The 95,211-nt window shown below is 63.0% G+C and carries 89 protein-coding genes, 1 tRNA gene and 2 rRNA genes (2 of these 92 cut by a window edge); 47 read left to right on the top strand and 45 right to left on the bottom strand.

The features are described from left to right. From NKI17_RS23105 to NKI17_RS23095, 3 genes are all read left to right on the top strand, one after another. Positions 1-962: ribosomal RNA gene (locus NKI17_RS23105) — 23S ribosomal RNA — on the top strand; it begins 1,837 nt to the left of the window's first position. 96 nt (positions 963-1,058) lie between these two features. Further along, a 5S ribosomal RNA gene (rrf, locus tag NKI17_RS23100) occupies positions 1,059-1,173 on the top strand. 130 nt (positions 1,174-1,303) lie between these two features. After that, positions 1,304-1,380 (top strand) — tRNA-Met (locus NKI17_RS23095). Positions 1,381-1,630: 250 nt separating this feature from the next. Here the strand turns inward: NKI17_RS23095 and NKI17_RS23090 are convergent. The 6 genes from NKI17_RS23090 to NKI17_RS23065 all read right to left on the bottom strand — a co-directional run bounded on the left by NKI17_RS23090 (position 1,631) and on the right by NKI17_RS23065 (position 7,628). Then, on the bottom strand, positions 1,631-2,137 hold the full coding sequence (locus NKI17_RS23090; protein ID WP_352568299.1) for an L-2-amino-thiazoline-4-carboxylic acid hydrolase: 507 nt from the start codon (positions 2,135-2,137) through the stop codon (positions 1,631-1,633). Continuing rightward, complete coding sequence (locus NKI17_RS23085) at positions 2,134-2,925, bottom strand: ATP-binding cassette domain-containing protein (RefSeq protein WP_352568298.1); 792 nt, start codon at positions 2,923-2,925, stop codon at positions 2,134-2,136. Before NKI17_RS23085 ends, NKI17_RS23090 begins: the two co-directional genes overlap by 4 nt. Next, the gene (locus NKI17_RS23080) at positions 2,922-3,920 is read right to left on the bottom strand and encodes an ABC transporter ATP-binding protein (RefSeq protein WP_352568297.1); all 999 of its coding nucleotides are present in this window, start codon (positions 3,918-3,920) and stop codon (positions 2,922-2,924) included. Before NKI17_RS23080 ends, NKI17_RS23085 begins: the two co-directional genes overlap by 4 nt. After that, complete coding sequence (locus NKI17_RS23075) at positions 3,917-4,747, bottom strand: ABC transporter permease (RefSeq protein WP_352568296.1); 831 nt, start codon at positions 4,745-4,747, stop codon at positions 3,917-3,919. The genes NKI17_RS23080 and NKI17_RS23075 overlap by 4 nt, the downstream gene beginning before the upstream one ends. Further along, positions 4,744-5,730 carry an ABC transporter permease gene (locus NKI17_RS23070; RefSeq protein WP_352568295.1) on the bottom strand — a complete coding sequence of 329 codons (987 nt, stop codon included), beginning with the start codon at positions 5,728-5,730 and terminating at the stop codon, positions 4,744-4,746. The genes NKI17_RS23075 and NKI17_RS23070 overlap by 4 nt, the downstream gene beginning before the upstream one ends. Positions 5,731-6,017: 287 nt before the next feature. Continuing rightward, entirely contained in the window at positions 6,018-7,628 is a 1,611-nt protein-coding gene (locus NKI17_RS23065; RefSeq protein ID WP_352568294.1) for an ABC transporter substrate-binding protein, read from the bottom strand. A gap of 366 nt (positions 7,629-7,994) precedes the next feature. On the opposite strand from NKI17_RS23065, the gene NKI17_RS23060 reads away from it, so the two are divergent. Further along, complete coding sequence (locus NKI17_RS23060) at positions 7,995-9,200, top strand: M24 family metallopeptidase (protein ID WP_352648871.1); 1,206 nt, start codon at positions 7,995-7,997, stop codon at positions 9,198-9,200. A 62-nt stretch (positions 9,201-9,262) separates the two neighbouring features. Continuing rightward, positions 9,263-9,943 (top strand): DUF4304 domain-containing protein, encoded by a 681-nt coding sequence (locus NKI17_RS23055; RefSeq protein WP_352568292.1) that lies wholly within the window; start codon positions 9,263-9,265, stop codon positions 9,941-9,943. Positions 9,944-9,945: 2 nt separating this feature from the next. Here NKI17_RS23055 and NKI17_RS23050 read toward each other — a convergent pair whose 3' ends face one another. Genes NKI17_RS23050 through NKI17_RS23040 form a run of 3 tightly spaced genes read right to left on the bottom strand, consistent with a single transcriptional unit; the run spans position 9,946 to position 12,436 of the window. Continuing rightward, the gene (locus NKI17_RS23050; RefSeq protein ID WP_352456830.1) at positions 9,946-10,362 is read right to left on the bottom strand and encodes a cupin domain-containing protein; all 417 of its coding nucleotides are present in this window, start codon (positions 10,360-10,362) and stop codon (positions 9,946-9,948) included. 26 nt (positions 10,363-10,388) lie between these two features. Next, positions 10,389-11,228, bottom strand: coding sequence for a phosphoenolpyruvate hydrolase family protein (locus tag NKI17_RS23045; RefSeq protein ID WP_352568291.1), 840 nt, complete (start codon positions 11,226-11,228; stop codon positions 10,389-10,391). A gap of 11 nt (positions 11,229-11,239) precedes the next feature. Continuing rightward, positions 11,240-12,436 carry a Tm-1-like ATP-binding domain-containing protein gene (locus NKI17_RS23040; protein WP_352568290.1) on the bottom strand — a complete coding sequence of 399 codons (1,197 nt, stop codon included), beginning with the start codon at positions 12,434-12,436 and terminating at the stop codon, positions 11,240-11,242. Between the two features lie 136 nt (positions 12,437-12,572). Here NKI17_RS23040 and NKI17_RS23035 point away from each other — a divergent pair, with 136 nt between their 5' ends. The 8 genes from NKI17_RS23035 to NKI17_RS23000 all read left to right on the top strand — a co-directional run bounded on the left by NKI17_RS23035 (position 12,573) and on the right by NKI17_RS23000 (position 19,824). Continuing rightward, entirely contained in the window at positions 12,573-13,241 is a 669-nt protein-coding gene (locus NKI17_RS23035) for a TetR/AcrR family transcriptional regulator (RefSeq protein WP_352568318.1), read from the top strand. A gap of 358 nt (positions 13,242-13,599) precedes the next feature. Then, complete coding sequence (locus NKI17_RS23030) at positions 13,600-14,916, top strand: ABC transporter substrate-binding protein (RefSeq protein ID WP_352448404.1); 1,317 nt, start codon at positions 13,600-13,602, stop codon at positions 14,914-14,916. Between the two features lie 74 nt (positions 14,917-14,990). Then, the gene (locus NKI17_RS23025) at positions 14,991-15,896 is read left to right on the top strand and encodes a carbohydrate ABC transporter permease (RefSeq protein WP_023722315.1); all 906 of its coding nucleotides are present in this window, start codon (positions 14,991-14,993) and stop codon (positions 15,894-15,896) included. A 1-nt stretch (position 15,897) separates the two neighbouring features. Then, positions 15,898-16,857, top strand: a complete 960-nt coding sequence (locus tag NKI17_RS23020) for a carbohydrate ABC transporter permease (protein ID WP_292661213.1) — start codon at positions 15,898-15,900, stop codon at positions 16,855-16,857. Next, complete coding sequence (locus NKI17_RS23015; RefSeq protein ID WP_023675179.1) at positions 16,854-17,075, top strand: hypothetical protein; 222 nt, start codon at positions 16,854-16,856, stop codon at positions 17,073-17,075. Before NKI17_RS23020 ends, NKI17_RS23015 begins: the two co-directional genes overlap by 4 nt. Next, complete coding sequence (locus NKI17_RS23010; RefSeq protein ID WP_352568289.1) at positions 17,072-18,175, top strand: ABC transporter ATP-binding protein; 1,104 nt, start codon at positions 17,072-17,074, stop codon at positions 18,173-18,175. The genes NKI17_RS23015 and NKI17_RS23010 overlap by 4 nt, the downstream gene beginning before the upstream one ends. Beyond that, positions 18,175-19,296, top strand: a complete 1,122-nt coding sequence (locus NKI17_RS23005; RefSeq protein ID WP_352448401.1) for an ABC transporter ATP-binding protein — start codon at positions 18,175-18,177, stop codon at positions 19,294-19,296. The genes NKI17_RS23010 and NKI17_RS23005 overlap by 1 nt, the downstream gene beginning before the upstream one ends. 246 nt (positions 19,297-19,542) lie before the next feature. Next, a complete protein-coding gene (locus tag NKI17_RS23000) occupies positions 19,543-19,824 on the top strand; it encodes a hypothetical protein (protein ID WP_352448400.1) in 282 nt (93 codons plus the stop codon). A gap of 12 nt (positions 19,825-19,836) precedes the next feature. Here the strand turns inward: NKI17_RS23000 and NKI17_RS22995 are convergent, their stop codons facing one another. Next, the gene (locus tag NKI17_RS22995) at positions 19,837-20,817 is read right to left on the bottom strand and encodes an AraC family transcriptional regulator (protein WP_023675183.1); all 981 of its coding nucleotides are present in this window, start codon (positions 20,815-20,817) and stop codon (positions 19,837-19,839) included. Between the two features lie 94 nt (positions 20,818-20,911). Here NKI17_RS22995 and NKI17_RS22990 point away from each other — a divergent pair, with 94 nt between their 5' ends. Beyond that, entirely contained in the window at positions 20,912-22,135 is a 1,224-nt protein-coding gene (locus tag NKI17_RS22990) for an MFS transporter (protein ID WP_352568287.1), read from the top strand. Here the strand turns inward: NKI17_RS22990 and NKI17_RS22985 are convergent. Then, positions 22,132-22,479, bottom strand: coding sequence for a GFA family protein (locus NKI17_RS22985; protein ID WP_352568286.1), 348 nt, complete (start codon positions 22,477-22,479; stop codon positions 22,132-22,134). The two genes, NKI17_RS22990 and NKI17_RS22985, sit on opposite strands and share 4 nt — an antisense overlap. A 120-nt stretch (positions 22,480-22,599) precedes the next feature. On the opposite strand from NKI17_RS22985, the gene NKI17_RS22980 reads away from it, so the two are divergent. Further along, the gene (locus NKI17_RS22980; protein WP_352755136.1) at positions 22,600-23,895 is read left to right on the top strand and encodes an amidase; all 1,296 of its coding nucleotides are present in this window, start codon (positions 22,600-22,602) and stop codon (positions 23,893-23,895) included. Between the two features lie 14 nt (positions 23,896-23,909). On the opposite strand, the gene NKI17_RS22975 is transcribed toward NKI17_RS22980, so the two are convergent. From NKI17_RS22975 to NKI17_RS22955, 5 genes are read right to left on the bottom strand one after another with little or no spacing between them, the layout of a single operon-like run. Beyond that, positions 23,910-24,293: a hypothetical protein gene (locus tag NKI17_RS22975; RefSeq protein ID WP_352588475.1), complete on the bottom strand. Its 384-nt coding sequence runs from the start codon at positions 24,291-24,293 to the stop codon at positions 23,910-23,912. A 42-nt stretch (positions 24,294-24,335) separates the two neighbouring features. After that, a complete protein-coding gene (locus tag NKI17_RS22970; protein ID WP_352448395.1) occupies positions 24,336-25,316 on the bottom strand; it encodes a hydroxyacid dehydrogenase in 981 nt (326 codons plus the stop codon). A 1-nt stretch (position 25,317) separates the two neighbouring features. Beyond that, complete coding sequence (locus NKI17_RS22965; protein ID WP_352714040.1) at positions 25,318-26,034, bottom strand: FadR/GntR family transcriptional regulator; 717 nt, start codon at positions 26,032-26,034, stop codon at positions 25,318-25,320. Between the two features lies 1 nt (position 26,035). After that, positions 26,036-27,205, bottom strand: a complete 1,170-nt coding sequence (locus NKI17_RS22960; RefSeq protein ID WP_023675189.1) for a mandelate racemase/muconate lactonizing enzyme family protein — start codon at positions 27,203-27,205, stop codon at positions 26,036-26,038. A gap of 54 nt (positions 27,206-27,259) precedes the next feature. Continuing rightward, entirely contained in the window at positions 27,260-28,147 is an 888-nt protein-coding gene (locus tag NKI17_RS22955) for a sugar phosphate isomerase/epimerase family protein (protein WP_352725625.1), read from the bottom strand. 392 nt (positions 28,148-28,539) lie between these two features. Between NKI17_RS22955 and NKI17_RS22950 the strand changes: the two genes are divergently transcribed. The 3 genes from NKI17_RS22950 (at position 28,540) to NKI17_RS22940 (ending at position 31,961) form a co-directional block, all read left to right on the top strand. Further along, positions 28,540-29,595, top strand: coding sequence for a sugar phosphate isomerase/epimerase family protein (locus tag NKI17_RS22950; RefSeq protein ID WP_023675191.1), 1,056 nt, complete (start codon positions 28,540-28,542; stop codon positions 29,593-29,595). A 150-nt stretch (positions 29,596-29,745) separates the two neighbouring features. After that, a complete protein-coding gene (locus NKI17_RS22945) occupies positions 29,746-30,933 on the top strand; it encodes a Gfo/Idh/MocA family protein (RefSeq protein ID WP_023675192.1) in 1,188 nt (395 codons plus the stop codon). Between the two features lie 176 nt (positions 30,934-31,109). Then, positions 31,110-31,961 carry a sugar phosphate isomerase/epimerase family protein gene (locus NKI17_RS22940; protein WP_352755131.1) on the top strand — a complete coding sequence of 284 codons (852 nt, stop codon included), beginning with the start codon at positions 31,110-31,112 and terminating at the stop codon, positions 31,959-31,961. A 24-nt stretch (positions 31,962-31,985) separates the two neighbouring features. On the opposite strand, the gene phnE (NKI17_RS22935) is transcribed toward NKI17_RS22940, so the two are convergent. From phnE (NKI17_RS22935) to phnG, 11 genes are all read right to left on the bottom strand, one after another. Beyond that, complete coding sequence (phnE, locus tag NKI17_RS22935; RefSeq protein WP_352644068.1) at positions 31,986-33,353, bottom strand: phosphonate ABC transporter, permease protein PhnE; 1,368 nt, start codon at positions 33,351-33,353, stop codon at positions 31,986-31,988. A 67-nt stretch (positions 33,354-33,420) separates the two neighbouring features. Continuing rightward, entirely contained in the window at positions 33,421-34,377 is a 957-nt protein-coding gene (gene phnE, locus NKI17_RS22930; protein ID WP_352906852.1) for a phosphonate ABC transporter, permease protein PhnE, read from the bottom strand. 66 nt (positions 34,378-34,443) lie between these two features. After that, positions 34,444-35,352: a phosphonate ABC transporter substrate-binding protein gene (phnD, locus tag NKI17_RS22925; RefSeq protein WP_352906851.1), complete on the bottom strand. Its 909-nt coding sequence runs from the start codon at positions 35,350-35,352 to the stop codon at positions 34,444-34,446. A 90-nt stretch (positions 35,353-35,442) separates the two neighbouring features. After that, the gene (gene phnC, locus NKI17_RS22920) at positions 35,443-36,291 is read right to left on the bottom strand and encodes a phosphonate ABC transporter ATP-binding protein (RefSeq protein ID WP_352906850.1); all 849 of its coding nucleotides are present in this window, start codon (positions 36,289-36,291) and stop codon (positions 35,443-35,445) included. Positions 36,292-36,526: 235 nt separating this feature from the next. Beyond that, positions 36,527-37,144, bottom strand: a complete 618-nt coding sequence (locus NKI17_RS22915) for a DapH/DapD/GlmU-related protein (RefSeq protein ID WP_352906849.1) — start codon at positions 37,142-37,144, stop codon at positions 36,527-36,529. Next, positions 37,141-37,848: a phosphonate C-P lyase system protein PhnL gene (gene phnL, locus NKI17_RS22910; RefSeq protein WP_352906848.1), complete on the bottom strand. Its 708-nt coding sequence runs from the start codon at positions 37,846-37,848 to the stop codon at positions 37,141-37,143. The genes NKI17_RS22915 and phnL overlap by 4 nt, the downstream gene beginning before the upstream one ends. Positions 37,849-38,059: 211 nt before the next feature. Next, entirely contained in the window at positions 38,060-38,836 is a 777-nt protein-coding gene (phnK, locus tag NKI17_RS22905) for a phosphonate C-P lyase system protein PhnK (protein WP_140536281.1), read from the bottom strand. Then, the gene (locus NKI17_RS22900; protein ID WP_352906847.1) at positions 38,833-39,732 is read right to left on the bottom strand and encodes an alpha-D-ribose 1-methylphosphonate 5-phosphate C-P-lyase PhnJ; all 900 of its coding nucleotides are present in this window, start codon (positions 39,730-39,732) and stop codon (positions 38,833-38,835) included. Before NKI17_RS22900 ends, phnK begins: the two co-directional genes overlap by 4 nt. Before the next feature lie 265 nt (positions 39,733-39,997). Next, complete coding sequence (locus NKI17_RS22895) at positions 39,998-41,110, bottom strand: carbon-phosphorus lyase complex subunit (RefSeq protein WP_352906846.1); 1,113 nt, start codon at positions 41,108-41,110, stop codon at positions 39,998-40,000. 1 nt (position 41,111) lies between these two features. Then, on the bottom strand, positions 41,112-41,723 hold the full coding sequence (gene phnH / locus NKI17_RS22890) for a phosphonate C-P lyase system protein PhnH (RefSeq protein WP_352588438.1): 612 nt from the start codon (positions 41,721-41,723) through the stop codon (positions 41,112-41,114). Beyond that, positions 41,723-42,184 (bottom strand): phosphonate C-P lyase system protein PhnG, encoded by a 462-nt coding sequence (gene phnG / locus NKI17_RS22885; RefSeq protein WP_023675204.1) that lies wholly within the window; start codon positions 42,182-42,184, stop codon positions 41,723-41,725. The genes phnH and phnG overlap by 1 nt, the downstream gene beginning before the upstream one ends. Positions 42,185-42,319: 135 nt before the next feature. Here phnG and phnF point away from each other — a divergent pair, with 135 nt between their 5' ends. Beyond that, positions 42,320-43,063, top strand: coding sequence for a phosphonate metabolism transcriptional regulator PhnF (gene phnF / locus NKI17_RS22880; RefSeq protein WP_352906845.1), 744 nt, complete (start codon positions 42,320-42,322; stop codon positions 43,061-43,063). 18 nt (positions 43,064-43,081) lie between these two features. Here phnF and NKI17_RS22875 read toward each other — a convergent pair whose 3' ends face one another. From NKI17_RS22875 to NKI17_RS22855, 5 genes are all read right to left on the bottom strand, one after another. Next, on the bottom strand, positions 43,082-44,098 hold the full coding sequence (locus NKI17_RS22875; protein ID WP_352906844.1) for a zinc-binding alcohol dehydrogenase family protein: 1,017 nt from the start codon (positions 44,096-44,098) through the stop codon (positions 43,082-43,084). Positions 44,099-44,159: 61 nt separating this feature from the next. Beyond that, positions 44,160-45,125: an ABC transporter permease gene (locus NKI17_RS22870; RefSeq protein WP_352755119.1), complete on the bottom strand. Its 966-nt coding sequence runs from the start codon at positions 45,123-45,125 to the stop codon at positions 44,160-44,162. Further along, a complete protein-coding gene (locus tag NKI17_RS22865; protein ID WP_352906843.1) occupies positions 45,122-46,675 on the bottom strand; it encodes a sugar ABC transporter ATP-binding protein in 1,554 nt (517 codons plus the stop codon). The genes NKI17_RS22870 and NKI17_RS22865 overlap by 4 nt, the downstream gene beginning before the upstream one ends. Before the next feature lie 103 nt (positions 46,676-46,778). After that, the gene (locus NKI17_RS22860; RefSeq protein ID WP_352906842.1) at positions 46,779-47,774 is read right to left on the bottom strand and encodes an ABC transporter substrate-binding protein; all 996 of its coding nucleotides are present in this window, start codon (positions 47,772-47,774) and stop codon (positions 46,779-46,781) included. Between the two features lie 330 nt (positions 47,775-48,104). Continuing rightward, the gene (locus NKI17_RS22855; RefSeq protein WP_352906841.1) at positions 48,105-49,610 is read right to left on the bottom strand and encodes a UxaA family hydrolase; all 1,506 of its coding nucleotides are present in this window, start codon (positions 49,608-49,610) and stop codon (positions 48,105-48,107) included. Between the two features lie 256 nt (positions 49,611-49,866). Between NKI17_RS22855 and NKI17_RS22850 the strand changes: the two genes are divergently transcribed. The 6 genes from NKI17_RS22850 (at position 49,867) to gnd (ending at position 55,846) form a co-directional block, all read left to right on the top strand. After that, on the top strand, positions 49,867-50,769 hold the full coding sequence (locus tag NKI17_RS22850; protein WP_352448373.1) for a GntR family transcriptional regulator: 903 nt from the start codon (positions 49,867-49,869) through the stop codon (positions 50,767-50,769). Between the two features lie 130 nt (positions 50,770-50,899). Continuing rightward, a complete protein-coding gene (locus NKI17_RS22845) occupies positions 50,900-51,256 on the top strand; it encodes a DUF2946 family protein (protein WP_023675211.1) in 357 nt (118 codons plus the stop codon). 101 nt (positions 51,257-51,357) lie between these two features. After that, positions 51,358-51,894: a copper chaperone PCu(A)C gene (locus tag NKI17_RS22840; protein ID WP_352906840.1), complete on the top strand. Its 537-nt coding sequence runs from the start codon at positions 51,358-51,360 to the stop codon at positions 51,892-51,894. Between the two features lie 25 nt (positions 51,895-51,919). Then, on the top strand, positions 51,920-52,435 hold the full coding sequence (locus NKI17_RS22835) for a YcnI family copper-binding membrane protein (RefSeq protein ID WP_352906839.1): 516 nt from the start codon (positions 51,920-51,922) through the stop codon (positions 52,433-52,435). 52 nt (positions 52,436-52,487) lie between these two features. Then, a complete protein-coding gene (locus NKI17_RS22830) occupies positions 52,488-54,128 on the top strand; it encodes a copper resistance CopC/CopD family protein (RefSeq protein ID WP_352906838.1) in 1,641 nt (546 codons plus the stop codon). A 293-nt stretch (positions 54,129-54,421) separates the two neighbouring features. Next, entirely contained in the window at positions 54,422-55,846 is a 1,425-nt protein-coding gene (gene gnd / locus NKI17_RS22825) for an NADP-dependent phosphogluconate dehydrogenase (RefSeq protein ID WP_352906837.1), read from the top strand. A gap of 46 nt (positions 55,847-55,892) precedes the next feature. Here the strand turns inward: gnd and NKI17_RS22820 are convergent, their stop codons facing one another. The 4 genes from NKI17_RS22820 to NKI17_RS22805 all read right to left on the bottom strand — a co-directional run bounded on the left by NKI17_RS22820 (position 55,893) and on the right by NKI17_RS22805 (position 61,592). After that, a complete protein-coding gene (locus NKI17_RS22820) occupies positions 55,893-56,588 on the bottom strand; it encodes a hypothetical protein (RefSeq protein ID WP_352906836.1) in 696 nt (231 codons plus the stop codon). Then, positions 56,585-59,659, bottom strand: a complete 3,075-nt coding sequence (locus tag NKI17_RS22815) for an HsdM family class I SAM-dependent methyltransferase (RefSeq protein WP_352906835.1) — start codon at positions 59,657-59,659, stop codon at positions 56,585-56,587. Before NKI17_RS22815 ends, NKI17_RS22820 begins: the two co-directional genes overlap by 4 nt. Beyond that, positions 59,656-60,120 carry a hypothetical protein gene (locus NKI17_RS22810; RefSeq protein WP_352906834.1) on the bottom strand — a complete coding sequence of 155 codons (465 nt, stop codon included), beginning with the start codon at positions 60,118-60,120 and terminating at the stop codon, positions 59,656-59,658. The genes NKI17_RS22815 and NKI17_RS22810 overlap by 4 nt, the downstream gene beginning before the upstream one ends. Positions 60,121-60,542: 422 nt before the next feature. After that, the gene (locus tag NKI17_RS22805; RefSeq protein ID WP_352766999.1) at positions 60,543-61,592 is read right to left on the bottom strand and encodes a LacI family transcriptional regulator; all 1,050 of its coding nucleotides are present in this window, start codon (positions 61,590-61,592) and stop codon (positions 60,543-60,545) included. 395 nt (positions 61,593-61,987) lie between these two features. Between NKI17_RS22805 and NKI17_RS22800 the strand changes: the two genes are divergently transcribed. The 8 genes from NKI17_RS22800 to NKI17_RS22765 all read left to right on the top strand — a co-directional run bounded on the left by NKI17_RS22800 (position 61,988) and on the right by NKI17_RS22765 (position 70,253). After that, on the top strand, positions 61,988-63,226 hold the full coding sequence (locus NKI17_RS22800) for an ABC transporter substrate-binding protein (RefSeq protein WP_352456792.1): 1,239 nt from the start codon (positions 61,988-61,990) through the stop codon (positions 63,224-63,226). A gap of 107 nt (positions 63,227-63,333) precedes the next feature. Continuing rightward, positions 63,334-64,227 carry a carbohydrate ABC transporter permease gene (locus NKI17_RS22795; protein ID WP_352906833.1) on the top strand — a complete coding sequence of 298 codons (894 nt, stop codon included), beginning with the start codon at positions 63,334-63,336 and terminating at the stop codon, positions 64,225-64,227. After that, positions 64,220-65,155 (top strand): carbohydrate ABC transporter permease, encoded by a 936-nt coding sequence (locus NKI17_RS22790; RefSeq protein ID WP_352456790.1) that lies wholly within the window; start codon positions 64,220-64,222, stop codon positions 65,153-65,155. Before NKI17_RS22795 ends, NKI17_RS22790 begins: the two co-directional genes overlap by 8 nt. A 5-nt stretch (positions 65,156-65,160) precedes the next feature. Then, positions 65,161-66,273: an ABC transporter ATP-binding protein gene (locus NKI17_RS22785; RefSeq protein WP_352448362.1), complete on the top strand. Its 1,113-nt coding sequence runs from the start codon at positions 65,161-65,163 to the stop codon at positions 66,271-66,273. Positions 66,274-66,359: 86 nt separating this feature from the next. Further along, positions 66,360-67,106 (top strand): sugar phosphate isomerase/epimerase family protein, encoded by a 747-nt coding sequence (locus NKI17_RS22780; protein ID WP_023675224.1) that lies wholly within the window; start codon positions 66,360-66,362, stop codon positions 67,104-67,106. A gap of 12 nt (positions 67,107-67,118) precedes the next feature. After that, entirely contained in the window at positions 67,119-68,267 is a 1,149-nt protein-coding gene (locus NKI17_RS22775) for a Gfo/Idh/MocA family protein (RefSeq protein WP_352906832.1), read from the top strand. Between the two features lie 129 nt (positions 68,268-68,396). Continuing rightward, the gene (gene mgrA, locus NKI17_RS22770) at positions 68,397-69,443 is read left to right on the top strand and encodes an L-glyceraldehyde 3-phosphate reductase (protein WP_352906831.1); all 1,047 of its coding nucleotides are present in this window, start codon (positions 68,397-68,399) and stop codon (positions 69,441-69,443) included. 117 nt (positions 69,444-69,560) lie between these two features. Beyond that, positions 69,561-70,253 (top strand): molybdate ABC transporter substrate-binding protein, encoded by a 693-nt coding sequence (locus tag NKI17_RS22765; protein WP_352906830.1) that lies wholly within the window; start codon positions 69,561-69,563, stop codon positions 70,251-70,253. Positions 70,254-70,309: 56 nt separating this feature from the next. Here the strand turns inward: NKI17_RS22765 and NKI17_RS22760 are convergent, their stop codons facing one another. Further along, the gene (locus tag NKI17_RS22760) at positions 70,310-70,606 is read right to left on the bottom strand and encodes a DUF2934 domain-containing protein (RefSeq protein WP_352906829.1); all 297 of its coding nucleotides are present in this window, start codon (positions 70,604-70,606) and stop codon (positions 70,310-70,312) included. A 190-nt stretch (positions 70,607-70,796) separates the two neighbouring features. On the opposite strand from NKI17_RS22760, the gene NKI17_RS22755 reads away from it, so the two are divergent. After that, positions 70,797-71,147 (top strand): hypothetical protein, encoded by a 351-nt coding sequence (locus tag NKI17_RS22755; RefSeq protein ID WP_023675228.1) that lies wholly within the window; start codon positions 70,797-70,799, stop codon positions 71,145-71,147. A 67-nt stretch (positions 71,148-71,214) separates the two neighbouring features. Here NKI17_RS22755 and NKI17_RS22750 read toward each other — a convergent pair whose 3' ends face one another. Then, entirely contained in the window at positions 71,215-72,303 is a 1,089-nt protein-coding gene (locus tag NKI17_RS22750; protein ID WP_352906828.1) for a S1 family serine peptidase, read from the bottom strand. Between the two features lie 389 nt (positions 72,304-72,692). Here NKI17_RS22750 and NKI17_RS22745 point away from each other — a divergent pair, with 389 nt between their 5' ends. Then, the gene (locus tag NKI17_RS22745) at positions 72,693-73,775 is read left to right on the top strand and encodes a trypsin-like serine peptidase (RefSeq protein WP_352906827.1); all 1,083 of its coding nucleotides are present in this window, start codon (positions 72,693-72,695) and stop codon (positions 73,773-73,775) included. A gap of 84 nt (positions 73,776-73,859) precedes the next feature. Here NKI17_RS22745 and NKI17_RS22740 read toward each other — a convergent pair whose 3' ends face one another. From NKI17_RS22740 to NKI17_RS22730, 3 genes are all read right to left on the bottom strand, one after another. Further along, positions 73,860-74,564: a DUF4760 domain-containing protein gene (locus NKI17_RS22740; RefSeq protein ID WP_352906826.1), complete on the bottom strand. Its 705-nt coding sequence runs from the start codon at positions 74,562-74,564 to the stop codon at positions 73,860-73,862. Continuing rightward, on the bottom strand, positions 74,561-74,941 hold the full coding sequence (locus tag NKI17_RS22735) for a hypothetical protein (protein WP_352577439.1): 381 nt from the start codon (positions 74,939-74,941) through the stop codon (positions 74,561-74,563). The genes NKI17_RS22740 and NKI17_RS22735 overlap by 4 nt, the downstream gene beginning before the upstream one ends. A 102-nt stretch (positions 74,942-75,043) precedes the next feature. After that, a complete protein-coding gene (locus tag NKI17_RS22730; RefSeq protein ID WP_352577440.1) occupies positions 75,044-77,245 on the bottom strand; it encodes a caspase family protein in 2,202 nt (733 codons plus the stop codon). A gap of 211 nt (positions 77,246-77,456) precedes the next feature. On the opposite strand from NKI17_RS22730, the gene NKI17_RS22725 reads away from it, so the two are divergent. Further along, on the top strand, positions 77,457-77,861 hold the full coding sequence (locus NKI17_RS22725; RefSeq protein WP_023675234.1) for a Fur family transcriptional regulator: 405 nt from the start codon (positions 77,457-77,459) through the stop codon (positions 77,859-77,861). Positions 77,862-78,002: 141 nt separating this feature from the next. On the opposite strand, the gene NKI17_RS22720 is transcribed toward NKI17_RS22725, so the two are convergent. The 3 genes from NKI17_RS22720 to polA form a co-directional block, all read right to left on the bottom strand. Then, entirely contained in the window at positions 78,003-78,455 is a 453-nt protein-coding gene (locus NKI17_RS22720; protein ID WP_352568251.1) for a hypothetical protein, read from the bottom strand. A 94-nt stretch (positions 78,456-78,549) separates the two neighbouring features. Then, positions 78,550-78,828, bottom strand: coding sequence for a type II toxin-antitoxin system RelE/ParE family toxin (locus NKI17_RS22715; RefSeq protein ID WP_352577441.1), 279 nt, complete (start codon positions 78,826-78,828; stop codon positions 78,550-78,552). 360 nt (positions 78,829-79,188) lie between these two features. Next, positions 79,189-82,137 (bottom strand): DNA polymerase I, encoded by a 2,949-nt coding sequence (gene polA / locus NKI17_RS22710; RefSeq protein WP_352577456.1) that lies wholly within the window; start codon positions 82,135-82,137, stop codon positions 79,189-79,191. Between the two features lie 450 nt (positions 82,138-82,587). Between polA and NKI17_RS22705 the strand changes: the two genes are divergently transcribed. From NKI17_RS22705 to NKI17_RS22685, 5 genes are all read left to right on the top strand, one after another. Further along, on the top strand, positions 82,588-83,973 hold the full coding sequence (locus NKI17_RS22705) for a M20/M25/M40 family metallo-hydrolase (protein ID WP_352906825.1): 1,386 nt from the start codon (positions 82,588-82,590) through the stop codon (positions 83,971-83,973). A 103-nt stretch (positions 83,974-84,076) separates the two neighbouring features. Continuing rightward, positions 84,077-84,697, top strand: coding sequence for a ribonuclease D (locus tag NKI17_RS22700; RefSeq protein WP_023675237.1), 621 nt, complete (start codon positions 84,077-84,079; stop codon positions 84,695-84,697). 202 nt (positions 84,698-84,899) lie between these two features. Further along, the gene (locus NKI17_RS22695) at positions 84,900-85,151 is read left to right on the top strand and encodes a hypothetical protein (RefSeq protein ID WP_352906824.1); all 252 of its coding nucleotides are present in this window, start codon (positions 84,900-84,902) and stop codon (positions 85,149-85,151) included. A gap of 291 nt (positions 85,152-85,442) precedes the next feature. Further along, entirely contained in the window at positions 85,443-87,695 is a 2,253-nt protein-coding gene (locus NKI17_RS22690) for a transglycosylase domain-containing protein (protein WP_352906823.1), read from the top strand. Positions 87,696-87,756: 61 nt separating this feature from the next. Beyond that, positions 87,757-88,509, top strand: coding sequence for an SDR family NAD(P)-dependent oxidoreductase (locus tag NKI17_RS22685; protein ID WP_023675240.1), 753 nt, complete (start codon positions 87,757-87,759; stop codon positions 88,507-88,509). A 91-nt stretch (positions 88,510-88,600) separates the two neighbouring features. Here NKI17_RS22685 and NKI17_RS22680 read toward each other — a convergent pair whose 3' ends face one another. Beyond that, on the bottom strand, positions 88,601-89,050 hold the full coding sequence (locus NKI17_RS22680) for a baeRF12 domain-containing protein (RefSeq protein WP_023675241.1): 450 nt from the start codon (positions 89,048-89,050) through the stop codon (positions 88,601-88,603). A gap of 440 nt (positions 89,051-89,490) precedes the next feature. Between NKI17_RS22680 and cysG the strand changes: the two genes are divergently transcribed. From cysG to NKI17_RS22650, 6 genes are all read left to right on the top strand, one after another. Next, the gene (gene cysG, locus NKI17_RS22675) at positions 89,491-90,942 is read left to right on the top strand and encodes a siroheme synthase CysG (RefSeq protein WP_023675242.1); all 1,452 of its coding nucleotides are present in this window, start codon (positions 89,491-89,493) and stop codon (positions 90,940-90,942) included. Beyond that, positions 90,939-91,244 (top strand): DUF2849 domain-containing protein, encoded by a 306-nt coding sequence (locus NKI17_RS22670; protein ID WP_023675243.1) that lies wholly within the window; start codon positions 90,939-90,941, stop codon positions 91,242-91,244. The genes cysG and NKI17_RS22670 overlap by 4 nt, the downstream gene beginning before the upstream one ends. A 73-nt stretch (positions 91,245-91,317) precedes the next feature. Then, the gene (locus NKI17_RS22665; RefSeq protein ID WP_352906822.1) at positions 91,318-92,988 is read left to right on the top strand and encodes a nitrite/sulfite reductase; all 1,671 of its coding nucleotides are present in this window, start codon (positions 91,318-91,320) and stop codon (positions 92,986-92,988) included. Then, positions 92,963-93,727, top strand: coding sequence for a phosphoadenylyl-sulfate reductase (locus NKI17_RS22660; protein WP_352448339.1), 765 nt, complete (start codon positions 92,963-92,965; stop codon positions 93,725-93,727). Before NKI17_RS22665 ends, NKI17_RS22660 begins: the two co-directional genes overlap by 26 nt. A gap of 208 nt (positions 93,728-93,935) precedes the next feature. Then, positions 93,936-94,472: a DUF934 domain-containing protein gene (locus tag NKI17_RS22655; protein ID WP_352453969.1), complete on the top strand. Its 537-nt coding sequence runs from the start codon at positions 93,936-93,938 to the stop codon at positions 94,470-94,472. Positions 94,473-94,609: 137 nt separating this feature from the next. Further along, positions 94,610-95,211, top strand: partial view of a DJ-1/PfpI family protein gene (locus NKI17_RS22650; RefSeq protein ID WP_352620261.1) — the 5' portion only. Its footprint extends 19 nt past the window's final position; the window shows 602 of its 621 coding nt (coding positions 1-602); the start codon lies at positions 94,610-94,612; the stop codon falls past the right edge of the window.

Raw genomic sequence — 95,211 nt, 5'->3', positions numbered from 1 at the left:
CTAAGGTAGCGAAATTCCTTGTCGGGTAAGTTCCGACCTGCACGAATGGCGTAACGACTTCCCCGCTGTCTCCAGCATAGACTCAGTGAAATTGAATTCCCCGTGAAGATGCGGGGTTCCTGCGGTTAGACGGAAAGACCCCGTGCACCTTTACTATAGCTTTACATTGGCATTCGTAGTGGCATGTGTAGGATAGGTGGTAGGCTTTGAAACCTGGGCGCCAGCTCAGGTGGAGCCACCCTTGAAATACCACCCTTATCACTATGGATGTCTAACCGCGGCCCGTTATCCGGGTCCGGGACAATGTATGGTGGGTAGTTTGACTGGGGCGGTCGCCTCCTAAAGAGTAACGGAGGCGCGCGATGGTGGGCTCAGAACGGTCGGAAATCGTTCGCTGAGTGCAATGGCATAAGCCTGCCTGACTGCGAGACTGACAAGTCGAGCAGAGACGAAAGTCGGTCATAGTGATCCGGTGGTCCCGCGTGGAAGGGCCATCGCTCAACGGATAAAAGGTACGCCGGGGATAACAGGCTGATGACCCCCAAGAGTCCATATCGACGGGGTTGTTTGGCACCTCGATGTCGACTCATCGCATCCTGGGGCTGGAGCAGGTCCCAAGGGTATGGCTGTTCGCCATTTAAAGCGGTACGTGAGTTGGGTTCAGAACGTCGTGAGACAGTTCGGTCCCTATCTGCCGTGGGTGTAGGAATATTGAAAGGATCTGTCCCTAGTACGAGAGGACCGGGATGGACGGATCTCTGGTGGACCTGTTGTGGCGCCAGCCGCATAGCAGGGTAGCTATATCCGGACGGGATAACCGCTGAAGGCATCTAAGCGGGAAACCCACCTTAAAACGAGTATTCCCTGAGAACCGTGGAAGACGACCACGTTGATAGGCCGGGTGTGGAAGAGCGGCAACGCTTGAAGCTTACCGGTACTAATAGTTCGATCGGCTTGATCGTTCTCATTCCTAATGCCCATTTCTGGTGACAATCCTTGGATTGCGCCGAGATGGATGGCACAGAAAACAGCTTCTCGAGCAACGTGCGTTTTGCCGACCTGGTGGTTATGGCGGAGCGGCTGCACCCGATCCCATTCCGAACTCGGCCGTGAAACGCTCCAGCGCTGATGGTACTTCGTCTCAAGACGCGGGAGAGTAGGTCGCTGCCAGGTCTGCCAAGCGCACGTTGTTTAATCTTCTCCTTACGAACAGGCCCGCCAACGGGATATCGGGCCGCGCAAGCGGCCTTTTCATTTGGCGGAAGCTTGAATCCAGTGAGCCAAGGCTTACTTCTAGGGTTGACGCGGGGTGGAGCAGCCCGGTAGCTCGTCAGGCTCATAACCTGAAGGTCACAGGTTCAAATCCTGTCCCCGCAACCAAATTCGAAAACGGCCCGCCTTGTGCGGGCCGTTTTCGTTTTGCTGGCCGATTGGTTCGATCCCCGTCAGGGACTCGCACGAAGCAGACACAGCGAGACACCAAGGCAGGTCCAGCCCCCGCAAAAACCCCGGTAGCCTTACAGCGCCGGGGTTTTTTTGTTTTGGGGCGTGCTGCCAAACACCGAAGCTCGCGCGCCGCGACGAAGTTCCACGTCCTGCCGGCACCTGAATGTGCTGCATGGATGCAGCTCTAGCCGGCATCCCGGTTGGTCAAGGCGATGTGGCAGCAGCCGGAACCGTGGCCCGGCGTCCAGGTGACGTTGTCGAAGCGCACTCCGGTGGCCTCGAACAGGCCGCGGTCGAAGGCGCCGGCGATTCGGCAGAGCGTGGCGAGCTTCTCGTCGCCGACGCCGGCTTCGACCCAGGCGTCCTTCAGCGGACAGCGCTTGACCTTGAAGGCGATGCGGCCTTGGCTGCGTTCGACGTCGGTCGGATACATGCGGCCGCCATCCGGGCTGACGGCCAGGAACGCCTCGCCGATCGCCGGTGCATCGTTCGGGCCGAAATCGGCAAAGGCCGCCGCCGCAACCTCCTTGCCGCGTTGTTCGATTATACGGATCATAATCGCCTCGGCTTTTTCCGCGCCCAACTCCGCGGTTAGCTCGTCGAGGAACAGACGATAGAGATCGGCGCGGTTGCGGAAGGCGGAATCGAGTTCGCGCGACAGTTTTTCGGCTCGGGCTTCGGCGTCGGTCATGATGCGTCCTGTTCGAGCCTTGACAGTCTTGGCGCTGCCGCTACCAGCGCCTTGCCGATCGCGGATTGCGGCGCGTCGATGACGGTGCGGGCATCGCCGCTCTCGGCAATCCGCCCGGCGTCCAGAATGGCCATGCGGTGGGCGATGGCACGGACGACGCCGAGATCGTGCGAAATGAATAGATAGGCGATGCGCTCCTCGCGTTGAAGGTCGAGCAGCAGTTGCAGGATCTGCGCACGAACCGAAACGTCGAGCGCCGACACGGCCTCGTCGAGCACGACCAGCGACGGTTTCGTGGCGATGGCGCGGGCGATTGCAACGCGCTGGCGCTGACCGCCGGAAATTTCGTGAATGGCGCGGCCGGCGAGACCGGGGCTGAGGCCGACGCGTTCCAGCAGAGCTGCAATACGGCGCGGGCGCTCGGGGCCAGAGGCAATGTGATGGATGCGCAAGGGGTCGTCGAGCACACGCGCGACTGTGGCGCGTGGGTTCAAGGCGGCGAGCGGATCCTGAAACACCATCTGAAGACGGGCGCGCCGGCCGCGCAAGGCAGCGCCGTTCAGCGACAGGAAATCGCTGCCTTCAAATTCGATACGGCCGGTATCGAATTCGATGAGCCGGAGCACTAGACGAGCTATCGTCGACTTGCCGCTGCCGGAAGGTCCGGCTAGCGCCAGCGTCTCGCCGGGGTCGATGTGGAAGGAAACGTCGTCGACCGCGGCGATGATCTTGCCGCCGCGACTGTATCGTTTGGTCAGGCCGGAAACGGCGAGCAGCGGGTCGGTCATGTTCGCCGCAACAGCGGCTCGGCGTCGAGGCCGAGATGAGCGTCAAGCAGCACACGAGTGTATGCGTGACGCGGCGCATTGACGATTTGGGCTGTCGAACCGAGCTCGAGCAGCTCGCCATGCCGGAACACCGCGATGCGCTCCGCAAGCTCAGCGGCCAGCGCAATGTCGTGGCTGATGAACAGCAGCGTCATACCGTCCTCGGCCACCAGTCGCCGGATCAGCCCGACGATCTCGGCCTGCACGATCGTATCCAGCGCGCTGGTCGCCTCGTCGGCGATCAGCAGTTTCGGACCGGCAGCAATCGCCGCGGCGATCGCCACACGCTGCTTCTGGCCGCCGGAGAGCTGGTGCGGGAAGGCGCAGAGGGCAGCGTCCGGATCGGGCAGGCGGACGCGCTCGAGCAGGGTTTTTGCCTTGGCATAGGCGTCTCGCCAACTGAGGCTGAGATGAGTGCACGCGACTTCCGCGATCTGCTTGCCGATTGGCATCACCGGGTCGAGACTTGCGGATGGGTCCTGGAAAATGAAGCCGATGTCACGGCCACCGATTGGAGCATGGTCGCGAAGGCTTGCAGGTTGGCGTCCCGTCGCACCCCCCTCTGTCCTGCCGGACATCTCCCCCTCAAGGGGGGAGATTGCACTTTCATCTCTGCCTTCGCCAATCACCGAAGCTGGCGGAAAGGAACCGGCTGCGGAACTGCCGATCTCCCCCCTTGAGGGGGAGATGTCCGGCAGGACAGAGGGGGGTGCCTTGGCACCAAACATTGGTGGCGGGCGCAAGAGCCAATCGATGCGGCCTTCGATCCTGGCGGTGGCCGGCAGCAGGTCGGCAATGGCCAGCGCCAGCGTGCTCTTGCCCGAACCGCTTTCACCGATGATGGCAAAGCGCTCGCCGGCGGTGATGTCGAAGCCGACATTCTTCAGCGCCGCTACCTCGGCGCCGTCACGGCGATAGGTCACCGTCAGATTGCGGATCGAAGCAAGCGCCGTCACGACAGGCTCCTCCTCATCGCCGTGGTCTCGACGACGCCTTCGCCGGCGAGATAGACGCCGAGCACGGTGAGCACGAGCGCTACGCCCGGAATGATCGACAGGAAGGGCGCGGTGCGCAGCACGGCGCGGCCTTCGGCGATCATGCCGCCCCAGGTAACCCGGTTGGGATCGCCGAGGCCGAGAAAGGACAATGCCGCTTCGGTGAGAATCGCCGCGGCGACGATCACCGACGACAAAGCCATTACCGGCGGCAGCGCATTGGGGAGCACCTCCCGAAAGGCGATCTCCAACGGATGCATGCCGATGACGCGGGCGCCGGCAACAAAATCGCGCTCGCGGATCGACAGCACTTCGGCCCGCGCCACGCGTGCCGGTCCGGTCCAGGCGCCAAGCGCGATCGCCGCGACGACGACGCCGAGCGACGGCCCGACAATGCTCACGAAAGCCAAAGCCAGCAGGAAGGCTGGCACGGTCTGGAACGCGTCGGCGATGCGCATCAGCATCTCGTCGACAACGCCGCCAGCAAAACCGGCCAACGTGCCGATTATGGCGCCGACGGCAAGGGCGACGGCTGCTGCTGCCAGCCCGACCGCCAGCGAGGTGCGGGCGCCGTGGAGAAGCTCGGCTAGCACGTCGCGGCCGAGCCGGTCGGTGCCGAGCGGCAGCGACCAATCCTGGAAGGGCGGCAGCAATGCCGGTCCGGCAATCGCCTGCGGATCGCCGGGAAAGAACAAAGGCGCGGCAAAAACCATGGCAAACAGCGCCGCCAGGATGACCGCGCCGGCGACAGCCTCCGGCGTGCGCAGGAAGCGGGCAAGCGGACTCATGCGCTGGCCTCACTGGCGCCGACGCGCGGATCGAGGAAGACGTAGGCGATGTCGACGAGAACGTTGATGATGACGACCAGGACAGCGCTGGTGAGAATAATGCCGAGCAGTAGTGGGGTATCCCGCGCGGCCACCGCTTCCTGCGCCAGTCGGCCGAGGCCGGGGACGGAAAAGACGCTCTCGATCACGACGCTGCCGCCCAACATCTGCGCGGATTGCAGGCCGAGCATGGTGACCAGCGGCAACAGCGCGTTACGGGCGACGTGAGCGAGCACGATGCGACGGCGGGAAAGTCCCCTGGCACGGGCGGCCAGCACAAAGTCCTGTCGCCACACCTCGGCCATGCCGGCGCGCGTCATGCGCAGATAGAGCGCGAGATAAATGAAGCCGAGCGCCGAAACCGGCAGGACGAGATGGCGGGCGATATCGGCGGCGCGATCGAGGCCGGTCCTGGCCGAGACGATACTCTCGATGCCGCCGATCGGAAACCAGCGCAGGTCGACGGCGAAGACAATGATCAGCACAAGCCCGAGCCAGAAGCCCGGCACGGCATAGAGCGCCAGCGAGCCGATGGACAGGAAACGATCACGGAAGCTGCCGGGTCTGGCGCCGGCATAGATGCCGAGCGCCGAGCCGAGGCCGAAGGAGAGCGCGGTGGCGCTCCCCATCAACAGAAGCGTGTTGGGCAGGCGCTCGAGGACGACTTCGCGGATCGGCCGCGAAAAGGTGACCGACTGGCCAAGGTCGAGATGCAGCAGCGCCCAAAGGTAATTGGCCAGCCGCGTCAGCTCAGACTGGTCGAGCCCCCAGCGGTGACGCAACAGCTCGATCATGCCGGCGTCGCCGCCGGTCGAGACGATATAGGCATCGACCGCGTCGCCGGGAGCGGCTTCGAGCAGCAGGAAGGTGCCAATGACGACAATCAGCAGCACGAAGATGCTGCCGACGAGACGGCGGCGAAGGAGGATGACGGCGCGGGTCATGGCGCAACGCCGATAGGAGAGCCAAGTCTTCGGTGCCGCGCTCTACGGCGCCCCCCTCTGTCCTGCCGGACATCTCCCCCACAAGGAGGGAGATTGGCAGTTTCGGCGTTGCCGGCCGTCTTGCAACGCTGGAGATTGGCAAAAGCGACAATGACAGCCGATCTCCCCGCTCGTGGGGGAGATGCCAAGTGGTGGCAAAGAGGGCAGGACAGAGGGGGGCGCGAAAAAGCTCTCATCGCTGAAGCTGAGCACCCACACAAGCGGCGCGCAAGTCTGAAGAGACTTCCTTACCCCTCCAGCCAAGTGTCCGCCCAGTTCGATACCGCCCAGCGCGGGTTGTTGGCGATGTTGTTGACCGTATCGCGGGCGACGCTGATGAAACTCCATTCGGCGACGTTGATCAGTGGCAGGTCGGCGGCAACTTTTCTCTGGAACTCCTTGTAGAGTTCGGTGCGGGCGGCGGTGTCGAGCGTCTCCGATGCCTTGGCGATCAGGGCGTCGAGATCGGCATTCTTGTAGCCACCCTGGTTGGAGAAGGGCACGCCGTCGGGAATACCGCTCTGCACCAGGATGGTGGTCGAGATCGCCGGATCGCCGCGGAACACCGGCGGCCCGACCGCAAGGTCGAAGGCGTGGTCGGTGTAGACAGCCTTGATATGCGCGGCAGAGTCGTTGTTGACCAGTTGGGCGTCGATGCCGATGGCTGCGAGCGCCTGGCGCAGATAGTCGCCGAACTGCTTGGTTTCGTTGAAGTAGGGCGCCGGTAGCAACCTCAGTGAAAAGCGCTTGCCGTCATCGCCCCGGCTGTAGCCGGCCTCGTCAAGCAAGGCGTTGGCCTTGGCGACGTCGAAGGCGTAGGTCGGCACGTCGGCGGTGTAGAATTGCGGGTCGTTTTTCGGCACCGGGCCAGTGGCGGTGGCGGCATAGCCAAGGAATACCGTCTTGACGACGAAATCCTTGTCGATAGCGTGAGCGATCGCCTGGCGTACTTTCAGGTCGGCCAGCTCCTTGCGGCGATGATTGATCTCGACGACGAGCTGGTAGGTCAGCCCTTCATAACCCTTGGTGATCACCTTGAGACCGGGCACTTTGGAGATGCGGTCGAGATCGGCCAGGGGCACGGCGGAGAAGGCGGCGAGCTGGATCTCTTCGGCTTCCAGGGCGCTGGCCGCCGACGTGCGGTCCGGCAGCACCTGATAGATGATCTCGCCGAGATAGGGCTCGTCCTTGCCCCAATAGTCGGTGTTCTTCTCCAGCCGGTAATATTCGCCGGGCTTGTGTTCGGCAAATTTGAACGGTCCGGTGCCGACCGGGGCGTTGTTGGCCGGGTTGTCCTCGATCTTTCCGGTCTCATAGATGTGCTTGGGCACCACGCTGCTCAGCGCCGGCAAGGCGTTGCGGATCAGCTGGAACGGTGTCGGCTTGGCGAATTTGAACACGGCGGTGGTTTCGTCCGGCGTGTCGACCGCCTCCAGATCCTTGAACACGGTGCGGCCGAGATTCTGCAGCGGCTTCCAGACCTGCAGCGCCGAGAAGGCGACATCGGCTGAGGTGAATGGCTTCCCATCATGCCATTTGACGCCCTCGCGCAGCTTGAACGTCACCGACAGGCCGTCGGCGGCACCTTCCCAGCTGAGCGCCAGCCGTGGCTCGAGCCCGTCCTTGCCGCCGAAGGAGGCCTCGGCCAAGGTTTCCACGATCTTGCTCGAGATGAAGAAGACGCCGTTCGAGGCGACAATCGCCGGATTGAGGTTGCGCGGCTCGGAATCGGCGGCGACAACCAGTCGTCCGCCCTTTCTCGGCGTCTGCGCCGAGCCGATCGTCGGCATGGCGGTGGAGGCCAACAGCAATGCCGAACCGGCCAGCATTGTACGTCTGGAAATGGTGAACTCTGGCATGATCGAACTCCGTCCTCTCCGCGGACCCGGCCGGGTCCGCCGTACCCCTCGGACGCTCGTAAGCATCCTGCAAAGCTGATTATGGGCCTTGTGCGGGGTTTCGCCAAAGACGGAATTGGCGCATCTCTATGTGGCTTTGAAATTTCCGTCCGCTGGACCAGTTGTACAGAAAACGGTTCGATGCGCGGTTCTAGCAGGACCAGACTGGAGTAAAGTGCAGCAGGTGGAGCAGCTTTTGGGACTGGTTCGCCCGTTCTGGCTGGACCAGATCGGGCAAAATGATGCAGATTTAAGCATAGCCGAGGTTCAGAGCCGGAAAAGCCGGTGCCGGCGAGCGGCCGGCTAAGGGATTTCAGGGAGAGAGACATGAACATTGCCCCAGGCAAGAATGCCGTCGGCAGCGTGCCGTTCGACCAGGCCAGGGTGGACGGGCTGATGGAGGAGGCCGGCATCGACGCGCTGCTCGCCACCTCCAAGCACAACACGCAATATCTGCTTGGCGGCTACAAGTTCATCTTCTTCGCCGCCATGGATGCAATCGGCCACAGCCGTTATCTGCCTGTCGTCGTCTATGAGAAAGGTGGGCCGGAGCATGCCGCCTATATCGGCAACCGCATGGAAGGCGGCGAGCACCAGAATCATCCGTTCTGGACGCCGACACTGCATGCCGCCTGCTGGGGTACGCTCGATGCCGCCAATCTGGCGGTCGAGCATTTGCGAAAGATCGGCAAGGGCAATGCCCGCATCGGCATCGAGCCCGCCTTCCTGCCGTCCGACGCCTATATGCTGATCCGCAACGCGTTGCCGGATGCCAAGCTGATCGATGCGACTGATATGCTGGAGCGCATGCGGGCAATCAAAACCGAGGCGGAGCTGGAAAAGCTGCGCATCGCTTCGGAGCTGATCACCGATTCCATGCTGGCGACCATCGGCTGGGCACGCGAAGGCACGACCAAGAGCGAGATCATCGAACAGCTCAGGCGCGAGGAGACCAATCGCGGCGCGCATTTCGAATATTGCCTGTTGACGCTAGGCTCCAGCCACAACCGCGCCGCTTCGCCGCAGGCGTGGAGGAAGGGCGAGGTGATGTCGATCGATTCCGGCGGCAACTACCACGGCTATATCGGCGATCTTTGCCGCATGGGCGTGCTGGGCGACCCTGACGCCGAGCTCGAGGATCTGCTGGCCGAGATCGAGACAGTGCAGCAGGCGGCCTTTTCCAAGGTCAAGGCGGGCACGCTGGGCGGTGACATGATTTCTCATGCCGAAGGCGTTCTGAAGAAATCCAAGGTTGCGGCCTATACTGATTTCTTCGCGCATGGCATGGGGCTGATCACGCATGAAGCGCCGTTCCTGATGACCAACCATCCGGTGACCTATGAAGGCACCTATGCCGCAAAGCCGCTGGAGAAGAACATGGTGCTTTCGGTCGAGACGACCATGCTCCACCCGACGCGCGGCTTCATCAAGCTGGAGGACACGGTGGCGGTAACCGATGCCGGTTACGTCATGTTCGGCGATCGGGGCCGGGGCTGGAACGGGGGCGGGGGCGGCTTAGGCGCTGGTACCTAGCCCGTTCTTGAGATTACCTCGTCCGAGCAAATAATTGGTCACGCCAGCGAGCATTTGCCGATATGGAACGCGAACTGCCCAAGCAGGTCTTTATCGACGGGTGCGAGCAGATCTCCATGGAATTCGAACCGATTGGGTTCCGCTTTGCGAAAAGCGGTCCTCATGCGAGTCGTCGGGCCGGCGACTGGGCATTCAAAATCTCCTTTCAATCAAACTATCTAAACGTCGGCGGCGAGTACGTCGAACTCGTCGTGCATGCGTCGGTCTACAGCAAGGCAATAAAGGAGTGGGACGAGCGAAGCGCTTGGCCCGCCAGTGCCAGCGATTGGGTCGCCGGTGGACAGCTTGGCAATTTGCGAACCCCGCATCATTGGCGGACATGGAACATCGTAAACCCGCATACCCGCCAGGCTGAAATCGCGAACATCGTTGCCAACATCCAAACGACTGTCCTGCCGCTCTTCGAACGTTTCGACGTTCCGCGCAAACTAGCCGAACAGGTCGCATGTTCTGAAGTTCCGGGCTTCATGTTCCCTGAAAATGCTGTTCGATTTGTACTCTGGCAGCTTGGTCCAGAGGCAGCGGAAAACTGTTTGTCCTATTGGGTGGCGCGCTTACCTTCGCCGGATGCTTTCCGATCAGAGCGCGATGTCCCCACTTTGCCGGATAGGCTCGCTCTGGGAAGCGATACTAACAACCTAGCAAGGGTCGCTCGTGCGATGAAGATTGGCCTCAGCCTGTGACATTATCTGCCCGGCGGGATCAACCTGAAATCCGGCAACTCCCGCAACGCCAGTTCCGGCCCGGCCGGCGAATAGACGACGAAAAGCTGCATCGGCCCGTCGCCGGTATTGAGCGTCGAGTGGAAGCGGCTTTCCGGCACATAGATGGTGCAGCCGGGGCCGACTTTCTCGACGACCGGGTTGCCTTTCTCGTCTTCGACCATCTGCTCGCCATTGCCTGAGATGACAAAGATGATCTCCTCCGCACCCGGATGGTTATGACGCGTATGGCCTTTGCCTGACGGTAGGTCGACGACACCACCGGAAAATCGCTTTGCGCCGTTCACTTCGGGAGCGACCGTCAGCGACAGCCTGCCCCAGTCGAAGCCGAAGGCGCTAACGTCTTTTGGATATACGAATACCTTGCTGTTGTCGGTCATCGTCCCACCCTTCTTTTTGCTGGTCTCTACGCAGCGCCGAACGTGACGGCCTTGAAATCCGCCGTCTGCCTGGCGATCGAGGCTTCCGCCGGCAGCCGCTCCATCGAACTGGCGCCATAGAACCCGTGCAGGCCCTTGCAGCGCTCGAGAATATATCTGGCGTCGTCCGGGATCGAGATCGGCCCGCCATGGCAAAGCAGGATCATATCCTCGCGCACTGAGCGTGCCGCTTTGGCGATGGCGTCGATCTCGCTCACACAGTCGTCCAGCGATTTAGCCGATGTCGCGCCAATCGAGCCGCCGGTGGTCACCCCCATATGGGCGACGACGATGTCGGCGCCAGCTGTTGTCATGGCGCGCGCCTCGTCTGGGTTGAAGACATAGGGCGTGGTCAACAGGTCGAGTTTGTGAGCCTCGGCGATCATGTCGACCTCGAGCCCGAAGCCCATGCCGGTTTCTTCAAAACTCTGCCGCATCTGGCCGTCGAACAGGCCGATGGTCGGAAAGTTCTGCACACCGGAAAAGCCCATCGTCTTCAACTCGGCCAAAAGCAGCGGCATGATGACGAAGGGATCGGTGCCGTTGACGCCGGCCAGCACCGGCGTCTTCTTCACTACCGGCAGCACTTCGTAGGCCATTTCCTTGACGATCTCGTTGGCGTTGCCATAGGCGAGCAGGCCGGCGGCCGAGCCGCGCCCGGCCATGCGGTAGCGGCCGGAATTGTAGATGATGATCAGGTCGATGCCGCCGGCTTCCTCTGCCTTGGCCGACAGGCCGGTGCCGGCACCGCCGCCGACGATCGGCACGCCGTCCGCGATCATCTTGCGGAATTTCTCCAGGATTTTCTTGCGCGGTATGGCGGCCATGTCTTGGTGTCTCACTGTCTGGCGATGTCGAGGAAGGCCGTTGTGGCAGCCCAGGCGAATTCGGGGTCGTTGATATGAAGCGGCAGGCGCAGCACGCGCCGCGTTTTGGCGGGTTTGATGGTACGCTCGATCGCCTCGAACAAAGCGGCATCGGCTTCAGGGTCGAAGAAGGCGCCGCCTTCAATGTCGAGCGCCGACACGCCTTTCTCCGGAATGAGGAAACGAACCGGACCCTGGCAGAGGCTCAGCCTTGTACCGATCCATTCGCCGATCGTTCTGCTTTCGTCGGCAGTGGTGCGCATCAGTGTGACGTTTGGATTGTGCTCATAGAACAGCCGGCCGCGATAGCGTTCCGGAATTGTCGGCGGCGCCCAGAAATTGACCATGTCGAGCGCGCCGACCGAGCCGACATAAGGCAGCCCGGTGCGGGCGATGGCGCCAAAGCGATCTTCGGTCGCCGGCAGCACGCCGCCAAACAGCAAGTCGCAGACTTCGGTCGTTGTGATGTCGATGACGCCTGACAACAGGCCGCTGTCGGCCAATTTTTCCATGGTGCGGCCGCCGGTGCCGGTGGCATGAAAGACCATGCAGTCATAAGTCGAACGAAGCTCATCGGCGATCGCGGTCACGCATGGCGTGGTGACGCCGAACATGGTGAGGCCGAGCGACGGTTTGCCCTCGGGCGGCGGCGCCGGCTTTGTCGCCATGCCTGATATCGCCTGGGCGGCATTGTGCAGCACGACACGCGAAAGCCGGTTGAGGCCGGCCATGTCGGTCACCGACGGCATCATGACGATGTCGGAGACGTCGACGTAAGGCGCGGTGTCACCCGAGGCCAACGTCGAAACCATGATCTTGGGCAGACCGAGCGGCAGCGTGCGCATGCCTGCGGTGATGATCGAGGTGCCGCCACCGCCGCCAATTCCGATAATCCCGGCAATATCGCTGCGCGACTGGACAAACCGGGCAAAGGCGGCAGCCATCGCCGCCACCGCGGTGCCGCGATCGTCGACGCCGAGCACGGCATTGCGACCCTCGGAATGGTGGCTGGCGACCTCGTCTGCCGAAACATCGACCGGCACGGTCGCGCCGCGTGTTCCGATGTCGACACGGGCAATCGAAGCGCCGGTAGCCGCGACCGCATCGGCCAGAAATGCGAGTTCCTCGCCCTTGGTGTCGGCGGTGCCCACCACATAGATGCGCTTCATCGCGTTTCCCCGGTCTTGGGCGTGTTCGGCGCTGCCGCCCCTTTTTGCCCGGCCGTTCGACGGCGCGAAGGGCCATTGCAATTTTTTGAGACACGCGTATCGTATTGACATGAATGTCTCACGTCAACAAGCGGCAATGGACGACGATGCCAGCCAAGGGCCGAACCCCCAGGTAGAGCGCGGGGCCCGCGCGCGCACCAGGCGTCTCATGCTTGAGACGGCGACAAAGCTGATGCAGGCGGGCGCCACGCCCTCCGTCAGCGAGGTGGCGGAGGCAGCGGAGGTCTCGCGCGCCACCGCCTATCGGTATTTTCCGAGCCAGGCGGCGTTGGTGCAGGCGGTGGTCGATGAGGGGCTTGGGCCGATCCTTACGTGGAAATCGAGCTCTGCCGATCCCGAGCGCCGGGTCGCCGAGCTGTTCGAGACCGCCATGCCGCGCATCGAGGTCTTCGAAGCGACGTTCAAGGCGGCGCTGAAACTGTCGCTCGACCAGTGGGCGCAGCGACAGGCAGGCACGCTTGACGGCGAACCTGCCTTCACGCGCGGCCATCGCGTCGATCTTTTGAAAGATGCGATCGCGCCACTCAAAGGCCGGTTGCCGCCGCGCGAATTCAAGCGGCTCGCGCAGGCGCTGTCATTGATCTTCGGTGTTGAGGTGCTGGTCGTTTTAAAGGATATATGGGGATTGGATAGCCGCAGTATGATGTCGGTTGCGCAATGGGCGGCCGGCGCACTGGTGCGTGCGGCGGTGACGGAATCGATGGCTGAAGGTGACGGGATCGCGCCGACGAGGGCCGTTAGATGAGGCCAATCTGGTTCGACCAGATTTTCAGCCTGACCATTTGTGCTACTAGCGATGCAGCGGCCTAAGCAAGGCACTTATGTATCAAGGAGTAGGAAAATTCAGGGAAAACAGACAGATATCGCAGAAACCAACTTGTCTGCGTGTCCGCCACCGTTCAAGAAAGAGCTTGACGTTTGTCTGAAATTGGTAATACCAGATCAGGACAAATAAAGCGGATCAAAGGGTGAAGGCTAAGATCCGTTTCGGTCGAACGAGGAGGCTCAAAACCGGAACGGTGCCGTCACGGGAGGACTACCAGGGCCGGCCTCGCCGCCGGCTCGCATGACGCGGTAGAATGCGCACAAGGGAGGAAATCATTATGCGCAAGACAATGACCAGCTTGCTTGCTGGTATCGGCCTAGTGCTCGCCTGCGGAACGTCCGTCTACGCGCAGGAAAAGGAACTTACAATCTTCTGGGCGGAATGGGATCCGGCCAATTACCTGCAGGAACTCGGCAACGAGTACGAGAAGGAAACCGGCGTCAAGATCACGGTGGAAACCACACCGTGGCCCGACTTCCAGACCAAGGCCTTCACCGAGTTCAACGCCCATGGCGACGCCTACGATATGGTCGTCGGCGACTCGCAATGGCTCGGTGCCGGCTCGACCGGTGGCCACTATGTCGACCTGACCGACTTCTTCAACAAGCACAAGGTCGGTGAAGTGATGGCACCGGCCACGGTGAAATACTATGCCGAATATCCGGGCGGCAGCAGCAAGTACTGGGCCATTCCGCTCGAAGGCGACGCCGTCGGCTGGTCCTATCGCAAGGACTGGTTCGAAGACCCCAAGGAAAAGGAAGCCTTCAAGGCCAAGTATGGCTACGATCTCGACGTGCCGAAGGATTTCAAGGCGCTACGCGACATCGCCGAATTCTTCTACCGGCCGGACCAGAAAAAATACGGCATCGCCATCTACACCGACAATTCCTATGACGCGATGGCGATGGGCTTCGAAAACGCGCTGTTCTCCTTCGGCGGCGAGCTGGGTGACTATAAGACCTACAAGGTCGATGGCTTCATCAACTCCGACAAGGCGATCGCGGCGCTCGACGCCTACAAGGAACTCTACAAGTTCACGCCTCCGGGCTGGGCCAAGTCGTTCTTCGTCGAGGACAACCAGGCGATCACTGAAAACCTGGCCGCGATGAGCATGAACTACTTCGCGTTCTTCCCCTCACTGATCAACGAGGCGTCGAACCCGAACGCCAAGAACACCGGCTTCTTCGCCAATCCAGCCGGACCTGGCGGCGACCAGTTCGCCGCACTCGGCGGTCAGGGCATCTCCATCGTTTCCTACTCGCAGAAGCAGGAAGAGGCGACGAAGTTCCTGGAATGGTTCATCAAGGACGAGACCCAGAAGAAATGGGCAGCGCTTGGCGGCTACACCTGCAGTGCCGCCGTGCTCAAGTCGCCCGAATTCCAGAACGCCACGCCCTACAACAAGGCGTTCTACGAGACCATGTTCAAGGTCAAGGACTTCTGGGCGGTTCCGGAATACGCGGAACTGCTGCAGCAGCTTAACCAGCGCATCTATCCTTACATGATCGGCGGCGAAGGCACCGCCAAGGAGACGCTGGACGCACTGGCAGCCGACTGGAACGCGACCTTCAAGAAATACGGCCGCGGCCAATAAGTATGAAGTTTCACGGAGGGGGCGTTCGTGCCTCCTCCGTTTCTTTTTCTGATTTTTGAACCGGGAGCAGAGTCTTGGCGACCACGATGATCACCACGCTGGACAGGTCCTCGCGGGCCGCCGCTCGCGGTCTAAGCGACATTTCGATCCGCAATCTCTTCATCATCCCGACGATCCTGTTTCTGATCGTCTTCAACATCTTCCCGCTGATCTATTCGCTGGGCTATTCGTTCACCGATTTCCGCGCCTCGACCAGCGCGGCGGCGAATTTCGTCGGGCTGCAAAACTACCGCGACCTGCTCAGCGATCCCTATGTCTGGTCCAACTTCGCCATCACCGCAAAATACGTCATCATCTCGGTCGCCGGCCAGCTGCTCGTCGGCTTCGGCGTGGCCATGCTGCTCAATCGCGACATTCCGCTCAAGGGCCTGCTGACGACGCTCCTGTTGTTGCCGATGATGCTGTCGATGGCCGTCGTCGGCCTGTTCTGGAAGCTGCTCTACGATCCGTCCTTCGGCATCATCAATTATGCGCTGGGCCTCGGCACCTTCGAATGGCTGTCGGATCCGAAAATGGCGCTCTATGCGGTCGCGCTGACCGACATCTGGATGTGGTCGCCCTTCGTCATGCTGTTGTCGCTGGCCGGCCTGTCGGCCGTGCCCAAGCATCTCTACGAGGCAGCCGCGATCGACAGGGCCGGGCCGTTCTACACCTTCTTCCGCATAACGCTGCCGCTGGTTGCGCCGATCCTGATGATCGCGGTCATCTTCCGCACCATGGAGGCGTTCAAGACCTTCGACCTCGCCTACATCCTGACCAGCCAGCCGACGGCCGAGCTGATCTCGATCCGGCTCTACAAGATGGCGTTCCAGGAATGGCAGACCGGGCGTTCCTGCGCGCTCGCCTACATCGTGCTGATCATGGTGCTGGCGATCACCAACATCTATGTCAAATACCTCAACAAGGTGAAGGAGCGCTGAGATGGCCGCAGTCCGCACTTCTTCCGAAATCACCTTCAACCGGGTCGCCATCGTCGCTGTCCTGCTGGTGACGATCATCTTCCTGGCGCCGATCTACTGGATCGCCTCGACGGCGTTCAAGCCGCGCAACCTCGCCACCACCATTCCGCCGACGGTGGTTTTCCAGCCGGAGATATCGCCCTTCGTCAAGTTGTTCACCAAGCGTTCGCAGCTGCGCAGCCCGCCGTCGCCGGAGGAGTACGCGGCTGCGCCGTGGTGGGAGCGCGTCGTCTTCAATGGGGGCGAAAAGATCGTGCGCGACGGCAAGGGCCAGGTGCAGTGGTCGGGCTATCCGAGCCGTTTCATGAACTCACTGATCGTTGCCATAACCTCGACCGTCCTGGCCGTCGGCATGGGCACCTTCACCGCCTATGGGTTCTCGCGCTTCAAGGTAAAAGGCGAGGCGGACCTACTGTTCTTCATCCTGTCGACACGCATGCTGCCGCCGGTGGTCGTCGCCATTCCGATGTTCCTGATGTACCGGGCGGTCGGCCTCAACGATTCCCATATCGGCCTGATCATCCTTTACACCGCCTTCAACCTGTCCTTCTCGGTGTGGCTGATGAAAGGCTTCATGGACGAGATCCCCAAGGAGTATGAGGAGGCGGCCCTCGTCGACGGCTATACGCGCATGGAGGCCTTCTTCAAGATCGTGCTGCCCGAGGCCGCCACCGGCATCGCCGCCACCGCCGTGTTCTGCTTTATCACGGCGTGGAACGAATATGCCTTCGCACTGATCATGACCAGCCGCCGTGCCCAGACAGCACCGCCCTTCATCCCCAGCCAGGTCGGTTCCGGCCTGCCGGACTGGACGGTGATTGCCGCCGGAACCTTCCTGTTCCTGCTGCCGGTCGCGATCTTCACCTTCCTGCTCCGCAACCACCTGTTGCGCGGCATGTCGTTTGGAGCGATCCGCAAATGAGCTTTCGCGACATCAACCAGAAATATCTCGAACCGGGCAGCCAGGTGCTGATGGTGCTCGGTATCATCGCGCTCTGCCAGCCATGGAACATGCTGCTGCACAGCTATGGCGTGACCATCATCCTGATCGGCCTGATCGGCTTCAACATCACCTCCAAGATCGCGCCGGAGGAGAAGGCCGGCACCGGGCAAGGGGCAAATCCGGGGGCACAGCATTGACCCAGATCGAGCTTCGAGGCATCCAGAAATATTTCGGCGCCGTCCAGGTCATCAAGGACCTCAACCTGAAGATCGACGACAACGAGTTCATCGTGCTGCTCGGCCAGTCGGGCTGCGGGAAGACGACGACGCTCAGGGCGATTGCCGGGCTGGAGACGATCGACGGCGGCGACATCCTCATCGACGGCAAGCCGGTCCAGCACCTCAAGGCCGCCGATCGCGATATCGCCATGGTCTTCCAGTCGTTCTCGCTCTATCCGCATATGAGCGTCTATGAGAACATCGCCTTTCCGCTCAGGGCGACGCGCAAGAGCAAGGCCGAGATCGACAGCGAGGTGCGCTCGGTCGCCAAGACGCTGCAGATCAGCGATCTCCTCGCCAAGAAACCGTCGGCGCTGTCGGGCGGCGACATGCAGCGCGTGGCGATCGGCCGAGCCTTGGTGCGGCGGCCGAAGGCGATGCTGATGGACGAGCCGATCGGGGCGCTCGATGCCAAGCTGCGCGAGGAGATGCGGGCCGAGATCAAGCGGCTGCACATCAAGCAGGGCTCGACCAGCATCTACGTCACCCACGACCAGATCGAGGCGATGAGCCTCGCCGACCGCATTGTCATCATGCATGAAGGTGTGCTGCAGCAGGTCGGCTCGCCGGACGAGGTCTATTCGCATCCGGCGAATCTTTTCGTCGCGCAATTTGTCGGCAGCCCGGTGATGAACGTCGCCGACACTTCGGTGACCGAGAAAGCCTCATCGGCCTCGGTCACGGTCGGCGATGCGGCCGCCGGTTTCGAATTCCCGCGCGCCTTGCTGTCGAAGCTCAACGGCCATGCCGGCAGCCAACTCGCGCTCGGCATCCGGCCGGAAGGCGTTCTCGTTCGCCGCGAAGCCGCCGAGGGGTTCTTGCCGGTGGAGACGCAGATCGTCGAGCCGCTCGGGTCCTTCGATATCGTCGACCTCAAGGTCGGCTCCAAAATGCTGCGGGCGCGCACCAAGAGCGGCTTCATCGGCGGCCCCGGCGAAAGGGTCTTCGTCAGGATCGATCCCAGCCAGGCGCATTTCTTCGACACGGCGAGCGGCAAATCGCTGGGAGTGAGACTCTGATGGCCCACATCCAGCTCAAGAACATCTCGAAGAAGTTCGGCAACCATACTGCTTTGACCGGGCTCGATCTCGACATCGCCGATGGCGAGTTCTTCGTTCTGCTTGGCGAGACCGGCGCCGGCAAGACGACGACGCTGCGCATGATTGCCGGCCTGGAAAAACCGAGCGAAGGCCAGGTCTTCATCGACGGCGTCGATGTCGCCGACTGGGGCGCGGCCGAGCGTGACGTGGCGCTGGTGCTGCAGCAATATTCGCTGTACCCGCGCTATACGGTGCGCCAGAACCTCGAATTTCCGCTGAAGCCGAAGATCCGCCGGCTGCCCGATGCCGAGATCAAGGATCGTGTCGACCGCGCGGCCAGGACGCTGAGGATCGAGCATCTGCTCGACCGCAAGACCGACAGGCTTTCAGGCGGCGAGATGCAGCGCGTCTCGATCGGTCGCGCCATCGTGCGCAAGCCGCGGGTATTCCTGATGGACGAGCCGTTGTCGGCGCTCGACGCCAAATTGCGCGAGGCGCTGCGCACCGAATTGAAGAACCTGCAGATGCAGCTTGGCGCCACCTTCCTGTTCGTGACGCATGATCAGATCGAGGCGATGTCGATGGGTGACAAGGTTGGCGTGCTCAACCATGGCCGCATCGTCCAGACCGGCACGCCGTACGAGATCTATAACAATCCGCGCGACACCTACGTGGCAAGCTTCGTCGGCTCGCCGCCGATGAATCTCATCGACGGCAAGCTCGTCAACGGACGTGCGGTGATGGCGCCGCTCAATTTCGAATTGCCGTTTGCGGGGGGTGCCAAGACTTCGGGGGGTGCCAAGACTTCGTGGGGGCTAAAGACGGGCGCGGCGACCGACGGTCGCCCGCTCGTCTTCGGTATTCGTCCCGAGGACGTCTATCTCGAGACCGGCGCGCCGGTCGAGGCGCGGGTCCATGACGTCGAGAACCATGGCGTCGAGAAGATCCTGACGCTGCGGGTCGGCGACGCCATGCTGCGCGCCACCGTGCCTGCCAGGACCGACGTCCAGATAGAGCAGCCGGTGCGCTTTGCCTGGAACCCGGACAAGGTGGTGCTGTTCGACAAGGGCAGCGGAATAAGCCTGCGTCACGCCGGCTAAGTACAAGCGTCTTTACTGCGCTAGAGCGGGATGCGTTCAAAGTGAACCGTGCATCCCGCTCTATCCATGTGTTTTAGCCGCATTTGTGCGACGCCACTTGATTCCACTTGGCTGCGAAATGCTCGAGTCTTCCCGTCATCCCCCGTACGGGGGATGCGGATGCTCCGATTTGTCGAATAGGCTGATCCTTTGGTCCCAAACGGGCTTTGCAAGCCCAATTTGGAGGCCCAAAACGGAGGGTTGGCTATGGGAAATCTGTTCCGCAGTTTTGCGACGATCCTGCTCGTCGCCGGTATGGGATTGTCGGCGGCGCATCTGGGCGAGGCGCAGGCAGCCAAGAAAGTTGTCGCCGGCGCGAAGGTCGACGCCAAGAAGATCAAGGACCTCAACGGCACGGTCAATCTGTCCACCAGCGACTGCAAGCTGTTGTTGAGCGGCACCGTCGTGGAAGTCTCGGATGGCAGGTGCGGGGCCTCCGGCAAATATTGCAAGAGCAGCGCCGGCTCGGCCTGCATCACCGAGCAATAAGCCGGCCAACGTTTAGCCGGCCTGGCGGATCTCCGCCTGTTCCTCGGCCCGGAAATGGCTGGGCGGCGATCCGATGACCCGTTTGAAGGCGCGGCTGAAGGAGGCGTCGGATTCGTAGCCGAGGCGCGCCGCGACGACGGAAATCTTGAGCCGGTCGCGGACCAGCCATTGCCTCGCCTGGTGCATCCGCACCTGCGTGACGTACTTTGCCGGTGTTTCGCCGACAATGGTTGCGAAGCGCTCGGCGAAACCTGATCGCGAGGCACCCATCATCTTCGCCAGAGCCTCCACCGTCCAGTCGCGGTTCGGTTCCAGATGGATCGCGGCCAGCACCCGGCCGATCTCGCGGTCCCTGACCGCCGCAATCCAACCGGAAGAGTCGCCGCAGCCGCGCTCGACCCATGAGCGGATGACGGTCGCGGCGAGCACATCGGCCAGCCGCGCCAGGATGCCGCCGGAGCCGACGCGCTCCATCGTCACCTCGCGGGCCATCGCTTCCAGCAAATGCGGGATACCTGGCTCATAGGCCTCCAACTCATGTGCGCGCATCACGTCCGGCATCATGCCGAGCAAGGGGTGCAAGCCATCGAGATTGAAATACATGCTGCCGAAAAACAGCAAGGTCCCCGGACGGCAGCCGGGCATGCCGTCATTCGACATGCAATAGACACCCTTGCAGATTTCCTCGACCTCATAGCCGTGGATCGGCGCCGCCTCGATACCCGGCTCGCTCGCCAGCGTGTGGGCTGAGCCGCGCGGCAACAATACCGCGTCGCCCGCCTTGAGCTCGACCCATTCACCGGACGGCTGCAGCAACCAGCAGCCTTTGCGGCCGATGAAATGAAACCGTGCCGCCGCCTGAGCCGGAAAATGGATGCCCCAGGGTTCCTTCATCTCGCAACGGCCGTAATCGACGCCTTCGAGACGCAATCCGCGCAATATGTCTGTCAGCGGATCGCCGGTGATTGGAATTTTGGACGAACGGTCAAACATAATGGTGTTTCTAGCATGGAAACTCCAGCTAGTCACTCCCTATGTTGCTTGCATTGCCGCCAAATGCTGCGCTGCAACAGACCGGAGATCCCTCATGACCGAACCCGCGACAGGCGTCATGGACGCCGTTCTCGACCCATCGGAAACCGGCGAACGATCCGAGCCCGCATGGGGGGCGGTGGTCTCCCTGGCGCTCGGAGTCTTTGGCCTGGTGACCGCGGAATTTCTGCCTGCCAGCCTGCTGACGCCGCTTGCGCAGGATCTCGGCATCACCGAAGGCGCCGCCGGGCAGGCGGTAACGGCCACCGCCGTCATTGGCGCGATTGCGGCGCCGACCATGGCTATTGTCACCAAGCGGCTGGACCGCAGGCTGGTCATGTGGGCGCTGACGGTGCTGCTTGTGCTGTCAAACCTGGTGGCCGCGTTTGCGTCCTCGCTTCCCGTTCTTCTGATTGCCCGCATCATGCTCGGGATCAGTCTTGGCGGCTTCTGGTCGATGTCGGCAGCCATGGCGATGCGGCTCGTTCCGATGCGGTTGATGTCGCGCGCCATGTCGATCATTCTCACCGGCGTTTCGGTGGCGACGGTCTGCGCGGCTCCGGTCGGCGCCTATGTCGGCGACATCTGGGGCTGGCGGACGGCGTTCATGATCGCCGCCGTGGTCGGTGCGCTGGCGCTGCTGGTGCAGGTGGCTACCATTCCGAAGCTGCCGCCTGCAGGTACGGCAGGTTTTCGCACGCTGCTGGAGGTGATGAAGCGGCCGATGATCAGGGTGGCACTGCTGGTGGTGCTGCTGGTCGCCTCGGGACATTTTGCCGGCTTCACCTATGTCCGCCCGTTTCTCGAGAAGGTGCCCGCGCTGGACATCGAGACGATCTCGCTTGTGCTGCTCGCCTACGGCATTGGTGGCTTCTTCGGCAATTTTGCCGGCGGCTTCATTGCCGAACGCAGCCTCAAGGCAGCCGTCAGCCTGGCGCCCCTGCTGATCGCGTTTTCGGCGCTCCTGCTGCTGGTGGTCGGAGGTTCACCCGTCGTGGCTGCAATAGCAGTGGCCAGCTGGGGCTTTGCCTTCGGCGCCGTCCCAGTCGGGCTGCAGACCTGGCTGGTGCGGGCCGCCCCCGATCAGGCGGAAAGCGCCGGTGGGCTCATGGTTATGACGTTCCAGGTCGCCATCGCGTTGGGCGCCGTCTTCGGCGGCCTGCTGGTCGACAATACCGGCGTTGCCACCGCCTTCGCCTATTGCGCGGCGGCGACGTTGCTTGCGGCACTGGCGGCGTTCTTCCTTGGCCCCAAGCCGATCGACGACCCCAAGGCCTAAACGGAACGGCCGTCGAAGTCGAAGACCGGCACGGCGGCGACGTCCAACGCCTCGATGCAATTGATATTGATATAGGCACTTCGCCCGCTCCCTTCGCCGACATCCTCGGCGAAGGGGTGAATGCCGCAGCTGCGGCAGAAGCGGTGGGCGATGACATGGTTGCCGAAGCTGTAGCGGCCGAGATCATCGCCCCAGGCAAGCACCCGTATGCTCTCATGCGGAACTGCCCATAACAGTGCACCCTTGCGCGAGCAGATCGAGCAATTGCACCGAACGGCTCCGGTCAGCTCGCCTTCGACCTCGAACGCGACCTTGCCGCAGTGGCAGCTGCCTTGGTAGAGCATCGGGCCTTCCTCCTTCGGTTCGACAGGTGCAAATCCGACCGTGCCGGGCTATGTCTCCTGCGGCCAGTTTCTGGCTGCTACCTTAAGACGTTGCAAGCGCGCGGAGTCCGACACCGAAAAATGCAATCAGCCCGCGATCACCTCGAAGCAATTCTTTCGCCTCTTGCCGCTCGCGTCGACGATGAGAGGGTTTTCGTAAAGCTCTACCCGGAAGCCGCACGGGCGGCGGCGGACGCCACCGATGCGCGGCGAAAAGCCGGCGTCACGCTCGGGCCGCTCGATGGGGCGATCGTCTCGATCAAGGATCTGTTCGATGTCGCCGGCGAGCCGACCACGGCTGGCTCTCTGCTGCTCGCCAACGCAGCGCCGGCGCTGCGGGATGCCATTGTCGTGCAACAGTTGCGCCAGGCCGGTGCAATCATCCTCGGCAAGACCAACATGACCGAGTTCGCCTTTACTGCGATCGGCGTCAATCCACATTATGGCACGCCCGGCAATGCTAGCGATGCCAGCCGTATTCCGGGCGGCTCCTCCTCAGGCGCCGGCGTTTCGGTGGGCGAAGGCACCAGCGAAATCTCCATCGGCTCCGATACCGGTGGTTCGGTGCGCATTCCGGCATCGCTGAATGGCGTCGTCGGTTTCAAGCCGACTGCGCGGCGCGTGCCCCTTGCGGGTGCGTTTCCGCTGTCAGCCACGCTGGACTCGATCGGTCCGCTAGCCCGCACCGTCGCCGAATGTGCGGCGGCCGATGCAGTGATGTCGGGCGAAAACCTGGCGGCACTGTTGCCGCTGCCGCTGGACGGCCTGCGCATCGGTATTGCGCGCGGCGTGCTGTTCGATGATACGCAGGAAGAGGTCGCGACGACGTTCGACCGGTGTCTGCGCAAGATAGAGCTTAGCGGCGCACGGCTTGTGGAGCTGTCGATCGACGATCTGCTTGCCGATCTGCGCGTGGCAACCCAACGCGCGTCGATCGCGGCGATGGAAGGGGCGGAGATCCATGCCGACTGGCTGGCGACGGGAGCGACGAGGCCGGTCGACCCGCGGGTAAGCGGGCCATTGTCGCGCGCCGCCGCCATTCCGGCCACGATCTATATCAGGGCAATGCGCCGCCGCACGGCGCTGGCCGCCGCGATGGATGACCGGCTGGCGTCGGTCGACGTGCTGGCCCTGCCGACCACACCGGTGACGGCGCCGACGATCGTGTCGATGACCAGCGACGAGGCTCTGTGCAACAGGACGGAAGGCCTTCTGCTGCGCAACACGCAGGTCGCCAACCAGTTCGATCTATCAGCCATCTCGCTGCCGATGCCGGGAATGACGCGTCCGGCCGGGCTGATGCTGGTGGCGCGCAATGGCCATGACCACCACCTGCTGCGCATCGCAGCGGGCGTGGAGGGGCTGCTTGCAAATTGATAGGATAGCGCGTGTCAGCGCGACGAGCAGTGGCCGCGTTCGCTGTCCTTGGCGGCGCGTTCGATGCTGGTGGCGACCAGCCAAGGCAGGGTGTACCGCTTGCCGTTGAAGGTCCGGGTGCGGTTCTCGATCGAGCCGACAACAACGACCTTGCCGGCATAGAGCTTGTCTGAAAGATCGAGCGCCTTGTCTTGCTGCGGCAGGCGATCGATGTCGATTGAAACGCCTTTGATGAGCTTCCCAGCAGCGAGGTCGAGCGCGCTGTTCGATGGACAGGGTGCCGCCACGCAGCGTATGCCGTTGTCGCAGAACACGTAGCTACCCTGTCCGTTGGCGAAGGCTTGCGCCGTCGCCACGCAGAAGCCGGTGGTCAGCAGGAATTTTGTGACGCTTGCCATGCCGGCACCATCGCCGGCGAATTCGGGAAAATTGGGGCGCTTTCAGAAATCGGCAGGGAACCGCCGCCGGTAGTGCTCGACCACTTCGGGGTTGCGCAGATTGACCGGCAATCTGTTGGCCAGCACCAGCAAGGCTTCGCCAGCCGCGCCGACGCCCATGCGCATCATCGACTGCTCGGTAATCCCAGCCATGTGCGGGGTGACGATGACGTTGTCGAAGCCAAAATAAGGATGGTTGGGCGGTAGCGGTTGTGTAGCAAAAACATCGAGCGCAGCGCCGCCGATGCGGCCCTTCTGCAAGGCCTCGATCAGCGCGTCGTCATCGATCACCGGCCCGCGCGAAACATTGATCAGCAGCGCATCCGGCTTCATCCGCTCAATGCGCTCGCGGCTGATCAGCCCCCGTGTTTCGGGCGTCAGCGGGCAGCACAGAACGATGATGTCGCTCTGCTCGATGAGTGCATCGATCGACAGGAAGCCGACCCTGTCCGGCGCCGGCCGCATGCTGCGCGTCGTCGCCACCACATTCAGATCGAACCCATGGGCGGCGATGTGGCCAACCGCCTGACCGATCGCGCCGAGGCCGACAATGCCGATCGTCTTGCCCGCTAGCTCGCTGGCCACCACCGTGTGTTCGCGGCCCGCCAGCCATCCTTTCGCACGCAAGTCGCGGTCCAACACACGGAAGCGCCTAAGCAGCGCCAGCGCCGCGAACATCACATATTCGGCGACAGATCGCGCGTTCACCCCCGGCACGTTCGCCACCAGCACGCCGGCCGCATTGGCCGCTTCCATCGGTACCATGTCCAGCCCGGCGCCGTGGCGGATCGCGGCCCTGAGCTTCTTCGCGCCTTCGAAAAGCGCCGCAGGCAAGGGAGCGCGAACGATGATGACATCGGCGTTCCTCGCCTCGGCGGCCAGCGTGGCCGCATCGAGGGCGGAAGCAACGACGAGTTCGCCGGCCCCGGTCAGCATGGAAGCGGCACGAGGGTGCAGTCTGTGTGTTGACAGGATCTTGGGCATTTCAGGCCTTTTCGAGCGCAGGGCTTTCCGGTTCCGCCCCACGCCCCTCGATCAGCCCCTTCCAGTAGCTTTCCGCGCCTTGCAGGTGGGCGCTCATCAGCGCCTGGGCGAGATTGCCATCGCGGCGCAGCAGCGCCTCGTAGATCTGGATATGCTCGGCATGGGAGCGCACGCTGCGTTCGGGATCGTTGAAATAGATCGGCAGGCGCAGTTCACCCATCATGTAGTAGACGCTGCAGATATTGTGGAAGACGCTGTTCTTGGTCGCCCGCACGATCTCGAGGTGGAACTCGCGGTCTTCCCGGGCAAGCCCTTCACCGGCGGCGATGCGATCCTCGGAGGCCTTCAGGATCTCGCGCAGCCGCTCGAAATTCTCCTCGGTGGCGCGTGAACAGGCAAGTTCGGCGGCCTTGATCTCGTGGATCTTGCGCAACTCGACCGTCTCGTAGATCTGGATGGGATCGAGCGGCAGGCCGGCGCGGGCGAACAGCGCCATCGCCTCGACGCTCGCCTGCTTCGTATCGATGTAGATGCCGGATTTCGCCCGTCGCTCGACGATGCGCATGGCCTCGAGAATGGCCAGCGCCTCGCGGATCTGGCCGCGGCTGACGCTGAAATGCTCTGCCAGTTCGCGCTCCGACGGCGTGCGGCCCGTCTCCTTGTCCGAATGGGAGAACAGATAGGCGGCGAGTTCCGCGAGAAGGTTCTTTTCTTTCATGTCAGCCGTGTTGCGCGTGCGCCTCCAGGAACCGCTCCGAAATGGTGAATCCCAGCCCGGGTCTATCAGGGATCGCTACCATACCGTCCTTTGCTTCGACAGTCTCTTCGATCAGATCGTGGATCATCGGGTTGGCGCCGAGCGAATATTCGACGGTGAAGCTCGCCGGTGAAGCAGCGCAGACATGCAGCCCGGCAAAGAAGCAGGGCGCGCCGGCCCAAAGATGCGGCGCAAAGCGCAGATTGAAGGCGCTGGCGATGGTGCCGATCTTCATCGCCTCGCTGATGCCACCGCAAAAGGCCGGATCCGGCTGGAATATATCGGCGGATTTGAGCACGGCGAGGTCGCGGAAGGCATAGCGCGTCGCCTCGCTTTCGCCGGTGGCGATCGGGATCGAACCGCAGGCGCGCACCTCGGCCATGCCGGGCTTGTCGTCGGCGATCACCGGCTCCTCGAACCAGGCGAGATCGAGGTCGCCGGCGAGATGGATAAAGCGCTTGGCCTCGGCCACCGTGTAGGTGCCGTGCGCGTCGACCATCAGGTCGATATCGGGACCGAGCGCCTGTCTGGCGGCACGGACGCGAGCGGCCGAGATATGTGGGGCGCCGTCCATGGCGCCGACGCGCATCTTCAGCGCCTTGAAACCGCCCTTGGTGATGTAGGACTGCAGCTGGTCGCCGATGGCTTCCGCAGTGGCCCAGCCGCCGGAAGCATAGGCCGGCATGCGGTCCAGCTTGCGGCCGCCGAGCAGCCGCCAGACCGGAACGCCGAGCGATTTGCCAAGAATGTCCCACAATGCGATGTCGACGGCGCTGATAGCGGCGATGCTCATGCCGCGTCGCGCCAATTGCGGCATGGCGTGGCCAGCGCGAGCGGCGCTGTCGTGGCGCGTGCCATTATAGAGCATCTCCCATATGACGCCGATGTCAGCCGGGTCGCGGCCGACCAGCTGCGGGCCGACCTCGTAGTTCAGCAAATGGACAAGGGCGCCGTAGCTGCCGGCGCTGCCGGCGGCATTCTTGCCCTCGCCCCAGCCGACCAGCCCGTCGTCGGTCTCGATGCGCAGGATGGCGGCGTCGAACGTCGCCACCTGACCGAAGTCGCTACGGTGCTGCTTCGCGGCTTCGATCGGTATGCGGACCCACCAGGCTTGGACCGTCTTGATGCGCATGTTCATCCTCGGCCCGGCCGCGGTGAGGCGGAAGGGCTTTTCCAAACGGCTCGGCTACTTGATCAGCGGCAGCAGCGTTTCCGCGTTGATGCGCATCTGGTCGGTGTAGAATTTCTCCGTGAGCACGCTGGAGCCGTGGTCCTGAATGAATTTCAACTGCTCCGGCGAGATGTCGACGGGGTTGCGTTCGACCATGTCGGGATAGGGGGCAGCCGGGGTGCGGTCGACGGGGGCGACGAATTCATTGGTCAGCGCGCCGTCATAGCCGATCTCCTTCAGCGTGCCGACGATCTTCGGCCAGTCGATCTGCCCGAGGCCGGCGGCGAAGCGGTTGTTGTCGGCGACATGGAAGTCGTACAGGCGCTTGCCGACCTGCCGGATGGCGTCGTAGACGTTAAATTCTTCCATGTGGATGTGGTAGGCGTCGAGGCAGACGCCGCATTCGGGACTGACCGCATCGGCCAGCGCCAGTGCCTGGGCGCCGCGGTTGAACAGATAGGTCTCGAAGCGGTTGAGCGGCTCGACCGCGATCTTGACGCCGACCTTCTTGGCGTGGGTGAAGCATTCCCGGGTGGCGTCGACCACCCATTTCCACTCCTCTTCCTCGGTGCCGTCCGGCACCACCTTGCCGACGGTGGCCGGAACCAGCGTGATGATCTCGCCATCAAGTTCGCTGACCATGGTCAGCACGTCCTTGACATACTGCACCGAGCGCTCGCGCTGGCCCTGGTCCTTGGCGGCGAGATTGCGCTCGCCCAGCATCAGCGTCACCGCTCCCCAGCAGCGAATGCCGTACTCGTTCAACAGTGCGCGCGTCTCCTTGGGCTTGTAGTGTTCGGGTTCGCCGGAGATCTCGATCGACTCGTAGCCGAATTTCTTGATGCGCTTGAGCGTCGTTTCCAGCGGCTCCGCCCGCATCCAATTGTGCGTCGAAAGATGCATGGTCTATCCTTCCCAGAATCGCCTGTACCAGTTCGCCTGCGGCGCACTCTGCCGAAGCGTGCCGCATGATTCCTCCCCAAGGCGTCCCAGCATTTTTTGCAAACTGGTTCGACCAATTGGGCTTGATGGGAGGTCTACAGTAATTTCATCTGGACGGCAAGAAGTGCTGCCATCAAGCGTTAGCTCCTAGCTAGACCATTGATTATGCTTAAACATGTGGCTTAACTCGGCATGGTTGCAAGACTGCGGCAGCGCGTCAAATGGCTTGACCAGATTTCGTCATTTGGTAATACCAGAATAGCGGCGCTGAGCGCGCTGTGCAAAGAGACCAAAGACGCTGGCCCTGTTTTCAATCGGCGCTATGCTTGGTCGTGAAACATAGGGAGATGCCGATGCCGACGACGATGAAGGGGCCTGGTCTGTTCCTGGCGCAGTTTGCGGGCGACGCCGCGCCGTTCAATTCGCTGGCCTCGATCACCAAATGGGCGGCTGGTCTGGGCTACAAGGGCGTGCAGATCCCGACATGGGACGCTCGACTGTTCGATCTCGAGAAGGCAGCCTCCTCCAAGGCCTATTGCGACGAGGTGAAGGGCATCTGCGCCGATGCCGGCGTCGAAATCACCGAACTGTCGACGCATCTGCAGGGGCAACTGGTGGCGGTGCATCCCGCCTATGACGCGCAGTTCGACGGCTTTGCGCCGGCTGCGGTGCACAACAATCCAAAAGCCAGGCAGCAATGGGCGGTCGAACAGATGAAGTTCGCCGCCAAGGCGTCGAAGAATCTCGGGCTCAAGGCGTCGGTGTCGTTTTGCGGCGCGTTGGCCTTCCCATACCTCTACCCATGGCCGCAGCGGCCGGCGGGACTGATCGAGGAAGCATTTGCCGAGCTGGGCAAGCGCTGGAAGCCAATCCTCGACGTCTATGACGAGAACGGCGTCGATATCGGCTACGAAATCCATCCGGGCGAGGACGTGTTCGACGGCGCGACATTCGAGATGTTCCTCGATGCGGTCGGCGGCCACAAGCGCTGCAACATCAACTACGACCCGTCGCACTTCCTGCTGCAGCAGCTCGATTATCTCGAATTCATCGACATCTACCACGAGCGGATCAAGGCGTTCCACGTCAAGGACGCTGAATTCAATCCGACCGGGCGGCAAGGCGTCTATTCCGGCTACCAGAGCTGGACCAACCGCGCCGGGCGTTTCCGCTCGCTCGGCGACGGGCAGGTGGATTTCGGCGGCATCTTCTCCAAGCTCACCCAATACAATTACGATTCATGGGCGGTGCTGGAATGGGAATGCTGCCTCAAGCACCCGGAGGATGGTGCTGCCGAAGGCGCCCCCTTCATCCAGCACCACATCATCAGGGTGACGGAAAAAGCATTCGACGATTTCGCCGGCGGCACGACCGATAAAAAGGTGCTGCGCGGCATGATGGGGATCTAGCACAGATATCCCTCCCGAGGGGAGGGTGGCCCGGAGGGCCGGGTGGGGTCGGTCCATGCCGAGCTTCATGCCCGGCGACCCCACCCGCGCTACGCGTCGACCCTCCCCCTCAAGGGGGGAGGGGTATCTCAGATAACGAGGGAGAAAATCATGGTTGGCGCATCGAAGACGGAAACGGGAGGCGGTCCGATCCGCTACGGCATGGTTGGCGGCGGACAAGGCGCCTTTATCGGCGCGGTGCACCGCATCGCGGCGCGCATTGATAACGAGTTCGTGCTGGTTGCCGGCGCCTTGTCGTCGAATCCGGAGCGCGCCAAGGCCTCGGCGGCCGAGCTTGGGCTCGATCCGGCACGCAGCTACGGCTCCTATGCCGAGATGGCCCAGGCCGAGGCCAAGCGGCCGGACGGCATCGAGGTGGTGGCCATCGTCACGCCGAACAATGTGCACGTGCCGGCCGCCAAGGCTTTTCTAGAGGCCGGCATCCACGTCATCTGCGACAAGCCGCTGGCGACGACGCTGGCCGAGGCAAAGAAGCTGGCGGCGCTGGTCGAAAAGACCGGCAAGGTGTTTGTGCTGACGCATAACTACACCGCCTATCCGATGGTGCGGCAGGCACGCGAGATGGTGGCCAAAGGACAGCTCGGCGATATCCGCATCGTGCAGTCGGAATATCCGCAGGACTGGCTGACCGAAGATCTGGCCGCCACCGGCCAGAAGCAGGCTGCGTGGCGCTCAGACCCCAAGCAGGCCGGTGCCGGCGGTGCGCTGGGCGATATCGGCACGCACGCCTACAACCTCGCCCGTTTCGTCTCCGGGCTGGAGCTCGATTCGTTGTCGGCCGATCTCGATGCCTTCGTACCGGGGCGGCTGCTCGACGACAACATCAATGTGCTGCTGCGCTTCAAGCCGGTCGGCGGGTCGCACTCCGCCAAGGGCATGATCTGGGCAAGCCAGGTGGCGCCCGGCCACGAGAACGGCCTGAAATTGCGCATCTACGGCTCGAAGGGCGGGCTCGAATGGGTGCAGGCCGATCCGAACTATCTCTGGTACACGCCGTTCGGCCAGCCGAAGCAGTTGATCACCCGAAACGGCGCGGGAGCGTTGCCCGTCGCCGGGCGCGTCAGCCGCGTTCCGCCAGGCCATCCGGAAGGCTATCTCGAAGGTTTCGCCAACATCTACCAGGAAGCCGCGCGGGCCATTCGTGCGGCGCGCCGGAAGGGCGGCAAGCCGGCTAAGGATGTCGTTTTCCCAACTGTGCAAGACGGCGTCGAAGGCATGGCCTTCATCGAGGCCTGCGTGAAATCGGCGAAGAAGAATGGAGCGTGGACGAAGCTCTGAAGGGGTGGTGATATTCAGGTGAGACCGGCCTGCAAATGGCAGTTTCCTGCGCTTCCGGTGCTCATGTACCAAAAGTACGCTCCGCTCCGGTTCTCGGAACCCACCATTTTCGGCTCGGCCTGACCTGAATCTCACCACCCCTCCGGCGATCGAGCGAATGAAGGGGAGGGGCGTCGATGAAAATCGGCATGTGCATGTTGTTGTGGACGACCAGTGTCACGAAAAAACACGAGCCGTTGTTGAGGGATATCAAGGCGACCGGCTTCGACGGCGTCGAGATACCGGTCTTCTCCGGCACGCCGGACGACTACAAGAAGCTCGGTGAGCTGCTCGACCGCATCGGGCTGCAACGTACCGCCGTCTCGGCGATGGGCGATCCGGCGATGAACCTGATCTCGGCCGACGCCTCGACGCGCAAGGCCGGTATCGACTACATGAAATCGGCGATCGACTGCGCTCAGGCGCTTGGCGCGAACACGTTGAGCGGCCCACTGCATTCCACACTCGGAGCCTTCTCCGGCAGCGGGCCGACGGCGGCCGAGAAAAAACGTTCGATCGCTTCGCAGCGCGCCATCGGTGACCATGCCGGCAACAAGAGCATCACCATCGGGCTGGAGGCGCTCAACCGCTTCGAATGCTATCTGCTCAACACGATGGACGATTTGTCGGCGCATATCGACGCGATCGACCGGCCGCACATCAAGGCGATGTACGACACGTTCCATGCCAACATCGAAGAGGCCGACCCGATCGGCGCCTATACGCGCAACCGCAAGAACATCGTCCATATCCATATTTCGGAGAACGATCGCGGCGTGCCGGGCCGCGGCCACGTCCCCTGGAAGGAGACTTTCTCCGCCATTCGCAAGAGCGGCTACGACGATTGGCTGACGATCGAGGCGTTCGGGCGTTCGCTGAAGGATTTAGCCGCGGCCACCAAGGTGTGGCGCGACTTTTCCGAAGGCCCGGAAGCTGTTTACCGCGACGGCTACAGGCATATCAGGAATGGATGGAGGAAGGCGCCCTAACCGCACGTCTGCGTAACGCCCCCGTCAGCCCTGGCCGGCCTGGATCCGGTTGTAGTCGTGGATCGTCCTGCTCAAGCGGCGGCGCAGGAAATTGGAAATGCTGTCGAAGATGAAAACGACGAGCAGGACCAAGAGCACCATGTAGAAGACATTGGCCCAGTTGGAATTGGTGCGCATCGCCTCCCAGAGCTTCAGGCCGATGCCACCGGCACCGACGGCGCCGATGATCGTCGCGCCCCTGGTGTTGGATTCCCACTGATAGAGTGTCTGGCTGATGAAGACCGGGATCACTTCCGGCAGCACGCCATAGCGCTGCACCAGCAAGCCATTGGCGCCGGTCGACTGGATGCCCTCGCGTGGCTTGTCGTCGATGTTCTCGAGGCCTTCCGAATAGACTTTGCCGAGCGTGCCGATCTCGGTGAAGAAAATCGCGGCGCTGCCGGCAAGCGGGCCCGGGCCGAAGGCGCGGGTGAAGAACAGCGCCCAGATCAGCATGTCGACCGAACGCATGAAATCGAAGAACCGCTTTAGCACCTGGCTAAGCAGGCCGCTCGGGGTGATGTTGCGGGCGGCGAAGAAGGCGAGCGGGAAGGCAACGATGCCGCCGAGCAAGGTGCCGAGAAACGCCATGACGATGGTCTGGAACAGCTTCGTCCAGACGTCGCCATGCTGCCATTGGGCGTTGTTCCAGATATTGTCGGCGGCCAGCGCAATGTTTGATGTGCCCGGCTTGAGCTGGGGTCCGGACATCAGCAACGAGACCACCTCGCCGGGCGACTTGCCGAAGAAGGGCGAGCGTGTGTCGAAGACGAAATTCGCCCAGCCGAGAAAGCGTTTGCGGACCTTGACGCGATCGACGGTTATACGGACCTCGCCGGCAAAGCCCATCCTGGCGACGATCTCATCGTCATGCACGGTGATCCACTCCGGCACCGGGCCGGATATTACCGGTTTGCCGTTGGTCAACGACACCGGCACCGCCTGGCCATTGGCGACAAGCGTCGCTTCGGCCTTGTCGAAGGTGACGGATTTGGCTCGGCCGTCGATCAGGATGGTGTAGGAGCCGTTGGCGTTGGTGATGACCCAATCGGGATGCGGGTCTTCGCCGAGCGCCGAAAAACGCGGATATCTGGGTGTGATCTGAGGCTGGTCGAGACGGAATTCCGGCTGCAGATCGTAGCTGATCCATTGCGTCAGGAAGAGCGGCAGGCGCTCCCAGTGCGATTCCCTCAGCACTTGCGGCAGGCTGAAGAACCACAAGGCGTAGAGGAGATAGAGCAGGATGCCGGTGAACAGGACCAGCGGGCCGAAGCGTTTGTACAAGGGCCGCCGGAACACTTGGGGAAAGCGCTCCTCGATCGACCGCATCTCATCGGCGGTCATTGCGGCCATGGGCAGTCTTCTTGTTGATTTGCCATGATCTTTTCCAAAAACCGGAATCCACTTTTTGGGATCATGGTCAGGCACCCATCATGAATGCCTGCTCGCCGACGAGCTTGCGGCGTAGCGAGGCGGAAAACTGGTCGACGAGGAAGATCGTCGTGAACAACAGCAGCACCAATGCCAGCGTCTTGGCGCCGAAGCCGCGCGAGATGGAGAGCTTCAGTTCCTCGCCGATGCCGCCACCGCCGACCGCGCCGATAATGGTCGAGATACGCACATTGATCTCGATCCTGAGCAGCGTGTAGGACATGAAATTGGGCAGCACTTGCGGCAGGCCGGCAAAGCGCACGCGCTCGAACCAGTTGGCGCCGACCGCGCGCAGGCCTTCTTCGGCGCGCATGTCGATGTTTTCGTTGATCTCGTAGAAGAGCTTGCCGAGGGCGCCGATGGAATGCAGGCCGATGGCGATGATGGCTGCGACCGGGCCGGTCGAGAGGATGGCTGCGAACAGGCCGGCAATGACGATCTCGGGGAAGGCGCGAAGCAGTTCCATGAAGCGCTTGACGACGAGCCGGAGCACCGGACTGGGCGTCAAGTTGCGCGCGGCGATGAAGGAAAAGGGCACCGCAAAGACAAAGCCGATGAAAGTGGAAACCAGCGCCACGTTAAGCGTGGTGAGCATCAGCTCGAAATATTCGGGTAGATAAAAGCCGCCCCAGAGATAGACGCGGCCAAGCGGGAAGTTGAACTCTTGGCTGCCCTTGTCGTGCGGCGATGCGATGTCGAACAGCGCCCGCCAGACGTCGTTCCAGTCCTTGGGAACAAGCCAACTAAGGAAATCCAGTATGTGCGGCAGCCGATCGAAGAAATGTCCGGCATTGGCCTCGTCGGCGAACCATATGGCTGTGCACATGGCGACAAGCAGTGAGCCGATGCCGAGCGCCGTATAGAACCGGCGCAAGGACGTCTGGCGTCGCCAGGCGTCTGCTGCCTGCCGGACCGCGTCTGAACGAATTGTAGCGGCGAAGGTCATACGGGGTCACGAGCGGACACGCAAAAAGGGCGGCGCTGGAGGACGCCGCCCTTTCCGCAATTGTCGTCAGCCGCCGATCGCGGCTTTGCGGGCTTCGACGATGACGCTGTAGAAGTCCGGCTTCACCGGAACATAGCCGGTGAAATCGCCGCCTTCGATAGCCTCGAAGCAAGGCTTGTCCTTGGCCGGCAGGCTGGTGAAGAAGTTGGCGAGCTTGGCGCTTATACCGCCGCCGAGCGCGGTGCGCACGACCAGCGGGCCGTTCGGGATCAAGCCGGAGCGCCAGACTTCGACGAAATCGTTGGGGTCCACGGCGCCCTTGGCGACTTCCTTGTGGAAGGTGCCGGAGGTGTAGCCGTTCTTGAAGTCGCCGATGCCCGAGGAATCGTCAACCGCAACATCGACCTTGCCGTCGCGAACCGCGAGAAGGTTGTTCTCGTGGCCGCCATTGAACGGGGTCGAGGCGAAGAAGGTTTCGTTCGAAGCGCCGGTGTCCTTCGGGATCTGGGTCAGCGGGATCAGGTAGCCGGAGGTCGAATCCGGGTCGGCATAGCCGAGTTTCTTGCCCTTGGCCGACTTGATGTCGGTGATGCCGGACGACTTCAGCGCAAGGCCGATCGAATAATAGCCGGTCGCGCCGTCGGTCTGCTGGGTGGTGAGGATCGGGGTCACGGCGTTCGGATCCTTGAGGTAGACGCTGGCATAGCCCGACGCGCCAAGCTCTGCGAAATCGAGCGTGCCGCCGAGCAGGCCCTGGATAACGCCGTCATAGTCGGCGGCCGGGAACAGCGAGACCTTCTCGAAGCCGAATTCGGACTTCATGTGATCGGCGAGGCACTGAAAGTTGCGCAGCCGGTCCGCTTCGTTTTCACCGCCAAGGATGCCGATGCGGAATTCCTTGATATCCTGGGCGTGAGCGGCGCTTGCCGCGATAGCGAGCAATGAAACGGCGCCAAAAACCATCTTCCTGAACATTATCTCTCTCCTGTTGGTCCCGGCCTCGCGCCGGTAGCGTACGAATTTTTTGACAGGTGCCTTTGACGCGGGCGGGCGATCAGGCCGTTCTCAATATCCCGGGAATGCGGGCTCGAGCGGTCCGGCGGATGCAGCGATTTTCTGTTTGATGGCGACACTGGTGGAGGTGATGGCCTCGGAGATTTCGCCGCCATTGCTGTCGGCGCCGTAGACCATGCGCACGGCCTCGCGGTTGAGGGCTTCGGGCGGGCCGTCGAAGACGACCTTGCCGGCGGCCATGCCGATGATGCGGTTGCAGTAGGTGCGGGCCGTATCCAGCGTATGCAGATTTGTGATGACGGTGATGCCCTCGCGCAAATTGATGTCCTGCAGCGAATCCATCACCACCTTGGCGTTGAGCGGATCGAGCGAGGCAATCGGCTCATCCGCCAGCAACACCTTCGGCTGCTGCATCATGGCGCGCGCAATCGCAACGCGCTGCTGCTGGCCGCCGGAAAGCGTGCCGGCCGGCTGCAGGGCGGTGCGGGCGATGTCGAGGCGCTCGAGGGCTGCAACCGCCTCGGCGCATTCGCCGCGGGAGAACATGCCGAACAGGTTGGACAGGGTCGAGCGGTGGTTGAGCCGGCCGAGCAGCACATTGGTCAGCACGTCGAGGCGCGGCACGAGATTGAACTGCTGGAAGATCATGGCGCAGTCGCGCTGCCATCGCCGGAGCGGCGAGCCGCGCAACCCGGAGACCTCGACGCCGTTGAACAGGATGGATCCCTGGCTGGGATCGATGAGGCGGTTAATTATGCGCAGCAGCGTCGATTTGCCGGCGCCGGAGCGGCCAATGATGCCGACCATCTGGCCTTGCGGAATCGCGATGTGAACATTGCTGACGGCGGTGTTCTTGCCGAACCGGCGGGTGACGCCGCGGATTTCGAGCGTAGCTGACATGGTGCAGGCTCCAGTCCAATCGCAATTGAAGGTCTGTTTACCCTGGCTAGCGCAGCCGCATGAACCTGCGGTGTCGGAACGATGTCAGTTTTGTTACTGCCCACAGCCTGGAGCGGGGCGGGATCAACTCGGCGCGAGAAGCTCGAATGGTGAATGGTGATAAGAACGGCTTCCCTGAGCCTCGAAACCTGTCCGCTGCCCCCATTCACATTCACCATTCACCATTTCACGACCCTCAGCCGCCATATTTCTCCAGAAACGCCTCCGCCGACAATTCCCGAAAATCGTCGAGCGCGGCGCGCAGCCTTGCATGGTCCCAGTCCCACCAGGCGAGCGCCTGGTAGCGCTCCGCGGTGCGGCGGTCGAAGCGTTCGCGGATCGGCTTGGCCGGTACGCCGGCGACGATGGTGTAGGGCGCGACGTCCTTCGACACCACCGCGCCGGCACCGACCGCCGCGCCATCGCCGACGGTGACGCCCGGCAGGATGGTCGAGCCGTGGCCGAGCCAGGTGTCGTAGCCGATGGTGACGCGTTTGGCGCGGCGCTTGGCGAAGAATTCGCTCTCGTGCTCGGCGTCGTCCCAATAATCCGAGGCGCGATAGGTGAAATGGTGCAGCGTCGGCCGCCAGGTCGGATGGTTGGTAGCGTTGATGCGCACGCTTGCGGCGATGTTGGCGAATTTGCCGATCGTTGCGCACCAGACGCCGCAGTCCTGCATCATATAGGAATAGTCGCCGAGCGTGCTTTCGGAAACCCGGCAGCGCTCGGCGATCTCGGTCCAGCGGCCAAGCGTCGAGTTCTCGACTTCCGCCGTCTCGTGGATCAGCGGCGCCTCCGACAGTTTCCTGGTCATGCGGCGATTTTCCCGGCGGCGAAGGCGGTCACGTCGATGACGCGGTCGGCGACCGCCTCACGCACGTCGTGATCGTGGAAGATGCCGAGCAAAGCGACGCCCGCTGCCTTCTTGGCGGCGATCAGGGAAATCACCACATCGCGGTTCCTGGCATCGAGCGAAGCGGTCGGCTCGTCGAGCAGCAGGATCGGGTGCTCGGTGATGAAGCCGCGCGCGATGTTGACGCGCTGCTGTTCACCGCCGGAGAACGTCGCCGGCGGCAGCGCCCAGAGCTTCTCCGGCAGGTTGAGCTGCGCCAGCAAGGCGCGTGCCTTGCCGTGCGCGACCTCGCGCTCCTCGCCGCGCTCGACCAGCGGTTCGGCCACGACGTCGAGCGCAGAGACACGCGGCACGGTGCGCAGGAACTGGCTGACATAGCCGATGGTAAGCCGGCGCACGGCAAGCACGGTGCGCGGGCTGGCCGAGGCGAGATCGATGAGCCCGCCCTCGTGCTGGACGATGATCTGGCCTTCATCGGTGGCATAATTTCCGTAGAGCATTTTCAGGATCGAGCTCTTGCCGGCGCCGGACGGGCCGCCGAGCACGGCGCATTCGCCGGCCCTGATCGCGAACGAGACACCGGCGACCACCGGCAGTTTGATGCCGTCGCGCAGATGCATGGTGAAGCTCTTCGCGACATCGGAGACAACGAGCGGGGTTGCCATCAGAGGGTTCTCCAATCGTCATTCGTCTGCGGGCCAACACCCCCCTCTGGCCTGCCGGCCATCTCCCCCTCAGGGGGGGAGATTGGCTGTCGCATTCGGTTTCGCCATTCTCCTGTGTCGCAGAACGGGCGGGACATAAAAGCTGCTGATCTCCCCCCTTGAGGGGGAGATGGCCGGAAGGCCAGAGGGGGGTACGCCGGAGCAATCATCGTCACACCTGCAGAATCGAGGAGACAAGCAACTGGGTATAAGGCGCGCGCGGATCGTCGAGGACGCGGTCGGTGAGGCCGCTTTCGACGACGCGGCCGTCCTTCATCACCATCATGCGCTGCGACAACAGCCGCGCCACGGCGAGATCGTGGGTGACGACGATGGCGGCCAGGCCGAGATCGGTGACCAGGCCGCGCAACAGATCGAGCAGGCGCGCCTGCACCGAGACGTCGAGGCCGCCGGTTGGCTCGTCCATGAACACCAGCCTTGGCCCGGTGACGAGGTTGCGGGCGATCTGCAGGCGCTGGCGCATGCCTCCGGAAAAGGCGCGCGGCTCGTCGTCGATGCGGTCTTCGTCGATCTCGACACGAGACAACCAGTCGACCGCCGTTGCGCGGATCCTGCCATAGTGACGGTCGCCGACCGCCATCAGCCGCTCGCCGACATTGGCGCCGGCCGACACCGTCATGCGCAGCCCGTCGGCCGGGTTCTGATGGACAAAACCCCAATCGGTGCGCATCAGGAAGCGGCGCTCGGCCTCGCTCATGCGGTAGAGTTCGCGAAACTGGCCGTCGCGCATCCGATAGCTGGCGGTGCCGGAGCTGGGCAGCAGTCGAGTTGACAGGCAGTTGAGCAAAGTCGTCTTGCCGGAACCGGATTCGCCGACCACCGCCAGCACTTCGCCCGGCCAGAGGTCAAAAGTGACGTTCTCGCAACCGACGCGCGAGCCGTAGAATTTGGACAGCGCCGAGACGCGCAGCAGCGGTTCGTCTGTCATTGCGCCGTCTCCATTTTTCCTGGGGCAAGATGGGTCTCGGGCGCGAGATGGCCGCGGTGGCCTTCCGCGCGCCGCTTCTCGCAATGATCGGTATCGGAGCAGACGAACATGTGGCCGCCATGATCGTCGAGGATGACCTCGTCGAGATAGACGTTCTCGGCCGCGCACAGAGCGCAGGGCTGGTCGAAGGTCTGCACCTCGAACGGATGGTCCTCGAAATCGAGGCTGACCACATCGGTGAAGGGCGGCAGCGCGTAGATGCGCTTTTCGCGGCCGGCGCCGAACAATTGCAAAGCCGGCGAACGGTGCATCTTCGGATTGTCGAATTTCGGCGTCGGCGAGGGATCCATCACATAGCGGCCCTCAACCTTGACCGGGTAGGCGTAGGTGGTGGCGATGCGGCCGTGCCTGGCGATGTCCTCGTAGAGCTTCACATGCATAAGGCCGTATTCCTCCAGCGCATGCATTTTGCGCGTCTCCGTTTCCCGCGGCTCGAGGAAGCGCAGCGGCTCGGGGATCGGCACCTGGTAGACCAGCACCTGACCGGCACTCAGCGGATATTCAGGGATGCGGTGGCGGGTCTGGATGATGGTCGCCTTGGCCGTCTCGGTGGTGACCGCGACATTGGCGACCTTCTTGAAGAAGGCGCGGATCGAGACGGCATTGGTGGTGTCGTCGGCGCCCTGGTCAATGACCTTGAGCACATCGTCCGGGCCAATGATCGAAGCGGTGACCTGGACGCCGCCGGTGCCCCAACCATAGGGCATCGGCATTTCGCGCGAGGCGAACGGCACCTGATAGCCAGGAATGGCGATGCCCTTGAGGATCGCCCGACGGATCATCCGCTTGGTCTGTTCGTCAAGATAGGCGAAGTTGTAGGTGGCGATGTCGGTCATGGCGATCGCTTCCGCTCTGTGCTACCGAATTGAGTTCCAAGACACGGAAAAGGGGCTGGGCTCCGATGACCCCGACCGGATGGATGCGCCTCGGGATCCTGTTGCTGGTGTTCGTCGGGGTGGTTGCCTTTGTGCTTCGAAGAATAGTTCTTCCTGAGCCGAGGGAAGGCGCGCAAGGCGAGACCATTGGCGGCAGTAGCGGTTACGGCGGATCCGGAGGCCATTCCCCAGACGGGGGAGGTCACGGTGGTGGAGCTAACTGAAGTCATTCCGCTGCCTGCCTCTTCTCTTCGTCCTTGCCGGCATTTTCGCGGGCGTCGTGCTCGGTGCGTATGCGGCGCACGAGGTCGAGCTCGGCCTGGAAGTCGACATAATGCGGCAGCTTCAGATGCTCGACGAAGCCGGTCGCCTGGACATTGTCGGAATGCGAGATGACGAACTCCTCGTCCTGGGCGGCGGCGATGACATCCTCACCCAACTCCGGGGCGCGCAGCGCGCGGTCGCATAGTGCCATGGCCATCGCCTTGCGCTCGCTCTGGCCGAAGACGAGGCCGTAGCCGCGGGTGAATTGCGGCGGCGCCTTGGCCGAGCCCTTGAACTGGTTGACCATCTGGCATTCGGTGACGCGGATGCTGCCGAGCGGCACGGCAAAGGGCAGTTCCGGCACGTCCAGTTCCAGTTCGACCTCGCCGATGCGAACCTCGCCGACGAAGGGATGGTTGCGCGCGTAGCCGCGCTGGGTGGAATAGCCGAGCGCCAGCAGAAACCCCTCGTCGCCGCGCGACAGCGCCTGCAGGCGGATGTCACGCGCCATCGGGAATTCGAGCGGCTCACGGGTGATGTCGCCGGGGACATGATCGCCGGGCATGTCGCCGTCGGGCTCGATCAGGCCTTCGCGGGCGAGGATGGCCGAGACGCGCGGCATCGCCTCCGCTTCGCCTGCACGCTGTTCCGGCTCGGCGACATCGCCGCCGGCAGCAAGTTCGGGATCGAGCAGCCGGTGGGTGTAGTCGAAAGTCGGGCCGAGCAACTGGCCGCCGGGCAGATCCTTGTAGGTCGCCGACACCCGCCGCTCGACCAGCATCGTGCCGGTGTCGATCGCCCTGGTGTAGCCGAAACGCGGCAGCGTGGTGCGATAGGCGCGAACCAGGAAGATCGCCTCGATCATGTCGCCGCGCGCCTGGACGATCGCCAATGCCGCCAGTTCCCTGTCGTAGAGCGAACCTTCGCTCATCACCCGGTCGACGCCGAGCGCCAGCTGCTCGACGATCTGGTCTAGACGAAGTGCGGGCACCGAACGGTCGCCGCGCCGGCGGTCGGCGAGCAGTTTGTGAGCATTGCGAATGGCCGTCTCGCCACCCTTTACCGCAACATACATGCTACGCCTCCATCATCTTGATGCGCGTCGTGCGCGGCAGGCAGGCAATTGCGTCGAACGTGGCGAGGATGATATCGACGCCACGCGGAAAACGCTGGTTGTTCTGCTTCCATTGCTCGACGAAATGGCGCGGCATTTGCGCCGGCGCGATCGTCGCCGTCTTCTCGATGCCCGGGCCTTCGAGCAGCAGCGCAGCGCCGGAGACGAGATCGCCGACCTCGAGGATCAGCGTCGTGGAGCGATCGGGATAATCCTGGGTGCCTTGCGAAAACCCGTCGAACGCCATCATCTCGGCCGGCGTGGCGATCAGCGCGAAATGCGCGTCGGCCGGGGTGTTGGCCAGCGGCGCGCCGGTATGGAAGCCAAGCCAGGATTTCACCGCCGCCGACCCCTGCAAAGCCGGGTCGAGCCAGAGCGGCGTGTCGTTGTCGCACAGCGTCAGCGCAACGGCGCCGGCGGTGGCCGATAGCGGCACCGGGGGATGGGCGAGGGCCGGCAGCGGCTGCACGCTGCCTGGCCGCGCCATCGCGTCCATCACGGCACGGAATACGGTCTGGGCATTGAATACCGGATCGGCGAAGCCGCCTTCAATGGATTGAGTGGCGATATCCATCAGTCTTCTCCGCGCACCATGGTGAAGAAATCGACCTTGGTCGCCGCCGTCTCGGCGCGGCGCTGTTCACGCGCCTTGGCCAGTGCCGCCTGCAATGGCGCAACGATCCTGATCTCGACCTCATTGCGGTGGGCCGGGTCCTGCCACAGCGCATCGGCGATTGCCGCCAGCCTTGCCTTCTGCTTGTCGCGGCCGAGCGCGTAGCAGTGGCCGACATGGCCGGACGCAAGCCGCACCGTGGCACGGGTGACCGTCGCCTCGCCGACATTGAAAGGGGCACCACCGCCGCCGATGCGGCCGCGTACCGTAACCAGGCCGGTTTCGGGGCCACGCAGAAGTTCCGCTTCGCAAGGCAGGCCGGCTTCGTCCCAGAGGCGGACGATGTCGTCGCCGGCCGATTGCGCCAGCGTCGCCATCACGGCCTTGCGCTCGGCCTGCTCTCGCGCTTCCCGTCCTCGCATGGCGGTGCTCCTCGTCTGCGTTCATTTTGTCTAGTGATATAGACAACTATACAAATTATATCCATTATCTAGCGCGTGTCCATGACGGGCACGTGACACGGGCCAAAAGATCGGCGCAAGGAATTGGGGCGGGAGATGATCGGACAAGCCAACAGCATCGAGCGGCGCAGCGGTGTCGCGCTGTGGCGGCAGATCGCCGACCAGATCCTGCATTCGATCGCCGCCGGCGATTTTCCCGAGAATGCCGCGCTGCCGCCGGAGATCGCGTTGGCCGGACGCTATGGCGTCAACCGCCACACGGTGCGTAGCGCTATCGCAGCGCTGGTGCAGGAGGGTGTGCTCAGGGCGGAGCAGGGGCGCGGCACCTTCGTGCTGTCGCGCAAGCGGCTGTCTTATCCGATCGGCGCCCGCACCCGCTTTTCCGAGGGATTGCAAGGACAGGCGTCCGAGCGGCATATCACCTTGCTCGCGTCATCGATCGAGCCGGCCAACCGTCGTGTCGCAGAGGGCTTAGGCCTTGCGACGGGGGCCGATGTGATACGCCTGGAAACGCGCGGCGAAGCCGATGGAATGCCGGTGTCTCGCGCGGCCGGCTGGTTCGATGCCAGGCGCTTTGCCGGCATCGATGCCGCCATGGCGGAAACCGGTTCGATCACCGCATCGCTGGCACGTTTCGGCATCGACGACTATCTCAGACAATCGACCGTGCTGTCGGCGCGCCATGCCGATGCCGCCGACCTTGCCGACCTCGACCTGCAGCCCGGCGCCATCGTGCTGGTCACGGTCGCCGTCAACGTCACGCCCGACGGTCAGCCGATACAGTTTTCGGAGTCACGCTTCCCGGCCGAGCGGATCGAGCTCAAATTGTCGGCGCTCTGAGATGCGGCAGCCCTGGCATCATCCGACTTGAATGACGGCCTTGATCAGGCCGGACTTCTCATGCGCCCAGCGGGCGAGGTCGTGCGGCGTCTCGCCAAGCGTGGTGCGGTGGGTGACCAGCTTTGCCAGCGGCAGCGCGCCGTTGCGGATCGAGGCGGCGACATGGTCGAAATCGGCTCGCAGGGCGTTGCGGCTGCCGATCAGCATCATCTCGCGCTTGTGGAATTCGGGATCGGAAAAGGCGATGTCGTCCTTGACGACGCTGACCAGGACCAGCGCCCCGCCATGCGCGACATGGGCGAAGGCCGACTGCACCGACCGGGTGTTGCCGGTGGCATCGAAAACCACGTCGAAGCCGTCGCCGCCGGTTGCTTCCCGCACCAGGTCGGCAGCGGTGCCTCGCGAGCCGTCGAGCGTCGCGAAGCCGAGTTCGCTTTCGGCAAAGCCAAGCCGTTCAGCGCTCATGTCGAGCAGCGTCACATCGAGCCCGGCGATGCGTGCGAACAGCGCCGTGCCGAGCCCGATCGGGCCGGCGCCGATGACCAGCGTGCGCGCACCTGGATCAGCCAGCGAGCGCCGCACGGCATGGGCGCCGATCGCCAGGAATTCGACGGCGGCAGCATCGGCCAGCGACAAGCCGTTTGCCGGATAAAGATTTTGCGCCGGCACCAGGATCTGCTCGCACATGGCGCCGTCGCGGTGGACGCCGAGCACCTCGATCCTGACGCAGCAATTCGGCTTGCCTTGCCGGCAGGCGATGCATTTGCCGCAGGCGAGATAGGGATTGACGACCACCGCTTCGCCGACGGCGAGATCGACGTCCTCGCCAACCTCGATCACGGTGCCGGAAACCTCGTGGCCCATGATGCGGGGATAGGCGAGGAACGGGTGCTTGCCTTCGAAGATGTGATAGTCGGTGCCGCAGATGCCGACATGGCTGACGGCGACCAGCGCCCAGCCGGCGGGGGGCGCGCCAGGCGCCGGACGATCTTCGAGGACAAGTTCGCCGGGCGAGCGGCAGACGACGGCTTTCATGCTTCAATCCAGTCGGTTCATGGCACCGCCGTCGCGAGGCCGGCGGTTGTTGGGAGGCAGTCTATTTGCCGCGGCGGCGCAGCCCGTCGAAATAGACGATGACGATGATCAGCACGCCGGTGATGATGCGCTGCCAGAACGCGTTGACGTTGAGCAGATTGGCGCCGTTGTTGATGGTGGCAAGGATGAAGGCGCCGAGCAGCGGTCCGTGCACGGAGCCGACAGCGCCGAACAGCGAGGTGCCGCCGATCACCGAGGAGGCGATCGCCTGCAATTCCCAGCCCTCGGCCTGCGTCGGATTGCCGATGCCGATGCGCGAGGCAAGCAGCACGCCGACGAAGGCCGCACACAGGCCCGACAGCGTGTAGGCCATGTAGATGGTGCGCTGGACGTTGACGCCTGACAGGCGCGACGCCTCGGCGTTGGAGCCGACCGAGAACAGATAGCGGCCCCAGCGGCTGTGGTGCAGGAAGATGTAGGCTGGGATGCCGACCAGGATCACCATCCAGAACAGATTGGGGACGCCGGCGAAGGAACTGCGCGAGAACGTCTGGAAGGCGTCGTTGTTGATCGAGATCGAGTTGCCATTGGTCATCAACAGACCGATGCCGCGCAGCGAGGTCAGCGTTGCCAGGGTGATGATGAAGGGCGGCAGGCCCATCTTGACGATGCCGAACCCATGGAACATGCCGATGGCGACGCCGACCAGCAAGGTGATCAGGATGGCGAGGAAAACCGGTGTGCCGGCGTTGATCAGCATCGCGACGATGACGGTGGCGAAGCCGACCACGGCGCCGACGGAAAGGTCGATACCGCCGGTGATGATGACGAAGGTCTGGCCGACCGCCAGGATGGCGATCATCGACCCTTGCCGCAACAGGTTGGAGATGTTGTTGGCGGAGGCGAAGCTCGGCGTCGCCACCGACAGGATGACCCACAAAAGAACCAGCAGCGCCAGCAGTGTCAGCCCGAACAGGGCGTTGTAGTTGCGTTTCGGCCTTTCGGCAGCGATCGCCTCGGTGCTCATATCCGTCCTCCCGGTTTTTCTTGTTTTTCGGCCAGCGCCTGGGTGAGGATCTCCTCGTGGTCAGCGGTACGAAAGCCGTGCGTGGCCACCAGCTTGCCGCGCCGGAACACGTGCAGCGTGTCCGCGAGTTCATAGACCTCGGGCAGGTAGGACGAGATCAGGATGATGCCGGCTCCCTTGGACAACAGCGCGCCGAACAGGCGGTAGATCTCGGCCTTGGTGCCGACGTCGACGCCGACAGTCGGCTCGTCGAAGATGAATAGCTTGGCGCCATGGGCGAGCCATTTGCCGATAACGATCTTCTGCTGGTTACCGCCGGACAGGCTGGAGGCCAGCGCGCCGCGCGTCGGCGTCTTGATGCGCAGGCCGGCGATCTGGCGATCGGCTTGCGCCTTTTCCTGCGCGCGGGAGATCAGCAGATTGCTCGAGATGCGCTTGTAGATCGGCAGATTGAGGTTGAGTCCGACCGGCAGGTTGAGGCAGAGGCCCTGGTCGCGGCGGCTTTCCGGGGCCAGCGCCATGCCGAGCCTGATCGCGTCGTGTTCGGAATTGACCTTGACCTCCTTGCCCTCCCACAGGATCTGGCCGGCCGACTTGCGGTGGCGGCCATAGAGCGTGGTGACGAACTCGCTGCGCCCGGCGCCGATCAGGCCGTAGAGGCCGACGATCTCGCCGGCGCGGACGGACATCGAGACATTTTCGAAACCCTTGCCGGACAGGTTCCTGGTTTCGACGATGGTCGCGCCGGGGGTGAAATGCTCCTTGTGGTAGACCTGCTCGATCGAGCGGTTGATCATCATCTTGACCAGCTCGGCGTCATTGGTCTCGGCAATGTTCCTGGTGCCGACCAGCGTGCCGTCGCGCAGCACCGAGACGCGGTCGGCGAGCTCGAACACTTCTTCCATGCGATGGCTGATGTAGATGATGGTGACGCCTTCGCCCTTCAGCCGGCGGATCAGCGTGAACAGCTGGTCGGCCTCCTTGCGGGTAAGATAGGCGGTCGGCTCGTCGAAGATCAGGAATTTGGTGCCGCGCACAGTGGCGCGGGCGGCGGCGATCAACTGCTGCTGGCCGATGGTCAGGTCACCCAGCATGACATGCGCCGGCAGGTCGAAGCCGAGATCGTCGATGATCTTCTGCGCCTGCCTGATCATCGCCCGCTGCTGCAGGATGCCGAAGCGGGAATCCTCCTCGCCGAGGAACATGTTGGCGGCGACGGTGAGATGGCGGCACAGGACGACTTCCTGATGCACGGCATTGATGCCGAGCGCCATCGCCTCATGCGGCGTTGCCAATGCGGCAGGCTTGCCCTCCCAGATGACGTCGCCGGAGGTGCGCGGCATGACGCCGGTAAGAAGCTTGATCAGGGTGGATTTGCCGGCGCCGTTCTCGCCAACGATGGCGTGGATCTCGCCGGCCTTGAAGGCGAGATCGACCGGCTTCAGCGCATGGGTGCCGGGATAGCGCTTTTCCAGCCCGCGGAGTTCGAGGATGGTCCTGCCCGGTTCCAGCGTTGGGGCCGGATGGAGTTCCTGCGCCGTCGACATCATGACAATCCTCCCAGATTGGCCCCCAAAGATTGGCCTCGCGATTGGCACGAGTGGGATGTTTCCGGGGCGAAAGGCCCCGGAAACAGTTCACTTGCGGCTATGCTCAGTCGAGCTTCGGGTTGAGCAGCGCGTCGATCTTCGGATCCTTCATGTTGGCCTTGGTAACCAAATTGGCGCCGGTATCGACATTGGCCTCGACCTTCTCGCCCTTCGAGGCGGCGAGCGCCGTCTTGATGCCGTCATAGCCCATCCGGTACGGATCCTGAACGACGAGAGCCGAAATGACGCCGTCGTTGAGGAACTTGATCAGCTTCTCGTCGCTGTCGAAACCGACCAGCCCGACCTTGCCGGCAAGACTGTTCTCGGCGATCGCCTGACCGACGCCCTGCGCCATGATCAGGTTGGAGGCGAAGATGCCCTTGAGGTTGGGGTTGGCGGTGATCAGGTCGGTGGCGATGTTGAGGCCGGTGGTGGCCTGGCCGTCGGCGTATTTGTCGGCGACCAGCTTGAGGCCCGGATATTTGGCAGCGAGCTGTTCCTTAAAACCCTGGGCGCGCTGTTCGAGCGAGCCGGCGCCCGGAAGAGCGGTGATCAGGGCGACGTCGCCCTCGACCTTGCCGCCATTGGCTTCGCCGATGGCTGCGGCAAGGCCGTCAGCGGCAACGCGGCCGCCCTGGATGTTGTCGGTGGTCAGGAACGAGGTGAAGGCCTTGGAGTCGGCGCCGGAGTCGATGCCGATGATCTTGACCTTGGTGGCGGCCTCGTCGATCGGCTTGCCGAGCGCCTTGGCTTCGGTCGGCGCGATGACGACGGCCGCCGGGTTGCCGGCGACAGCATTTTCGAGGATCGAGATCTGGCCGTTGACGTCGGTCTCGGCCTGGGCGCCGAGCTCCGGCACGTTGACGCCGAGATCCTTGCCGGCCTTGCGGGCGCCGGCCAGAACGATCTGCCAGTAGAAGGACGTGGTGTCCTTGACGATGATCGGAATGGTCGCGTCGGCCGCGGATGCCGGCGCCGAATGCATCACGCCGGCAAGCATCGAGGCGGCTGCGAGAGCCGCGAAGGCGCGGCGATTGAGAATGCTGGTCACGAATTTCATTAGGAGTCCTCCCTAAGTCGCCCGGTGAATGTTACGGAAGCTCCATTCGGATGGCGCGGCCCGAACGGAACTTTATCAATAAAAAACATTTACCGCATTTTGATAGTGCATCACCTCGGTCGGCGCAAGCGATGTTTGATGGCCGCTCGAATGGCTGGGCGGGAAAGCTTGCTCCCTCTGAACTCCGCTGCCAATCTCCTCCAATATGTCGCATGGAATATTAATTCCATCATTCAGTCAATATGGAATGTTCATTCTTTTTCGGGAGCGTTGGAACTGTGACGCCTGGCGATCACATCAGGTGTTCGCGGCTGTCGCGGGCGGTCCGGCTTAGAGCGTCGCTCCGAGGTGCCATGGCACGAACTCGTTGTCGCCGTAGCCGAATTCTTCGCTCTTGGTCTTGCGGCCCGACGCCGTCTCGACGATCAGTTCGAAGATCTCGCGGCCCATGCCGGCGATGGTCTTTTCGCCCGAGGCGATGACGCCGCAATTCACGTCCATGTCCTCTTCCATCGTGTGATACATGGTCGAGTTGCTGGCGACCTTGATCGACGGCGTCGGCCGGCAGCCGAAGCAGGAGCCGCGGCCGGTGGTGAAGACGATGACGTTGGCGCCGCCCGCCACCTGGCCGGTGGCCGAGACCGGGTCGTAGCCGGGCGTGTCCATGAACACCAGCCCGTGCCCGGTGACCTTTTCGGCATAGCCGAAGACGCCGTTGAGCGGCGTCTGGCCGCCCTTGGCGACCGCGCCGAGCGACTTTTCCAGGATGGTGGTCAGGCCGCCGCGCTTGTTACCCGGTGAGGGATTGTTGTCGATCGATGCGCCATGCTTAGCGACGTGGTCTTCCCACCATTTCACATAACCGTCGAGCTTGGCGGCGATCTCGGGGGTTGCGGCGCGATAGGCGAGCAGGTGCTCGGCGCCGTAGATCTCCGTCGTCTCGGAGAGGATGCCGACACCGCCGACGCCGGCCAAAATGTCGACCGCGGCACCCAGCGCCGGATTGGCGGTGATGCCGGACATGCCGTCGGAGCCGCCGCATTGCAGGCCGACGACGATCTCGCTGACCGGGATCGGCTCACGCTGAAGCTTGCCGATCTCCTCGGCGATCTCGGCCAGCACGACCAACGCCTTCTCGACCGATTTGCGCGAGCCGCCGGCTTCCTGGATGTTGAAATGGCGTTTTCCCGCGGCAACGCCCTTCTGGCCGTAGAGGGTGAGCTGGTTGACCTCGCAGCCGAGCCCGACCATCAGCACACCACCAAAATTCGGATGACGGGCGTAGCCGGCCAGCGTGCGGTGTAGCACCATCATGCCGTCGCCGGTGGCGCTCATGCCGCAGCCCTGGCCGTGGACGATCGGGACGAAGCCGTCGATGCCGGGATATTGCGGCAGAAGCGTGCGGTTCGCCGCGTCAGCGATGGCGTGGCAGACGGTGGCCGAGCAATTGACGCTGGCGAGAATGCCGATGAAGTTGCGCGTGCCGGCGCGGCCGTCGGCGCGGCGGTAGCCCATGAAGGTGCGGGCGCGGTCGGCCTCGGTCGCATGAACTGCCTCGCTCGGCGGCACCACCGGCAAACGCCCGCTTTCGAAGACCAGATTGTGCGAATGGACATGCTCGCCGGGCGCGATGTCTTGCGTGGCGCGGCCGATCGCCTGGGCGTATTTGACCACGGCCTCGCCGGCCGCAATCGGCTTGATCGCCACTTTGTGGCCCGGCTCGATCACTGCGGCGGCGACGGCGCCGCCCGGCAGCACGGTGCCGATCTCGATGCGGCCATTGGCGACCGCGACATTGTCGGCGGGAGACAGAAGAATGCTGTTTGCGGCGTTCACGGGAGCTTCCTGGGTGTGTTCCTGGGTGCGCGAGCGGATTGACACGCGGCTCTTAACATATAATGTCTTTTATCGTGAAAAAACATTTTTGCGTCAATTGTTTTTTCGCCAGAGCGCGACGCGTCTTTTGGATGCGAGAAGCAGGCTCTACAACCAAAACTAGCGTTGCGCATGATGTTTTCCGAAAAGGTACCGGTTTCATGCGCGAGAAACGCTTCACACTGGCCGCAAACGCAGATGCGCCACGGGGCAGGGGATGTCGAAGAGCAACAACGTTTACAAGGACGCCTATAATCGCGGTCTGAGGCTGCTCGACGAAACCAGGAGCCTGCCTTCGGAGCCGGAGCTGGGTACGCTGCTCGGCGTCAGCCGCACGACGGTCCGCACTATCCTTGCGCGCATGGAAGAAACCGGGCTGATCGACTGGAACAAGCGCAGCAAGACGGTCCTGCGCGAACCGCGACCGGACGATTTCTTCCCCGAGGAAGAAACCGACACGCTGGCCGAGATCATCGAGCGCTCCTTCATGCGGCGGCTGCTTGCCAGCGGTGCCGAAGCCGGCATGCAGATCAACGAGCTCGAACTGGCGCGCGAGATCGGCGTCGGCACCACCAGCGTGCGCGAATTCCTGATCCGCTTCTCGCGCTTTGGGCTGATCGAGAAGCGCCGCAACAGCCACTGGGTGCTGAAAGGCTTTACCCGCGCCTTCGCGCTCGAGCTGACCGAAATCCGCGAGATGTTCGAACTGCGCTCGGCCGCAGCCTTTGCCGCTCTGCCCGAGGACAGCCCGGTGTGGGCCGACCTCGACCGCCTGGAAGACGAGCATCACCGGCTGGAGCGCGAGATCGCCGTGCGCTTCAACGAATTCTCCGAGCTTGACGAGCGCTTTCACCGGCTGATCCATCGGGCGTCGCACAACCGCTTCATCGTCGATTTCTACGACGTCATCGCCATGATCTTCCACTATCATTACCAGTGGAACAAGGCGCAGGAGCGCGAACGCAACGAAGTCGCGGTCCAGGAGCATCTCGCCTATATCGCCGCGCTCAAATCGCGCGATCTCGCCAAGGTCGACGCCGCCTGCCGCAAGCACCTGAAATCGGCCCGCCACACGCTGCTGACGTCCATTCCCGAGGGCAGGCAGCCGCAACGCGCGTGATTGTCGCGTGATTGTGTTGCGTTGCCGCAGCAACGTTTTGGCGATTTTCCGGCCGCCGGCTCCGTGCTAGAGAGCTGACGTTGCTGCGTGAAGAGGCTGGTTCTTGACCATACGCCGGAGACGATGGAGCATGCCGGTCGCGTTCGCCGCGGCGTGGCTTTTCATGCTCCAGTCGATATTCGGCGCGTTTGCTTCCGGCGTCGCGCCGAACGCCTCGCAATTCGATGCTTTCGGCAACACGATCTGCACCCATGACGGTGCGGCGCAACTCCCCGCCGGCGATCCGCATCAGCAGCACATGCCGGCTTGCTGCATGCTTGGCTGCAATCTCGTTTCGGCGGTCTACGCGCCGCTGGATGCAGCCGGGAGCCTGGCTCGCAGCCTTTCCATCGAAACCATCGCCTTTTTCCTGCCGGCCTTCCGGCATCGCGATTTCGCCCGCGCCCGCACTCCGTCCAATCCGCGTGCACCACCGGCGACGGCCTGATCCGTTCTGGTTCGCGCCGCGCAACGCTTTGCCGGCGCGTTTATCGACATCGTTCGCGACCGGCCATCGGCGCGATCCCCCTTAAAGTCCACGGAGTAATCATGTCTCACTCTTTTCGCGCTGCCTCATCCAGCCGCAGGCGCTTCTCACTGGGTAGTTTCGAGCAGCGTCTCGGCATCGCCCTTTGCGTTCTTGCCCTCCTGTTCGCCAGCGCCCAGACGGTGTTGGCACACGAGTTCAAGCTTGGCGATCTCGAGATCGGGCACCCCTGGTCGCGCGCCACGCCAGCCGGCGCCAAGGTGGCCGGCGGCTACTTCACCATCACCAACACAGGCAGTGCGGCGGATCGCCTGCTGTCGATCACCTCCGACATTTCGGCCAAGGCCGAACTGCACGAGATGGGCGTCAGCAATGGCGTCATGACCATGCGGCCGGTCACCGGCGGCCTCGAAATCCCGGCTGGCGGCAAGGTCGCGCTGGCGCCTAACGGCTATCATTTGATGTTCATGGATTTGAAGCGGCAGCCCAAGGAGGGCGAAACGTTCTCCGCCACGCTGACCTTCGAAAAAGCCGGGCCCGTGCAGATTGAATTCGCCGTGCAAGGCATCGGCAGCGCGGCGCCCCAGGACGACGACTGACTTGGCCGCTTCGAGAGGTACCATCATGAAGAAATCTCTTTTGCCCGGCTGCGTGCTTCTTGTCCTCGGGACCAGCGCGGCCTTTGCCCACATCACGCTCGAAACGCCGGAGACCGCAGTCGGCTCGACCTACAAGGCGGTTCTTCGGGTGCCGCATGGCTGCGAGGGCAAGGCAACGACCGCCGTGCGCGTGCAGATCCCGGAAGGGGTGCTTTCGGTCAAACCGATGCCGAAGCCGGGTTGGACGCTGCAGGTCAAGAACGGCAAATACGAGAAGTCCTACCAGCTCTACGGCCAGGCAGTGACCAGCGGCGTCAAGGAGATCGACTGGAGCGCCGGCAGTCTGCCGGACGAATTCTACGACGAATTCGTCTTTCGCGCGACGCTGGCGTCCGACCTGCCGGCAGGCCAGACGCTGCATTTCCCGGTGGTGCAGGAATGTGATGGCGTTGCCGATCGCTGGATCGAGATTCCGGCGGCCGGGCAGGCTGAGGACGCGCTGGAATTTCCGGCGCCCGGCCTCAAGCTGCTGCCGAAGTGAGCTCCAGCGGCGCGCTTTGGCGGATGAGCGCGCCGCTGCTCTTGGCGGTGAGATGAGCGCGGCATCCTTCCTGCGGCAAGCTTGCATGGCCGGCAACTGTTCTGGCCGGCTTGTGGCTGGCCTGCTGGCCGCCATCGTGCTGCTCGCCGCAATTGCCATGCCTGGTCCGGCCTTCGCCCATGCGGCGCTGATCAAGGCCGAGCCGGCTGACGGTGCGGTGCTGGCGCAGAGCCCGTCGCAGATGTCGCTGACCTTCAGCGAGCCGGTTTCGCCGCTGGTGCTGACGCTGGTGCGGCCCGACGGCACGGCGGTTCCGCTGACGTCCTTTCGGCTCAGCGGCCAGACCGTCGAGATCGACAATCCGCAGGCGCTCACGTCGGGCACACATGTGCTGAGCTGGCGGGTAATCTCCGCCGACGGGCATCCGGTCGGTGGCTCGGTTCTGTTCTCGGTCGGTGCACCGAGTGCTGCGCCGGCCGCCTCCGAAGCTGTCGACCGGGAGCTTCGAACGGCGATCTGGATCGGCAAGGTTTTTCTATACATCGGCCTGTTTTTCGGTGTCGGCGGTGCCTTTGCGCTAGGCTGGCTGGCGCAAGGCGGCCGATCCGGCCAGAACATGATCGTCGCCGCGATCCTGTGCGGGCTGGCCGCCGCACTTTTGTCGCTCGGTTTCCAGGGGCTGGATGCACTCGGCGCGCCGCTTGCCCGGCTGGCGCAGCCGGTCATCTGGCAGACCGGGCTTGGCACCAGCTTCGGCTGGACGGTGCTGATCGCGCTGATGACGCTCGGCCTGAGCCTATTATCGCTGGTCGTGCCGCCCGCCGACGCAAAGCCGCTGGCCTTGGCCGGACTGGTTGGCGTTGGCGCAGCACTTGCCGCCAGCGGGCATGCCAGTGCCGCCGAGCCGCAATGGCTGACAAGGCCGATGGTGTTTCTGCACGGCGTCGGCATTGCTGTCTGGGCCGGAGCGCTGACGCCGCTCGGTCTAGCCTTGAAACGGCAGCCGGCCGAAGCCGGGCCGTTGCTGCGCCGGTTTTCGCAAGCGATCCTGCCCGTCGTGGTCGCGCTTGCGGCAGCCGGCATCGTGCTCGCCGTCATCCAGGTGAAAACGCCGTCGGCGCTGGTCCACACTGCCTATGGCCGGCTGCTGCTGATCAAGCTGGTGCTGCTTGTCTTTCTGTTCACGCTCGCTGCCGTCAACCGCTTCAAGCTTACGGTCCCCGCCGAGGCGGGAAAGACGGAAGTCCAGAGGCGGCTGGCCCGCTCGATCGCCATCGAGGTGCTGATCGTGCTGGCGATCTTCGGCGTTGCCGCCGGCTGGCGCTTCACGCCGCCGCCGCGCGCGCTGGCGATCGCCGCGGCACAGCCGGCGTCGGTGCATATCCACACTCTGCAAGCGATGGCCGATCTCAGCATTGCGCCCGGGCACACCGGACCTGTTGCCGCTTCGATCTTCATCATGACCGGCGATTTCGGCCCGCTCGACGCCAAGCAGCTAATGCTGGTGCTGTCAAAGCCCGATTCCGGCATCGAGCCCATCAAGCGCCCGGCGACGAGGCTTGGCGACGGCACCTGGCGCGTCGACGATCTCGTCATTCCGGTCGCCGGCCGGTGGACGGCGCGGCTCGATATCCTGGTCTCGGATTTCGAGATGGTGAAGATAGAGGCGCCGATCGACATCAGGCCGGAGTGACGTGCTGATATTCAGGTGATGCCGGCCTGCAAATGGCGGTATCCTGCGCTTCCAGTGATCACGTACTTAAGTACGCTCCGCTCCGGTTCTCGGAAGCCACCTGTTTGGTCGCTTACGCGCCCGTCTCCGACCCCGGCTCGGCCTGACCTGCATCTCAACACGCCCCGGCTGCAACACAATTCGGCGAGGCGGTTGACGCGGCCGCGAACCCCCGTCAATCATCGCCATCAAGAATGGGCGTCCAACCCAATCGCGGGCTCAAACCAACAAGATCCGAAAGCAGGGAAGAAACGATGGAAAAAGCCGAAATAGGCCTGATCGGCCTTGGCACGATGGGCTCCAACCTGGCGCTCAATATCGCCGAGAGGGGGCACCGCATCGCCGTCTTCAATCGCACCGCGGCGCGCACCGATGCCTTTGTCGAAAATGCCGGCGCGCTTCGGGATAGGGTGGTGCCCTGCTACAGCCTCGAAGAACTGGCCGCCGCGATCCGGCCGCCGCGGCCGATCATCATCATGGTGCTGGCCGGCAAGCCGGTCGACGAGCAGATCGCGGCATTGCGCGGCGTGCTGTCGGCCAACGACATCGTCATCGACGCCGGCAATGCCAATTTCCGCGATACGATGCGGCGCTTCTCCGAGCTTACCGATTCGGGCCTGACCTTCATCGGCATGGGCGTGTCCGGCGGCGAGGAGGGCGCACGCCACGGTCCCTCTATCATGGTCGGCGGCACCGAAGAGTCCTGGAAGCGCGTCGAAAAGGTGCTGACCGCGATCTCGGCCAAGTTCAAGGGCGAGCCTTGCGCGGCGTGGCTTGGCACCGACGGCGCCGGCCATTTCGTCAAGACCATCCACAACGGCATCGAATATGCCGACATGCAGATGATCGCCGAGATCTACGGCATCTTGCGCGACGGGCTCGGCATGGGGCCGAAAGAGATCGCCGAGGTGTTTTCGCAGTGGAACACGGGCCGGCTCAATTCGTACCTGATCGAGATCACCGCCAAAGTGCTGGCCGCCGACGATCCCAAGACCGGCAAACCGGTGGTCGACATCATCCTCGACCGCGCCGGCCAGAAAGGCACCGGCAAATGGTCGGTGATCGAGGCGCAGCAGCTAGGCATCCCGGCCACCGCGATCGAGGCGGCTGTGGCGGCACGCGTACTGTCGTCGATCAAGGACGAGCGGCTTGCCGCCGAAAAGGTCTATGGCGGCGGCGTGAGCAAGATTTCCGCAGACAGGGACGCCCTGCTCGGCGATCTCGAGCTGGCCCTGTTTGCCGGCAAGATCGCCGCCTACGCGCAAGGCTTTGCGGTGATGAGCGGCGCGTCGAAGGAATTCAACTGGAACCTGCCGATGCCGGTCATCGCCAAGATCTGGCGGGCCGGCTGCATCATCCGCTCGCAATTGCTGGACACGATGGCGGAGGCTTTCGGCGGCGGCGGCGCAGCCACCAACCTGTTGATGGCGCCGGCTTTCGTCTCATTGATGCATGAGGCGCATCCGTCACTTCGCCGCGTCGTGGCAAGGGCGGCCGAAGCCGGCTCGCCGGTGCCGGCCCTGTCATCTGCACTTGCCTATTTCGACAGTTACCGGCAGGGCCGCGGCACTTCGAACCTGATCCAGGCGCAACGCGATTTCTTCGGCGCGCACGGCTTCGAGCGCATCGATGGTCAGGGCGCTTTCCATGGCCCGTGGGGGAGTGAGGCGGCGGGTTAGCGCCTTAAGATCGGCAATTCGGGATGGTACGCGGCGAGCCCGAAAGCTACGCGAAATCGAGAATTGAGTGCAGCACCGTAACCGGCTCAAGTTCGAGCGCGGTGCGCGGATGATCGGAGACGAGGGCGGACCGGCCGCGCGCCATTTGAACATGGCCGCTGCGGGTGGCCGAGGTCCCGGATGACAGCGACGTGGCGAGCGCTGAAATCCACGTCAAGGGCTGGGTATAGGCATAACCCAGCATCCCGGCTGCGACCTCACGCGAATAAGGTGGAAACCTATCGAGGAAGCACCCGAGACCATCGGCGGCCATGTAGCGGCCGGCGATATCCGCAGTAGCGCGAAGTGGCTTTGCCTCCAAGACAAATTCGGCCGCGAACCCGGCTTCAAACTTCTTCTCGAAGCGAAAGTCCGCCTTGGATTTGCGGATACCATGACGCTCGTCTCCGGGCGTGGGACTTTCGTAGCTGACTTGGATACGATCGCGACTGCTATCGATCGGCGCTTCGTTCCGCAGCCGACGCATCCGATCGCCCAGGCCTGAAGTTATCTCCGGCTCGGTCGGCACGGACTTCACGCAGCCCCCGAGGAACGAGCCCCATTCGGAGGATTCGCGTAAGAGCGCGTGGCCATCATCGATCAAATCCAGTGCGTCAGCGATGAAGTCTGCCCAGAGGTCAGCCTCCTGCGGTGTGTGACCGCGGTCGACCAGCCATTCTGACAGGGAGATCGTGACCGTCACACTGCCTCTTTGCTGTTGTAGCCGGACATAGCCGCAGCCGTGACGAGATCTGCATCGAAAAAGGCTTGATCCAGCGTCCAGTGCATGCGCTCGCGCGGCTTGAGCAGCACGCTCGCCATCATCTGGCGCGAATGCCAGAGGTAACGGCTTTGCGTCAGCGTGCTGGCACCTTGATTCGAATATGCCTCCGCGGCGGCACGGGCAAGTTGGTCCGAATGGTCCGCTGCCGAGGTGGCTTTGCCCCTATATTCGACGACCGCAGCCACGAGATCGCCTGCTACCGGGACCGCGCTCACTGCGTAGCGCTGGCGTCCAGCATTCAGCTCGAGCAGCATGGCAGCGAGATACGCATCGATCTGGTTTGCGTCGCTGGGCCGCATCGCATCGATCGGCGTCCCGCCGTCAGCAAACGCCTCCCGGAACGCCGTGAATTCCTCCACAAGATCGCGGTAGACCGGCGGTAGGCCCAATCGCTGGCACACAAGGGCCTCTCGTCCTGGATTGTCAATATCCAAGAGCGCCGGCCAATCGTTCGCGTCCACATCACCGAAAGGCCAGGGAAGCTCACGAACGGCGGATAGCTCGGTGTTGGCGCGGTCGATAGTCATTCGCCGGCTGTTGACGAAGCATAGATAGCGGAACGTCCGGGTCGACATGTAGCGGGTGAGCGCATTGAGGAAGATTCGGTGACGCTCAGGGAGCGGCACCCCCGCAAATTCGGGGAAGCAACCGAATATGAAGGAGTCGCTACCTGCAATGGGCGATTCCACGAACAATGCCACCTCGCAAGTCCTCGGCATGAGCACGACATTGCCCATCAGGAACGGAAGCGAGCGCGGATGAGCCTTTTCGAGTTCAGAAGTTGGCAGTGGGAAGACGCTGGTATCCGGCACCAAAGAGCCATCGAGCCCCAGTTGGCGTCGCCAGAAAGTCGGTTGCCGCGAATCGCTGCTAAGCACAAAGCGCTTGTCGAGATTCTGATCAACCTCATTTCTGAATTTCAAGCCGATTGCCTGGTCGAGCTGCTTTAGCGAGCGCAGCCGGCCCGAGGCAATCTGGCGATCAAGCTTTGTCAGGACACGGCGATCGACGGGCGAGCAGGTGAAGAGCCGCCGCCAGTCGGGGTCGCTCAGCCCGACACCGTCTTGCCAGAGAACTTGCGTCCAGTCGTGGAGCAGGGTCCAGAGCCGTCCGCTGCGACTCGCGGGCTGGGTCGAGCGGACGGGACGATAGAGCCAGAACCGATGGCCTGACTGAGGAACAACCTTGCGTAGCAGAATGACAGCGGTCGCCTGGCGCGCGCCGCGCTCGGAACTGCTCTCCACGGCACCGGCCGTTCGTGCCGCCGAGCGCCGAAACAGAACATAGCGGAGATGGGCAAGATCAGCGATGCCGATCAACTCAGCGTTCTTCCGCAGAGCCTGCGTGAACTTGTCCGAATAGGAGTTTACCAGGCTCTTCTGTGGAATGAGAAAGCCGAGCGCGCCCTTTTCACAAAGGTGGTCGCGATAGGCCTTCCATAGGAACAGCTCTGCCGCCTGCTTGTCCCCGATCGGCGCACGCGATTGCTTTAGATAGGCCACGGCTCCAGGACTGCGCAGGTTCTTCAACTGCACCCATGGCGGGTTGCCGACAACGATATCACAGCGGATTCCATCGGAAACGTCCGAAAAGAAATCTCCGGCCCGGATGTTGGCTCCTCGGTCGGCATCCCCCTTCAGCATCGGCGGGAATAGCCGCGGACGGCCGACGAGCACAGGCCAACGCGTATAGTCCGCCGCCTCATTCGGATCGACGTAATCAAGCATCGTCAGGTAGAGGCTGAAGGCGGCCACATGGCACGCGGTTGCGTTCAGTTCGACGCCAAAGATGTTATCGGTCATCAGCTGGTGGAGGTGGGCGAGCGGCAGACGCGTCTCGCCGCTGGGCAGCGAGGCCTCCACGATGCGCCGGTATGCGCCAACGAGAAACACACCCGATCCGGTGGCGGGATCAAGCACACGCGTGGCGGCACTCAGGGCCGTCTGGTCTTCCAGGCGATCGAGAGTGTAATCCGCTAAATATGGGGGTGTGTAGAATGCCCCGTAGCGCTTGCCTGCCTCCTTGTCCTCGTTTCTAAGGAACATCTCGTAGATCGCGGAAAGCGTCTCGGTGCGAATGGTGGCAAAATCGTAGTCCAGGAAGCTCAATTGCAAGGAGTCTTGGGCACCCAGCTCCGCGCCGTGCCGTAGGACCCGCCGCAGCAGATTCAGATGCGTAGCATCGTAAGCGTCGGCATAGGCCGACGGCATCGGGAAGATGCTGCCGTTGAAAACCTCATCAAGGCGCTGGAACAGCGTCCGAGTATCGGCAAGCGACCAATCAAGGTCTTCGTCCAACCCGATCCCAGTCAGTTCCCAGGCTGCCAAGCGCTCTTTGGTGATGAAGCGCCGATCGACGAGAAAATAGAAATAGAGCAGCCGGGCGATCAGTGCGTTGATCACCGGCGGATCGAGCGCACGACGCGATTGTGTCGAGCTGGAGAATGCTACCGATAGGTTCGCGAGCGATCGCAATAGCCGTTCATCGACGAACTCGTCGGCTGTTCGAGCCTCATCACGCCATGCGAGAGAGCTTCGTAGCACCTTGGCGAACAACGGCCTCAGCCCTGGGTGCTGCAGGAGCCCACCCATATCATTCGGGGCAACAATTGGAATCTCGAGCGCATGTCGTGCCCAGTCCGTGGAAGAGAATGCAAAGCCCTGACAAATCCATACCCGGTCGGCGGACGCAGCGAGCAGATAAGGGGCAAGACCTTGGCTCCAGACGCTACGATGCACCTGCTGAGCCTGCGCAGCATCCGCAACCTCGGCGAGATATACAAGCGGTGTGAACCGTGCGCGGTCTGGACCGACGAGCGCCCCTTCCCGTCCTGTCCAGAGGCCGAATGCGGCCCGCACCTGCATGAACTGCGCCGCGAGCCGAAGTGCATGACGGTGATTCGGCTGTTGAGCGAACGCGTCGGCACGGACGTAGCCGGGGTCGCCGCCATACCCGAGAAGACTGGCGAGCGCGTCGAGCGGTCCGCTCATCGTGGCGCTCCACGGACGACCTGCGGCGCAAACGGAAGAGTTGCTTGCGCCTGCTGCACCGCGCCGGAAAACGCCGCCGACCATAACTGGTCGACGATTGGCTCACAGGGAATAACGATGGCTGGCCGTTCGCGACTGAGCCGATCCGCATCGACCAATTCCACTTTTTCGACCGTCACGATCACGAACGTTGACCGCAGGCTGCTAGGCCGCTGCTGTGCGCATAGGTCGAACAATTCGTCCCAGCGCTTGGCTAAGCGCGCGATGCCAACATTCAACGTGCTCACGGCCGCTGACACTACGGCGAGCGCGATCAGTTCGCCCGCGGAAAAGCGAGCTTTTTTGCCGGACTTTGCCGACAGCCTGGGCACAACCTTCCGCCAATGCCGCCATGCCTCGGGCGAGACCCCTGCAAAGCTCCGGGCTTGCTCGCCGGTATATTGGATGGTGTTGGGCGCCATTTTTCTTGGGGTTTACAACAAGGAAGTTCGTTATATAGGACAAGCTTTGTTCTGCCAACAGTGTTGATGATCTAAGGATCGGTCCGTGCCGCGAGCATCCCCCACTACCGCAGCGTGGTCTCCCAGGAATCGCCTTGGCGATCGCGATGTCCGCGTCCGGAATGCTACGTTTGCCCACCACACAGGCATAAAGTGATTTGAGGGTCAGGTGGGAATTTCGATGCTGTCGCGCCTGAGGCGGTCCGGCGCGGAGACCGCTTCTCGATCTAGCCGCCCTGAATCTGCCAGTCCGCTTCCGCCCCCAAGGCTGCCAGTCAGCAGCGCGCATTTCTCCGACGCCAAGTGATTCCGCTTGGCGCCGCAGAAATGCGGCTATGACAATCGATGGAGCGGGCGCCAGTTCAATTTGAACGTATCCCGCTCTAGTCGGGGCGGCGATAGGCCTGCACTTCGCCCGGCTCGCTCAGGCTTTGCAGGGTGCCGGGGGCGGCGCCGCCGATCCAGCCCAGCACCGAGCGGGCGAGTTCGGCGCCGGCCAGTCGGAAGTTCTCGTTGACGACCAGCAATTCGCTGCGAAACAGGTGCAGAAGCTCCGACGATTGTTTGGACACCACATCGACATCGCGGCCAAGCTTGAGGCCGGCGTCTTCGATGCCGGCGACGATGGCGAGCGTCGCGGCGGCGGCGCTGCTAATGAAACCGTCCGGGCGGCTTTCGCGGCGCATCAGCTGCGCGGTCCGCATTCTGATCTGCTCGATCGAATGATCGATCGAAACGGTGTTGAACGGAATCTCGCTGGCGCCGACCTCGCTCAGCGCATCGGCAAAGCCGGCGAGCGTGTGGCCGTGATAGGTCAGCTCGACCGGCGGCGCCAACAGAGCCAGGCGGCGGCGGCCGAGGCCGGCCAGATGGCGCACTGCCTCGGCTGCGAAAGCGTAATTGTCGAAATCATGGTAGGGATGGATCAGCCCCATATCGGTGCGGCCATGCGTGGCAAAGGGGATGCCGCGCTCCAGCATATAACGGGCCCTCGGATCGTTCGGCTGCGTGCGCGAAATGATGACGCCGTCGGCTGAACCGGTTTCCACGAGGTAGCGGATCGGGTCGAGCGGATCCTGCGAGCGCGAGTAGGGTGTCACGATCAAATGGTAGGGCGTGTCGGCAATGACTTCGGAAACGCCGTAGATGATATCCGAGACAAAGCTCATGATCTCGTGCTCGGTGTTGAGCACCAGGCTGATGACATTGGTCTTGCCGGTGCGCAGGCGGACGCCGGCACGGTTGGGCCGATAACCGATCTGCTTGGCGACAAGCTGGACGCGCCGCCTGGTCTCGGCGCCGATCTCGGGCGCGTCCTTCAGCGCGCGCGACACGGTGGTGACGCCCAGCCCGGTCATGAAGGCAAGCGTCTTCAGTGTCGGCCGGCCCCGGCCCGACGCTTCGTCGGCCTTCTCTTTTTGATGCCTGTTCATTCATCCCGCCCCGTCAGGCGCATAGCAGTTGCCGGGCAGGCCGGCAATCGGCGGGCCGCGGGTACGCCGCGGGCCTTCACCGAATGAGACCGCTATATACTGAAACGTTACAGATTGTCACTGCCGTGGCGATATCACTGGTGACAGGCGCAAAACGAGCGGCACTCCGGTCGGCGCAAAAAACAGCGACAGAAGGGCCTTTTCCGGTTTTCTGGCGTCGCAGCATCAACTTTTTGCAGTGCAACCTCTCCTGTTGCGGTGCGGTAGGTCGGCGGGCCAGGCGATTTTATTCGCGCTTCGAAAAAATTTGATGCCGGATTTGCCTGAGGGGTTGCGCGTCCGAAGCAATTGCCGTATCGAAAATCTGTAACGTTTCAGATTCTGGGAGGAACGAAATGCGATACCAACTCATGACTGCTGCGCTGGCTGCGACGGTCGCGCTGCAATTTGCCGGCCCGGCGGCCGCGACGGATCTGGAAGTCACCCATTGGTGGACCTCCGGCGGCGAGGCGGCAGCGGTCGCCGAACTCGCCAAGGCTTTCGACGCAACCGGCAATCACTGGGTTGACGGCGCCATCGCCGGCTCCGGCGGCACGGCGCGGCCGATCATGATCAGCCGCATCACCGGCGGCGACCCGATGGGCGCGACCCAGTTCAATCACGGCCGGCAGGCGGAAGAATTGGTGCAGGCCGGGCTGATGCGCGACCTCACCGATCTCGCCACCAAGGAAAAGTGGACGGAAATCGTGCAGCCGAAGAGCCTGCTCGACGGCTGTACCCTCGACGGCAAGATCTATTGCGTGCCGGTCAACATCCACTCCTGGCAGTGGCTGTGGCTGTCGAACGCGGCCTTCGAAAAAGCCGGCGTGCCGGTGCCGAAGAACTGGAATGAATATGTCGCTGCGGCGCCCGCGCTTGAAAAGGCAGGCATCCAGCCGCTCGCGGTCGGCGGCCAGCCCTGGCAGGCCTCCGGCGCTTTCGACGTGCTGCTTGCGGCGGTCGGCGGCACCGACGCCTTCCTCAAGGTCTACAAGGACAAGGACGCGGAATTCGCCGCCGGGCCCGAGGTCGCCAAGGTCTTCAAGGCCGCGGACGACGCCCGCAAGATGGCCAAGAACACCAATGTGCAGGACTGGAACCAGGCCACCAATCTGGTCATCACCGGCAAGGCAGGCGGCCAGATCATGGGTGACTGGGCGCAGGGCGAGTTCCAGGTTGCCGGCCAGACCGCCGGCAAGGACTATACTTGCCTTCCGGGCCTCGGTCTCAACGAGGTCATCGCCACCGGCGGCGACGCTTTCTACTTCCCGCTGCTGAAGGACCCCGAAAAATCGAAGGCGCAAGAAGTGCTGGCCCACACGCTGCTCGATCCCAAGACGCAGGTCGCCTTCAATCTCAAGAAAGGTTCGCTGCCGGTGCGCGGCGACGTCGACCTCAAGGCGGCGAACGACTGCATGAAGAAGGGGCTCGAAATTCTCGCCAAAGGCAATGTCATGCCCTGGACCGACCAGCTGCTTTCGCAGGATACGCAGAAGCAGAAGGAGGATCTTTTCTCCGAGTTCTTCGCCAAGCAGGACATGACCGTGGAAGATGCGCAGAAGCGCTTCGCCGCCATTGTCGGTTCGGCCGATTGAGCGATCGACCGACCGCCTCACTCCCGCCCCTGCAAACGCAGGGTCGGGAGCTCGGGTCAAGGCCTCTTGACCCTCCGGCCCTTACCCGATCCAGCGCGGCTGTGCAGATGAGCAAGAGCGAACGCCCTAGCCAACTCTTTCGCAACCTCAATGCGAAAATCGCCTCGATCCCAATGATCCTCACAGCGCTGGTGATCTTTGTCGGCGGCAGCGCGTGGACGGTGCTTTATTCCTTCACCAGTTCGAAGCTCCTGCCACGGCTGAATTTCGTCGGGCTCGACCAGTACTACCGGCTGTGGTCGGTGCCGCGCTGGCTGGTCTCGATCGAGAACCTGTTCATCTACGGCGTGCTGTCGCTGCTGTTCTCGCTGGTGATCGGCTTCCTGCTTGCCGCCCTGCTCGACCAGAAGATCCGGTTCGAGGACACGTTCCGGACCATTTTCCTCTATCCCTTCGCCCTCTCCTTCATCGTCACCGGCCTCGTCTGGCAGTGGTTGCTCAACCCCGAGTTCGGTGTCCAGGGAGTGGTGCGCAGCCTCGGCTGGGAGAGCTTCAGCTTCAATCCGCTCTATGATTCCAGCATCGTCATCTACGGCATATTGATCGCCGCTCTCTGGCAGGGCACCGGGCTCATCATGTGCCTGATGCTGGCCGGCCTGCGCGGCATCGACGAGGATATCTGGAAGGCAGCGCGGGTCGACGGGATACCGACCTGGAAGACCTATCTGTTCATCATCATACCGATGATGCGGCCGGTCTTCATCACCACGCTCGTCATCATCGCTGCCGGTATCGTCAAGATCTATGACCTGGTTGTCGCCCAGACCAGCGGCGGGCCCGGCATCGCCTCCGAAGTCCCGGCCAAATATGTCTATGACTACATGTTCTTCGCCCAGAACCTCGGTCAGGGGTTCGCCGCCTCGACCATGATGCTGCTGTCGGTGATCATCGTCATCGTGCCGTGGGCCTATCTCGAGTTCGGAGGCAAGAAGCGTGTCTGACCAAGCCATTTCATTGCCCGCCATTGCCGGCGCCGGCGGGCTCGAAGCCTACGGGCCGAGCGGGCCGAAGCCGCGCCACACATTCTCGCGCCGCAACATCTTCCTCTACGGCACGCTGATCGTGGTGGCGCTCTACTATCTTTTGCCGCTCTACGTGATGGTGGTGACATCGCTCAAAGGCATGCCCGAGATACGCCTCGGCAACATCTTCTCGCCGCCGATGGAGATCACCTTCGAGCCGTGGGTCAAGGCCTGGTCGAGCGCCTGCACCGGGCTCAACTGCGACGGGCTGTCGCGTGGCTTCTGGAATTCGGTGCGCATCACGATCCCGTCGGTGATCCTGTCGATCGCGCTCGCCTCGGTGAACGGCTATGCGCTTGCCAACTGGCGCTTCAAAGGTGCCGACACCTTCTTCATCATCCTGATCGTCGGCGCCTTCATCCCCTATCAGGTGATGATCTATCCGATCGTCATCATCCTGCGCGAAGTCGGCCTTTACGGCAGCCTCAGCGGCCTGGTGATCGTCCATTCCATCTTCGGCATGCCGATCCTCACACTGTTGTTCCGCAACTACTTTACCTCCATGCCGGAGGAGCTGTTCCGGGCAGCGCGTGTCGATGGCGCCGGCTTCTGGGGCATTTATTTCCGCATCATGCTGCCGATGTCGCTGCCGATCTTTGTCGTCGCCATCATCCTGCAGGTGACCGGCATCTGGAACGACTTCCTGTTCGGCGTCGTCTACACCCGCCCCGACACCTATCCGATGACGGTGCAGCTCAACAACATCGTCAACTCGGTGCAAGGCGTGAAGGAATACAACGTCAACATGGCAGCCACCATCCTGACCGGCCTGGTGCCGCTGATCGTCTATTTCCTGTCCGGAAAATTGTTTGTGCGCGGCATCGCCGCCGGCGCGGTGAAAGGATGATGGCGATGAACGCAAACGGCAGCATTGCGGCAAACGGCACCAGCGTCTCGATCCAGAACCTGTCGCTGAATTTCGGTGCGATATCGGTGCTGCAGACGCTCAACCTCGATGTTGCCGAAGGCGAATTCATCGTGCTGCTCGGCCCGTCCGGCTGCGGCAAGTCGACCTTGCTCAACTGCATTGCCGGGCTGCTCGACGTTTCCGAAGGCCGCATCTTCATCAAGGGCAAGAACGTCACCTGGGAAGAGCCCAAGGATCGCGGCATCGGCATGGTGTTCCAGTCCTACGCGCTCTATCCGCAGATGACGGTGGAGAAGAACCTGTCGTTCGGGCTGCGCGTTGCCGGCCTCGCCAAGGACGAGATCGCCAAGCGCATCGCCCGGGCCGCCGAGATCCTGCAGATCGAACCGCTTTTGCATCGCAAGCCGGCGGCGCTGTCCGGCGGCCAGCGCCAGCGCGTGGCGATCGGGCGCGCACTTGTGCGTGACGTCGATGTCTTTCTGTTCGACGAACCGCTCTCCAACCTCGACGCCAAGCTGCGCGCGGAATTGCGCGTCGAAATCAAGCTGCTGCATCGCAAGCTCGAGAACACCATGATCTACGTCACCCACGACCAGATCGAGGCGATGACGCTGGCCGACCGTATCGCAGTGATGAAGGGCGGCGTCATCCAGCAGCTCGATGCGCCGCAGACCATCTATAACCGGCCAGTCAACCGGTTTGTCGCCGGCTTCCTCGGCTCGCCGGCAATGAACTTCCTCGACGGCAGACTGGAGCAAGCGGCAGGCGACTGGCACTTCGTCGCCGAGGATGTGCGGATACCGCTTGCCACCTATGCTTTCGAGAAGGACCCGGTGCCAGGGCCGGCCGTGTTCGGCATCCGCCCCGAGCACGTGGCGTTCAACAGCGGCACGGGATGGCCGTTCGCAGCCACGGCAAATGTCGAGGTCGTCGAGCCCATGGGTTCCGACACGCTGGTCTGGCTGAAGCTCGCCGGCCAGAATTTCACGGTGCGGGTGACAGCCGAGCGCACGCCAAACAACGCCGAGGCGGTCGGCATCGGTTTTGACCCGATGCGCGCCTCGCTTTTCGACGCCGCCACGGGTAACCGCCTCTAGAGCATGATTAGCCTCCCAAGACTCTTCCACTCCCCCAAGACTCATTCCCCCAAAACTAACCATCCACAAGAAAACGGACAGAGACGATGAACTGGTCATTCCAACTTTACAGCGCCCGCAATTTCCAGCCCTGGGAGGGCGTGCTCAAGATGCTGGGGGAGCTTGGTTACAGCCAAGTCGAAGGGTTCGGCGGAGTCTATGACGATCCCAAGGCGTTCCGTGCCGAGCTCGACAAGAACGGGCTCGCCATGCCGACCGGGCATTTCTCGATCGACGCGCTCGAGAAGGATTTCGACGGCGTGCGCAGGACGGCCGACGCGCTCGGCATCACGCTGCTCATCTGCCCGTTCCTGAACGCCGAGTTCAGGCCGGCCGACACAGCCGGCTGGCGCGGCTTCGGCGAACGCCTGGCCAAGGTCGGCGAGACGGCCAGGAAAGCCGGCTATGGCTTTGCCTGGCACAACCATGATTTCGAGTTCAAGGCGCTTGCCGACGGCTCGGTGCCGCAGGACCATATCCTGTCCTCCGCGCCCGACATCGGCTGGGAGATGGACGTCGCCTGGGTGGTGCGCGGCGGCGTCGATCCGCTGCCCTGGATCGAGAAGCACGGCAAGCGCATCGTCGCCGTCCATGTCAAGGACTTGGCCAAGCCGGGCGAGGGCCTCGACGAGGACGGCTGGTCCGACGTCGGCCACGGCACCATCGACTGGCCCGGCCTGATCAAGGCGCTACGCGCCAAAAGCGCCGCAAAATACTACGTCATGGAACAGGACAATCCCAACGATATCGAGCGCTTCGCCCGCCGCTCGATCGCAGCCGCCAAGACCTATTAGGAGCACACCAGCATGGCAACAAAACTTGGCATCGGCGTCATCGGCTGCGGCAACATCTCTAAGGCGTATTTCTCGCTGGCGCCGCTGTTTCGCGGCATCGAGATGCGCGCCTGCGCCGACATCAACATGGAAGCGGCGAAAGCGCGGGCAAAAGAGTTCAAGCTGCGCGCCGAGACTGTCGAGGGGCTGCTCAAGGCCGACGATATCGACATCATCGTCAACCTGACCATTCCGGCGGTGCATTACGAGGTGTCGAAGCAGATCCTCGACGCCGGCAAGCACGTCTATTCGGAGAAGCCCTTCGTGCTGTCGGTCAAGGAAGGGCTCGACCTGAAGAAACGGGCGGAAAACAAGGGGCTGCGCATCGGCTCTGCCCCCGACACCTTCCTTGGCGGCGCGCACCAGCTTGTCCGCGACCTGATCGACACCGGCAGGCTCGGCAGGATCACCAGCGGCACCTGTCATGTGATGAGCCATGGCATGGAGCATTGGCACCCCAATCCGGACTTCTTCTTCCAGCCGGGCGCCGGGCCGGTGCTCGATATCGGACCGTATTACATCACCAACCTGATCCAGCTGATCGGGCCGGTGAAGCAGGTCGCGGCCTTCGCTTCGATCCCGATGACGGAACGCATCATCAGCTCGAAGCCGCGCGCCGGCGAAAAGATCCCGGTCTCCACGCCGACGACGATCCATGGCGTGCTGGAATTCGAGAACGGTGCCGTGGTGACGCTCAACACCAGCTGGGACGTCTGGAGCCACGGCCACGCGCCGATGGAGCTCTATGGCGAGGCGGGCACGGTGTTCGTGCCGGATCCGAACTTCTTCGGCGGCGAAGTGCGCTACACCGAAGCCGCCAAACCGGTGAAGAAGCTGCCGAAATGGCCGCATCCGTTCGGCGTGCCCAACGAGATGCATTCGCAAGGCATGATGGCCAACTACCGCACCGCCGGTTTGGCCGACATGGCGATCGCGATCAGGGAAGGCCGGCCGCACCGCTGCTCGATGGAACTGGCGCTGCATGCCGTCGACGTCATGACCGGCCTGTTGCGTTCGGGCGAGACCGGAAAGTTCGTCGCCATGCAGACCAGCTGCGAGCGGCCCGCGGCACTCGGCGTCAAGGCGGCGAAGGAGCTGCTGGCGAAGAAGAAAACCAAGTAGGCGGCGCACCTCCCAAGCACCGCAAAAAGCCTCTCCCCGTTTGCGCGGGGAGAGGCTAAGGGTGGCAAGCTCGACTGCCCCACTGTCGCGGCGGCAGCCGTCGGGCTCGTTTCGATTTGAGGATTTCCCATGCCGTATGTCCCCGCCGAAAACCGCTACGACAAGATGGTCTACAATCGCTGCGGGCGGTCCGGCCTGAAGCTGCCGGCGATCTCGCTTGGGCTGTGGCACAATTTCGGCAACGACACGCCGCATAGAACCAAGCAGGCGATCGCGCGCAAGGCGTTCGATCTCGGCATCACGCATTTCGACCTCGCCAACAATTACGGCCCGCCGCCCGGCTCGGCGGAGCAGGCGTTCGGCGAGATCCTGCGGACGGACTTTGCCGGTTATCGCGACGAGCTGATCATCTCGACCAAGGCCGGCTACGAAATGTGGGCAGGACCTTATGGCGAATGGGGCGGCCGCAAATATGTCCTGGCCAGCCTCGACCAGAGCCTGAAGCGGATGGGGCTCGACTATGTCGACATCTTCTATTCGCACCGCTTCGACCCCGACACCCCGCTGGAGGAAACGATGGGCGCGCTCGATCACGCGGTGCGCTCGGGCAAGGCGCTCTATGCCGGCATTTCCTCCTATAATTCGCAGCGCACCCGCGAGGCCGCCGACATATTGAAGCAGCTCGGCACGCCTTGCGTGATCCATCAGCCGAGCTATTCGATGCTCAACCGCTGGGTCGAGGATGATGGCCTGCTCGATACGCTGGAGGGGCTTGGTGTCGGCTCGATCGTGTTCTCGCCGCTGGCGCAAGGCATGCTGACCAACAAATATCTCGGCGGCATCCCCGATGGCAGCCGCGCCAGCCAGGGCAAGTCGCTGCGCCCGGCATTCATCAACGACAAGTCGATCGCCAATATCGAGGCGCTGAACGTTATCGCCCGTCGCCGCGGCCAGACGCTGGCGCAGATGGCGCTGGCCTGGGTGCTGCGCCGGGGCAGGGTGACGTCGGCGCTGATCGGCGCCAGCCGGCCGGAACAGGTCGAGGATTGCGTCGGCGCGCTGAAGGCGCTCGACTTCAGCGATGCCGAACTCGCCGAGATCGACACCTTTGCCCGCGAGTCGGACATCAATCTCTGGGCGGCATCGGCCGAGCGCAAGGGGCCGCCGAGGAAGTAGGCGATGACGGCATCCGGTGGCCGAAGGGCGACGGCTTCCGGGACGCTGAGCATAGAATGGCCGGGCAGCTGGATGGGTATTGCAAGAAGGTCGTTTCGTCCGATTCGGGGTTAGGCGATGAATCAGGAAATCCGGCTTTTTGGCGCTATTGCGGTCCGCCCAGCCATTCTAGCTCTCATACCCCGGTTCGAAACGGCCACGGGATTCACAGTTGCGGTCAGGTGGGAGCTCAATCCGACAGTAAAGAAGCAGATTGAAGCTGGGGAAGCTTTTGACCTCGTCATCACCAATCCGGACCTGATTCAGGATCTGACTGCCTCGGGAAAGGTCAAGGCGGGGAGCCAGGTGGCGTTTGGCCGGATAGCAATGGGGGTGGCAGCCAAGGCAGGCAGTCGACCGCTCGACATCGGGTCCGTGGAAGCATTCGAACAGGCGTTGAAGAGCGCCAGATCGATCGCCTACGCCAGTGAAGGAACCAGCGGTGGCTACTTCTCCGGTTTGCTGGAACGTTTGGGGATAGCGGATGAGGTGAGGCCCAAGCTGGTGGCCATACCAGGAGGGCAGACAGCGCCGGCCGTGGGCCGTGGGGAAGCCGAGTTGGGGGTCGTTCCCGTGACTTCGATTCTCGCGGCCGCTCCCCAGGTCGTGCTTGTCGGTGGGTTTCCTGCAGAACTCCAAAGTTACGTCGACTTCGCCATTGGCATCAGCGCCGATTCGACGGACGCAGAAGCGGCCAACCAGCTGTCGGCATTTCTGATGTCGGCAGCCGTTGATGACATGCTGGCCGCAAGGGGTGTCGAGCGCCGCTAAGAGCGTGCGATGAAGTACGCCGGAGCCACGCTGGAAATCCCCTTCTCAAACACGCTCTAACTTTCGGCTGCCTTGAGGTTCCGCGCGGCTTGCTCGAGCGTCGCCCTGTCGTTGCCAAGCCTGTCGATCAGCTCTTGCGCCTGATCACCGGTTATCCCGGTGCGCATCGCCAGTGCCTCGACCGTCAGAACGTCGGAGCTGGCGATCGTTCCCGCCGAAACGTCCGCGTCGTCGAGGTCAAGCTCATGTTTCGCCTGCTGCCAATGACGCTCATGTGCGCCGTGCGGGCGGCCCTCGCGCACCCAGATTTCATAGGCTCGCTGCCGAATTTTTTCATGCCGATCGTCGTCCATGGCGGTTCCTCCCTTGTGGCGTTTTCACCAACGCGGGGAGCGCCGGAACGATCCGATGTTGATGCCGAATTCGCAGACATGCCGGACAAAAGCCGGTTTCTCACCGAACAAACACCGGACATACGCGTTTTGCGGAGGAACCTGCACAGTGGGCCGGCCGTTGAGCCGAGCCTGAGCAAAGGAGATTACAATGGCCGACGAACCGAACGAATCCGCAGCACCGAAGATGACTCAACGTGAAGCTCAGGAAGCCCTGGAGAAGCAGGTCGCGCAGCTGAGGCGCGAGATCAACAAGATCAACCGAACCTTGGCGGAACGCGCGGAAGAGGCGATCGAGGACGCCGGCGATTGGTATGGCAACGCTGCTGAGCGCGCCTCGCGGACGGCACAAGCCCTGCGCAACAGGGCCCAGACGGTGTCCGGGGTGGTCCAGGAGAATCCCGGCACAATATCGTCCGCCTTCATACTCGGAGCGGCCGTAGGGGCGCTACTGGGCCTCGCCTTGGCCGCCACAGACCAGCGCCGCGATCGCTGGTTCTAGTCCCAACCTAAGGTTCCGGGCAGAAACGGCGGGATTGCTCCCGCCGTCATTCAGCAGATGACACCGGTCAGGGCGTGGCGGGCTTCTGCGCCGTGCCGAGGGCTTTGGGCGCTGCGGGCGCTGCCGTCCTCATCTTCTCCTCGATCCAGCCGGTGTAATTGGCCAGCCGCGTGTAGATGCCGTAGGCGTTCTTGTGGCCGCAGGCGGTGCCGCCGTCGGCCGGCCCTTCGCCCCAGCTGACGACGCCGACCTGCACCGGACCATCGGCGCCGGTCATGAACAGCGGTCCGCCGCTGTCGCCATTGCAGGCGTCGCGCTCGCCGCTTGCGGTGCCGGCGCAGATCATGTTGCCGGTAAGCGGATCGGCCATATCGGCTGCAATCGCGTTGGCGGCGGCCTCGATGCCCCTTTCCGAATAACGCATGCGGCGGGCGAGCTCGCCGAGCGCTGCCTTCAAATCATGCGCATAAATCGCCTTGATGCCGCTGTTGCAGGTTGCGTTCGGCTGGAGGTCCAGGTCGGCGACCATCAGCGCGGTGGGAAATGTTCCGTCCTGCATCTTGCCCCAACCAGTGACCGTCGTCTTACCGGTGTCCGGTGTCGGCTCACGGGCAATTTTGATGGTCGGGGCATCGGCCGGCTCGGCCAGCCGGATCAAGCCGAGATCGTTGTCCAGCGTCTGCTCGCTATAGCCCTCGTTGACGATGATCTCCGCCGCCTTGTAGCGCTTGCCCTCGCTGAGATCGGTGGCGCCGGTGAGCACGGTGACCATATCAGGCGAAATCGGCTCGCCGTCGTCATTGAGGCAGTGCGCCGCCGTCAGCACCCATTGCGGCGCGATCAGGCTGCCGCCGCAGAACTGCGCATTCGCCTGCGAGGCCAGGCTTTTGTCCAGTCTGCCGGTGGTCAACAATGCCACCTGGAACGGGTAAGCGCCCTTCTCGGCCTCTTTGCCGCCGTAGACGCGATCGCCGCCGTCGGGGTTCTCCGCCTTGGCCTCGGCCCTGGCCTCGGCCACGCGTTTCATCGGCGAGATCGCCGCCTCGGGCCGGGCGGCCGCGTCCGTGGCATGAACGGAATTGATGGCCGGCAAGGCCGCCGCGATGCCGAGCAGTGCGGCGGCGGCAATCGGTCTGAACCTATGGATGATCTTCACCTCGAACCCCCTGAGACGATGTTCCCGACAGGCAGTCGCCGACGCATGATCCACTGAAATGGAACCGGCCGGTGAGATCATGCTCCACGGCGAAGCATGATCCGTCACAAAGCCGAGCACCATTTCTGCTAGTCGTGCTGTCGAGCCAAACCCGCCCAAATCCTATAGCCCCCCACGGGCTATGTGGAAGCAATTTGTCGTTGCCAATGTTGGATTATTTTAGGCAGTATACCGTTGCAGGCATTTTTGGCGGGGACCTAAACTGGCTGCACTGAATAATGGCCCGGTAAAGGCACCGGTAACCAATTTCATTTTTCTGCGCCACCACGATCTCGACAATATTTCTGTATCTTGATCCAGTCCTTGCTGACTTTTGGGAGAGTCTCACCATGACAAAACTGACACAGTGCATTGTTGCGTCCGCGTTGCTTTCCAGCGCAATGTGGGCGGTTCCTGCCTTGGCAGCCGATCCAGGTTCCGCCAATGCCGGCAACGGCGAAAGCATGCGGGACGTAACATCGGGCGATTACAAGCCCGGCCGGGCGAAACCGATCGCCCCGCCGAAATTGACCGACGACGAGGCCAACCGCGCCGCGCCGCTCACCGACGAAGCAACGGCCGTCAAATCCTATGGCATCGTCGGCCGCTCCGCCGACGGCAAGGACATCAAGATCGATCCGAACGAGACGCTGAAGGACCTTGTCATCAAGGAAATGAACGCGCCCGCCGAGGGACAGAAGTCCGAGAATTCCGGGCTGAGCGGAGGCGAAGAGGCCGGCCGCCAGGTGTTCGGGACGGACGACCGGGAGCAGATCAAGAATACCAAAACCTACCCGTTCACCGCGATCGGCTACCTCGAAGGCAAATCGAAGAGCGGCAGCTATGGCAGCTGCTCGGCGACGCTGATCGGCCCGCGCACGGTGCTCACCGCGGCGCACTGCCTCTACAGCCACGAAGACAAGGCCTGGCTGGACGATATCCTGTTCGTGCCGGCTCTCAACGGCAAGACTGCCGACGACGCACCGTTCGGCGCCTTCACCTATGAAAGCGCCTATATCGTCCAAGGCTTCATCGACAATTATCAGGGCTTTTACGGCTCGGTCGTGCCATGGGATCTCGGCATCGTCACCTTGAAGCAGGATGTCGGCACCAACCTCGGCTGGCTGGGCTATGCCAATTATGTGGATCTCGGCGATTTCACCGCCAACATCGTCGGCTATCCCGGCGACAAGCCGATGGGCACGATGTGGAAGGCGACCTGCGAAGTGCTCGCCGAACACATCGCCACCGAGTATTTCCAGTACGACTGCGACACGTATCCAGGATCGAGCGGCAGCTCGGTCTATGCCTATGACAATGGCTCCAAGCAGCGCGTCATCACCGGCGTGAACGTGGCCGAGAGCCCGGATGCCAATACCGCCGTGCGCCTGAACGCCATCAACGTCCAGTGGATCAACAGCCTGTACAAATAGGCCTGCAGAATTTCCGCCGCGATCGTCGCGGAAAACCGGCCGGCGGCGGAGTATTTCCGTCGCCGGCTTTCGCATTTTCGAGAATCATCTGGACTGGGCCGAGGGTGGCGCCTGGCGCACATAGTTCTCGATCGGCTGGGCGAAAGTCGGTGAACCGGCCTTGCGCTCCTTGTCGATATAGCCGGCAAAATAGCTCCAGAAGGAAGCGGCATAGTCGCGGAAATAGGAGTCGGCGACCTGACGCGAGCACAGCCTGCCTTCGACGCAGAAGGAAAGGCGGTTGAGGAAATAGACGATGCGGTCGAAATTGTCGCTGAACTCGGCAAGCGGCATGTCGCCGCCGGTTGCGCTCATCGCTTCGATGCCGATGCGCTGTCTGAACACCTGTTCCTCGGTCGGCGTCGGATTGGCACTGAGCAGATTGCTGTATTTGGCGTTGAGCGCCGCCAGGCGTTGCTTGAGGGCCCGTTGCGCCTGCTGGTAATCCTTGCTTTCCCAGAGCTCGACCAGCGACATCGTTTGCTCGACGCGCTTCTGCTCCTGGTTCGCTAGGAACTGGTAGACCGAAAAGATCAAGGTGAAGATGATCGCCAGGCGCACCAGCAATCCGGACCAGGCATAGACGAGCATGCGCCAGTCGCGATCGGTGAACGGGTTCGCCTCCTTCTTGACCTCGTGATTGCTCACCCACGGCAGGCCTTCGACGGTTTCCGGCAGCGACACCGGCTTCTTTTGCGGTACCGGCGCCGTCACTACCTGCTGCGTTGCGTTGCCCCCCGCTTTCGTCATCCGCAGCTGTCCAGTTCTATGGTGGCGGACGGGTCGAGCACGATGCCCGGCGCCTCCAGCTTCTTCTTCAGGCAATCCAGCTGCGCCCGCGAAACGATGAACTGCACGTCAGGCGCCACCTGCGCCTTGCTCGGCGACGGCAATGGTTCGACCACGCCGCGTGAGGTGCAACTGCTGAGATCGACGACAACGGCGGCGTTGCCGGTTTTGGCGATCTGGTCGTACTGGTCGAGAAAGCAACTCGCCAGTTCGGAATTGATGACGACCTCCTTGGCGCAGAGGCCGCAAGCCTCGTCCGCCGAAGCATTCGCGGCCAGCAACAGCCCGGCGACAAGGCCGGCGGTTGTTGCGCGCCAAGAAAATACGATCCTGTTCACGAACGCCCTCATCCGTTCCGTTCGGCCGCCGACAGCGGCGGTCGAAGAATGTTCATTATCAGCCGATTAGGCAAGAGGCCCGGCCGGGCACCTGACCCCGCCTCAGGCGCGCGGCACCGTCTCCATCGGGAAGATCATCACGGCGCCCTTCGACCCCTTGTCGTCGGTCAGCCGCATGGCCGACCGCGTCGCCGGCGCCATGCCGATATCGGCCAGCATGTCGGCGAAGCTTGGCTGTCCCAGTCCGCGCGTTACCGAGACAACCCCCTCTTGCGCCAGGAAACTCAGATCCTGCTTCTCGCTCTGCGGCGGTGCTTCGGTCAAGACGGCGATCATCCGCTCCATGCCGAAGCTGGTGTCGGTGAATTTGAACAGGCCTTCCTCGAGCACGGCGCCTTCGGTCAGGCGCTCGGCAAGAAAATGCTGGATGGAATAGTCGGAGCCGACATAGAGCACGTTGATGTCGACCAGGTTGGTCGAACCGTTCCTGGCCAGCACGTGGACCTGATCGTCGGGCGAAACACGCGGCACCGTCGACGGTTCGATCGGCTGCAGCGTGTCGCTGTCAAAACGCTTGATCCGGAACTCGACGCTGACCTCTTCCGGCCGATAATCGGAAGCGGCGGCCAGCCTCGACAGTCCGATGGCGCGGAAGATTTTCGTCAGATTCCCTGCGGCGGCCTCGATCAATTTTTCGCGGCCGTCCGGATGAATGACGATCAACGGCGGCTTGCTGCCGCCCTTGAGCGTCATGTCGCCCGAAGCCGGCAGGAACCACAGCGCCGGCGCGTCGGTGGCATCTTCTGCGGCGCCGGCAATGGCGTTCTCGCGCAGCACTGCGAGACGCAGATCTGCGCTCCTGCCCGGCTCGACCAGCGCGATGTGGAACCCTGAGCTCTCCCTGGCCGCCAGTTCGTCGAGAACCGAGTTCGCCAGCGCGGCCTCTTTCTCGAGGCCTTTGGCCGCTGCCGGCCGCGCGACCACGAGCTTGTAGTCGACGGCGAGCTCGGCCAGCCGCGCATAGGCATTGGCGGGGATGTCGGCCAGCTTGAGCGCCGGCTTGCCGCCGAACTCGACCGGCTTGACCCGGCTTTCCAGGTTTTTCGCCGACTGCACCTGGAGATAGCCAAGCGCCTCGGACAGCGGCGACAGCGCCGACGGCAATATTGCGAGCCTGCTGCCCGGGGTGAGGCGATGCAGCAGTCCGGCGCCGATCGTGGCTTTGTCGTTCTCGATGACGATCGGCCATTGCATGACCGCGTCGGTCTTGTCGGTGCCGAAGACGCGGGCGTCGAGTTCCCCTTCGAACAGCGGCGTCGGCCGGGTGCGGCCGTCCGCCGAATATTGCTGCAGCACGGCCTGGCCGAGCTGGCGGTAGGTGATGTTGGGGTTCTCGGCCAGTTTCGACAGGATGGTGAAGGTGAACAGCCCGAAACGCGGTGCATCGGCCGTGCCCTTGGGCAGCGGCATCTCGGGCGTCGTCTCCACCGTCTGCGCCGCGTAGAAGGCGACCAATTTGCCCTTGGTGGTCGGCTCGGCGCCGGTCGGCGTCAGCTTGAAGGCCGGCTTGCGCTGCCCGTCCTCGTCAAAGCCGCGCGGCGCGGCCGACGCAATCTCGTCATAGGCTTTCACCGCAGCCGCCCTGGCAGCGTCGTCGCCGCCGACCAGATCGGCGAACTCGACCTTGCGTTCCAACTCGTCGTCGACCTCGGCGGCGCGCGTCGCAGTGCCGGAATGGCAGCAGTCGAACACGGCCCAGATAAAGGCGCCCTTGTCGCGAATAGCGTCGAGCGCGGTGCCGATCTCGTTGTCGACCAGCGCATTGGGCACGCCCTTTTCGCGGTTCACCCATTTGTCGATGTCGGACGGCAAGAAAATCTCGTCGAGGCCGTCCGTCTCGTCGCCCTTGTTCGCTGCCGGCTGCTGCGCGCCGTGACCGGACAAATGCAGGTAGACGAAATCGTCGCGCTGGACCTTGGCGGCAAGATCGGCCAACGCCGCCTTGATCGCCGCATGTGTCGGCGGTCCGTTGGCGCCTTCGACATCCTTGGCGAGCAGCGTGACGTTTTCGGCCAGGAATTTTACCGGCGCGGGCGTGTTCCCCAGGAGGTAATCGCGCACCAAGCCGGCATCGTTTTTCGGTCCGATCAGCCAGTTTTTCTTCGGCAGGTTCGGGTAATCGGTGCAGGCAACAAGCAGCGCATGGTAGGTGCGCGCCGCTGCGAATGCCCGAAACGGCACCAGGCCGGCAGCGACCAGCGCGGACGTGCCGGCAAGCAGCGTCCGCCGCGTCACTTTGATCATGATTGCTTCCCCAAGCCCGATCGAATTTCCAAGCACGGCCAGCCTGGCCGAGGATTTTGTCAGTATTTTGAATATGGCGCCGCCGGCCAGCCGACCACCGGCTGCGAATAGAAACAGTAGCAAAAATGGCAGTTCGTCGCTATCTCAGTGGAAGAGGTCCGACTGCTTGCGAAATGGCAGCGATCGGCACGGAGCGGCTTGGAACAGGATCATGGCGGCAAGGGATGTACTGACGAAGAACCAGCTTTGCGTTCTCGAGAAGCTCGAGGCCGCCAGCGGCCCGCTCAGCGCCTATACGTTGCTCGACCAACTGCGCGAGCGCGGTTTTCGCGCGCCGCTGCAGGTCTACCGGGCGCTCGACACGCTGGTGAAATCCGGCTTCGTGCACAGGCTCGAAAGCCTCAATTCCTTCGTCGCCTGTGCCGAGCCGCACGACCACAGCCATTCGATGACGGCGTTTGCCATCTGCGACACCTGCGGCCAGGTGACCGAGTTCTCCGACCACGATGTCGGACACCGGCTCGACGAATGGGTGCGTTCGACCGGCTTCGCCGCCAAGAAGGCGGTGATCGAGTTTCGTGGGACATGTGCGAAGTGTTTGGCTGAAGCGGCTTAGCAAGCCCGAAGGCAACACTTCGAAGGCGGCGGGGCAGTATTCACGCCTCGCTGGTGGGCTCACGATGGTTCCTATGGTTTGGCGATAGCCTCCATGAGGCGGAAGCCGCCAGTCAACAAACGACCCGTTGCAGACATTCGGCTATGAAAGTGCAGTCCAAACTACCCTCTCAAGATCGGGAGAGTAGCGTGCGATGATAGCCTGTTGATCATTTTCCTGCGTGAGAATTATCTGCTTCCCAGTAGCGTCACCGAGCAATCGCATAAAGCGGTCAAGGTGCTCAACCTCGGTTTTTCCGCTGACTTGCCTTGGATCGAAGTCGAACTCAATTTCGATAACGGTGAAGAAGTGACATGCAAGCTGAATTGGCCCGACGTAAAAAGACAGTAAGCTGCCTGTTTCGCTTTCCAGGGCCGCTTCGACGCCCAATGGCATCGACTCGATCTTGCCGGAGACACTGAAACTAGCAGGCGGGGTCCATTCCAGGAGGATGTTCCAGACGCCCTGCCAATCTGCCTCAGACGTGTTCAGAACGTAGATGTCTCGCCATGAGCCGTCCCAAGCGAAATCCGATGCTATCTGTTCCCAATTCATGCATGAACCATTCTTGATGACTGCGGTTCTAGCATGACATACGCCATGAGTGCTTTCCACAAATCCCAAGTCCGCTTTCCACCTAGTTTACGGCCTAGCCAACCGGCTTCTTTGAGGTATGCCGGATGTGCAGGATTTCGATTGCATCGGAACGGGCACGATAGAAAACCTTGTAGGGGTAGCGACCTATGAAGAGAACGCGAACGCCAGGAATATCGGTCGCGTGGCCACTTTCTGGAAATTCGGCAAGTCGCGAAATCCCAGCTTGGATCCGAGAAACAACTGAAAGGGCGCCCTGGGGCGCCCGCTCGTCGAGGTAGTTGAAAATCGCCTCGCGTTCGGCAAAGGCCTGCCGCGTAAATCGGACCTTCATAGTCTGCGGCGGGTGTCTGCCGCGCGAACCGTATCCTCATCTACGAAAGTGCCGTGGTCGGCTTCTGCGAGTCCCGTTGTGATGGCGCTGCGCTCTGATTCCGACGTGGCATACACTCCGGTTCGGCGCGCCTCGATGACGCGGGCATAGTCGGCAAGCTCCTCCTGGTCTTCGCGAGGCCAAGCTTCCGCGTGCTTTACCAGGTTCTCGAGTGTCTTCGTGATCATGGGGGCAGTATACCACACCGCTGCTTTTCGTGAACCTTGAGAAAAGATGGCTCAACGGGCGCGTAGGCTGATGAAGGTAGGCCACATCAGAATATTGGGGCTCCTCAACAGGAAGTCGATATCCGTCCCCGCCCTAATGCGCCTCTTCCCAGTTGTTGGCGGCGCGGGCGTCGACGTGCAGCGGCACCGACATCGACACCGCCGGCATGGCCGCGTTCTCCATGACGTGGCACACGACCGGGATCGTCGCCTCGACCTCGGCTTCGATGGTCTCGAAGACCAGCTCGTCATGCACCTGCAGCAGCATGCGGGCGGAAAGCCTGGCTTTTTCCAGGGCATCGTCCATACGGATCATGGCGCGGCGGATGATGTCGGCCGCGGTGCCCTGCAGGCGGGCGTTGATCGAGGCGCGCTCGTTGAAGGCACGGACCGAAGGATTTGACGATCTGATTTCCGGATAGTGGATGCGGCGGCCGAAAATGGTCTCGACGAAGCCGTGCTCGCGGGCATAGGCCTTGGTCGCATCGATATAGTCGCGGATGCCGGGGAAGCGCTCGAAATATTTCTTGATGTAGTCGCCGGCTTCCTCGCGCGCGATCGACAGCTGGTTGGCGAGGCCAAAGGCCGAAATGCCGTAGATGATGCCGAAATTGATCGCCTTGGCACGGCGGCGCACTTCCGAAGGCATGCCCTCGACCGGCACGTTGAACATTTCGGACGCGGTGATGGCGTGGATGTCGGCGCCGTCGGCGAAGGCCTGCTTGAGCTGCGGGATTTCGGCGACGTGGGCCAGCACGCGCAATTCGATCTGGCTGTAGTCGGCGGAAACCAGCTTGTTGCCCTTGTCGGCAATGAAGGCCGTCCTGATCTTTCGCCCCTCGACGGTGCGTACCGGAATGTTCTGCAGATTGGGATCCGAGGACGACAGCCGTCCGGTCGTCGTCGCGGCAAGCGCGTAGGAGGTGTGGACGCGCTTGGTGTCGGGATGGATGAAGCCGGGCAGCGCATCGGTATAGGTCGATTTCAGCTTGGTCAGCTGGCGCCAGTCGACGATCTTACGCGGCAATTCGTGGCCTTCGGCGGCGAGGTCTTCGAGAAGCTGCGCCGAGGTCGACCACTGGCCGGTCTTGGTTTTTGAACCGCCGGGCAGACCCATCCTGCCGAACAGGATGTCGCCGAGCTGTTTTGGCGAGCCGATGTTGATGCGTTCGCCGACCAGCTGGTAGATCTCGTCCTCGAGCCGTGCGGCACCCTGTGCCAGTTCGCCGGAGAGCCGCGACAGGATCTGCCGGTCGACGGAGATGCCGCGCTGCTCCATCCGTGCCAGGACCGGCACCAGCGGCCGTTCCAGCCGTTCATAGACCGAGACCAGGCCCTTGGCGGCAAGCCGTGGCTTCAGCACCTGCCAGAGCCTGAGCGCGACGTCGGCGTGCTCGGCCCCGTAAGCCGTCGCCTTGCCGAGGTCGGCCTGATCGAGGCCGACGAAGCTTCTTCCCGAACCGGCCAGTTCCTTCAGCGGAATGGTCGCGTGGCCGAGCCATTTATCGGCCAGCGCCTCCAGGCCATGGCCACCATGAGTGCCGGCCTCAAGCACGTAGGAGATCAGCATGGTGTCGTCATAGGGGCCGATCTCGATGCCGTGACGGCTCATGACGACAAGGCGGTATTTCATGTCGTGCACGATCTTGAGGACGGATTTGTCCTCGAGCAGCGGCTTGAGCAACGCCAGCGCGTCGCGGATCGGGATCTGGTTTTCGACCGCGCCGCCGCCGAGCAGGTCGCCATTGCCGTTTTTGTGGGCAAGCGGCACGTAGGCGGCGTGGCCGGGCGCGACGGCCATGGCAAGGCCGATCAGTTCGGCCCGCATCGGATCGGGCGAGGAGGTCTTAACGTCGAAGGCGACGATGCCTCTCTCCATCGCCTCGGCGATCCAGACCTTCAGCGTCGCGGCGTCGCGGATGCAGGCGTAGGCGCTGGTGTCGATCTTGCGGGCGGTGGCAGCCTCCAGGCGAAGCGCCGAAAGCAGGGATGGGGTGTCGCCTTGCTTGGCTGCGGCCGGGGCTTCGAGTGCCGCTTTGTCCGACGGCGGTGCGCTCTCGGCGGCCGCGGGCGCGCCAAAACCCATATCGGGGCCATGCGCGGTATCGGCACGCTCTATGGTGACGGGGGTGGCTGGAACGTCGCCCGCGTCGGTTCCGGTCGCTTCGGCCACGCGGCGGGTCAGCGTCGAGAATTCCATGGTCTTGAGAAAGCCGATCAGCCTTGGGCCGTCCGGCGCGTGCAACACGAACTCGTCGAGCCCCTCGGTCACCGGCACGTCGTTCTTCAGCGTCACCAGGTCACGCGAGATGCGCGCCTTGTCGGCATTGGCGATGATCGATTCGCGCCGCTTGTCCTGCTTGATCTCGCCGGCGCGGACGAGCAGCGTGTCGAGGTCGCCGAACTGTTCGAGCAATTGCGCCGCCGTCTTCGGCCCGATGCCGGGCACGCCCGGCACATTGTCGACCGAATCGCCGGTCAGCGCCTGCAGGTCGATCATTTTCTGTGGCGGCACGCCCCATTTCTCGATCACCTCGGGAACGCCGATCTGGCGGTCCTTCATCGGGTCGTACATGGCAACCGTTGGGCCGACCAGTTGCATCAAGTCCTTGTCGGAAGAGATGATGGTGGTGTCGGCGCTGGCTTCGCAGGCAAGCCGGCAATAGGTGGCGATCAAATCGTCGGCCTCGTAGCCTTCCGTCTCAAGGCATGGCAGGTTGAAGGCCCTGGTCGCCTGGCGGATCAGGCCGAATTGCGGGATCAAATCTTCCGGCGGCGCCGAGCGGTTGGCCTTGTATTCGGGGTAGAGGTCGTTGCGGAAGGTCTTCGACGAATAGTCGAAAATCACGGCGAAATGCGTCGGCACGATGCCGACATCGGTGTTGCGGGCGTCCTGCGTCAGCTTCCAGACCATGTTGCAGAAGCCGAGCACGGCACTGGTCGGCAGCCCGTCGGACTTGCGGGACAGCGGCGGGAGCGCGTGATAGGCACGGAAGATGTAACCGGAGCCGTCGACAAGGAAGAGATGATCGCCTTTTTTCATGGCACGAGGGATAGCGCGGCGCAGCGCCGCGGTCCATGCCAAAGGCGGCTTCCGCCAAGGGTTCCGGCAACACCCTGACAAATGGCGTGCGAGCTTGGCCGGCCCTGGCGGCCCTGGCCGGAGCTTTGTTCGCTCACGCCTATGTTACAAAAGTGTAATTTTTGTGCCCTTGAATCGCCACGTTCGCAGACACAGATAAACGCCATCGGCAGTTTTCGCCGAAGTCCGGAGCAAGGCCCGTCCCCCGCCTATCCCGGACACTTGCGGCAGCCTATCCCCCCTCTCCGGGCTGCCGCATCGTTTCGAGTAAGGCCGCCGTGGTTCCCCCTCCACCACGGCGGCATTTTTTTGCCTTTCGACAAGATCCTGCGTTGTGGCCTAACGGTCGCGGGCTTTCCGTTTCGCCGTATGGGCTCTAGATTCGCCGCCAGAATCGAAAGGCCCCGCCAGATGTCCGCAGTTTCCCCTGTTCTCGACCGCCTCGACAAGAACTTCGACCAGAGCCTGGAACGCCTGTTCGGCCTGCTCGGCATCAAGTCGATCTCCACCGATCCGGACTACGCCGCCGACTGCCGCAAGGCCGCCGAATGGCTGGTCGCCGAGCTCAAGCTGATCGGCTTCGACGCCAGCGTGCGCGACACGCCGGGGCATCCGATGGTGGTCGCGCATCACGATGGGCCGGCGGGCGCGCCGCATCTGCTGTTTTACGGCCATTACGACGTCCAGCCGGTCGATCCGATCGAGCTGTGGGAAAGCGACCCGTTCGCGCCGGCGGTCAAGGAGATCGAGCCCGGCCACAAGGTGATCACCGGCCGCGGCGCGGCCGACGACAAGGGCCAGCTGATGACCTTCGTCGAGGCCTGCCGCGCGTGGAAGCAGGTGCATGGCGGATTGCCGTGCCGAATCACAATCCTGTTCGAGGGCGAGGAGGAGTCCGGATCGCCGTCGCTGAAGCCGTTTCTCGAGGCGAATGCGGATGAGCTCAGGGCCGATTTCGCGCTGGTCTGCGACACCGGCATGTGGGACCGCGATACGCCGTCGATCTGCGTCTCGCTGCGCGGGCTGGTCGGCGAGGAGATCACGGTGACTGCCGCCGACCGCGACCTGCATTCCGGGCTCTATGGCGGTGCGGCAGCCAATCCGATCCGCATCCTGGCGAAAATCCTGGCCGATATCCATGATGAGGATGGCCACGTCACCATTCCGGGTTTCTATGACGGCGTCGAGGAAACGCCGTCGCAGATATTGCAGTCGTGGCTGTCGCTCGGCGAGACGGCCGAGACCTTCCTCGGCCCGATTGGCCTGTCGATTCCGTCCGGCGAAAAGGGCCGCTCGGTGCTCGAGCTGACCTGGGCGCGACCGACGGCCGAGTTCAACGGCATTATCGGCGGCTATACCGGCAAGGGCTTCAAGACGGTGATCGCCGCGCAAGCCTCGGCAAAAGTCTCCTTCCGCCTGGTCCACAAACAGGATCCGGAAAAAATCCGCGCCGCCTTCCAGGCATTCGTCAGAGAGCGCGTTCCGGCCGACTGCTCGGTCGAATTCCATCCGCATGGCGGCTCGCCGGCAATCCAGCTTTCCTACGACTCGCCCTTCCTGGCCAAGGCCAAGCAGGCGCTGTCCGACGAATGGCCGAAGCCAGCGGTGGTGACCGGCAGCGGCGGCTCGATCCCGGTGGTCGGCGATTTCCAGACCTATCTCGGCATGGAATCGCTGCTGGTCGGTTTCGGTCTCGACGACGACCGCATCCACTCGCCGAACGAGAAGTACGAGATGAGCTCCTTCCACAAGGGCCAGCGCTCCTGGGCGCGCATTCTCGAGGCGCTGACACGCTGAAATTGCGCCAGACTCAAGTTTTTGTTGATTTTTCGCCGGATCGCGGCAAGGACGGGCACGGTCCGTCGCGCATCGCTGCACGGGGCCGCGACCGGAGAAGACGATGAGCGACATACGTTTCCACAAAAACGATCTGCCCGGCCTGCTGCATTACGATGTCGGGGCGGTCGCCATCGACACCGAGACGCTGGGGCTGAACCCGCATCGCGACCGGCTCTGCGTCGTGCAGATCTCGCCGGGCGACGGCTCGGCCGACGTCATCCAGATCGCGCCCGGCCAGAAGAAGGCGCCGAACCTCGTCAGCCTGCTCAAGAACCGCAGCATCACCAAGCTCTTCCATTACGGCCGCTTCGATCTCGCCGTGCTCTACAACGCCTTCGGCGTCATGCCGGAGCCGGTGTTCTGCACCAAGATCGCGTCGCGGCTGACGCGCACCTACACCGACCGGCACGGGCTCAAGGACATCTGCTTCGAGCTTCTCGGCGTCGGCCTATCGAAGGCGCAGCAATCATCGGACTGGGCCGCCGAGACGCTGTCGCCCGAGCAGCTCGAATATGCCGCCTCCGACGTGCTCTATTTGCACCGGCTGCGCGACGTGCTCAGCGCGCGGCTGGCGCGCGACAACCGGACCAGGGAAGCCGATGCCTGCTTCCGCTTCCTGCCGACGCGTGCGAAACTCGACCTGATGGGCTGGGATGAGGAGGATATCTTCGCCCACAGCTAATGGCCTTCATGATAATTCTACTCCGGCGGCCATCTGGCGCAGTTTTCTCCGCTTCCGGTGCTCACGGACCCAAATGTCCGCTGCGCTCCGGTTCTCGAAAACCACGCCATATGTCTCGCCGGAGCGAATTCTCCTAAAGGCCATCGGCCAGGAACCGGACGCTTGTCCCTGCGTTCCGTTCGCTTCACCGGGAGAAATGAAAATGGCTGCCCGAAAATCAATCGAAACGGCACCGAGGGACGGCTCCAAGGTCACCGTCTACTGGCAGGATAGCGACGGCGTGATGAACGAGAGCATCGCGCAATACCGTTCGCTCGACCGGCTGAAGGCGGCCGGCGGCGACTGGGACGAAAGCGACGCCGGCTGGTGGGCCTATACCGACGGCCATACGCAAAGGAAGATCGAGCCGATCAGCTGGCGGCCGGCCTCCGACGACCCGGATGCCGACGACTGAGGGTTGTCGCAACCGCCGAACTGAAGTGATTATTCTGAGGCAAAGCATATTTTGTTCTTGCTTTGTGCCGGCAGCTATGCTACTAATTTCGCTATGGTGCTCATTGGCTCCAACGACCCGCCCGCCGAGGCGGGTTTTTCATTTCCGACTTTGGCGCTGTCGCGGGCCGCAGCCGTTCGGCAAGCGACTGAATACAGTTTATTTCGATTTTTCCCGACTTAACCCGCCTTTAAACCGCCGCATCTAGTCTTCAACCCCAACGCCATAGGCATGGGGAAGACAGCACAGCGCATGGCGAACCGGAAAGACAGCCGCATCGAGCCCAGCTTCGAGGCATCGCCGGGGGCGAGATCCTCGGCCGGTTTTTCGGTAAGCGAGGAGGACCGCGTCGTGCCGAGCAACCGAAAAGCCGCTGCAAAGCGCAAATCGTCCAAGGCCAAGCCGCCGCGCGGCGGGCGCGGCAAAAGCCGGCGCGGCGTGTTCGGCGTGCTTGCCCGGCTGTTCTACTGGTGCTTCGTGCTGGCCATCTGGGGCGGCATCGCCACTGCCGGCATCGTCGTCTATTACGGCGCGAAAATGCCGGCGGCCACCACCTGGGCTATTCCCGACCGCGCCCCCAACATCAAGATCGTCTCGGTCGACGGCCAGCTGCTTGGCAATCGCGGCATGAGCGGCGGCGAGGCCGTCGGCCTGCACGAAATGTCGCCCTACATTCCCGAAGCCGTCATCGCCATCGAAGACCGCCGCTTCTATTCGCATTTCGGCATCGATCCGATCGGCCTTTCCCGGGCCATGGCGACCAATGTGCTCGGCGGGCATTTTTCGCAGGGCGGCTCGACGCTGACCCAGCAGCTGGCCAAGAACCTGTTCCTGACGCCGGACCGCACGCTGGAACGCAAGGTGCAGGAAGTGCTTTTGGCGCTGTGGCTGGAGCACAAGCATACGAAGGACCAGATCCTCGAAATGTATCTCAACCGGGTCTATTTCGGCTCGGGCGCCTATGGCGTCGAAGCGGCCTCGCGCCGCTATTTCGGCAAGAGCGCGCGCGACGTCACGCTGTCGGAGGCCGCCCTTCTCGCCGGCCTGCTCAAGGCGCCGTCGCGGCTGTCGCCGGCGCGCGACCCGAAGGCCGCCGAACAGCGTTCGCAGCTGGTGCTCGCCGCGATGCGCGACGAGGGCAAGATCAGCGCCAAGGAGATGACAACGGCGATGAGCGCGCCGGCGACGCGCGCGCCGTCCTACTGGACCGGCTCGGAAAACTACGTCGCCGATACGATCATGGAAGAACTGCCCGACCTGATCGGCGACGTGCGCCGCGATATCGTCGTCGACACGACCGTCGATCTGACGCTGCAGAAACTCGCCGAGCAATCGATCCGCCGGCTGATCGACCAGAGCGGCAAAAAACTCAATGTCAGCCAGGGCGCGCTGGTGTCGATCGACAATTCCGGCGCGGTGCGCGCGATGGTCGGCGGTTACGACTATTCGACCAGCCAGTTCGACCGCGCCTCGGAAGCGCGCCGCCAGCCGGGTTCGGCGTTCAAGCCGTTCGTCTACATGGCGGCGCTGGAATCCGGCCGCACGCCCGACAGCGTGCGCAACGACGCGCCAATCAAGATCGGCAACTGGACGCCCGACAATTACGGCGGCAAATATTTCGGCAAGGTGACGCTGGCGACGGCGCTGGCAAAATCGCTGAACTCGGTTGCCGCGCAGCTGACCATGGAAGTCGGGCCGAATGCGGTGGTCGAGGCGGCGCACCGCATGGGCATCCAGTCCGAGCTGACGGCCAACACTTCGATCGCGCTCGGCACCTCGGAAGTGACGCCGCTGGAACTGACCTCGGCCTATGTTCCCTTCGCCAATGGCGGTTATAAACCGGACATCCATTTCATCCGCCGCGTCACGACGAGCGACGGCAAGGTGCTCTACGAAAACAATGGCGGCGGTGCGCCGCGCGTCGTCAAGCCCGATGTTGTCGGTATGATGAACTCGATGATGACCGGCACGGTCGAGATCGGCACGGCCAGGAAGGCGGCGTTCGCCTGGCCGGCGGCCGGCAAGACCGGCACCAGCCAGAATTCGCGCGACGCCTGGTTCATCGGCTATACCGCCAATCTGACCACCGGCGTCTGGTTCGGCAATGATGACGGCAGCGCGATGAAGAAGGTCACCGGCGGCGCGCTGCCGGCGCAGGCCTGGCACGAGTTCATGGTCGCCGCGCATGAGGGCGTGCCGGTGCGGCCGCTGCCCGGAACCTGGAAGTCGACGCCGCCCGACACCATCGTCCCGGACGACATACCGTCCGACACGGCGCCGCCGGCGCCGGTCGCTTCCGTTGGCCAATCGGCGCCGCCTACAGCAGCTACCCAGTCGGCTTCGCGTCCCGTGCGTCCTGCCGAGACGGTCGATGCCGGCGGCCTGGCCATGCCGGGCGTCGACAGCGCCACCGGATCGATCAAGCACCCGGTGCCGCCCGGCAATGTTGGCGGCCCTGTCAAGAAGCGGCAGACCTCGATATTGGACATTCTGACAGGCGGCTGAACAACAGGCCCCCTCGCCACCGCTGCCGCGTTCCGCTACATCTCCCGTTTGGAGACCGCGAATGGCAGAGACCGACACCAGAAAAACCATTGTGCTGACCGGCGCCAGCCGTGGCATCGGCCACGCTACGGTCAAGCGCTTTTCACGCGAAGGCTGGCGCGTCATCACTTGCTCGCGCCAGGCCTTTGCCGAGGACTGCCCGTGGCCGGCCGGACCGGAAGACCATATCAAGGTCGATCTCGCCGACCAGGAGGATGTCGGCATCGCCATCTCGGAAATCCGCCACCGGCTCGAGGCGCATGGCGGCCAGCTGCATGCGCTGGTCAACAATGCCGGCATCTCGCCCAAGCTCAAGGACGGCAACAGCCGCATGAACTCGATCGACACGCCGATGCATGTCTGGCGCGACGTCTTCCAGGTCAATTTCTTCGCCCCGATCATGCTGGCGCGGGGACTGTTCAAGGAGCTGGCGTCGGCCAAAGGTTCGATCGTTAACGTCACGTCGATCGCCGGCACTCGCGTGCACCCTTTCGCCGGCACCGCCTACGCGACCTCGAAGGCGGCACTCGGTTCGCTGACCCGCGAGATGGCGCATGATTTCGGCCCGCACGGCATTCGCGTCAATGCGATTGCGCCGGGCGAGATCGACACCGCGATCCTGTCGCCGGGCACCGAAAAAATCGTCGAGACCATCCCGCTGAGAAGATTGGGCACCACGGCAGAAGTCGCCGACATCATCTTCTTCCTGTGCTCGCAGCAGGCGTCCTACGTGACCGGCTCGGAAATACACATCAATGGCGGCCAGCACGTGTAGAAGGCTTTCCAGGCGAGCGAGCCGGCAGGATTTGTCAGCATCGCGGGCGGCGTGTTCAAGTCTGGCGGCGGTTGACGCCGCCGATGCCCGATCAGGTCGCCTGCAGCAGGTTCTCGATATCGGGTATGCTGTGGTTGGTCAGCGTCTTTGGAATTTCGGCCGTTATCTTGTCGGTGACCTCCTTGTGCAGTTTCCTGCGCATGTCGCCCAGCACCGGCGGCGGCGCGATCAGCACGATCTCCTTGAAGCTGCCGCGATGCGCGAGCTTGTAGAGCCTGTCGGCAATCTCTTCGGCAAAACGCTCCTTGCCGAGACGGTGCCAGTCGGTGTCCTCGACCGCACTGCGGTGGACGGAAGGGCCGTCGCTGTAGCGGCCGGGGCGGTCGGTGCCCTGTTCTCGGGTTGCCGGATTTTCCTGCTCCATCTCGTGCACGACCTGAAGGTCGGGATATTGGACGTCTCCACGGTTCTCGAGAAACAGCGCCTTTTCGCCATCTGCCACCACGATCCACAGTCCGCGTTTCAGTCTGACGTTGCTCATGGGGCGCTCCTTTTTTGATTTTTCGAGCCCATCGCCGGGCCTTTGCCGCAGGGGTGTGACCGGGCCTGGGTCCATAGAGCAAACGCGTGCCGAGGCGGGAATGTTCCGGCACTCGGACCCGGTATTCCGACAAGGGCCGGCGAGAGCGCCGGGCTGCCTTTGATGGCTCGGTCGGCATCCGGCGGCTTAATCTACTAAATTGATAGAATTTAGAAAAATCTGTTTTGTGGTTAGCTCCTCCGGCCGCTAGAAAGGCAGCGGATCAAGGGCTGCAACAGCAGCTTCAATCTGCTCCGCATTTGAATGTGGAATATTTTTCTCTTGGCCTTCATGCTTGCAGAAAAGAGATTGCCTGCTACGAAGCGATGCGCGAGTGGGTGCCTTCTGGTTTTTCGCGCCCCCGCGTAGAACTGACAAACGGTTCCAGGATTCCGCTCGTCATGCCGCAAGCCACGCCCAAGCTCAATGCCTTTCCCGTCTTCATGCGGGTCGAGGGCGAAGCCATAGCCATCGTCGGCGGCGCAGAGGAAGCGCTGGCCAAGGCGCGGCTGCTCGCGCAGTCGAGCGCTGCGCTGCGCATCGTCAGCGATGAAACAAGCCCGGAGCTGCTGGCCTTTATCGCCGAGACGGGGGCCGCCCACATCGCCGAGGCCTATGATGCAGCACATCTCAATGGTGCGGTGATGGTGTTTGCCGCCAGCGGCGACGAGGCGCTCGATCGCCGCGTTGCCGGGGATGCGCGCCGGCTGGGCATTCCGGTCAATGCCGTCGACCGGCCGGAGCTATGCGATTTCTTCACGCCGGCACTGGTCAACCGCGCGCCGGTCGCCATTGCCATCGGCACGGAAGGTGCCGGCCCGGTGCTGGCGCAGATGCTGCGCAGCCGCATCGACCGCATGCTGGCGCCCTCGCTCGGTCCGCTCGCAGCCCTTGCCGCGTCGTTTCGCGACGCCGCCGAAAAACTGTTGCCGAAAGGCAATGCCCGCCGCCGCTTCTGGAGCGATTTCTTTGGCGGCGCGCCGGCCCGCGCTGTCGAGGCCGGCGAGCTTTCGCAGGCGCATGATGCGGCCGTCGGCCTGCTGCTTTCGAAAGAGCCGGCATCGGGCCATATCGCGCTTGTAGGCGCCGGTCCAGGCGCCGAGGACCTTTTGACGCTGCGCGCCCATCGCCTGCTGATGGAAGCCGACGTGATCGTCCATGACGCGCTGGTGCCGGAGGCGATCGTCGCCATGGGCCGCCGCGATGCCGAGCGCCTGCCGGTCGGCAAGCGCAAGGGCTGCCATTCCAAGAGCCAGGCCGAGATCAATGCGCTGCTGGTCGAGCTTGGCCACGCCGGCAAGCGTGTCGTGCGGCTGAAGTCCGGCGACCCGCTGGTGTTCGGCCGGGCCGGCGAGGAGATGGCGGCACTTCGCGATGCCGGCGTCGCCTACGAAGTGGTTCCGGGCGTCACCGCGGCCTTCGCCGCCGCCGCCGATTTCGAACTGCCGCTGACGCTGCGCGGCGTGTCGTCGTCGATGGTGTTCACCACCGGCCACGACCTCAAGGGAAATTCGCTGCCAGACTGGGCAAAGCTCGCCATTTCCGGCGCGACGGTCGCCGTCTATATGGGGCGCTCGGTCGCCGCCGAGGTCGCCGGCCGGCTGATCGAAGCCGGCCTGTCGCCGGATACGGCCGTCGCCGTGGTCGAGAATGCCAGCCTTGCCAACCGCCGCCGTTTCCACGGCACGCTCGCCGACCTGCCATCGCTGGAGGCGCGTGCCGACCTCAGCGGCCCGGTGATGACCATCATCGGCGACGCGGTCGCCGGCGCCAATTTCGAACGGTCCGAGCCACTGGCGGCACACAGGCAGGAAAGCGTGGCCCGTGCTGCCGCGCAAGGAGTGAACCAATGAAAGTCCTGACCGCGAACCGCCTCGCCGACGGCATAGCCGTCTGGTACGCCAATGGCGGCTGGGCCGAGACCATCGACCATGCCGACATCGCCCATGACAAGGCGGCCGAGGACCGGCTGGAGGCGATCGGCGCCAAGGCCTCCGCCGCCAACGAAGTGGTCGACGTCAACCTGATAGACGTGACCGTGGCCAACGGCACGGTCGAAGCGGTCCGGCTGCGTGAAAAGATCCGTGCCGCCGGCCCGACCACCCGCAACGACCTGGGCAAGCAGGCCCGTCCGCAAGCCGCACGCGCGGCATAGATGACCCAAGCATGATCCCGATCATGCTCGAACGAAGAAAATAACGGGCGGACGCGCCCGGAAAGACCTGAATATGTACCGTTACGATGAGTTCGACCACGATTTCGTCAAGGCCCGCGTCGCCGAGTTCAGCGACCAGGTCGCGCGGCGCCTTGCCGGCGAGATCACCGAGGACCAGTTCCGGCCGCTGCGGCTGATGAACGGCGTCTATCTGCAACTGCATGCCTATATGCTGCGCATCGCGGTGCCCTACGGCACGCTGAACAGCAAGCAGCTGCGCATGCTCGGCCACATCGCCCGCAAATACGACAAAGGTTATGGGCATTTCACGACGCGCCAGAACATCCAGTTCAACTGGCCGGCGCTGTCGGACATCCCGGCGATCCTGGCGGATCTGGCAAGCGTCGAGATGCACGCCATCCAGACCAGCGGCAACTGCATTCGCAACGTCACTGCCGACCACTTCGCCGGCGCAGCCGCCGACGAGGTTGCCGATCCGCGCCCCTATGCCGAAATCCTGCGTCAATGGTCGTCGGTGCATCCGGAATTCTCGTTCCTGCCGCGAAAATTCAAGATCGCGGTGACCGGCGCCGAGCGCGACCGCGCCGCCATCCAGACGCACGACATCGGCCTGCATCTGAAGAAGAACGCTGCCGGCGAGCTCGGTTTCGCCGTCTATGTCGGCGGCGGCCAGGGCCGCACGCCAATGGTCGCCAAGAAGATCCGCGATTTCCTGCCCGAAGCGGATCTGTTGTCCTACTGCACGGCGATCCTGCGCGTTTACAACCTCTACGGCCGTCGCGACAACAAGTTCAAGGCGCGCATCAAGATCCTGGTCCATGAGACCGGCGTCGAGGAGATCACCCGCCAGGTCGAGGCCGAATGGCAGGAGTTGAAGGACGCCGAGCTGAGGCTGCCGGAAGAAGACATCCGCGCCATCGACGCCTATTTCGCGCCGCCGGCGCTTGTCGACCGGCCGGAAGGCGATGAGGCGGTCAAGCTTGCCCGCCTCGACTCCAAGAGCTTTTCCGAATGGCTGGACCAGAATGTGGTCACCCATCGCCATCCCGACTACGCGGCGGTGACCATCTCGCTCAAGGGCATCGGCGAGACGCCGGGCGATGCCTCCGACAGCCAGATGGAAGCGGTCGCCGACATTGCCGAAAAATATTCATTCGACGAGCTGCGCGTCAGTCACGAGCAGAACCTGATCCTGCCGCAGGTCGCGCGGGCCGACCTCAAGGCGGTCTATGACGCGCTTGTCGATATCGGGCTGGCGACGGCCAATTCCAACCTGATCAGCGACATCATCTCCTGCCCCGGCCTCGACTATTGCGCGCTGGCAACGGCGCGTTCCATTCCCGTGGCGCAGGAAATCTCGCGGCGCTTTGCTTCGCTGGAGCGCCAGCGCGAGATCGGCGAATTGAAGCTGAAGATTTCCGGCTGCATCAATGCCTGCGGCCATCACCATGTCGGCCATATCGGCATCCTCGGGGTCGAGAAGAAAGGCGCCGAGCTCTACCAGGTGACGCTCGGCGGCTCGGCCGACGAGAACACCTCGGTCGGCGAGATCATCGGCCGCGGCTTCAGTTCGGAAGAGATCACCGATGCCATCGAGCAGATCGTCGAGACCTATCTCGGGCTTCGGCTGGACAGAAACGAAAGATTCATCGACGCCTACCGCCGAGTCGGTCCCGCGCCGTTCAAGGAGGCGCTCTATGCTGGCGAAGCCAAGGCCGCTTGACCGGATCGTCGACGTCGAGGCCGGCATCGCCGCCCAAGCGGCGGGTCTCGACGCGCTCTACGGCCATCTGAAGCCGCTGGAGATCATCGAGCGGTCGACCCGGGAGTTCTTTCACGGCGAAATCGCCGCCGTCTCGTCCTTCGGCGCGGATTCGGCGGTGCTGCTGCACATGATCGCCGAGATCGACCGCACGCTGCCGGTGATCTTTCTCGACACCGGCAAGCATTTCGAGGAGACGCTCGGCTATCGTGACGCGCTGGCCGCCGATTTCGGGCTGAGCGATATCCGGGTGATCAGGCCCGACGATGCGGCGCTGGCAAGGATCGACCCGACCGGCAATCTGAACGAGACCGATACCGACGCCTGCTGCGACGTGCGCAAGGTCGAGCCGCTGGCGCGCGGCGTCGAGCCGTTCCGCGCCTGGTTCACCGGCCGCAAGCGCTTCCAGGCGGCGACCCGGGCAGCGCTGCCGGTGTTCGAGGCGGTCGGCTCGCGCATCCGCATCAATCCGCTGGCGCACTGGACGACATCAGACCAGGCCGGCTACATGCGCGCACATGCGCTGCGTGAAAACCCGCTGGTCGCCTATGGCTATCTGTCGATCGGCTGTTTCCCATGCACGCAGCCGGTGCAACCGGGCGACGACGCGCGCAGCGGCCGCTGGGCCGGGCACGCCAAGACCGAATGCGGCATCCACTTGTCGGGGCTGGAAAGGTCGCTGACCGACGCCTCGCTTTAGGATATGTTGATATTCAGCCGGCCTGCAAACGGCGGCTTCCTGCGCTTCCGGCGCTCACGTACCCAAAGTACGCTCCGCTCCGGTTCTCGGAAGCCACCCAGTTTGGTCGCTTCGCGCCCGCCGTCGGCTTCGGCTCGGCCTGACCTGAATCTCAACGCACCCTGAGGTGTTTTGCACTTTAGAATCTTTGGACTTGGGAATTTTCTTGATGAGCGACTTGATAGCCGAAAACGCCATGAGGCTGTGGACACCGGATGGGTTCCGCGAGGACGAGTGGGTTCATGCCGAAAGCGCCGAGGCGCTGGTCGGCAATGGCCGTTTCATCCTGCCGTTGCAGGCGTTTCTCGGCCTCGATCCGGAGGTGCGGCGGTCGGCGAAGGAGCGCATCGGTGTGCTGCTGCAGCCCGGCGATCAGCTCGAAAAGATCGCAGGCCTGCTCGATCAGCTGTCGCTGGTGGCGCTGGCGTTTCCGGCGTTCAATGACGGCCGCTCGTTCTCCAAGGGCGAATTGCTGCGCAGCCGTTATCATTTTGCAGGCGCTATGCGCGCCACCGGGCAGGTGCTGATTGATCAGCTGCCGCATATGCTGCGCCTCGGCTTCGATGAATTCGAGATATCGCACCCGGTGCTGCTGAAGCGGCTCGAGCAAGGTCGGACCGGCGGACTGCCGCTGTCCTACCAGCCGGCGGTGAAGCCGGAGGCCAAAGGCCCGAAATATTCGTGGCGGCGGGTGCGCGCCGGCTGATCTGCTCCAGGGGACCAGAAGCCCTATCTGGTCGGACCACATTCCCGATTCAGCCTTTTATTTTGCGCCTCTCCGCCTTAGGATAGGCCCATTATTTCGTGATCCGAATAAATGTGGCCACAAGGGAGGAACCGGGTATGGCTGGCAAGAAGATATTGATGCTCGTTGGCGAGTTCAGCGAGGAGTACGAGATTTTCGTCTTTGAACAGGCCATGCATGCGGTGGGCCACACCGTCCATGTCGTTTGCCCCGACAAGAAGGCCGGCGATATCCTGAAGACCTCGCTGCACGACTTCGAGGGCCACCAGACCTATACGGAAAAGCTCGGCCACGACTACATCCTCAACAAGACGTTTTCCGAGGTCAATCCGGCCGACTACGATGCCGTCTACGCGGCGGGCGGGCGCGGGCCGGAATATATCCGCATCGACAAGCGCGTGCAGGCGCTGGTGCGGCATTTCCATGAGACGGGAAAACCGGTCTTCACCATCTGCCACGGCGTGCAGATCCTGATCGCGGTCGACGGCGTGGTGCGCGGCCGCGAAGTCGCGGCGCTGCAATATTGCGAGCCGGAAGTCACGCTGGCCGGCGGCATCTATATCGATGTTGCGCCGACCGGCGCCCATGTCGACGGCAATCTGGTGTCGGCCAAGGGCTGGCCGGGCCTTGCCGCGTTCATGCGCGAATGCCTGAAAGTGCTGGGCACCGAGATCCGCCAGGGCGATGTCCTGATGCGCGA

Origin of the sequence: Mesorhizobium sp. M0816, assembly GCF_040320005.1 — a bacterium.
Taxonomy (GTDB): domain Bacteria; phylum Pseudomonadota; class Alphaproteobacteria; order Rhizobiales; family Rhizobiaceae; genus Mesorhizobium.
Note: the sequence above shows the minus strand (reverse complement) of the source record. Positions and strands in the feature narration are given on the sequence as shown.

Coding starts and splice junctions, on each gene's coding strand:
- NKI17_RS23015 (WP_023675179.1), top strand. CDS start 16,854: ATGAGCTTTCGCGACATCAACCAGAAATATCTCGAACCGGGCAGCCAG.
- NKI17_RS22805 (WP_352766999.1), bottom strand. CDS start 61,592: ATGAACAGGCATCAAAAAGAGAAGGCCGACGAAGCGTCGGGCCGGGGC.
- NKI17_RS23020 (WP_292661213.1), top strand. CDS start 15,898: ATGGCCGCAGTCCGCACTTCTTCCGAAATCACCTTCAACCGGGTCGCC.
- NKI17_RS22860 (WP_352906842.1), bottom strand. CDS start 47,774: ATGAAATTCGTGACCAGCATTCTCAATCGCCGCGCCTTCGCGGCTCTC.
- NKI17_RS23085 (WP_352568298.1), bottom strand. CDS start 2,925: ATGACCGACCCGCTGCTCGCCGTTTCCGGCCTGACCAAACGATACAGT.
- NKI17_RS22875 (WP_352906844.1), bottom strand. CDS start 44,098: ATGAAAGCCGTCGTCTGCCGCTCGCCCGGCGAACTTGTCCTCGAAGAT.
- phnK (WP_140536281.1), bottom strand. CDS start 38,836: ATGACAGACGAACCGCTGCTGCGCGTCTCGGCGCTGTCCAAATTCTAC.
- phnC (WP_352906850.1), bottom strand. CDS start 36,291: ATGTCAGCTACGCTCGAAATCCGCGGCGTCACCCGCCGGTTCGGCAAG.
- NKI17_RS23045 (WP_352568291.1), bottom strand. CDS start 11,228: ATGGCCGCCATACCGCGCAAGAAAATCCTGGAGAAATTCCGCAAGATG.
- NKI17_RS22830 (WP_352906838.1), top strand. CDS start 52,488: ATGAGCGCGGCATCCTTCCTGCGGCAAGCTTGCATGGCCGGCAACTGT.
- phnF (WP_352906845.1), top strand. CDS start 42,320: ATGATCGGACAAGCCAACAGCATCGAGCGGCGCAGCGGTGTCGCGCTG.
- NKI17_RS23060 (WP_352648871.1), top strand. CDS start 7,995: ATGAACATTGCCCCAGGCAAGAATGCCGTCGGCAGCGTGCCGTTCGAC.
- NKI17_RS22915 (WP_352906849.1), bottom strand. CDS start 37,144: ATGACCAGGAAACTGTCGGAGGCGCCGCTGATCCACGAGACGGCGGAA.
- NKI17_RS22705 (WP_352906825.1), top strand. CDS start 82,588: ATGTCCGCAGTTTCCCCTGTTCTCGACCGCCTCGACAAGAACTTCGAC.
- NKI17_RS23065 (WP_352568294.1), bottom strand. CDS start 7,628: ATGCCAGAGTTCACCATTTCCAGACGTACAATGCTGGCCGGTTCGGCA.
- NKI17_RS23050 (WP_352456830.1), bottom strand. CDS start 10,362: ATGACCGACAACAGCAAGGTATTCGTATATCCAAAAGACGTTAGCGCC.
- NKI17_RS23055 (WP_352568292.1), top strand. CDS start 9,263: ATGGAACGCGAACTGCCCAAGCAGGTCTTTATCGACGGGTGCGAGCAG.
- NKI17_RS22785 (WP_352448362.1), top strand. CDS start 65,161: ATGAACGCAAACGGCAGCATTGCGGCAAACGGCACCAGCGTCTCGATC.
- NKI17_RS22660 (WP_352448339.1), top strand. CDS start 92,963: ATGCTGGCGAAGCCAAGGCCGCTTGACCGGATCGTCGACGTCGAGGCC.
- NKI17_RS23040 (WP_352568290.1), bottom strand. CDS start 12,436: ATGAAGCGCATCTATGTGGTGGGCACCGCCGACACCAAGGGCGAGGAA.
- NKI17_RS22775 (WP_352906832.1), top strand. CDS start 67,119: ATGGCAACAAAACTTGGCATCGGCGTCATCGGCTGCGGCAACATCTCT.
- mgrA (WP_352906831.1), top strand. CDS start 68,397: ATGCCGTATGTCCCCGCCGAAAACCGCTACGACAAGATGGTCTACAAT.
- NKI17_RS22755 (WP_023675228.1), top strand. CDS start 70,797: ATGGCCGACGAACCGAACGAATCCGCAGCACCGAAGATGACTCAACGT.
- NKI17_RS22695 (WP_352906824.1), top strand. CDS start 84,900: ATGGCTGCCCGAAAATCAATCGAAACGGCACCGAGGGACGGCTCCAAG.
- NKI17_RS22940 (WP_352755131.1), top strand. CDS start 31,110: ATGAAAATCGGCATGTGCATGTTGTTGTGGACGACCAGTGTCACGAAA.
- NKI17_RS22760 (WP_352906829.1), bottom strand. CDS start 70,606: ATGGACGACGATCGGCATGAAAAAATTCGGCAGCGAGCCTATGAAATC.
- NKI17_RS22975 (WP_352588475.1), bottom strand. CDS start 24,293: ATGGCAAGCGTCACAAAATTCCTGCTGACCACCGGCTTCTGCGTGGCG.
- NKI17_RS22780 (WP_023675224.1), top strand. CDS start 66,360: ATGAACTGGTCATTCCAACTTTACAGCGCCCGCAATTTCCAGCCCTGG.
- NKI17_RS22690 (WP_352906823.1), top strand. CDS start 85,443: ATGGCGAACCGGAAAGACAGCCGCATCGAGCCCAGCTTCGAGGCATCG.
- NKI17_RS22725 (WP_023675234.1), top strand. CDS start 77,457: ATGGCGGCAAGGGATGTACTGACGAAGAACCAGCTTTGCGTTCTCGAG.
- NKI17_RS22670 (WP_023675243.1), top strand. CDS start 90,939: ATGAAAGTCCTGACCGCGAACCGCCTCGCCGACGGCATAGCCGTCTGG.
- NKI17_RS22835 (WP_352906839.1), top strand. CDS start 51,920: ATGAAGAAATCTCTTTTGCCCGGCTGCGTGCTTCTTGTCCTCGGGACC.
- NKI17_RS22815 (WP_352906835.1), bottom strand. CDS start 59,659: ATGAGCGGACCGCTCGACGCGCTCGCCAGTCTTCTCGGGTATGGCGGC.
- phnD (WP_352906851.1), bottom strand. CDS start 35,352: ATGTTCAGGAAGATGGTTTTTGGCGCCGTTTCATTGCTCGCTATCGCG.
- NKI17_RS22715 (WP_352577441.1), bottom strand. CDS start 78,828: ATGAAGGTCCGATTTACGCGGCAGGCCTTTGCCGAACGCGAGGCGATT.
- NKI17_RS22945 (WP_023675192.1), top strand. CDS start 29,746: ATGGTTGGCGCATCGAAGACGGAAACGGGAGGCGGTCCGATCCGCTAC.
- NKI17_RS22845 (WP_023675211.1), top strand. CDS start 50,900: ATGCCGGTCGCGTTCGCCGCGGCGTGGCTTTTCATGCTCCAGTCGATA.
- phnG (WP_023675204.1), bottom strand. CDS start 42,184: ATGCGAGGACGGGAAGCGCGAGAGCAGGCCGAGCGCAAGGCCGTGATG.
- NKI17_RS23030 (WP_352448404.1), top strand. CDS start 13,600: ATGCGCAAGACAATGACCAGCTTGCTTGCTGGTATCGGCCTAGTGCTC.
- NKI17_RS22740 (WP_352906826.1), bottom strand. CDS start 74,564: ATGACGAAAGCGGGGGGCAACGCAACGCAGCAGGTAGTGACGGCGCCG.
- NKI17_RS22865 (WP_352906843.1), bottom strand. CDS start 46,675: ATGATGTCGACGGCGCAGGAACTCCATCCGGCCCCAACGCTGGAACCG.
- NKI17_RS23035 (WP_352568318.1), top strand. CDS start 12,573: ATGGACGACGATGCCAGCCAAGGGCCGAACCCCCAGGTAGAGCGCGGG.
- NKI17_RS23000 (WP_352448400.1), top strand. CDS start 19,543: ATGGGAAATCTGTTCCGCAGTTTTGCGACGATCCTGCTCGTCGCCGGT.
- NKI17_RS23070 (WP_352568295.1), bottom strand. CDS start 5,730: ATGACCCGCGCCGTCATCCTCCTTCGCCGCCGTCTCGTCGGCAGCATC.
- NKI17_RS22765 (WP_352906830.1), top strand. CDS start 69,561: ATGAATCAGGAAATCCGGCTTTTTGGCGCTATTGCGGTCCGCCCAGCC.
- NKI17_RS22895 (WP_352906846.1), bottom strand. CDS start 41,110: ATGTATGTTGCGGTAAAGGGTGGCGAGACGGCCATTCGCAATGCTCAC.
- NKI17_RS23090 (WP_352568299.1), bottom strand. CDS start 2,137: ATGACCGACGCCGAAGCCCGAGCCGAAAAACTGTCGCGCGAACTCGAT.
- NKI17_RS22970 (WP_352448395.1), bottom strand. CDS start 25,316: ATGCCCAAGATCCTGTCAACACACAGACTGCACCCTCGTGCCGCTTCC.
- NKI17_RS22810 (WP_352906834.1), bottom strand. CDS start 60,120: ATGGCGCCCAACACCATCCAATATACCGGCGAGCAAGCCCGGAGCTTT.
- phnH (WP_352588438.1), bottom strand. CDS start 41,723: ATGGATATCGCCACTCAATCCATTGAAGGCGGCTTCGCCGATCCGGTA.
- NKI17_RS22700 (WP_023675237.1), top strand. CDS start 84,077: ATGAGCGACATACGTTTCCACAAAAACGATCTGCCCGGCCTGCTGCAT.
- NKI17_RS23005 (WP_352448401.1), top strand. CDS start 18,175: ATGGCCCACATCCAGCTCAAGAACATCTCGAAGAAGTTCGGCAACCAT.
- NKI17_RS22990 (WP_352568287.1), top strand. CDS start 20,912: ATGACCGAACCCGCGACAGGCGTCATGGACGCCGTTCTCGACCCATCG.
- NKI17_RS22745 (WP_352906827.1), top strand. CDS start 72,693: ATGACAAAACTGACACAGTGCATTGTTGCGTCCGCGTTGCTTTCCAGC.
- phnL (WP_352906848.1), bottom strand. CDS start 37,848: ATGGCAACCCCGCTCGTTGTCTCCGATGTCGCGAAGAGCTTCACCATG.
- NKI17_RS22955 (WP_352725625.1), bottom strand. CDS start 28,147: ATGCATCTTTCGACGCACAATTGGATGCGGGCGGAGCCGCTGGAAACG.
- NKI17_RS22980 (WP_352755136.1), top strand. CDS start 22,600: ATGCAATCAGCCCGCGATCACCTCGAAGCAATTCTTTCGCCTCTTGCC.
- NKI17_RS22950 (WP_023675191.1), top strand. CDS start 28,540: ATGCCGACGACGATGAAGGGGCCTGGTCTGTTCCTGGCGCAGTTTGCG.
- cysG (WP_023675242.1), top strand. CDS start 89,491: ATGCCGCAAGCCACGCCCAAGCTCAATGCCTTTCCCGTCTTCATGCGG.
- phnE (WP_352906852.1), bottom strand. CDS start 34,377: ATGACCTTCGCCGCTACAATTCGTTCAGACGCGGTCCGGCAGGCAGCA.
- NKI17_RS22965 (WP_352714040.1), bottom strand. CDS start 26,034: ATGAAAGAAAAGAACCTTCTCGCGGAACTCGCCGCCTATCTGTTCTCC.
- NKI17_RS22985 (WP_352568286.1), bottom strand. CDS start 22,479: ATGCTCTACCAAGGCAGCTGCCACTGCGGCAAGGTCGCGTTCGAGGTC.
- phnE (WP_352644068.1), bottom strand. CDS start 33,353: ATGGCCGCAATGACCGCCGATGAGATGCGGTCGATCGAGGAGCGCTTT.
- NKI17_RS22720 (WP_352568251.1), bottom strand. CDS start 78,455: ATGAATTGGGAACAGATAGCATCGGATTTCGCTTGGGACGGCTCATGG.
- NKI17_RS22850 (WP_352448373.1), top strand. CDS start 49,867: ATGTCGAAGAGCAACAACGTTTACAAGGACGCCTATAATCGCGGTCTG.
- NKI17_RS22655 (WP_352453969.1), top strand. CDS start 93,936: ATGAGCGACTTGATAGCCGAAAACGCCATGAGGCTGTGGACACCGGAT.
- NKI17_RS22800 (WP_352456792.1), top strand. CDS start 61,988: ATGCGATACCAACTCATGACTGCTGCGCTGGCTGCGACGGTCGCGCTG.
- NKI17_RS22995 (WP_023675183.1), bottom strand. CDS start 20,817: ATGTTTGACCGTTCGTCCAAAATTCCAATCACCGGCGATCCGCTGACA.
- polA (WP_352577456.1), bottom strand. CDS start 82,137: ATGAAAAAAGGCGATCATCTCTTCCTTGTCGACGGCTCCGGTTACATC.
- NKI17_RS23075 (WP_352568296.1), bottom strand. CDS start 4,747: ATGAGTCCGCTTGCCCGCTTCCTGCGCACGCCGGAGGCTGTCGCCGGC.
- gnd (WP_352906837.1), top strand. CDS start 54,422: ATGGAAAAAGCCGAAATAGGCCTGATCGGCCTTGGCACGATGGGCTCC.
- NKI17_RS22870 (WP_352755119.1), bottom strand. CDS start 45,125: ATGAGCACCGAGGCGATCGCTGCCGAAAGGCCGAAACGCAACTACAAC.
- NKI17_RS22685 (WP_023675240.1), top strand. CDS start 87,757: ATGGCAGAGACCGACACCAGAAAAACCATTGTGCTGACCGGCGCCAGC.
- NKI17_RS22795 (WP_352906833.1), top strand. CDS start 63,334: ATGAGCAAGAGCGAACGCCCTAGCCAACTCTTTCGCAACCTCAATGCG.
- NKI17_RS22960 (WP_023675189.1), bottom strand. CDS start 27,205: ATGCGCATCAAGACGGTCCAAGCCTGGTGGGTCCGCATACCGATCGAA.
- NKI17_RS22665 (WP_352906822.1), top strand. CDS start 91,318: ATGTACCGTTACGATGAGTTCGACCACGATTTCGTCAAGGCCCGCGTC.
- NKI17_RS22840 (WP_352906840.1), top strand. CDS start 51,358: ATGTCTCACTCTTTTCGCGCTGCCTCATCCAGCCGCAGGCGCTTCTCA.
- NKI17_RS22730 (WP_352577440.1), bottom strand. CDS start 77,245: ATGATCAAAGTGACGCGGCGGACGCTGCTTGCCGGCACGTCCGCGCTG.
- NKI17_RS22900 (WP_352906847.1), bottom strand. CDS start 39,732: ATGACCGACATCGCCACCTACAACTTCGCCTATCTTGACGAACAGACC.
- NKI17_RS22680 (WP_023675241.1), bottom strand. CDS start 89,050: ATGAGCAACGTCAGACTGAAACGCGGACTGTGGATCGTGGTGGCAGAT.